A 115343-nucleotide genomic window follows, 5' to 3' on the forward strand; every position below is an offset into this window, starting at 1 on the left:
GGCGGACGAAGCTGCCGTTCGCAAGCGCAGTCGCAGGCCGGCAGGGGGGCGTGTTTCCCAAAGCCGCTAGTGCTCTGCTTTTCAGACTATCGGCGTATAGAGTTAATCTTGGATAGACTCAGTTCGTGTCATAGAAACCTTGGATTCCGAGGCTCCTTCATTCCAAATGTTTTCGGAAGTCTGGCAGCACCTTCATTTTCTTGCGCCCACGCGCGTCGCAAAGAATATCTGCAACGCTGAATCGAATCTCTCGGCATTGAGCGGCGAGACAAGCCTATGCGGAAGACGCTTTGATGCTGTCCCGATCGCACACTACTGATTGCGGATTCGGACGGTATGTACGGGCATCACTTGACCCGGGTACCACAAGGAACGTCGCCCAAAATTGCGACACCGCCAAGGCAAGAGTGTAGCCAAAGAGACGAACCAACGGCTCTCCTCCCTTGGCGCGCTGCCCATGGGTGTGCAGCGCCTCCGCCGTTTCAGTCGCAATCAGAGACGGCGGAGACGGAATGGCGTCTTTTGCCTGCGGGGAACTGACCAATATCAACGGTAACGCCGTCGCGCCCCTGTCTGATTTCGCGGAAGTGCAGATCGGGCACCTTCACCGCGCCAACCATTCGGGCTTGCTCGAACCCCGAGGCACGTGCACCGTCCTGAAGGCCCCGGGAGTCTTCGACAAGACCACCTGGTCGGTCATGCCCTGATATGTGCCCAGCGGCGTCTCTGCCGTGAACAGATCGGGGGCGACGTAGGCGTGCTCGTCGGAAGATCCGGCGGTTGCCTGGGCATAGTCCCTGTCGAAGATGCCGAGCGAAAACAGCCACAGTACGGTTCGGGTCAGAGAAACGGTGACTCGATAGCTGCCACCCTCGATCGCGCGCCGGCGCGAATTTCCTGTTGGTCGTGGCTAGAGCCTCTGTAAAAGAGCCGTGGGCTTGTTCATTTTCGTGCCCGTCGTGGCGAAAAGAACTGCCTCTGATACCGCAACCAGGAGAGGTTTATAGAGCCAGTTTTTTGATGGTAGTTGGCGGGGCGAAGGGCGGCTATTACATAAAGCTGGAATACGCCCGGTGTCTCGTACTCATTAGAGGGATATTGTTGCGTGATGACCGTTTGACCTTTGAAACTGGCCATCGCTGGCACGAAGTGTCGTAGGTAAGCGAAGCCGGCAGGCGCTAAGAGGACTGCAAAAAAGCATCGCTGATGACGGCTTGCTTCTAGTAGCCCGACAAGGCAACCGTTTCAGGTGGCGGATTTCGCCGTCTCCACGATGAGTTGGGTCGACTGACTGCATCTTCGTGTATCAGGAGCTCTCCGCGCGGCGCGCGCAGACCTCAACGCCCCAAGATGCCGTAGACCCGGGCAATTATCTGGAGGTGGGCTTGTATCCGTCGTTCAGCGTTCCGATGAAAGCGATGATGTCCTGGATATCCCGATCGGTCATCGCGGGCTTGTCACCGGGTTGGCGGTCGAACGGCGCGTCCGCGACGTCAACATTCGCCTGGTACTTCGCGGGTATGTCGTTGTACTTCTGCACCTTGCCCGACGCATCCTTTGGATAGATCCTGTCCGGATTCGTGTTACGCAGGTTGTAGAAGTCCATCACCTGCTTCAGGTCGTGGTAGACGCCATTGTGAAAGAACACATGGCGCGTCGCTGCATTGCGAAGCGTCGGCGTGAGGAACATCGCGCAATACTGCGTCTGCTGCGAGAGGTCAGTGCGGAAGGGACCGCAGACACCAAGATCGTAGAATCCGGGATCCTTGTTGACCGGCAGCGCCGGATTGCGCGGCACGCCGAGCGCCTCGTACTGTGTATCCGTGAAGACTGGCGGGAGACCATCCCTGGTTGGCTGACTCAGGTGGCAACCCGCGCAGTTGGCCTTGGCCGGGTCATTGAAAAGGCGCAGCCCGCGAAGTTCCGCACGACTGAGGCGCACTTTCCCTTCCAGCCAGTAGTCGTATTTGCTTGTGAACTCGTGGAACGACTTGTCTTCGAACTCATAGCGGCCGATGGCAAACATTGCCTCGGAGACAGCGAGTTCGTGATTGTCAAAAAGGTTCGAGCCGAACAGCTGCTTCAATGTCTGCGCATATCTGGACTTTTCGAGCTTGGCCGCGACCTCGTCGATGCTGCTGTTGGCCATCTCCACAGGATTGAGCATCGGTCCCAGTGCTTGCCGTTGCAGCGAATCGGCGCGGCCGTCCCAGAACAGACCGCCCTGTGGCACCATCGCCGGCGCGGCTGGGGTGGCACCGGCGGTCTTGTTCGCACGCTGTGTGCCCTGAGCGGCGGCCGCGGCATCATTCAGATTCACTGCGGTATCGACGTCCCCCTGATCGGGGCCAATGCTGAAGGGTGCCTGGCGATACAGGTAGGTCAACGAGGGCGGTGGCCGGTAACCTATCTGGTCCATATGGGCGCCTCCGATTTGAACGGAGAGGTCGTTAGGCGGTCCGTACGCGTGCTCCGCGCTGTGACATGTGGCACATGACTGCTTCCCGGAGGCAGAAAAGGAAGGGTCATTGAAGAGTTGTCTGCCGAGCGTTGCGACGGCGCTAAGTGGCGCCTCGGGCGGTCGAACCAGATGCACCGGATGAGGGTTGGCGCCCGTCAGGTCTTCCACCATCTGTCCGACGCTGTCCGGCATACGCTCCGGATAACTAACGGCATAGGCCGCCACCGCGGCGAGGCCGAGCAGGACAGCGGCACTAGCCGGCAGAAGCCAGCGGCGCTCAGCCCGCCGTGTGGCGCCAGGGCCTGGCTGGCCGCCTGCAGAAGGTTCAGATTGCGCGGGAATGCTCATGGTGAAAACTCTGGACGTCAAATGAGAAATCGAGCCAGGCTGGCTCGACAGGGGTATGACAGAGCTGTCAGGGCCAGTTACGGACCCACGCTTGCGGAGCTGGCGCTAGATAGTGTTTCGCTGGGCGTTGTGCTGATCATTGCCAGTTCAAAGCTGCTCCTGCCTGTCCAAGTCACAAACGAGGCGCGACGGGAGCCAGACATAGGTGTACGCGCTGAACGTCGGAAGCGCACGACCGGGTTGCCGCCCAGCTGGAACGCTGGCGATGTGGAATAAAGGTTCCTGGTGGAACGGGCGACCCAATGAAGAGGCACCCCCACGCTGCCAGTTCAGCCGCGCAGGGGCGCACTCCCGAAACGCCTCGATGGTCAGCCGAGCTGTGCCATCAGGCGTGCGGCGCCTTGTCGAGCGCCAGACCCGTTACCGGGTCGATGAAGAGCTTACGGTCATCATGGCCTCTGCCGCGACGGTCGAAATCGAACATGCCCATTATGCTGCCCGCTGTCGCATCGAACGAACCGCCGCCAATTCGCTTCCCATCAAGCCAGTTGTCTTCGATGAAGCGCACCACCGACGCCTGGTCGATCTGCGTATGGTCGACGTAGTTCTCCTTCGCCCACGGCGAGATCACAACAAACGGGATCCGCGTGCCCGGACCGCAGCGGCCGTTTACCGGTTTGCCGTTCAAGCCATTGGGGGCCGAACCCGTGCCGCAGGTTCCGGGGCCATTCAGCTGGTCGGCAACCGTGTCGAACGATGCACTGGTCGGCAATGCGTAGGCGTGGTCGTACCAGCCATCGGAATCATCCCACGTCACGACAACGGCGGTGTCGTCCCACTCCTTCTGATCCTGCAGGAAGTTGACGACCTTCGTGACGAAAGCCTGCTCGTCGAGCGGATCCGAATAACCCGCGTGACCATCCTCGAAGGCCGGGGCCTTGAGGAAGCTGACGGCCGGGAAATTGCCTGCCTTCACGGCATGGAAGAAGTCGTCGGTGTCATACTGGTGATTGGCCGGGTCCGGGTTCCCGTCCTTCCCCACGCTGTGTCCAATCGCCGCGATCGAGCCCGGGCGCAAATGCTGCGGATTTGACGTCGACGCGTAGTACTGGAACCAGTTGTGGTGCGGGATATAGTCGGCCGTGGCCGCGCCGACGACCGTCGAGGTCGTGCTGCGCTTGCAGCCGGTCGTGCCGTTGCTGTTCGTCGTCGCGAGGTTAAAGCCGCCCATGAAGCCGCCCCACGAGATGTTGCGCGCGTTCAGCAGGTCGCCGATGTTCTTGCCGGTCATCATTGCCGTATCGGTCGTGCTCGAGCAGAGGTCATTGCCCGGGTCGACGTCATTGATCATCGTGAAGCCGCCCTGGCCGTCGTTCACATAGTACGAACCAGCGGTCGACGGCTGCTTCGTCGTCAGTACAGTCTTCATTCCGTTGGTTTGCCCCGAGACCACTTCGAGGGCACCCGGCGTCGATGGTCCGTACGTCGGCGTATAGGCGTTGTCGCTCATCGCGAAGCGCTGCGCGTAGTTCCACAGCGCGGTGACCGTGTTGCCGTCGAAATAGCCCATCACCTGGCCCGTCGTGCCAAAAGCACCGGCCCCGCCGCTCGTGCCCTGACCCGTGTACTTCGGGAAGAGGTCGGCCTTGCCGTTGTCGTACGCTTGCTGCTCAGCTGTATAGGCGTGGTTCTGGTCGGAGGTGGCCGCCTGCGTACGGTCCAGCCGGAACGGATTGGACGCGCCTGCACCATTGGCCGGATTCGTGAAGTTCGGGTTGCTGGTGAACAGCGGACCCGAAAGACCGTTCACTTCGGGCGTGCCGGGCTGTGCCTTGAATGCGGGCTCGCCAGACGGGTTGGTCGCATGCGGATAGGTCGCGAAGTAATGGTCGAACGAGACGTTCTCACCAAAGATCACGACCAGATGCTTGATCGGAGTGGCCGTGTGAACATCGTTCGGCCGGTTCTTGTCATGGTCGTCAGCCGCACTCCATGCTACTGTCGATGCGAATACTGCGACGCTGAGCGAACCAAGTGCTATGTGACGCCATTGCATATTCGGCTCCTGGTTGGATTTGTGTTGCCGGGATGACCGCGGAGCCGGGGGCGCAGGGATTGCCTGATCCGCATGCAGTACTGACGCCCATGCGGTGCGCAGGCTTCGCAGCACGGGTATTAGAGCATCGGGGTGTGAATGCTCGGCGTCAGACTCCTTACGAAGTATTTTCGCGAGAAAAATCTGCAGCCGGACGCGAGGCAATCTACTGAGGAATAAAGTGCAGGAAGAGGCCGTGTCCGTGTAGCGGTTGAAGGCCTGCGCAAACTGAACCGCATGGTCGGTCCGCATGCGGCGGGCCGCCCCGGGTTTATTCCACGACGCACGCAATCGATGAACGTAGACCGTATCGGGAGGCACCTCATGCACGAAGAGAAAATACGTGAAGCCCTGAATGCGCACTGGCAAGCGTCGGCGGCCGGCGATCTCGATGCAGAACACGATATTTACGATGACGATGCCATTTGTGACTATCCCCAGTCAGGTGAACGAATCCTCGGGCGAATGAATTTGCAGGCACTGCGGAGTCATCATCCAGGCAAGCCAGCAGGTTTCGATGTCAGGCGAATCCAAGGAGAAGGTAATCTATGGATCACGGAGTACTCCATCACCTATAACGGGCGACCGGCTTTCACGGTAAGCATTATGGAGTTCCGCAACGGCAAGGTCGTTCACGAGACCCAGTATTTTTCGGATCCCTTTGAAGCGCCGGATTGGCGGAGTCAATGGGTTCAGCAGATCGCGTGACAACGCATTGCGGCGAGATAAGCCCAATCGCTGAATGGTCACGTCGCTGGAATCTGGCTTCCTCGAATTCCCAGTTCAGCGAATCCTTGCGGATGTTGCGTGACGTGCCGGCCGCGTCCGCGCTGCGTACCCAGTGCGCCCAGCCGTTCCAGCAGCGTGTGGGCCTGTTGCTCCAGAGTGGGCGACAGGCGTTCGGCCAGCAGAGCTTCGATCCGTGTGCGCCAGTAGTCAGGCGACATTACCGGCGTCACCTGCCTGTTATGGTTGTCCTGAAGTACGTGATCGAGGAATGCAATCATCGCGCGGATATGCTCCAGTTCCTGTGCGGAGTGATCGTAAGTGCTCATCGTCCGGTAGCCTGATTCGGATTGTCGTGGTGCGCCTGTCCTATTTGTGCTCGTCGTACCGACCGTCGGCACGGGGACCTGTGCCAACCGCGGGCGTGATCCAGCTGCCGCAGCAATCGTGCACGCCGGTGTTCACGCCGGTAGTGACCGGCCACGAAAATGGCTGCAATCAGCAGCACCGCCGAACCCATCACCATGGTGATCCAGATTTCGTCCATCATCGCCTCCTTCGAGCAGAAAAAGACCAGCCTTCCATGCCGGATACCGGCTGCGTCGCCGGGGCCTCGTCCGACCTGATATGCACCATCAGGTTGCCTGAATGGAAAGGATTCCTGCATAAATGGCCACCATCCATCCGGTGGGGATATCAGGTGCCGTGGGTAGCGCTTTGTGGCCCGGTCCTGCTGTTCGATCGCGCGCTTCGTGGCGTTCTCGGCCAGCGCCCTGCCTGCCTGAACTGCGCGTCCCACTACGCCGTTGGCAGGAGCACACATGCCTTGAGGCGATCCATATCGGGTTCCGAGAGGATCGGCGGGACCTCGACATGTGTTTTCACCGTCCCGGATGAAGAGATTCTGGCAAATGACATGTGTGTCTCCGACAGGAATACAAGTTACAGATGTCCGCGCAATTGCTGTCATTCCATACGTCCAGCCACGAATCATCGAAAAAGATGAGACGGTCCATCACGCCGGACTGGACAACTTCGCGTACGACCTCGTAGTTGACGAACGCGCCTGGACGCTCATCCGCGAAAACGACCTGTATCAGGGGGCTGAAACGCAGGGTGACTTCACTGAAACTCACCTCCTGTGACGGTTCGGGTATTCCCAGCCAGTACAGGAGCGCTGCCGCCGGAGCGGCCGGATCCCGAACCACGAAGCGTAATGTTCTCTCACTCCGGTATCTTGATATCGTCTGCATAACGAAATTCCTCTGTTATCGGGTGTGGCATCAGGACTGCCGCGCGCGATCGTCCAGACGACTGGCGCTGCCTGCGGTTTTTTTCAGCTGATGGTTGACCCAGATCCTTCCCCATCTGGTCGCATAACGCAGGGCCTGCCCGGCGTCGTAGAAGTAGTCCAGCGCGCGAAAATGACGTGATGGAAATCCTGGCCGCCCAATCACCAGGTCGGCCGCATACAGCTCGTTATTCGTCGGCCTGGCACAGGCATTCAGACGATAGCCTTCGTGATCGGCACAACAGATCAGCGGGTCAGTGCGCCCCGTCTGCAAAATGATGGCCTGCCCATCAGCAGACCGACCCGTGACAGGAATAACGGGTGTCGCACCAGGTTGCAGCGGCGCGTTTGAGCGATTCGTTTGCGTTCCCATGATTTTCCCGGTTGCTCGCATAGGCCCCCGTGGCGTTTCAGACACATGGCAAACAGCCGCACATCTGCAGCGCGAAGGGGATACGGTGGAATGCGTCATACGCCCACGCATGTGCATGCAGCACGTCCGGTCACGGGCGTCCTTAAGGAGCGACCGTGGATGGTCGTGGGCGGCTAGCTGAGGTTGGAAGCCCGGTCTTCGCTCTACTGTGTGGTGTTATGCGAAGAGCCGGGCAAAAAGAAGTGCTGACCTGTCCGCAGAGTCACTGCGGCTCCGGGTGCGTCTCACCATCGCTGTCTTCCTGCGCCAACGGATGCCTCTTCCGGTCTGGCCAGGAAGAGGGAAGGGCGCGAGGAAAGAGTTCGGGATGAAGGACACGGCTATGGTTTCAAAGGGATTGGGTGCCTAAAAAATCAGGAATGCCTACAGTCTCATTAAAGCCCGGTTGTTATAAAATTGCAAGTAATTTGAAAGGTTAGACGAATCTGCGAAGGACGGATTGTCACCTCCTGAACAGGAAGGATCTCATTAAGCGCGGGCTGAAATGGCGCTCAACAAAGGATTCGGATTTCGTACGCGTGCGACGTGAAGTCGCGCCAGTTATTGGCTCGGCCCGCAAGGGATAGTGAGACTCGTTGTTCCCTCGACAATAGCCTACCGGGGCGACGCGTCGAAGCAGGGCACCTTGAATCCAGTGAGGGAATGCGGGACGCAGACGGGATACAAAGGCCACGTGATCCGCAATGAGGCGACGGTCAAGCGCGGCGCTAGACAGTTGCATCAGGTCGGATATTCTGGTTCAGCCGGAACAGATTGGTCGGGTCATATTTATTCTTGAGTCCGGTCAAGCGAAGATAGTTTTCGCCGTAGGCTGCCCGGACACGGTCTTCGCCCTCGTCGCCGAGGTTGTTCACGTAGACGCCTCCGGTCGAGAAGGGCTTGATCGCATTCCACACTTCGCGTGCCCACTGGATCGCGGCATCGTCGTCAGATGGATCGTCCCAGATCGAAATAGGAAAGCAGTCATAGTTCGCATCGCGGTTGGCATAGGGCGTTGCGGATGCAGGAACCCGTGCGATGGCACCTCCGACATGCTGCAACACGAGGAGTGACGCAGCTGTCGGCGTGTGCGCATAGGCGCCGAGCAGGGTGTCGATTGCTGAGTCGGTGAGGTCTCGGAGAAACTGTGCCTTCCAGTAATACCGGCGTCCCCGGGGGAAGAGGCTGTCACCGCGTGACTGGAGCTGAAGGTAAGGAACCGTTGCCATCTCGCGCTCTACTGGTGTGCCATGTTCCAGGAGTGGTTGGACGGCGCGCTCACCCGCCTCGACCTCACCGCAGTGGCAAGCCGAGATGCTGAACAGGCGCTCGCCGGACGGCGCCGTCACGAGGGCCGCGTCTACGCTCAGTTCGTCCGGGGCGTTGGCGGAAAAGCCGTAATAGAATCGCATCGCGTCGCGTGCGCGGTCATAGGGGTGAAGCGCCGAGCACACCAGAACCGTCGGTCCCACCGGGTGAAGTCGATATTCGAATGCGGTGACAATGCCGAAGTTGCCGCCGCCGCCCCGCAATCCCCAGAACAGGTCGGCATTTTCGTCAGCGCTCGCCTTGAGAAAGCGGCCATCCGCCAGCACAATATCCGCGGCAAGGAGGTTGTCACAGGCCAGACCGTGTTTTCGCCCGAGCTTGCCGAAGCCGCCGCCCAAGGTCAGCCCGGCGATGCCGGTGTCGCTATTGACTCCCATTGTCGTAGCCAGTCCATGGGCCTGTGTGGCGGCGTCGAACTCGCCCAGGCTCAGACCGGACTCGGCGCGGGCCACGCGACGCACAGGGTCCACAGCAATGCGTTTCATACGCGACAGATCGATCACGATCGCGCCGTCGCAAACTGACAGGCCTGCTACGTTGTGACCGCCGCTACGGACTGCTACAAGATGGTTCGCGGATCGGGCGAACGTCACTGCCTCGATGACATCGTGTGCATCGGCACAAAAGACGATCATCGCTGGCCGCCTGTCGATTGCGCCGTTCCAGACCCTGCGCGCCTCGTCGTATCCAGGATCGACCGGGAGGATGACATCACCGCGCAGTTTGCGCCGAAGCAGCTCAACATCTGATATCAGCCGGGCGGGTTCACCACTGGGGCTATTGCCTGATTGATGCGCCGTCATCGACTTATCTCCACTTTTCCCGGTTTGGGAACAGTCAGTCCCATCCCCTTGGGAATATCGTGTCATACGCCGCTGTCGCATGGCAAAATCAAAGAACTCAGCTGCCAGATGAGGAAAGCTCATCTACGTCGATGAGAAAGCTGCCACCCTTGCGATCTCTCCAGGCCTTCGAGGCTGCTGCCCGGCTTGGCAGTTTCAAGGCTGCCGCCGTGGAACTCAATGTGACACCCACGGCCATCAGCCACCAGATCCGGTTGCTGGAGGAGATCTGCGGGCACGATCTGTTTCAGCGGCATCCGCGGCCTCTGGTGCTCACGAGCGCGGGGGCCAGGTTATATCCGGCGTTGCGCAATGGTTTCGATGCCCTTGTGGCTGCAATGGCCTCGGTCGGGCCATCAGGCGGTCAGGTTCCGCTGCGCGTGACAAGCCCCAACGCGTTTGCGAGCCGATGGCTGATTCCGCGCCTGCCAGAACGGCGGGATAGGTACCCCGACATCCCGCTGGAGATCATTGGCACCGATGCGATCGTCGACCTGCGATCGGGCGACGCTGACGTGGCGATCCGCTACGCTCGAACCATGCCGGCCGGATTTGTCGCACAGGAGATTTGCCGCGATGCGTTTTTCCCGGTCTGCAGCCCGGCGTTGCTTGCGAGGGATGGCCGCGCGATCGAGCGTGCGTCGGATCTGTTGCGATTTCCCTTGATCCATTTCGACTGGATGAACCGCGATCCGCAGGCCCCGACCTGGCAACAATGGCTGGCGACCGCGGGCATGATCGACCCTGGTCTGACGGTAACCGAAAAGACGTGGGCACTTAGCTTTCGGGAGGAACTGCACGCCATCGACGCCGTGGTCGCGGGGCAGGGGATTGCGATCTGCAGCGACGTCGTGGTGAGCCAGGAGTTGGAGTGTGGAGCGCTCGTCAAGGCGCATCCATTGTCGCTGCCAGGATACGGCTTTTACCTTGTCTCGATGAGCCATCATCCGCGACAGGCGGTCATCGAGGCCTTTGCGGTCTGGACAGCGCAGCAGTCAAACCGCCTGCTGCCGCATTTGCCGGGCAGCGAACGACATCGGCAGAGAAGTTGTTGAGTGGGGGCGAACACTCTCCCAGCGTATTCGCCTTCTGTTGGAGTCGTGAGTTGAATAGAGAGCTTTAACTGAAGTCTCGGTGGCCACATACCTACGTTGCATTGGCCTCGCGCTCGAAGGCTCGGCTTGGCATCCGGGATAGAAAATATGCGGCCTCGCAAGAATTCTGCACTACTCACGGTCGAACGATATATGTTTGCGCCCCTATCTGCGATACGTCGCCGAATAGACCCAAGCCACCCAGCATGGTCACTCTCTCGATCCTTGCGATAGTCGTTGGCGTCACACCGCCGCCGTCACCATCCCAAATCGTGACTGGATTCTCGCCACCGCCATTTTCATCCCAGATCGTTGTCGGGTTCCCGCCGTGACCTTCGTCCCATAGTGTTGTCGGGTTGCCGCCATGACCGTCAAAGTCAGGGAGTTGCGTTGGGTTTCCGCCACCGGTGCCGTCGGGATCGGGATACAGATCCCCGGTCTTCGCGCCCTCGGGCTTCGGCTTGTTTCCATTCTCGTCGGGCTCGGGCTCCGGTGCCGGCTCCGGAGTCGGTGCCGGAGTAGTCGGAGTTTGCGGGGCCGGCGCTGGTGCCCCCGGCATCTGGAGCGCGGCGTTCTCTTCCCTTTTGCTTCCCGATTCGAAGTCTGCGATACCTTTCCCAGCGATAACTCCACCGACAAACGCGAGTGCCCATCCCACGGGCGGTGCACTTGCAGAGAGTCCTACGCCAGCGAGCCCGATCGCGAGCCCAGCAGCAATCTCGATTTGACCTTTGGTCTTTTCGTTTGCCCCGGCCGTCTTTTCGGCATCGAGGGGTGTTGCTGCGCCACCAAGACCCAGCGCAGATCCAAATCCGTAAGGTCCGCCGTTGCCGCCTATGTTTGTAAGATCCAGCCCTCCTCCCGGAACACCGATACCGCTCAAGCCGCCAAGTCCCAAATCGTTTGCCTCGCCTAGATTGGGACCACCCCACGCCGAGAAGTCGATGCCACTTTTGTTACCAGGAACACCGAGGCCACTTAACCCTCCAAGGCTTGGCTGCCCCCCGCCGCTAAGATCCGGGCCACCCCACGCAGAGAGGTCGGGGCCGCCGCGTCCACCGGGCACTCCTAAACCGGTCAAGCCACCCAGGCCGGGATCGCCGCTACCGCTCAGGTCGGGACCACCCCACTGAGTGAAGTCAAGTCCGCCACGCCGGCCGGGTACTCCTAAACCGCCAAGTCCGCCCGCTGTGCCCGTTCCATCCCATGACCCACGGTTTGCGTTTGCCCCAAGCGTCGATATCTTTTGCCAAGACATCCAATCGGTTGGATCTAATCGTCCTAAGTCACCCGGACGAAAAACGGACATCGTGCGATTTATGGGGTCCAGAACGGGAATTTCGACTGTTGAGGCGAATTTGGAGTCTCTTAGGAATTGGTTCGCATATCGAAGGACGGACTCACCAGCCGTGCCTAGCCATGGCCAGGCGCCATTGATCGCAGCCGTCAATACGGGTTCGATACCATTTGCGTTTCCTTGTCGGCGAGCATAGGCAAAAATGCTTCGCAAAAACACCAATCGTGCTTGAGGAACAAGAGCGCCAAGATGCGACACCGCACAGCCACAGACGTGTGCCCAGGTGGCGAGCGCCTGTTCTCCGCTGACCCGACTCGCAAGCGAAGATACAACTTTTGCGTCCCCGTTCTGCGCCCGCAAGGCAAGTTCCTGGATCAACGCCAGGCCCACGGAGACGGGAAGCACAGCTATGTCGCCAGAACCTTTGTAGACCGGGCCAACTGGAGTGACGGCGATCAACCGCCCTTGTACGTACGATCGTGACCGAACTTGTTTCATCTCAACGCTCCTATCGAAGGAAAAGGAGTTACGAAATAGGACACAGTGGCCATCGAGGCGAAGACAGCTACATGGTCAATCGGAACGTAAAAATGGCGATGGCAGAAAGGTGTCGTTAAATGCAAAACTCCGTCGCCCGCCTGAAGAGGCTTGCAAATTCGGCGGAATTACGTTTGTTTATGTTATTTATTGGTAATATTTCAGATATGCAAATGAAAGTATATGGGCAATGTGTGGAAGCGCACAAATGTTCAAAGCGGGAATTTCGAAGGGTTGTTTCGATGCCTGCCATCGCTGCGGGACCGTGAGTGTGCCCCTGCGCGTGCTGGCAGGCGTCGAATAAGCCTCGATCGAGGAAACCGCGGAGTGAAGACCGGGATGCTAGGTCCTCATGAATTCGCCACCCTGATGCTGGTCAAGGCTGCGCCGGACCAAATGTGGTCCGGAATGCACGCCACTTATCGGCTCCTGGATCGGAATCCGTACGCCCTACATCTGAGAGATGGATCGCCCGAACACGATGCGATCCACTGCGTATTGTCGATCGACCAGGAGGACGGCGCGCTCTGACCGCCTAATTCATCGACGTCGCGCCGGTGACGCGCACGCGCCTTTCGCGACCCTGCCGATCCAGCATCCAGTATGGTCGTAGAGTTGCTTTCGGGACCATGCGCCCGGCAGCTTGTGCATTGCCCAGGCGCGAAGTGCGGAGCCGGAGATGTGCAAGGGGTTACACTAGTCAGGTTCCCGGCAGGTCTTACGCATGTGAAAACTGAATGGAAGGAGGCACGATTCATGGTTCAAATGTCTCAAAGCCCGTCACGCCGACGGGCCGCAGTGGCGGCCATGGCCATTCTGATGGCGATGGCCGCGCTGCCGGCACAGGCGCAACATCGCTCGCATGGAGGCGGTGGCCACGGACGGCCGCCGCCCCATGGTGGTGGCTATCACGGCGGCGGCTATCACGGTGATTACCACGGTGGTGGAGGTGGAGGTGGCGGCGGCCTGATCGTCGGAGCGTTGTTGGGCGCGGTCGCGGGCGCAGCGGTTACAAGTGCCTTGCAACCGCCGCCACCGGTGGTGTATTCCTCACCCCCGCCGCCCCCGCCGCCGGGAGTCGCTTACTACCCGAACAACTATCCTCCTGGTTATTGATCGCCCAATCACCAGATCCGATCTGGCCGTCGGTTAGCGTTGTACGATGTACATCTCTTGCAGCCGTCGCCAGCCCCGATCATTCAAACCGAGCATCCATACATGAAAAACTCCGTTCGTAAAGTATTTGTGCCTGCGTTATTGACGTTTGCCTTTGCAAGCGCGTCGGCCTGGGCGCAGACGCCCGCGAGCAGTGCGGCCGCAAAGTCGCCAGCCGCTCGCGCTTCCTCTCACGCACAGAAGCATCAGGATGCTGTGGAACAGCGGATCGACGAATTGCATGCTGAACTGAAGATCACTGACCAGCAGTCGCAGCAATGGGATGCCTTCGCCCAGACCATGCGCGACAACGCAAAAGCGGCCGATCAGGCTTTTCATGAGCGCGCACAGAAGCTTCACTCGATGAGCGCGGATGACTCGATGAAATCTTATGCCGCATTAGCTCAACTGCATGCGGAAAATATGCAGAAGTTGTCAACTGCGTTTAGCGCCTTGTACGCTGCGCTGTCGGACGATCAGAAACAAACTGCGGATGTGTTGTACAGGAATGAACATCCGCGTGGCAAACCGCACCATGCCCCGCACAAGCGCGCACCTGCCGCTGCAGCGAGTGCTGCTTCCGCACCGTCGCCTGCTTCCAATTAGCGCGTCCTCACGTTGGCCAACGCATTCGCGGACAAGCGGCGCATCGCGATGACCAATTCGTGGATGGACGCGCGCGGCATCGACGCCAGGTGGTTTAACCGGTTGGCAAGCGCGCGCAACTTCATCGCGCACGTTGGCGCGTTCTATCTGGCGCTCGACACCACGGAGCCCTCTTGGAATCTCTCGCTGGTCAAGGGGAATACCAAACAGTTCAACGACCCGCACACCTACGCGAGCTTCTCCAGCGTTATGGAAATAATGAACGGTTTCCTGGAGTGCCGAAAAGCGATGCAGGAGCACCTTGTCGCCTTGTTCGAAGCTGCGAGGTGATCATCCTTTTGAAGACGACCTGCTGAAGGTGGTGAATGTCCGCTCTCTGCCAGTGGAACAGTCACAAAGAAATCGGAACCGTATGTCAGTAAGGGGGCGGCTACGGAAGTTCGACATGAAGTCGGGATCGGCCGAGGGTGTGTAAAAACTCGCCCGATCACCTGGACTGAATCAACCTGTTTGACCGATCCCGACTCACGCTCGATGATCTCGCAAGCCAAGGGTACGGGCGTGGTTGGCTACAACGTTCAGGTAGCCGTCGATACCCGACACCATCTCATCGTCACCCACGAAGTCACGAACGTCGGAAGCGACCGGACGCAATTGAGCCCGATGGCCAAAGCAGCGCGTGATGCGATGGGCAAGAAGAGAATCAAGGCACTGGCGGACCGTGGCTATTTCAGCGCACCGGAGATCAAGGCGTGCGACGACGAGGATATTGCGGCATTGGTGCCAAAAAGCCAAACCTCCGGTGCAAAGGCTGACGGGCGGTTCGACCGGGCCGACTTCATTTACATCGCGAGAGATGACCAGTACCTGTGTCCGGCGGGTCAACGTGCGATATACAGATACACCTCGTTTGAAAGCGCCAATTTGCTGAAACTTCGGACCTACTGGAGCAGTGCCTGTCCGCATTGTCCGCTCAGAAACCTGTGCACGCCGGCTCCTTACCGGCGCATTCGCCGGTGGGAACACGAAGCGGTACTCGAAAAATCGATGTATAAGGAAAGAAAAAGATCATTTTTGTCATTTATTGACAATATCTCACGTAATCTCAGGATACTGTTTATCCAGTCACCCGTCATACGACCGCAAAGCTCTTCACTACTGCTGAGCCGCGCTCGATCGACGAATGGCGAAGTGGCTGCGCGATGGTCCTGTACGGCTACGTACCAAAGCGTTACGCGTAATAGAATAGAAGGCTGAAAGCTAAATAGGCGTTACAAAGGATGAAAGGAAAAGCCATCGCGGAAAGGTTGGACCAGCTCCTTCCACGTATCTACAAAATCGCACAGATACTCGCACTACTCTTTACACCAATTGCGGTTGCGTTTATAGGATTGGTCGCGCAACGTTCAGCTGCAGATGCAAATATGAATTCCCAAACGCTTGCAGCAGGTATCGCTGCAAGCGCACAGAAATCGACCACGGAGTCTGGCATCCAGCGAGACCTTGTACAAACCGCTGTACAGATTTTGCGCTCTCCACGTCAGCCCGAGGACGTAGCGATCAGAGATTGGGCTACCAAGATCATGGCCAAGTATTCGCCAGTGCATTTCTCGACGAAGGAAGCAGATCAGTTAAGCCGGTCAGCGTTCACCATGTTGGATGAGAATCCGCTTCTTAAGCCAGCAATGGAAGCGCGGCCACCATGTCCTGCCATTGAGATTAAAGCAATTCCTGCGGCACAGGCTAGTGACGTGCAGCAGCTTCAGGCGCTCTGCGTACGGAATGCAAGAGACCTGTTCTGGCTCAAAGTCTTTGTTGGCCTTGCGCGCGGACCATCAGGTGCGCCCGCTCCGGTCACGGCATCTGAGGCAGTGATATCGCACTAAAAGATCGACGCGATAATCATCTTGCTACTCCCAATATCCCTCAACCAAAAGGAAAGAGGCGAGCGTCCGCTCTGGGGAAATTCCGCCGTCTCCTCCGGGTCGATTGCGTCCGCCCGAGCACTCGCGTCTCAGCATGAATACGCTCAGAGTCCGCCGGCCGATGCGAATACCCGCGCGTATTGATACCCCGCTGCGGGCGCGACCGGCGACACCAAAAACCCCTCACAACCACCGCGGATCACGCGTAAACGCCACCGTCAGCCAGCGGTCGGGACCGGACTCGCCGATCGCGCGCGAAATCCTGTCGCGAATCTGATCGAGCTGACGCACACCCACGTGCTCCATCGCCTCGGGCAGCACGACATGAACCTCGACGAAAAGGCCGCGACCCACGCGCGTCGCGTAGTGCGAGTGGGACACGAAGCCGTAGTCCGAGGTGAGTTGCTGCATCAGTTCGCGCAACTCGCGCTCCAGATCCTCCGGGGTGATCAACAGTACTTCCTTGATTGCGCCGATTACGGTGCCGATCGGTATCGGTATCAGAACCAGTGTCAGGACGGCGAGCACACCTGGGTCGATGTACGGCGTGAGATGGCCGTGGCCGACGCGCTCGAGCAGCCACGCAATCGAGAAAGCGAGCAGCAGCGCCGAACTGATGCACGCCGACATCAGCCAGCTCTTGACGTCGAGCCCGATCAGCTCGGACTCGATCACGCGATTCGCGCGCCGCTCGCGCAAGAACATGAAGAAGCAGAAAGCGGCGACCAGTACCGCGTAGAAGATGCCCCAGCCGAACTCCAGTTCATGTCCGCCTTCGAGGATGCCTTTGACCGCGTTGATGAACGCATAAAAGCACAGGACCGACAGCAGACTGCCGTTGAACACGAGCACGAGCGGTTCGATATGCCAGAAGCCGTGCTGAAAGCGCCGGCTGGTCTCCTGGCGAAGCAGGCGCGTGACGAGCAGAGACAGGCTGCACATCGCGGCGTCGAGCGCGGAGAACATGCCGTCGAAGATGATCGACACGGAGCTGCTGAGAATGCCGACCGCGATACCGAATCCCGCGATCATCACGGTGCAAAGCAGCGATTGTTTGAGGATGCGCTGTTCCAGGTCCGTTGCTTTCATGGTCCGAGTAATCGCCCTTGACTGAAAGACGTTGAGGAAGTGGGGGCAGTATAACGGCCAATAGTGGGGTGTCTGGATGATCTCTCGGGATTGCGGCAGGCACTCAAATGCAACTAACGGTCAAGCCGGCAAGTTATGAGCGTCAAACTTCAACTTCAAACCCCCTGCTGTTAAAGGCGGGGGCGAGTCCGCCTCAAATCACCTGCTTCAACGGCCGCGCGATCGCCGCCGTCGCGGCCACGCCGATTCCCTGACGCACTCGTTCCGCGATTCTTTCCATCGAGTTGAATCCGAGAAATTCGTTTACCTTGAAACAACCGCTGATGTAAGCCACGATAGCAAGCCTCGATATAACCCGTCACTTCCGATACCCGAAGATACCCGAACCCGGTCATCGGCATCGGCGCGCGGCACACGCGTCGGATACAGCAGGCGGGCGGCCGTTGAGAAAAAACACTGTAAAACAAGGACCCGACATGAAAATCATCCCCGAAATTGCTCACGCCAACACCGGCATCCAGTCGATTCGCCGCGACATTCACGCGCATCCCGAACTGTGCTACGAAGAGCATCGCACCGCGGACGTCGTCGCGCAGCAGCTCGAATCGTGGGGTATCGAAGTCACGCGCGGGCTTGGCAAGACCGGTGTCGTCGGCGTGCTGCGCAACGGTTCGAGCCGTAAGGCGATCGGCCTGCGCGCCGACATGGACGCGCTGCCGATTCAGGAGCTCAACACGTTCGAGCATGCGTCGCAGCACCCGGGCAAGATGCACGCGTGCGGACATGACGGCCATACCGCGATGCTGCTCGGCGCGGCGCAGTATCTGTCGCAGCACCGCAATTTCGACGGCACCGTCGTGTTCATTTTCCAGCCAGCCGAGGAGGGTGGCGGCGGCGCGAAGGCGATGATCGAAGACGGTCTCTTCGAGCGTTTTCCGGTCGATGCGGTGTTTGCGCTGCACAACTGGCCGGGTATGCCCGCCGGCGAATTCGGCGCACGCGTCGGTGCGACCCAGGCGTCGAGCAACGAATTCCGCATCACGGTGAAGGGCGTCGGCGCGCACGCGGCGATTCCGCACAACGGTATCGACCCGGTGTTCACCGCAATGCAGATCGGCACGGGCCTGCAAAGCATCATGACGCGCAACAAGCGGCCGATCGACGCGGCCGTGCTCTCGATCACGCAGATCAACGCGGGCGAAGCAGTCAATGTGATTCCCGATACGGCGACGCTCGCCGGCACCGTGCGCACGTTTTCGGTGGAGGTGCTGGATCTGATCGAAAGCCGCATGAAGCAGCTCGCGGAAGCGACCGCGCTCGCTTACGGCTGCAGCGTCGAATTCTCGTTCCGCCGCAACTATCCGCCGACCGTCAACACGGAGAAGGAAACGCATTTCGCGCTTGGCGTCATGCAGGAAATCGTCGGCAATGAGCACGTCGAAACCAATATCGATCCGACGATGGGCGCCGAAGACTTCTCGTTCATGCTGCTCGAAAAACCGGGCTGCTATGCGTACATCGGCAACGGTAACGGCGAGCATCGCGACCACGGTCATGGTCTCGGGCCTTGCATGCTGCACAACACGAGCTACGATTTCAACGACGACGTGCTCTCGCTCGGCTCGACCTACTGGGTGCGTCTGACTGAGTCGTTCCTGACACCGGCTTAAGATCAGCCCAAGGCCAGCCAAACGCCAGCCAGTCGCGGTATTGACGGACTCTTGTTTGCCCGGAGATTCAATGAATCCATCGTCGTATTTCGCGCCGTCCTATCTGAACGCGCGGCAGTTGTATCTGCGCTGCGCTGCGAATCTGGCGGCGCACGTCGAAAGCCATGTGATACCGGCGCAGCGCGGCCTCGAAGGCGAGGAGCTTGCCACCGACGTCGTGCGCCTCGGTCCAAAGACGGCGCGCCGTCTGCTGGTGTTGACTTCGGGCACGCACGGCGTCGAGGGTTTTTGCGGTTCGGCGGCGCAGATCGCGTTGTTGCACGACCGGCCACTGCACGCGCTGCTCGAGAAGCTCGACGTGGCGATCCTCGTGGTCCACGCGATCAATCCGTATGGCTTTTCGCATCTGAGCCGCACGAACGAGGACAACGTCGATCTGAATCGCAACAGCATCGATTTCTCGCAGCCGTTGCCGGTCAATCCCGCGTACGGCGATCTGCACGCGTTGCTCGTGCCTGCCGAGTGGCCGCCATCCGCGGAGAACGCCGCGGCCATTGCGGCGTATATCGCCGAACGTGGCGAACCGGCTTATCAGCGGGCGCTGACGATCGGCCAATACCAGCACGCCGACGGCATGTTCTTCGGCGGTGCGCGCACGGTGTGGAGCACGCGCCTGTTGCAGACATTGCTGGAGAAATACGGCGCGGCGTGCGAGAGCATCGGCTGGATCGATTTCCATACCGGGCTCGGTCCCTATGGGCACGGCGAGAAAATCTGCGTGGGCCAGCTCGGCGCCGATGAGTTGCAGCGCGCCCGCGCGTGGTGGGGTGCCGACGTGACGAGTCCGCTCGACGGCACCTCGGTCGCGGCCAATGTCGCGGGGCCGGTGCTCGATACGCTGCGCCGCACCTGCACGCATGCACGCACGACGGCGATCGCGATCGAATACGGCACGGTCCCGCTCGTCGACATGCTGCACAGGTTGCGCGCCGATGCGTGGGTGCGCCAGCATCCCGACGCCGACGCCCAGTATCTCAGCACGATTCGAGCTGACATCCGCGCGGGCTTCTATTGCGAGGACGATGTCTGGAGAGGGCTGATTCTCGGTCAGGCGCGCGCGGCGATTCTGCAGGCGGTCATGGGGTTGTCGCGCGAGCCTGCCTGCTGATCGGCAAGCGCTGCGCACGCCATGATTACCGCGCTGCGCGCCGCATAATCACGGGACCTCATTCGGCTCGACGCGCACCTACTTCAACCTTCCCGCCAGGAACTGCTGCAACCGCTCGCTGCGCGGATTCGTCAGTACCTCATGCGGGTGCCCTTGCTCCTCGATCTTCCCCTTGTGCAGGAACACGACGTGATTCGACACGTTGCGCGCGAAGCCCATTTCATGCGTGACGACGATCATCGTACGGCCCTCCTCGGCGAGCGCCTGCATCACGCGCAACACTTCGCCTACCAGTTCGGGGTCGAGCGCTGAAGTCGGCTCGTCGAACAGCATGACTTCGGGCTCCATGGCGAGTGCGCGTGCAATCGCAACGCGCTGCTGCTGACCGCCCGACAGATGCGACGGATATTTCTGTTCCGTGTTGGCGGGTAGTCCGACTTTGGTCAGGTACTTGCGGGCGCGCGCTTCCGCTTCGCTGCGGCTCAAGCCAAGCACGCTGATCGGCGCTTCGATGACGTTCTCGAGCACGGTCATATGTGCCCACAGATTGAAATGCTGGAACACCATCGAAAGACGCGTGCGCATCGTCTGGAGCTGCTTCGGATTACTCACGCGCAGCGAGCCGTTGCGATCGGCGCTCGTGCGAACTTCTTCGCCATTGAGCGTGATGCGCCCGGAGCACGGCGATTCGAGAAAATTGATGCACCTCAGGAACGTGCTTTTCCCGGAGCCGCTCGACCCGATGAGGCTAATGACGTCGCCTGCCTTGGCCTTGAGCGATACGCCTTTCAGCACTTCGTTTTCGCCGAACTTCTTGTGCAGGTCGTCGACTGTCAGCTTGTACATGCTCTTATGCTCCATCATGACGCGAACGCGCCGCGGTTCAATGCCCTTGCGGCTTAAGGTAAGCCAGCAAACGTATTTCCAATTTGCGGAAGCCCCAGATCAGCGCGAAGACGATCAGCGCATAGAGGATGGCCGCGATGCCGTACGCCTGGAAGGTCGCGTAGGTGGCGGAGTTGACGTCGCGCGCCACCTTCAGGATGTCGGGCACCGTCGCCGTGAATGCGAGCGTCGTCGCGTGCAGCATCAGGATGACCTCGTTGCTGTACGAGGGCAGCGCGCGCCGCAGCGCGGAAGGCAGAATGATGCGCGTATACAGCTTGAATTTCGACATGCCGTAAGCCTGCGCTGCCTCGATTTCGCCGTGCGAGGTTTCCCTGATCGAGCCGGCGAAGATCTCGGTGGCGTACGCGCACTCGTTCAGCGCGAACGCGAGCAGCGTGCAGTTCATCGCATTGCGAAAGAAGCTGTTGAGCAGGTCGTGCGAATGGATGAAATGCAGGCTGTAGAGCCCCGTGTAGATCAGCAGCAACTGAACGTACAGCGGTGTTCCGCGAAAGATATAGGTGTAAAGCCAGACGGGTCCGGAAATGTAGCGGTTGCGCGAGGCGCGCGCGATGGCAAGCGGCACGGCAAGCGTAAAACCCAGCACGATCGAGGCGACGAGCAGCCACAGCGTGATGGCGAGGCCGGTGTAGTTGAAGCCGTCGGTGAAAAGATAGTTCTGCCAATATTGACGAATCAGTTCGATCACAGCACGGCCCTCCGTACGCCGATCGAGTAGCGCTTCTCGAGGCGGTTCAAGATCAGATTCGACACGGTGGTAATGGCGAGGTAGATCGCCCCGGTCGCGAGCGTGAAGAAGAAAAACGACTGCGTGCTCTTGCCGGCGTCCTGCGATGCCTTGACCACATCGGCGAGACCGATGATCGACACGAGCGCAGTGGCCTTCACGAGCACCTGCCAGTTATTGCCGATGCCGGGTAGCGCGAAGCGCATCATCTGCGGGAACAGGATGCGCGTGAACACGCGCCGCGCGCTCATGCCGTACGCGAAGCCCGCTTCGAGCTGCCCGCGCGGCACGGCGAGAAACGCGCCGCGGAAAGTCTCGGTGAAGTACGCGCCGTAAATGAAACCCAGTGTGATGACGCCGGCGAGAAACGGATCGATGTCGATCTGCTCCATGCTGAACATGTCGGTCAGATCATTGAGCCAGATCTGGATGCTGTAGAAGAGCAGCAGCATCAGCACGAGGTCGGGCACGGCGCGGATCAGGGTCGTGTACAGCGTGCCGATGCGCGAGACGACGCGGTTGGTCGAGAGCTTCGCGGCAGCGCCGATGAGGCCCAGCACAAACGACGCCGCAAGCGACAGCACCGCGAGCTTGATGGTTACCCACGTGCCCGCGAGAAGCATCGGACCGAAGCCTTGAAAAAGCATGGGAGTGTCCTTGTTAAAGGAGCGCGAATCCTGACGTGGAATCTCGGGTGCCGAGGGTCTTGCCTCGCGAACTGGGGTCAGGATATGTCCGGCCCGCGATGTTGTATAGACAAATTATCCCGAACAAGTGTTGAGGAACAATCGGGGTTAGTGCTTATGAGGGTTGCTTTCCAATCGTATGAAAACCCTTGAAATCATTGATATATATGGTATTCAGGCAGAGTTACGGGGGACTCGCCCTGGCTGGAGATTTTTCTCTGGGGCAATGGTTTTAGCCGTCAGAGGGTATCTTGTCCATACAACTTCGTTACAGCAGTTTCCGCGGGTGTAGGGAACGGCAGGAACGCGCGATTCCGGCGGTGCCGGGACATCGCGCGTGAGATAAGGAAGGGTGTTGGCGCTACTGATGCGAAGGCGGCAGATAAGTCATCTGCTCGTCGTCGTACAGCGCGTAGATCAGGTTTCGCAGCCGCGTGATATCGGCGGACTCGTCGAGCATGCGCGTGCTCATGATGATCGGTGAAACGAGATTCTGATCGTCGAGGTCTTTGTACGCGATGTCGCCGCGCTGCAGTCCATACACGCTCGCCGGCACGATCGATATGCCTTCGCCCGCCGCGACGAGACCGAGTGCGATCTGCAGTTCGCGAGTCTCGTAGAGTCGATGCGGTTTCAACGCGCGATCATGAAACGCGGCCAGCACCTGGTCGGCGTAACTCGGGCGCGGCGCTTTCGGAAAGATGATTAGCGTTTCGCTCGTGAGGTCATGCAGCGACAGCACCGGCTTCGCGTCGATCAGCGGATGGCCGCCCGGCAGCGCGACGATCATCCGCTCCTCGCGCAACACCACGCGCCGGATGCTCGGGTCTTCGTGACGAATCCGCCCGAAGCCGACGTCGATGCGTCCTTCCTTGAGCGCCTTGATCTGATCCATCGTCGACAGTTCGTGCAGACTCAGTTCGACCGTGCTGTTTTCGGTGCGAAAGCGCCGGATGATTTTCGGCAGCATGCCGTACAGCGTCGAGCCGACGAAGCCGACCGACAGGCTGCGCTCGATCTTGCCGACCCGGCGAGTCATCGCCTCGACTTCCGAGGTTTGCGCGAGCAGTTGGATCGCGTGCGAATAGAAGAAGCGGCCGGCCTCGGTCAGCTTGAGCGGCCGCGAGTTGCGCTCGAACAACTGCACGCCGAGCGTGTCCTCGAGCTGCTGGATCTGCCTGCTCAGCGGCGGCTGCGCAATGTGCAGACGTTTGGCGGCCCGGGTGACGTTGCACTCCTCGGCAACCGCCACGAAATAGCGCAGGTGGCGCAGTTCCATAAGAATACCTCTTAGGTATCGTCGCGATACTAAATCAGTGTTGGACGACGCAAATGGCGCGCAACTATCCTTCAGTTACCGCAGACGCCTCGAAAAATTATACCTCCAGAGCATTGAAATCCTGGTCTGGTTAGAAGCGTCGGCCGCTTCCCATGCGCGTGCTTCGCACGCATAGCGACTGTCCGAATCAGGAGACAACCATGATTCCGATCTACCCGGATCACACTCCGCAGCTCAAGAACATCGACGATTTTCTCGTTGAGGACCGCGAGAGCGGGGACTACCGTCTGCATCGCAGCGCATTTACCGACGAGCGTCTGTTCGAGCTGGAAATGCAGCACATTTTCGAAGGGAACTGGATTTACCTCGCGCACGAAAGCCAGATTCCGAACAACAACGATTACTTCACGACCTATATGGGCCGCCAGCCGGTCGTGATCGCGCGCAACCGGCAGGGCGAATTGAACGCGTTCATCAATGCGTGCACGCATCGCGGTGCGATGCTGTGCCGCTACAAGCGCGGCAACAAGGCGACCTACACGTGCCCGTTCCACGGCTGGACCTTCAACAACAGCGGCAAGCTGCTGAAAGTGAAAGACCCCGCGGACGCGGGCTATCCCGACTGCTTCAACAAGGAAGGCTCGCACGATCTGAAGAAGATCGCGCGCTTCGGCAACTATCGCGGCTTTCTGTTCGGCAGTCTGAACGAGGACGTGCCTGCGCTCGAGACCTATCTCGGCGAGGCCGCGCGCATCATCGACATGATCGTCGACCAGTCGGAAGACGGTCTCGAAGTGCTACGCGGCTCGTCGACCTATACGTACGAGGGCAACTGGAAGCTCACCGCCGAAAACGGCGCGGACGGCTATCACGTCTCGGCGGTGCACTGGAATTACGCGGCGACGACCAATCATCGCAAGGAAGAAAACGCCCGCGAAGACAAGATTCGTGCGATGGACGCCGGCAGCTGGGGCCGCCAGGGCGGCGGCTTCTACGCATTCGAGCAAGGCCACATGCTGCTGTGGACGCGCTGGGCCAATCCCGAAGACCGTCCCAACTTCAGCCGCCGCGAGGAATTCGCCGCGCGCTGCGGCGCCGAGCGCGCCGACTGGATGATCCAGAACTCGCGCAACCTGTGCCTCTATCCGAACGTGTATCTGATGGACCAGTTCGGTTCGCAGATTCGTGTGCTGCGCCCGCTGTCGGTCAACAAGACCGAGGTGACGATCTACTGCATTGCGCCGAAGGGTGAATCCGACGAAGCGCGTTCGCGCCGCATCCGCCAGTACGAGGACTTCTTCAACGTGAGCGGCATGGCGACGCCCGACGACCTCGAAGAATTCCGTGCGTGCCAGCTCGGCTACGCCGCTCGCGCGCTCGAATGGAACGACATGTCCCGCGGTTCGACGCACTGGATCGACGGCGCGGACGAAGCGGCGCAAAAAATCGGGCTCAACCCGGTCATGAGCGGCGTGAAGACCGAGGATGAAGGGCTCTACACCGTGCAGCACCGCTACTGGATCGACACCATGAAAAAGGCGCTGAACACGCAAGGGAGCCGCGCATGAGCAAGATCGCATTGACCGACATTCAGGCCTTCCTGTACCGCGAAAGCCGTTTGCTCGACGACGAGCAATGGGACGAATGGCTGACCTGCTATCACCCGGACGCGTCGTTCTGGATGCCGTCGTGGGACGACGAGGACAAGCTCGTCACCGATCCGCAGCGCGAGATTTCGCTGATCTACTACCCGAACCGCCAGGGGCTCGAAGACCGCGTGTTCCGTATCAAGACCGAGCGTTCGAGCGCGACGATGCCCGACACGCGCACGAGCCATAACGTCGCCAACATCGAAGTGGAGAGCGAGGACAACGGCGTGTACACGGTGCGTTTCAACTGGCACACGCTGAGCCATCGCTACAGGACGAATTACAGCTACTTCGGCATGTCGCGCTACATGATCGACTTCAACGGCGCGCAGCCGCAAATTCTGAACAAGTACGTCGTACTGAAGAACGACTACATCAATCAGGTCATCGACATCTACCACATCTAGCCGGTGCGACTGGAGGAGACAGGTCATGGAACACACTATTGCACTTCAGTTCGAAGACGGCGTCACGCGCTTTATCAGCTGCCGCGAGAATGAAACGCTGTCGGACGCCGCGTACCGGCAGAAGATCAACATTCCGCTCGACTGCCGCGAAGGTGCGTGCGGCACCTGCCGCGGGCTGTGCGAGTCGGGTGAATACGATCTGCCCGAGTCGAGCTATGTCGAGGATGCGCTGACGCCCGAAGAAGCGGGCCAGCGCTATATCCTCGCGTGCCAGACGCGGCCGCGTTCGGACCTGGTGGTTCGCGTGCAGGCGTCGTCGGCGGCGTGCAAGACCGGTGTGTCGCGTTTCGAAGGCACACTCGCCTCGGTCGAACGGCTGTCGGACTCCACGATCCATTTTTCGATCGATATCGACGGCGCGAGCGCGCCGAGCTTTCTCGCGGGCCAGTACGTGAACGTCGAGATTCCGGGCAGCGGCGAGAGCCGGTCCTATTCGTTCAGCTCGGCACCGGGCGCGACACGCGCGGCATTCGTCGTGCGCAATGTGCCGGATGGAAAGATGAGCGGGTATCTGAGCACGCAGGCACAGGCGGGGCAACGCATCGGCTTCACGGGCCCGTATGGCAGTTTCTATCTGCGCGAGCCGCAGCGCCCGGTGCTGTTCCTCGCGGGCGGCACGGGCATCGCGCCGTTCCTCTCGATGCTCGACGTGCTCAAGGCGAGCGGCAATACGCAGCCGGTACGCCTCGTGTACGGCGTGACCAACGACATCGATCTCGTCGCGCTCGAACATCTGGAAGAAGCGCAACGCACGCTGCCCGATTTCAGCTACCGCACCTGCGTGGTGGATTCGGCAAGCGGTCATGAGCGCAAGGGCTATGTGACCGCGCACGTCGAAAGCGAATGGCTCAATAGCGGCGACGTCGATATCTATCTGTGCGGCCCGGTCGCGATGGTCGAAGCGGTGCAGGGCTGGTTGCGCGAAAGCGGCATCGAGCCCGCGCACTTCTACTATGAAAAATTCTCGGCGAGCAACGTAGCATGAGCACGACCTTTATCGATCGCTTCAAGGGCAAGGCGCTCGTCGTGACCGGCGCGGGGCAGGGCATTGGCCGTGGCGTGGCTTTGCGCGCGGCGAGCGAGGGCGCCGCGCTCGTACTCGTCGACCGTTCGCCGATCGTTCACGAGGTGGCCGAGGAAATCACGCGCACGGGAGGTGATGCGCGCGCGTTTATCGCCGACCTCGAAACCTATGCGGGCGCGCGTGCGATGGTCGCTTTCGCGCTCGAAGCATTCGGCCGCATCGACGCGCTGATCAACAACGTCGGCGGCACGATCTGGGCGAAGCCATACGAAGAGTACGAGGAAGAGCAGATCGAAGCCGAAGTGCGACGCTCGCTGTTCCCGACGCTGTGGTGTTGCCGCGCAGCGTTGCCACCCATGCTCGAGCGCGGCAGCGGTGCGATCGTCAACGTGTCGTCGATTGCGACGCGCGGTATTTATCGCGTGCCGTATGCGGCATCGAAGGGCGGCGTCAATGCGCTGACCGCGAGCCTCGCGTTCGAGCACGCCGGGCACGGCATCCGCATCAACGCGGTCGCGACCGGCGGCACCGAAGCGCCGCCGCGCCGCGTGCCGCGTAATGCGGCGCCGCAGAGCGAAGAGGAAGCGAAGTGGTATCAGGGCATCGTCGATCAGACGATTGCGTCCAGCCTCATGCATCGCTATGGCACGATCGACGAACAGGTTGGCGCGATCCTGTTTCTGGCCTCCGACGAAGCGTCCTACATTACCGGGACCGTGCTGCCGGTGGGCGGCGGCGATCTCGGGTAAGGTCGGGCTCGCCACCGGGCTCGCGGTCCGGCCCGCGATAAAGCACGAGTGTTGGCGCGAATCGTTCGCGCCAACACCGTTGCCGTTTCTGTTTCCGTTGCGCGCAAAATATGAGTGTGCCGGTTTTTCCCGCAGCTATTGTCATTCATACTATGGGCCCCGAATGAGTTCGCTGCCTGAGTTCACTGCCTCGAAGCCGGGCGCGTCGGGCATGGCGGGCCGCCTCGATCCCTACCAACAATGAATCCCACGAATAGTCAGACGCATACGACACGGGCCCTCGCGGCCGACTGGTCCATTTCCGCCATCGTGGCGGGATTCCTCGCCGTGCTGATTTCCTACGCGGGCCCGCTGGTGATCTTTTTTCAGGCGGCGCAAGCGGCCCATATGCCCAACGACATGGTCGCCTCGTGGGTGTGGGCGATCTCGATCGGCTCGGCCGTGTCCGGTATCTTCGCAAGCTGGACACTGAAAGTGCCGGTCGTGACCGCCTGGTCGGCGCCGGGCGCCGCGTTGCTCGTGGGGCTGTTTCCCGCGTTGACGCTCCATCAGGCGGTGGGCGCGTACATCACCGCGGCCGTCATCATTATGATGATCGGCGTCTCCGGGTATTTCGACAGGATGGTGCGCAGCATTCCCAAAGGCATCGCCTGCGGGATGATGGCGGGCATTCTGCTTCAGTTCGGCACCCACGCATTTAAAGCCGCCGCGTCGATGCCCGCGTTGGCATTCGGCATGATCGGCGCGTACATCGTCTTCAAACGCCTGATGCCGCGCTATTGCATCGTGCTCGTGCTGCTGACGGGCACGGTGCTCGCGATCGCGCTCGGCACGGCGCACTTCAGCGGTTTGCCGCTGCAGGTGACGCGGCCGATTTTCATCAAACCGGAATGGACGTTGAGTTCGACGCTGAGTCTGGCGCTTCCGCTCGTCGTCGTCAGTTTGACCGGACAGTTTCTGCCGGGCATGGCGATTCTGCGCGTGTCCGGCTATCACACACCGGCGCGGCCGATCATCGTCGCGACGAGCATCGCTTCGATTGGCGTGGCGTTTTTCGGCGGCATCACGATCGTGATCGCCGCGATTACCGCGGCGCTGTGCACAGGCAAGGATGCGCATGACGATCCGGACAAGCGCTACATTGCCGGCATCGCGAACGGCGTGTTCTATCTGATCGGCGGCACGTTCGCCGGTGCGATTGTCGCGTTGTTCACGATGCTGCCCAAGGAATTCGTCGCGATTCTCGCGGGCCTCGCGCTGATCGGCGCGATCACGACGAACGTGATGGGCGCGATCCAGGACGAAGACCATCGCGAGGCATCGGTCATCACGTTTCTCGCCACGGCGTCGGGCATGACGTTTCTCGGACTCGGGTCCGCGTTCTGGGGCATCGTGATCGGCTCGTTTGCGTACCTCGTGCTGAACAGGGTGCGGCGATAGACGTCTGCAAGCTCAAGGGCGCGCCCCGAGCGCCTGATACAGCGCCGCGGTATCGGCATAACGCTGCGCGGCGATTTTCGTACGATCGAGTCCGGTCTGCAATTCCTGCCGCTGCGTATCGAGCAGCGTCAATTGACTGATGCCGCCCGCCGCATAGCGTTCGCTGGCAATGCCGGCGCTGCGTTGCGCGCTGCGATGCGCATCGTCGAGCGCCTGCAACGCAATGGCGTCCTGATCGAGCGCGCGCAGTGCATCCGCGACCTGCTGGAGCCCTTGCAGGACGGTTTGCTTGTACACGGCCAGCGCCGCTTGCCAGGCCGCCTCGGACGAACGCTTGCGGGCCAGCAGTTCACCACCGTGGAAGAGCGGCTGCGTAAGACCCGCACCGAAATTCCACACGTTGAAGCCCGTCAGCAGATCGGACACGTTGACGCGTTCCGTCGCCGCGCTGCCCGATAGCGTGATGCGCGGATACATATTCGCGGTCGCGACGCCGATGTTCGCGCTCGCCTGATGCAGCAGCGCCTCGGAGGCGCGGATGTCGGGCCGCTGCTGCGCGAGCGTCGACGGCAACGTTAGTGGCAGGTTGGCCGGCAGCACGAGCGTGTCGAGATCGAGTGCGGCGAGTTCGTGCGTGGCCGCCAATTCCGCCGGGGCGTGTCCCAGATAGATCGCGAGTTGATGGTCGGTTTGCGCGAGTTGCGTGCGCAGCGGCGGTAACGTCGCGCGGGTTTGCTGCACGAGGGTGCGCTGGCTCAGCAGATCGACTTCGGAGATGCCGCCCGCCTGATAGCGGCGTCCGGCAATGTCGAGTTGCTGCATTTGTAGCGCGAGCAGCGATTCGGTGAGCGCAATCTGCCGCGCGAGCGACGCGCGCCGGATCGCCGCTGTCACGACATTGCCCGCGACGGTCAAACGCGCGGCTTCGAGTTCGTATTGCTGATAGTCGACCTGCGCGGCCACCGCTTCGAGCGCGCGGCGATTCGCGCCGAACAGATCGAACGTGTACGACACCGTGACCTGCGCGCTGTACAGCGTGAACGGCGCAAACGAGCGGCCTTGCGTCAGGTCGCCCAGGCCGAGTGCCGCGGGATCGATTTTCTCGCGCGTGGCCGACAGGTTCGCGTCGACTTGCGGCCACAGCGTGCCGCCCGCCTGCGCGCGATAGTCCTGCTGCGCTTCGTCGAGTTTCGCGCGGGCTTGCGCGAGTGTCGGGCTATCGTCGAGCGCCTGTTGCACGAGTGCGTTTAGCGCCGGCGAGCCGAAGGTACGCCACCAGCCGTCACCGGGCGCATCCGCCGGCACGAAATGCTGCGCGCCGCCGCCGGGACCGTCGGACGCAACGGTGCTTGCCGCAAGCGGCTCGGCGGTATAGCTCGATACGGTGGTCACGTCGGGCCGGTGGAAATCCGGGCCGACCGCGCACGCGCACAATGCCGCGCTTGCGCCGAATGCGGCGAGCCAGCAAGCGGCGGAACGACAGGCCGCAACACGGAAAACAACGGCACGAACGGTGGAAGCGGCGGAAACGGAACACATTGCGGGCCTTCCTCAATCGAGCGTGCGTCGATAGAACTTCACGGCAATACCCATCACGACGCACAGAAAGATCAGCAGCGGCCATACATGCGGCCACATGTCGGCCCAACCGACGCCCTTGAGCAGAATGCCGCGCACGAGCCGGTTGAAATAAGTGAGCGGCAGCAGGTTGCCGATGAACTGCGCCCACTTCGGCATGCCCGCGAACGGGAACATGAAACCCGACAGCAGGATGTTGGGCAGAAAATAGAACATCGTCAGCTGCATCGCCTGTAACTGGTTCTGCGCGAGCGACGACAGCGTAATGCCGATCGTCAGATTAGCCGCGACGAACAGCAGTGCGGACAGATACAGCGCGATCAGACTGCCCTCGAACGGCACCTCAAACACGAAGCGCGCCGCCGCGAGAATGATGCTCACCTGGATCAGACCGATCGCCACGTAAGGCACGATCTTGCCGGTCATCACTTCGAGCGGCAGCACCGGCGTGGCGAGCAGATTTTCCATCGTGCCGCGCTCGCGTTCGCGTGTGATCGCGAGGCCCGTCATCATGACCATCGTCATCGTCAGGATCACGCCCATCAGGCCGGGCACCACGTTGTATTGCGTGACGCTTTCGGGGTTGTAGAGCCTGTGCAACTGAACGTCGAATGCGGCGGGGCCGATTGCGAGCGCCGAGAGCGGACCCGTGAGGTCCTTCTGCAACACGGACTGCGCAATCGACGGCAGCGCGCCGAGCGCGGTACTCACCGTAGTGGGGTCCGTCGCGTCTGCTTCGACGAGCAGTGAAGGATGCGCGCCCTTGACCAGATCGCGCGTGAAGCCGACCGGGATATTCAGCACGAATAGCACCTTGCCTTGCGCGAGCGCGCGGCGGCCCGACTCTTCATCGGGCAGCGTCGAGACGATGTCGAAGTAATCCGAGTTGCGCATCGCCATGATGAAGCTGCGCGTGAATTCACTGTGGTCGGCGGCGATCACGGCGGTTGGCAGATGCTTCGGGTCGGTGTTGATCGCGAAGCCGAACAGCGCCATCTGCATGATCGGCAGACCGATGATCATCGCAAACGTGATGCGGTCGCGCTTGAGTTGCAGAAACTCCTTGCGCACGATGCTCCACCAGCGTGTCAGCGAAAAGCGCGGAAAGCGGCGTGCGGTGTTCACGATGCCGGGTCCGTGGAAGGCGCTGCGTAGTTGTCGGTCGAGTGGTTCATCATGAAGATGAACACATCCTCGAGGCCGGTTTCCTGTCTTTCGATCCGTAGCGCAGGATTCGAATGGGCCAGTTGTTGGAGCGTCGCATGCAGCTCGGGCGTGTCCGGGCCGCTCACGTGCAGCGACGAGCCGAACGCGACTGTCTGCTCGACACCGGGTGAGCGGCGCAGTCGTTCGCCGAGTTCGACGAGATTCTGGCCGTACACGGTCCACGTCGCGAGCCCCTGCGAATCGATGACCTCCTTCGACGTACCTTGCGCCAGCAGCTTGCCGTACGCGATATAGGCGAGCTTGTGGCAGCGTTCCGCTTCGTCCATATAGTGCGTGCTGACGAGCACCGAGATGCCGCTTGCCGCGAGGCGGTGCAGTTCTTCCCAGAAGTCGCGGCGCGCGCTCGGGTCGACGCCCGCTGTCGGTTCGTCGAGCAGCAGCAGTTCCGGTTCGTGCAGCATGCACGCGGCAAGCGCGAGACGCTGTTTCCAGCCGCCCGACAATGCACCAGCCAACTGCTTCGCGCGGCTCTCGAGACCGAGCTGTTCGAGCGCGCGGTCCACCGCGTCGCGGCGATTTTTCATCTCGTAGATGCGCGCGACGAAGTCGAGATTTTCGCGGATCGTCAGATCTTCCCAATAGGAGAAACGTTGCGTCATGTAGCCGGTGCGCCGTTTGATCTGGGCGCTGTCGCGCACGATGTCGTAGCCGAGGCACGTGCCGCTGCCGGAGTCGGGCGTGAGCAGGCCGCACATCATGCGGATGCAGGTGGTTTTGCCGCTGCCGTTCGGGCCGAGAAAGCCGAAAATTTCGCCGCGCTGCACGCGCAGCGATACGTCGTTGACGACGTGCTTCGTGCCGAAATGCTTGTTCAGCCCGTGCACGTCGATCGCGTATACGGGGGCGGCCGGATTGCCGAGGGGCGAAGGCGCGCTCATTGCAGCGTCACCGTGACAGGCTGGCCGGGCCGCAGTTTCGGCGCATCGGCGGTCTGCGGTTTGGCTTCGACCATGAACACCAGCTTCGAGCGGCTTTCGTTGCTGTAGATCACGGGCGGCGTGTACTCCGCCTGGTCCGAAATGAAGCTGAGCACGGCCGGCACATCGGCTGCGCAGCCGTCGCAATGAATCGATACGTGCCGGCCCGGCGCGAGTGAACCGACCACCGCCTCGGGCACGAAAAAGCGCACCTTGACGTTTTCCGGCGGCAGCATGCGCACGACGGGACTGCCGGCCGGCACCCATTCGCCGCTGCGATACATCGTGTCGAACACGAGGCCTCCATGCGGCGCGCGCACGCTTTTCTGATCGAGTTTCCATTGCGCCTGGCCGAGCTGGGCCTGGGCCGCGTCGACCTGTGCCTGTTGCGCGCGGATCTGTTCGATACGTCCCGGCAGACGGGCGACCGCGACCTGGTTTTGCAGCTCGCGCACGCGCGCGGCGGTCGAAAGCGCGTTCGCACGCGAGTCGTCGAGCTGGCTTTGCGGGATGCCGCCCGCGCGCAATTGCTGTTCGTCGCGGCTGTACTGGGTCGCGGCGCGTGCCGCGTCGGCTTCGGCCTGCACGAGTTGCGCGCGGGTCACGTCGACTTCCGGCGGCCGCTTGCCGGTTGCAAGGTCGGCAAGCTGGGCGCGGGCCGCGCGCAATTGCTCGCTGGCCTGCGCAACGGCCTCGGTTTCGTTCTGTGCTTCGAGCGCGAAGAGCGGAGTGTTCTCCGTGACGGTCTGCCCGCGTGAAACCGTTAGCTGGGTCAATTGCCCCGCCTGCGAGGACGCGAGGTACAGGAACTCGCCTTCCACATAGCCTTGCCAGGTGTTCGCCGGTTGCCGCGAGCAGCTCGCGCACACGATGCACAGTGCCAGCACAGCGGCAAGCCGGGATTTGAGCGCGGATGGAATCATGACGGCTTCCTTTTCGCCCGGCGCGCCGTGGACGTCGGCGCGGGAGTGGGGTTTGCGCTCATCCCCCGCGTGAGCAGCGCGACGACATGGCGTTCGAGCGTCACGCGATCGAACGAGGCGCGCGGATTCAGGCGCTGCCAGATCTTTGCGGTTGCCTGCGGCAGCATCACAAGGGCAAGCACCGAGTTGAACAGCAGCAACGGTTCGAGCTGCGCGTTCAGCTGGCCCGACGCACAGCCGCGCGCAATGTTCTGACCAAACCCCGCGAGCTTCTGCAAAGGGATGTGCCCAAACGCGCGCTCGCGCAGCAGACCGCCTTCATTGACGATTTCGCGCAGCCATAGCGAGGGTAGCCACGGCATTTTTTCGGTGACATCGAACATGCGTTTGACGATGCCCTGCGTGAGCGCAAGCGGATCGTCCTGCTCGGTATCGACTGGTTCCCAGATCGCGCCGAAGGCGGCGACGAGCTTTTCCTCGAACAGTGCGTCGAGCAGTTTTTCGCGTGTCTGGAACCAGTAGTGCACCATCGCGGACGTCACGCCGCTCGCCGTTGCGATCTGCGCAACCGTCGTGTTGGCGATGCCGCGCTCGGCGAAGAGCGCCACCGCGGTATCGAGCAGATGTTCGCGCGCGTCGAAGTCCTGCGAATGAGGACGGCGACCCATGCGGGAGCGGCTGGGCTGGGGCATGTCCGTATAACTAATTGATGAGTTAGTTAGTTTTAAGTTACTGATAGTAGGATATTTTTTTGCTCGATGAAGGAGGGGAAACCCTTGGCGGCGGGTGGGCCGTGGTGCTGGCCTTCACCTGCTCCCAAACCGCCCATCGCGCCTGCAACCTCTCCCGCGTAAACCCCAGCTCGCTCCGCTTTGCGCATCTTTTTGTTCATGCTACTGTGAATCGAAGTTGGCAAGGCTATGCAAATCTACATTCCATACAGCTACAGCCGCGCCTGACCTGGAGACGGCTTCATGCCGTCACTCCGTCGCAGCACCAGCCAAACGTGTTATTCCTACCCAAGGAGAAAGCGCGGTGACGCAGGTTCCGATCGACCGTAGCAGCATCGTTTCCTCGCGTGCGTTTTCCCGCTCCCGTCCCCGTCTGCTTCCGGCAACATGGTTCGTCCGCGCAGGCGTCGCGCTCATCTACCTGTTCATGCTGAGCCCGCTCATCTTCGTGATCTGGCTGAGCTTTTTCAAAGACGCGATCATCACGTTTCCGCCGTCCGGCTACACGCTCTCGTGGTACGTCAACGCATGGCATAACGATGCGTTCGCGAATGGCTTCGTACTCTCGATGAAGCTCGCCGCGGGCGCGGCGCTCGGCGGCGTCGTGCTCGGTGTCGCGGCGTCGCTCGCGCTTGCACGCTATCGTTTCGCGGGGCGCCGCCTCGTCGGCAACGTGCTGCTGCTGCCGCTCGTGGTGCCGGGCATCGTCGCCGGCATCGCCGCGTATCTGTTCTATCTGCGCGCCGAGAACGCGCTCGACATCGACATCGTCGGCACGTTCGGCGGTCTTCTGCTCGCGCATATCTGTCTCACGATTCCGTGGACGATCCGGCTCGTTACGGCGAGCCTCGGCCAGATCGACGCCACCGTCGAAGAAGCGGCGCGCAATCTCGGCGCTGGCCCGTGGCGCACGTTGTGGCGCGTCACGCTGCCGATGCTGCGTCCGGCGATCGTCGCCTCGACGCTATTCGGTTTCATCGTCTCGTTCGAGAACCTCGAAATGACGCTGCCGCTCGTCGGTCCCGGCAAGACGACCTTGCCCATCGCGATCATGCAGTACCTCGAATTCAATCTCGACCCCACCATCGCGGCGGTTTCGGCTGCGCAGATCGTGCTGCTCGGCATCGTGATGCTGATTACCGATCGTTTCGTGAAACTCGGCAAGGTGATCTGAACATGGCTCAGGTATCCCTGCGCAATCTGCGCAAGCAATACGGCGCGACGACCGCTGTCTCCGATGTGTCGTTCGATATCGCCGAGGGCGAGCTCGTTGCATTTCTCGGTCCGAGCGGTTGCGGCAAGACGACGACGCTGCGCATGGTCGCGGGTTTCGTCGAGCCGAGCGCCGGCGAAATCTGGATCGGCAATACCGAGGTTACGCGGCTCGCGCCCGACAAACGCAACACCGGCATGGTGTTTCAGCGCTATGCGCTGTTTCCTCACATGACAGTCGCGCAGAACGTCGCGTTCGGTCTGGAAATGCGGCGCGTGCCGAAAGCGGAGCGCGCGACGCGCATCCGCGAAGCGCTCGACATGGTGCGTCTCACATCGCTTGCGGAACGTTACCCGCGGCAGTTGTCGGGCGGCCAGCAGCAGCGCGTCGCGATTGCGCGCGCATTGGCGATTCGTCCTGACGTATTCCTGCTCGACGAGCCGCTGTCCAACCTCGATGCGAAGCTGCGTGTCGAAGTGCGCGAGGAGATTCGTGCGCTCCAGCAGCGCCTGGGTCTCACGACGATCTTCGTCACGCACGATCAGGAAGAAGCGCTGGCGATGGCGGACCGCGTGGCCGTCATGCACGATGGGCGCGTGCAGCAGATCGGCAGCGCGGACGAGCTTTACGAGCGGCCCGCGAACCCTTTTGTCGCGAACTTTCTCGGCCGCATGAATTTTCTGGCGGGGCACGTCGACAACGGCCAGTTCATCACCGCGAAGGGCGAGCGGATTGCGGTGAAGGCGGCCGCGCCCGGCGCGACCACGCTCGGCATACGTCCGGAGCGTCTGCGTCTCGCCGCGGCGCCGGAGAACAGCGAAGTGTCGATTCCGGTTCAGCTTGCCGACAAGGTCTATCTTGGCGCGACCGTCGAATTGCGGCTCACGAGCGAGCGCGGCCAGAGTCTCGTCGCGCTCGTGCCTAACACGGCGCACGCGGGCTTGGGCAACTGGTCCGCCGGCGAGACGCTGCATGCGTGCTTCAGAACTGAAGACTGTCTGCTTTTTTCCGCCTGAAGGATCATAAAATGAGCTATCCAATCACGCGCCGCACGTTTCTGAAAGCTGCTTCGGGCCTGCTCGTCGCTCCCTCGCTCGGGTTCGATCCGCGCACGGCATTCGCGGCCGATGCCTGTCCCAACGTCGTCGTCGGCACGTGGGGCGGCGACTATATGAACCTGCTCGAACAGAACATCGGCAAACCGATCATCGAAGCCGCGGGCGGGCGCGTCACCTATGATTCGGCGGACCAGATCGGCCGCATGACGAAGCTGCGCGCGGAAAAAATGTCGCGCCGCGGTTCGCTCGACGTCGCCTGTCTCGCCGACATCGACATGTTCGACATCAATCGTTCCGGCGTGCTCGAACCGCTCGACACGAAGCTGGTGCCGAGCTCGTCGCGCACCATCGAGGCGCTGCGTCGTCCGTATTCGATCCCGCACATCTTCAGTGCGATGGTGATCGTCTACAACCCCGAGAAATTTTCTGCGAAGCCCGACTCGCTCGCGGTCGCCCTCGATCCAAAACTCAAGGGACGTGTGGGCTTTTCCGACATTCTCTACAACTTCAACGTGTTGCAGTCCTCACTCGCGGCGGGCCAGCACAACAGCGATACGACGGCGGGCATCCAGTTTCTGCGCGAAGTGCGCAAGCAGCAGCCGAAGGTCTACCCGTCCAATGAAGCGGTGGCGTCGGCATTGAAGAGCGGCGAAATCTGGCTCACCTGCATGTGGAAAGCGCGCGCGTTGCAGTGGAAGAAGGGCGGCGTGCCGGTCGACTACGCGTTCCCGAAAGAGGGCGGCGTGCCCGTCACGTTCGAGGCCGCCGTGCCGAAGAATGCGCTGTCGCGCGCGTGCGGTTTCAACTATCTGAATGCGATGCTCGATCCGCGTGCGCAGGTGGGCTTTGCCGAGACGATGGGCTATGCGCCGACAGTGACCGATGCGTCCTTGCCGCCGACGCTGCAGCAGAGTGTCGGCTTCACGAACGCCGAACTGGACCGGCTCGTGAAGGTCGATTACGCGCGCTTCACCGCGGAAAAGCCGGCACTGCTCGACTTCTGGAACAAGGAATTCAAGCCGGGGCTCTGAACCATGACGACGACAGCACTGGACGCCGCGCCGCGGCGCCGCGATTTCGCCGCAGGCCTGCTCGCTTCGCCCGCGACGCTCGTCGTGATATTCGTGATCGTGTTGCCGGGCGTGCAGCTGGTGCGCTACAGCTTCAATCATTTCGACTCGGTCCAGATGATGCAGGCGGCGTTCACACTGGAGAACTACCTTCAGTTTCTGACCGATCCGTACTATCACGCGGTGCTGTGGACCACGATCAAGGTTGCGGCGCTGTGTACTGCGCTGTCGCTCGTGCTCGGCTTTCCGGTCGCATACGTGCTCGCGAAAACGCAAAGCCGCTACAAGAGCCAGCTCGTGATGCTGCTGGTGTTTCCGCTACTGGTCGGCAACGTCGTGCGCGCGGCGGGATGGATGGTCATGCTCGGCAACGCGGGTTTCGTCAATGCGCTGCTGCTTGCGCTCGGTGTGGTCGATCAACCGGTTCGGCTGCTGTATACGCCCTTCGCGGTGATCGCGGGCACGACCGCCGTCGTGCTGCCGTACATGATCCTGACCTTGCAGAGCGTGCTCGAAGGGCTCGATTTCTCGATCGAGGAAGCCGCGCGCAATCTCGGCGCGAGCTTCGGTCAGACCCTCGCGCGCGTCGTGCTGCCGATCGCCGCGCCGGGCGTCGCGGCCGGCACGATGCTCGTCTTCATTCTCTGCATGAACGCCTACGCGACGCCGGTGCTGCTCGGCGGCACCGGCATCACGATGATGACACCCGCCATCTACGACCAGATCGCCAAGGCTAACAACTGGCCGTTCGGCGCCGTGCTTTCGCTGGTGTCGATGGTGGTCACCTTCGCGCTTGCGCTGTTGTCGCACTGGATCATTCAACGCCGCTACGCAAAGACGATGATGACCTGAAACAGTCCGGGCGCCACGGGCTTGCCCGTGCGACGCACCTCTCTTCAATTCGTGATCCTGATGGAGATATCGATGCCCATACTCACTGAACAGACCCGCGCTTACCGTCATCGCCTGATGAAAACGCTCATGGAGCGTCAACGGGTTGATGCGCTGATCTTCACTTCGGCCGACTTCTTCCAGTGGGCGACCAATTTCCACGTCGACGTGCAAACGTGGGAACGGCCGATCGCCGTGTGTGTGCCGCTCTCCGGCGAGCCATTCGCGATCATGAACGAGCTGTCGACTCATCACGTGATGATGGCGCGCGAACGCGGTCATCTCTGGCTCGAGAATATTTCGTTCTACTCCGAGCATCCGCGCGTGATCGAGCGGCAGCCTTTGCTTGCGGAAGTGCCCGAGCTGATCGCCGCGCGTCTGCGTGCCGCCGGGCTCGGTGCGTCGCGCATCGGCGTCGAGGCGGCGGGCGGTCCGCTTGGCCGTGCCGCGTCATTGCTGGCCGATGCGAAGCTTCTGCCGATGCTCGCCGAGCTGCGCTCGTTGCGCTGGGTCAAGCATGCCGAGGAGATCGAGATCATGCGGGCCGCCGCGAGTCTCGCCGACTGGGTCCAGGATCGTTATCGCGAGAACATCCGGCCCGGGCGGCTCGTTCAGGAACTCGACTACCAGATGGCCTCGCTGATGGTGACCGAAGGCGCGCGCCGCTTTCCCGGCGAAAACCTCGAGGTGATGCGCTGCTGGACCTTGTCCGGCCCGGCGTCGGCGTCACCCCACGGCGACGGCGCGTCGTGTGGCGCACAGATCAAGGCGGGCGACGGTCTCGTCAACATCGTGATTCCACGCCTGAACGGTCTCGTGATCGAGAACGAGCGGACCTGGTTTTGCGGCAAGCCGAGTGCCGACCAGGCACGCTTTCACGAAGTGGCGCGCGCAGCCAACGAGGCCGCTGTCGCGGCGGCCGTGACCGGCCAGCCGGTTTCCAGCATTGACGCGGCGGCTCAGGCCGTGATCGAACAGGCCGGATGCGGCCAGTACATCCGGCATCGCACCGGGCACGGCATGGGCATCATCGGCCACGAATATCCCGACGACATGGCCTTCAATCACCGTCCGCTGCTCGACAACGAAGTCTATTCGGCGGAACCGGGCATCTATGTCTACGGCCTGGGCGGTTTCCGGCTCGACGATTCCGTCGTGACCGGTGCGACCCCCGAATTGCTGACCAGGACGCCGCGCACGCTCGCGCACGCAACGATCGACTGAGCCGCGCGGCCTTCGCGATCCCTCAACGCTGGAGACAACCGGGAGCTACCCGGGAGGAGAAATGATGGAGTCGATTCTGTTTTCGCACTGCGCGCTGCTCGATCCGGTTGCCGGCGAGTTGCGTGAGGATCACGCGGTGCTCGTGGAAAACGGACGCATCAAGGAAGTCTCGGATCGCCCGATCAGCAGCGCGTCGGCGCGCGAGATCGACGTGCGCGGCAAGACGCTGATGCCTGGCCTGATCGATCTGCACGTGCACGTGCATGCGACGCAATTGAATCTCGCGCAGCAGGTGAACTTGCCGAACGTGCTGGTCACGCTGAAGTCGTTGCCGTTGCTGCAAGGCATGTTGAGGCGCGGCTTCACGACCGTGCGCGATGCGGGCGGCGCGGGCTTCGCGCTCAAGCAGGCCATCGAGCAAGGGCTCGCGGAAGGGCCGCGGCTTTTCGTTTCGGGGCGCGCGATCAGCCAGACCGGCGGTCACGGCGACATGCGCGGGCGCAGCGACTACATCGGCACGGATAGCCCATGCTCGTGCTGCGCGCGGGTCGGTGCGGTGTCGCGTGTGGCCGATGGCGTCGATGCGGTGCGCCGCGCCGTGCGCGAAGAGCTGCAGATGGGCGCCGACCAGATCAAGATCATGGCCTCGGGCGGTGTCGCATCGCCGACCGATCCGGTGGGCGCTTGGGGCTATTCGGAAGACGAGATTCGCGCGATCGTCCACGAGGCGCGAGCGCGCGGCACCTATGTGCTCGCGCATGCGTACACGGCCGAGGCGATCACGCGCGCAGTGCGCTGCGGCGTGCGCACGATCGAGCACGGCAATCTCGTCGACGCGGCGGCCGCGCGCGTGATGGCGGAGCAGGGCGCGTTTGCCGTGCCGACGCTTGTCACCTACGACGCACTCGCGAACGAGGGCGAAGCGCTCGGCTTGCCGGCGGACAGCGTCGCGAAGATCGAAAGCGTGCGGCACGCGGGTCTGCGTTCGCTCGAAATTTTCCGCGCGGCAGGCGTGCCGATGGGGTTCGGCACCGATCTGCTCGGCGAATCGCAGCGTCTGCAAAGCGACGAATTCCGCCTGCGCAGCGAAGTGCTGTCGCCGCTCGAGATCCTGCGCAGCGCCACCGTGGTCGGCGCGCAGGTGCTCGGGCAGACCGGGCAGCTCGGAGAAATCGTGCCGGGCGCGCATGCCGACATGCTCGTCGTCGACGGCAATCCGCTCGCCTCGCTCGACTGTCTGCTGGGTCAGGGCGAACGGATTCCGGTCGTGATGAAGGGCGGTAAAATTCATGCCTTTGAATTGCCGGCGTGATGTGCGAGCCGCTCCCGCGAGAGCGGGAGCGCGGACCGGAGCGGAAAGCGCCGGCGGCCCATGCAATCCGGAGAGAATGGATGGACTTTCGGCACATCGACGCATTCAGGGCGCTGATGCTCACACGCACGACGACGCGCGCCGCGCAGGTCATCGGTACATCGCAATCCGGTATCAGCCGCCTGATTACCGATCTGGAGCGCTCGATCAATCTCACGCTCTTCGATCGCAGCCACGGACGGCTCGAACCGACCGCCGAAGCGTTGGCGCTGTTCGAGGAAGTCGAGCGACGCTACGCAGGCCTGAACAATATTCGCGAATTCGCACTGAGCTTGCGCAATCCATCCACCGCGGTGATTCGTGTCGGCTCGGTGGTGTCGTTCGGGCTCGGCTATTTCGCGCGCGTCATCGCGAACTTTCATCGCAGCCATCCGGCGGTGCAGATTGCGTTGACGACGGGTGCGTCGGCGCTGATTCGCGACCAGGTGGTGTCGCGTCAACTCGCGCTCGGTCTCGTGACGAATACCGTCGACGTGAACGGTACGGATTCGGTCGCCTTCGCGCAACTCGACGCGATTTGCGCGTTGCCCGCGGGTCATCCGCTCGGCAAGCGCAAGGTCATCAGAGTGGCGGACCTGAAAGGGCAGCCGATCGTCTCGTACGATCTGCCCGAACTGGTGCGTTGGGGCATGGATCAGATTTTCGCAACGGGCCAACTGCAATCGCAAGTGGTGGCGAGCGCGCCGTATTCGGTCAACATCGCCACGATGGTCAAGGAAGGTCTCGGGATCGGATTGCTGCATCCCGTATCGGCCTACGACTTCCTCGACTCGAATCTGATCCTGCGGCGCTTCGAGCATTCGATGCCGTTCTATACGCTGAAGATCACGCCGCATGGCGCCGCGCCGGCGCCTCATCTCGACGAGTTGTCGCGGGTGATGGAGGCGTCGCTCGAGGAAGTGCTGACGGCCGTGAACGCGCGGCTGGGCGCCGCGATCTGAGTTGTTTCTGTTTCCCCTTGAAAACAACATCAAACAAACAACATCAAACCAGCTTCAGATCAGACAGCCGAAGCTCGACATTGCTTTTTCCAAATCGCATTTCTCCTGGAGCGAATGCATGAACGACATCAACAGCCCACGCCGCCGGTTTCTTCGATCCACAGGTACGCTCGTCGCCGCATCCGCGCTCGGTCCGTTCGCGCTGAAGGCGAACGCGGCCGGCGCCTGCTCGGGCCGGGTCGTGGTGGGAACGTGGGGAGGTGATTATCAACGTCTCCTGCAACAGAATATCGATCCTCTCGTCACGCCTGCCGGCGTCTCCGTGACCTATGCGGTGGGCAGCGCGCTCGAGAGACAGACCACGATGCGCGCCGAAGCGCACGGCCGGCGCAGCACCATGGATATCGCGGTGCTGCGCGACAACGACATGTTCCAGATGTACTCCGAAGGCACGACCGCGAAACTCGACGAAGCGCAATTGCCGAACCTAGCGAATGTGATTCCGCAATTCAAGCGCAGCTACGCGGTGCCTCATATTTTTAGCGCGCTCGTGCTCGTCTACGATACGAACCGGGTTCGCACGCGTCCCGATGGTCTTGCCGCGCTGCTCGACCCCGCCTTCAAGGGGAAAATCGGTCTCGTGGACGATCAGTATGACTATCTGACGCTAGCGGGTGCGCTCGCATCCGGCGGACAGGCAAGCGATCTCGCGCTCGGGCAGAAGTTTCTGCGCTCGTTGCGCGATGCCTCGCCGAGGGTGTATCCGTCGGTCGATGCACTGGCGTCGGCGCTGAAGAGCGGCGAAATCGTCGTGACCGTGACATGGAAGGCGCGCACGCTGCAGTGGAAAAAAGCGGGACTCGCTGTCGATTATGTATTTCCGAAAGAGGGCGCGTTGCCCGCCACGTTCGAGGCCGCGCTCACAGCTGGCAGCAAAGCGCCCGCGTGCGCGTTCCCGTACCTGAACGCGATGCTCGATCCGCGCGCACAGCACGCGTTCGCGGAGACGATGGGCTATGCGCCCACAATTACGAATGCGAATCTGCCGCCGTCGCTGCAGCAGGCGGTCGGGTTTTCGAGCAAGGAACTCGAGCGGATCGTGCCAGTTGATTTTGCATTGCTGATGAAGAACAAAACGAAGATGCTCGACTTCTGGAACAAGGATTTTCGTCCGGGGCTGTGACTGGAGTCCGTTATTTTTCTGACCACCTATGATTATTCTGACCAATAACGAAGGCAAATCCGGCATTGGCGTAACTGCGGAACTGCTGCAGCAGGGCCGAAATGGCCTCGACGCGGTCGAGGCTGGCATCCGCCTCGTCGAGGACGACGAAGAGGTCCGCACTGTCGGTCGCGGCGGCTGGCCGAATCTGCTTGGCGAGGTCGAACTCGACGCATCGGTGATGGATGGCTCGACGTTGCGCACCGGCGCTGTCGGCGGGCTCAAGGGCTTCAGGCATCCAGTGAGCGTGGCGCGCTCCGTGCTGGCGCGCTTGCCGCACGAACTGCTGATCGGCGACGGCGCCGCGCGCTTTGCCGCCGAAACGGGCGCCGAGCGATGCGAGTTGCTCGCCGAGCACTCGCGCAAGGCTTACGCGCGCTGGTTCGACAGCGAAGTGAGTGCGGCGGACAAAGCGGCGTGGCCGAACGTGCCGCTCGAACGCTACTGTCACGATGCGGTCGATCCCGAGATCGGCAAAGACACGACCGTGTTTCTCGCACTTGACAGCGCGCGCAACGTAGTGACAGGAACGAGCACCTCCGGCTGGGGGTGGAAATATCCAGGCCGTCTCGGCGATAGCCCTGTGATCGGCGCGGGCTCGTATGCCGATAGCCGCTATGGCGCTTGCGCATGCACGGGTGCGGGTGAAATGACGATCCGCGCGGGCACGGCGCGCGCGGTGGTTCTCTACATGAAGATGGGGATGAGCGTCGAGCGCGCAGTGAGCGAAGCCGTCGACGATATGCGCGCGCTGAAGGGCGGACTGATCAGCCGGGTCACGATCCACGCGATCGATGCCGCAGGCAATCATCACGTAGTGGCGGTCAACGGCTTGCCGGGCAATCACTATTGGGTGTGGATGCCGGGCATGGCGCAACCGGAGCGCCGTCCTTGCACATTGATTCAGATTTCGGAGGGCGAGCCGCAGAGCAAGCGAATTGCAATGCAGGTCTATACCGATGTTTGAATTCGTGGCGCGGAAACTGCAACAGGCGTTCGACCTGATCCCGAACATCGCGGCCAGGATGGCCGCTTCACCGGCGCTGATTCTCGAAGCAGGCTTCACCCGGAGCAGATACTCGAGGTCATCGCGGTGAGCGCCGCATCGACCATCACGAACTACACCGGCAGCGTGACTCAGCCGCCGCTCGAAGCGCCGTTCGAGGAATTTGCCTGGCAGGCGGCCACGCGCTGAAGCAACCCTGTGCACGTATCCAGATGAGGAAAATGCGATGAATGCCACGAGTCACGATCCAAAAGCGCAGGAAGGTGAGCTTGGCAATCTGTTGCGCTATTGGCGTGACGTGCGTGGCGTGAGTCAACTCGATCTGTCGCTCGATGCCGGTGTCTCGCAGCGCCAGATCAGCTTCATCGAAAGCGGGCGCAGCGTGCCGGGCCGCGATACGCTACTGGTCCTTGCGCAAACGCTCGACGTGCCGCTACGCGAGCGCAATGCGCTGCTGCTCGCCGCGGGCTACGCGCCGATTTACTCGGAGGCGCCGTGGAATGCGCAGGAAATGCACAGCGTCGTGCGTGCGCTCGAACGGGTTCTGCGCCAGCAGGAGCCGTTTCCCGCGATCGTGATGGACCGCAGCTGGAACGTGCTGATGACCAACGACGCCGCACCGCGCTTTTTCAACTGTTTCATCGACATGGCGGCGCGCGAGGGGCCGCGCAACATGCTGCATCTGATCTTCGATCCGCAGGGCATGCGCCCGTTCGTGGCCGATTGGGACGATGTCGCGCGAAGTCTGCTGCAACGGGTGTATCGCGAATCGGTAGGTCACGTGGTCGACGACAACACAAAGCGTCTGTTCGATGAACTGCTCGCGTATCCAGACGTGCCGCGCGACTGGAAGACGCATCACGGGTCGTCCACCACACCCGCGATGCCGGTCGTTCCGATAGGCTTCGTCAACGAGGGCGTGGTGCTGCGCTATTTCTCGCTGGTCTCGACCGTGGGAACGCCGCAAAACATCGCCGCGCAGGAGCTGCGCCTCGAATGCATGTTCCCCGCCGACGATGCAACCGAAGCACGTCATCAGCTGATGCTTGCGGCGCATTCGAGGGAGCGCTGAGCGGGGAAGGGGGCGTTGTCATGCATGGACGCCCGTGGTTTGCCACGCTCTCAGGCAGTGCCTTGCGCGGCGGCGGCGTCTTTGCCATCATGCTCGTCATGCGTTGCGGTCCGACGGATTTCACTTGACCGCGTTGATGCGAAAGAACCTTCCGTCTGAGCCTGCGTTGCATGGACCTCAAGCAAATCCAGTATTTCATTGCGCTGTTCGAGGACGGCTCGGTAACACGCGCGGCCAGGCGGCTGAATATCGTCCAGCCAGCGCTCAGCATGCAGATTTCGAAGCTCGAAACCGAGCTGGGGCAAGTGCTTTTCGAGCGCGGCCCGCACGGCATGACGCCGACCGACGCGGCCCGTCTGATGTACCGACTCTACACACCGATCATGCGCGACGTCGAGAACGCGCGCGTCCAGTTGAGCCGCCAGGATGTGATCGTCACGGGCCGCGTGTCGCTCGGCATGGTCGCCTCGGAAACGGAGAGCGTGCTCGCCGGGTCGCTGGCGAAGTTCAATGCGCTCTTTCCTCAGGTCGAGGTGTCGGTGGCCGATGGCTTCAGCGCCCAGCTGATCGACGGCGTCGAAGCGGGACGGCTCGACGCCGCGATCATCAACAAGCCGCGCGGACGGCTCTCGCTCGACATGCAGCCGCTGCTGATCGAAGAGATGGTCTACGTAACGGGCCTCAAGTGCAGCATCGATCTGCCGGCGGCCATCGATCTCGCGCATCCGCCCGATGTGGAACTCGTCCTGCCGACGCGGCGCAACGGTCTGCGCGGCGTGCTCGATGCCATGCTGATGGCCGCGAATATCGTGATGAAGCCGACATTCGAAATCGATCTGCTGAGCACCATCGTGCAGTTCGTCGAGCAAAGCAACGTCGCGACGATCCTGCCACGCGTCGTCGTGCAGCGAAAAGTCGATGAAGGCACGTTGCGCGCGCACAAGATCGCATCGCCGCCGATCCTGCGGCAGATCGTTCAGGTGTCGCATCCGAAGCGCCCGATCGGGCCCGCCGCGCAAGCCCTGATCGATATCATCGCCGACGAGATTCGCCGCGTGACGACGGGCGTGACGCCCGGCTAGTGGCGCAATGCGGCGTGTTCGAGGCGGCCGCGCGTTTCCGGCACGATGAACGCGCCGATCAGGAAGATCACGCTGATCGCGCCGACGAAGATCGCCAGCGTGACCGGCAACTGGCTCGTTTCCCTGGCGACCAGCGACACGAACGTCGGCATCATCCCGCCGATCGCGAAGCCGATATTCCACGAAAGACCCGTTCCCGTGGCACGGATCGCAGTGGGGAAGCGCTCGTTGAGGAAGATCAGAATCGGCGCATAACCCGCGCTGCCTAGCGCGCTCAACACGACTGCATAGACGCCGACCATCGTGACACTTTGCGCGGTGGGCAGGAGCAGAAAGATACCGGGCAGCGCGACGAGTCGAATCAGCCCGATCCACACAAATGCCGCCTTGCGTCCGATGAACGTGCTCAGATGCCCCGCCGCCACCGATACGATCACGACGGTGACACTGCAGATCACCAGGATCGCAGCCGTTGCGCCGTCCGGCGCGTGGCTCACCACTTTCAGGAAGGTCGGCAGATAGCCCGACGTCAGGTAGTAGCCGCTGCCGCCGCCGATGGTCAGCAGCAGGTTGACGAACAGGATTGAACGATAGTCGCGCGAGAACAGCGTTTTCAACGGCGAGCGCACGATTTCGGCGCTTGCGTTGTGGTTCTGCGCAGCGGCTTTCGCGGCTTTTTCCGCAGCGAGCTTTTTCCACAGCGGCGACTCTTCGAGACTGTTGAACACGAAGAGACCCAGCACCGAGCTGATGATGCCCGTGAAGAACATGCAGCGCCAGCCCCATGTTTCGAACGCGGCGCCCGGAAAGAGCGACGACATCACCAGGTACGTGAGCGAGGCGAGCAACGCGCCCATCCCCGCGCCGCCGCCGCCGATCAGCCCGGACACCGCGCCGCGATATTTCGGCGCGACGGATTCGGTGCCGATCGTATGCGTCGACGCCACCACGCCGCCGACGAACACGCCTTGCACGAGCCGCAGCGCGAGAAAGATGACGGGGGCGGCGAGCCCTACCTGATGAACCGTCGGCAACGCGCCGAAGGCGGCCGTCGACAGGCCGACGCCCACCACGGCAATAATCATCGCGCCCTTGCGTCCGTGACGGTCCGCGTATGAGCCGAACAGCGCCGAGCCCAGCGGACGCATCAGCAGCGTGACCGCGAACGATGCATAGACGGCTGCGAGCGAGAGCATCGCGTGTTCGGACGGGAAAAACAGGCGCCCGACGACAGGCGCGACGTACAACAGTACGAACAGGTCGAACAGATCGAGTGCCCAGCCCAGACATGAGGCGAACACCGCGCCCATTACCTGCCGCTGGTCGATAGCCGGCACGGCGGCGCCATTTTGCGCTGCTACGGACATCATTCATCTCCTTGAATGGTCATCGGGCGCGTTTGTCATCGAGCCCGATGAATGAGGCACCTTGCTTGCGTGCTCTGATTGGCGTTAGTGAAAATGTTGGCGAATGAAAAACTTCTATTGCGTCGGGACAAGCGGCACCGCGTGTGCCGTGTATCCCTTGCGTCGCTGCATGACCATCGCGTCGGCGATCTTCTCGGCGATCATGATGGTCGGGATATTCGTATTGGCGGACGGCAAGCGCGGCATCAGCGATGCATCGACGACACGCAGTCCTTGCGTGCCATGCACACGGCCTTGCGTATCGGTAACGGCATCCGGCATGCGCGCATCGCCCATCCGGCATGTCCCGCTCGCGTGCCATACGCCGAACACGTTGGCGCGGATGTAGTCCGCGAGTACGCGTTCGTCGGCGAGCAGCGCGGACATGCGTTGACCGCGCGTGAAGCATCGTCCGATCAGCGCGCGCCGCAATGGCGCGGGCGTGTCGAGCAGCACGCCGAGCAACGACGTCAACATCGCATTGCCCGATCCGACACGGCTTAACGCTTTCACGCGCGGCGAAAACGCCGCGGGAAAGAAGTCGCGCGAGTCGCCGCTCAGGCCCGATGCTTCGACGACGCGCGCAAGCATCCGCACGCCGGCAGCAAGCCGTTCGAGATCGCGCGCATCGTCGAGCAGATTGAGTTCGACGCGCGGCGCAATGGCCGCATCGGATGAAACGAGTTGCACGCGGCCACGCGAATAAGGCCGGTTGCACCAGAGAAAAAACAGTCTCAGGCGGTTGCCGAGCGCATGCCATGCGGCGCGCGTCGCGCTCGACAGATAGAGGTCGGACACCTCGCAGCCGTCCACGCCTGACGTCAGACGCGCGGCCATCATGCTTGCGCGCCGCCGCGACAACGGCATCCGAAATGGCGGCGCGAGAAAATGGCAGAACGTGAGCGACGGATGATCCTGCAGATTGCGCCCGACGCCGCGCAGATCGACCCGGCATTCGATCCCGAGCGTATCGAGTTCCTGCTTCGCACCGATGCCCGCGCGCATCAGCATCGCGGGTGATTGCAAAGCGCCTGCGCAGAGAATCACTTCGCTCGCGTCGAACCGCACGCGTTCACCGGTACGCGTGAGCGCGACGACACCGCGCGCTGCCGAGCCTTGCATCACGATGCACTCAACCCGCATCTCAGCGAAGATTCGCAGGTTTGCGCGCTTGCGCGTCGGTTCGTCGAGATACGCCGCAGCCGTCGAAACACGCCGATCGTCGGCATTCGAAAACGCGCCCGGAAAAAAGCCGTCATCGAACTCCGCGTTCTGATCGCGCAGCATCGCGAGACCCTGCGCGCGCAGTCCTTTTTCGAATGCGCGGCAGAACGGCGGCCAGTCCTCGGGCATGATGCGGCGAATCGGCACGGGACCATCGCGCCCATGCAACTCGCCATCCGGAAAATTCACATCGCGTTCGAGCTTGCGGAAATACGGCAGCACGTCATGCCAGGCCCAGCCCGCCGCGCCATTTGCCGCCCACTCGTCGTAATCGCGAGGTAGACCGCGATTGGCCGACTGCACGTTGATGCTCGACCCGCCGCCCATCACCTTGCCCTGCTCGTAGACGCGCACCGTCGCGCCGCGCGTCGCCTGCGCCTTCAGGTCCGGCCAGATGTACTTTTCGCCGCAAAAGACAGGCATGGGGTAGCTGTCGAGAATCTCACCGGGCACGGCGCCTGGCGGTGTGTCGATGCCCGCTTCGATCAACGCGACGCGCAGCGACGTCACCGCCGACAACCGGTGCGCGAGCACGCAGCCTGCTGATCCGCCGCCGACGATCACGTAATCGAAGCGCTCCATGAACTGTCTCCAGACCTTTGTCGTGTGCCTTGTTATGGGCGCTTACCGGCCGCGAAATGCCGGCTTGCGTTTCGCGTGGAACGCTTCGACGCCCTCGCGGAAATCGTCGGACGAGCGCAGACGGCTATAGCAATGGCCTTCGAGTTCGATGGCAATCGACAACGGCGCGTCTTCGGTATCGTTGAGCAGCTTCTTCGCCGTGCGCTGCGCAAGCGGCGAGAATGCGCGCAGTTCGTCGACGAGCGCATCCGTTGCCGCTTCGAGTTCCGTATCGGCGACACACTCGACCGCGATGCCCCAGTCGTAGGCCTGCTTGCCCGGAATGCGGCGTGAGCGCATCACGATGTCTTTCGTGCGGCCGATGCCGACCATTTGCTGCAGACGGGCGGAGCCGCCCGAACCCGGAATCTGGCCGAGCTTCTGTTCGGGCAGCGCGTAGAACGTCGTATCGGTGGCGATGCGGAAGTCGCAGGCGAGCGACAGTTCGAAGCCCACGCCGAAGCAGTAGCCACGATTGGCCGCGATCACCGGTTTCGAGCAGCGTGTGGGTGCCGCGATATTCCACGCGAGCTTCGACACATGCTCCGGCGACGCCTCCAGAAAACCCTTGATATCGCCGCCGCTCGAAAAGTGTTCGCCCTTCGCGCGAACGACGATCACGCGCACGCGGTCGTCCTCGTCGAGCGCTTCGAACGCGGCGCGCAACTGGTCGCGCGCGTGCATCGAAATCACGTTGAACGGCGGACGGTCGAGAATGATGTCGGCGCGTTCGCGTTGAGCATCGATCTCGATCGAAAAGCCGTCGGGTTCCTCGAGCAGCGTCTGCCCGCGATGGATCAGGTCGGTCATGAGTGTTACTCCTTCGTGATTTCAGTGTGTCGAGTCAGAGGTTGAATGGCAGGGTCGATCGGGCCGCGCTCGTCGCGCTGATACTCGCCTGCCTGGAGCTTGCGGCGCAGGATCTTGCCGACCGGCGACTTCGGAATGTCGTCGACGAACACGTAATCGCGCGGGCGCTTGAAGTTGACGAGGTCGGAGGCGCGGCACCACGCGTCGAGCGTTGCGCCATCGACGTAATCGCTGCGCTTGACGAACGCGACGACGCGCTGACCCCAGCGGTCGTCCTTCACGCCCGCCACGGCCACTTCGTCGACGCACGGATGCAACGACAGCACCGATTCGATATCGACAGGTGAAATGTTTTCGCCGCCGCTGATGATCATGTCGTCGACACGGCCGGACACGTACAGGTCGCCGTCAGCGTCGAAAAAGCCGGTGTCGCCGGTGAAGTACCAGCCGTCGCGCAAAGACTTCGCATTGGCGTCGGGGCGGTTCCAGTAGCCTTCGAATGCTTCGTCGCCGAGCAGGTCCGCGATGATCTGGCCTTCTTCATGCACGGCAGCCACGTCGTCCGGCGATTGCGCATTGAGCTTCACGACGCGCAGGCGCGTATTGATACCCGCGCGTCCGGCGCTGCCGGGCTTCACCGTCGCGTGCTGGTCGATACTGAACGTGTAGACCTCGGACGAACCGTAGTGGTTGACGAACAGCTCCGGCTCGAACGCCGCCGAGAGACGCTTGAGCAAGCCGTCGCTCATCGGCGCACCCGCGAAGCCGAGCTTCGTGACCGGCGACGTATCGATGTCGTTGAAAGCGGGATCGGCGAGCAGATCGTGATAGAGCGTCGGCACGAGATACAGGCACGTGAGCTTGTACCGCGCTATCGAATCGAGCGCGAGGCGCGCATTCCAGCGCCGCATGCAGACGAACAGGCCATCGACGAGCGCCATCGAGAGCAGCGAGCGCACGCCCATCGTGTGATACAGCGGCATCACGCCGAGCGTGCGCTCGCCATGCCGGTAGAGGTTCTGTGCAACATGCGCGAGCGCCGCCGCGCGCTCATGTCGATGACGGCGCGGAACGCCCTTCGCCTTGCCCGTCGTGCCCGATGTGTAGAGGATAAGCGAGTAGTCGTCGGCATTGGCGTCGGCGTGTGTCGTGAGCGTGGCATCGCTTTGCGCGGCAAAGAGCACGTCGATCGTCGCCGTGCGTCCGGGCGCATCATCGAGGCCGATGCGTGGCACGTTGCACGCGGCCGGGCTTTGCATCACGGCATCCGCGCTGACGGGTTCATAGACGATCGCCTTCACACCCGCATCGGTCACGCAATAATCGAGTTCGTCGGGTTTCGCGCGCCAGTTCAGCGGCACCATGACGATGCCCGCGAACTGGCAGGCCCAATGCAGCGTCGCCATTTCCCAGCGGTTTTGCAGTACCACCAGCAGACGGTCGCCGCGAACGAAGCCCAGTTCACGCAGTCCCTGCGCGGCGTTCAGGATGATGCGATGCCACTGCGTGTAGGTCGTCCGAAAATCGCCATCGACAAGCGCGAGCGCATGCGGACTGCGCTCCACGCTTTGCAGAAACGTACGGCCGAGATCAAGCATGTTCGGCCTCCGTGTTTCCGCACGGCTGCCTGCGGCGCGCGGCCGCGTCGAGCACGGCCGCGACGATGGGCGTATAGCCCGTACAGCGGCAGATATGACCGGATAGCATTTCGCGCACCTCTTCCTCGGTCGGATTGGGCACGCGTTGCAGATAGTCCGCGCACGACATCAGAATGCCCGCCGTGCAGAAGCCGCATTGCAGTGCATGATGACGCGCGAATGCCTGTTGCAGATCGCCGAGAGTCTGCGCGGGCGCGAGCCCTTCGACCGTATCGACGCGGCGTCCATCGGTCTGCACCGCGAGCATCAGGCAGGACCGCGCCGCGATCCCGTCGACATGCACGGTGCACGCGCCGCACACGCCATGCTCGCAGCCGACGTGCGTGCCCGTCGCGCCGAGTTCATGCCGCAGAAAATCCGACAGCAGTTCGCGCGTTTCGCAATAGCCGCTGCGTTCACGGCCATTAAGCGTCAGCGTGACCTGCTGCCGTTCGCCGTGCCGCATGACGGTTGTCGTTGACTTGCTCACTTCGCCTCCTCGATCACGCGCCATCCGAGTTCTCGCACCAGATGACGACGGTACTTCGCGCTGATATGCGCATCGTCGTGCGCGCCCAGTTTCCAGCTCAAATCGTTCAATGCGCCGCGCAGATCTTCGCCTCGCAGGCGCGGCCAGCGCTCGACCTTCGGTCTGTCCGCCACGCCGCCGACGGCAATCCGTATGGCGTCGTCGGTGACGATCGCGGCGCACGCGACCATCGCGAAGTCGCCGTGACGTGCCGAACATTCGGCAAAGCCGAAGCGCTCACCGGGCTTCTTCATCGGGAAGCGCACGGCTTCGACGAGTTCGTCGGGCTCGCGCGCTGTCATCAGCATGCCTTGAAAGAAGTCGTTCGCGGGCACCGCGCGTTGTTTCCTTTTTGAGCGCAGCAGCACGTCGCCGCCGAGCGCTGTCAGCACGAGCGGGAGTTCCGCGCTCGGGTCCGCATGCACAACAGATCCGCATACGGTGCCGCGATTGCGAATCTGAAAGTGCGAGATATGCGGGAACGCCATTGCCAGCAACGGCACTTCGTCGCGTAGCGTCGCGCGCCATTCGACGCTGCTTTGCGTTGCCGCCGCGCTCACGACGAGATGCCCCGCTTGCGAATCGGCGCGCACGGCGTTCAGTTCGTCCGTGCGCGAAATATCGACGAGCACGCGCGGTTGCGCGAGCCGCATGTTCAGCACCGCCATCAGCGACTGTCCGCCGGCGAGCACGCGAGCGTCCTCACCCGTCTGCGCGAGGACGTCGAGCGCGTCCTGCGTCGTCATCGCGCGCACGTAATCAAACAACGCGGGCTTCATGCGTGCCTCCTGAAGCGTGCAAGGAATCGCGCGAGCCACGAACGGCCTTCCGTTTCGACCGACTCGCCTGCCGCCTGGCGTCCCAGCGACTCGAACAGTTGCCTCAGCACGACCTTCGCCGCGCCTTCTAGCATGCGACCGCCCACGGCCGCGACCTTGCCCGATACCTGCGCTTCATAGTCGTACGACAGACGCGTGCCCTTATCGGTCGGCGTGAGTTCGACGAGACCATTGCCGCGCGCGATGCCGAGCGGCGACATGCCCGCGCCCGCCAGCCGCAGACGATGCGGCGCCTCGATATCGGACAGGCCGATGCGTGCTTCGAAGCGCGCCTTTATCATGCCGACGCCGACCGTGACATCCGCTCGATACTGGTTCGGCCCTGTCGCTTCGAGCGCATGGCAGCCGGGGATGACCTTCGCGAGCGCATTCGGATCGAGCAGCACGCCGAAAACCGCTTCGGGCGTTGCCGGCAGATCGACGGTGCCTTGTGCCGTGAGCGCGCGGCCGCCGCCAGGCGCCGCGGGTTTCCCCGTCGCGGCTTCGCGATACTCGGGCAGCGACGGCTCCGGATCGTCGATGCCGATTAGCGCCATTACCTTCGAAGGCGTGAGCGGCAAGCGGATGTCCGCGATATCAAGCGCGTCGGCCACCGCGTTCGCGATGCATACGGGCGTGCTCATATTGTTGCCTTCGCCCAATCCTTTTGCGCCGAGCGGCGTGAACGGCGACGGCGTTTCCAGGTGCACGATCACCGGATCCGGCACTTCACACGTGGTTGGCATCAGATAGTCGGCGAGCGTGCCGGACTGGAAACTGCCATCCGCGCCGTAGCGGAACTCTTCGAGTAGCGCCGCGCCGAGTCCTTGCGCGAATGCGCCGCGAATCTGGCCATCGGCGAGCGCAGGGTTCAGCAGCGTGCCCGCATCGTGCGTGGTCACATACCGGTCGATACGCACGTGACCCGTCACGCGGTCCACTTCGACAGCGCACACGTCGAACGCAAAGCCATAAGCCGCCGACGTGTTAATGCGATCGTTCTCGTCGGGCGCGTCCATGTGAGGCGGAGACCAGAACACGGTCTCGCGCAGGCCGGGCTCTTCGCCTTCGGGCAGCAGCGCGGGGGCCCAATGCGGCGCGTTGCTCGCGGCACGGCCGAATGGCAGCCCGCGCTCCTCGGCGCCTTTCGGATAAACCCGCGCACCTTCGAAGCACACGTCTTCAGGCACGCAGCCGAATTGCTTCGCGACGATGCGCGCGAGCTTGTCGCGCACGCGCATCGCGGCGAGATGAACGGTGCCCGCCACCGCGCCCGCGAAACGGCTCGAATAGTTGCCCGACGCCACTGACCACGCATCCTTGTGCGTATCGAACTCGACGTTGACGACGATATCTTTTGGATCGAGGCCGAGCGCATCCGCCACGACCTGTGCGCACACCGTCATATGACCTTGTCCCGCAGGCGTCGATGCAATGGTCACGACCACGCCGCCCAGCAGATCGACGCTGACCGTCGCGCTTGCAATCGCGCCGTTCTTCGGGCCGGCTTTCCTGCGCGCTTCGGCGGGCATCACGGTCGTGATGTAGCCCATGTTCGACACCGACGGCTCGACAATGGCCGCAAAGCCGATGCCATAAAGCCGCCCCTGCTTGCGCGCGGCATCACGGCGCGCGATGAGTTCGTCGTACCCGCCTTCCGATAACCCGCGCCGCAGCGCTTCCTGATAGTTGCCCGAGTCGAGCAGCGCGCCCGCTGCCGCGCGATACGGAAAGGCATCGGCGGGAACGAAGTTGCGCCGATAGACGTCGAGCACATCGAGCTTCAGTTCGATGGCGATGCGCTGGATCAATCGCTCGAGCGCGAAATACACCTGCGGACCGCCGAAGCCGCGCACGAGCCCCGTCGGTGTCTTGTTGGTCAGTACGACGCGATTACGCACGATCAGGTTGGGGATCGCGTATGCGCCCGTCAGGCAACCGTGCATCCGGTAGAACGTCGCGGGCTCCGGCGCGCGCAGGTAACCGCCGCAATCTTCGAGCTGATCGTATGAGAGCGCCGTAATGCGGCCGTCGTTTTCGACGGCGGCTTCGATCGTCGACAAACGCGCGGTTGCCGAGGTCGCCGCGCTCAGATGTTCGAGCCGGTCCTCGACCCATTTGACCGGCGCGCCCGCCTTGCGCGACGCGAGGCACATCAGCACGACATACGGAAACACCGCCTGCTTCACGCCGAAGCTGCCGCCCGAATCACGCGGCGCTTTGTGGCGCAGCCGGTTGGCAGGCACGTTCAGTGCCATCGCCATCACGGCATGCAGCGAGAACGGCCCCATGAAATTCGACGTAACATCGTAGCCCTCGTCACCCGACAGATACTCGGCGATGACCACGCCGCATTCGATTGGCGCACACGAATTGCGCGGATAGTGCGTGACGAGCTTTACGCGATGCGGCGCGCTGCCGAACGCGGCTTCAGGCTCGCCGTAGCGGAAATGCCGGTCGCTGATTACGTTCGTGCCGACGCGTTCGTGCAGAACGGGCGCGTCCTCGCGCATCGACTGTTCGATCGACGTGACGGGATCGAGCGTCGCGTATTCGACCTTGATGAGGTCGAGCGCGTCTTCCGCCAGCGCGCGCGATACCGCCATCACGACGGCAACGGGCTCGCCGACATAGCGTACGCGGTCCATCGCGAGCGCCCATTGCTCCATCGGTGACTTGACGCCCACCACGAACGGCCTCGACCACGGGCGCAAGTCGTCGCGCGTGAGAACGGCGCACACGCCACGCAGCATCAATGCAGCGCTCGCATCGACCGACACGAGTTCCGCATGCGCATGCGGCGAGCGCAGCACGGCAGCGTGCAGCGTGCCCGGCTTCACGCCGATGTCGTCGCCATAGCGGCCGCGACCTGTCAGGATCGCGGGATCTTCGAGACGCTGCATCGGTCGTCCGACATGCTTCGATGCGCGCGCTTCGGTTTGCGCCACTGCATGCCCGGTTTCGGATACAGCCAGATTCGCCTCACGCTGGTTCATTGGACGGCTCCTGCATCGTCGCGTTGATCCGCGAAGGCATCGGCAAGACCGCTCCAACGCTTCGCGATCTCGCGATGCTCGATGGCGAACAGGTCGAGAATGCGGCCGACCGTGTGATCGACGACGTCTTCGATCGTCTTCGGGTGCGCGTAGAACGCGGGCACGGGCGGCATCACGATTGCGCCCATTTCAGTCGCGAGCGTCATGTTGCGCAGGTGTGCGAGATTGAGCGGCGTTTCGCGCGCGACCAGCACGAGGCGGCGGCGCTCCTTGAGCATCACGTCGGCTGCGCGCGTCAGCAGATTGTCCGCGAGACCGTGTGCGACGCTGGCAAGCGTTCTCATCGAGCACGGCGCGATCACCATGCCATCCGTCAGGAACGAGCCGCTTGCGACGGCCGCGCCGATATCGCGCACGTTGTGAGCCACATCGGCGAGACCGTCGAGATCGCTGCGCGTGAGGCCTAATTCCTGCGCTGCGGTGACGGCGCCCGAGGGCGACACGATCAGATGCGTCTCGTGCGTGCCGAGCCGGCGCAGCGCGGCGAGCAGCCGCACGCCAATCATCGCGCCGCTCGCACCGGAGATGCCGACGACGATGCGCGCCTTGGGGGCCGCGCGCTCAGCCATGATCGCGGTCCAGCCAGGCATCGAACGCCGAGTTGTCGGCTGCGACGAGCGCATCGAGATCGACCTTGTCTGCACCGGGAATCCTCACACGGGTGAACACATGTGCGGCATAGACGACGGGGCGCGTCGCGTCGAGTCCCATCTTCGCGCTGACGCCTTGCAGATGCGGCGGCGCATCGTCGGGCTGGCCGACCGTCGTCGACGGATCGAGCGGCGAGCCTTGCGCGCCGCCGATCACGACCAGATCGCGATCCGCCTGGAAGCGCGTCGCGATCGCCCATTCGACTTCAGCAGGATCGTGCACGTCCACATCGGTATCGACGACGACCACCTGCTTGATGTCGTAATGCGCGCCGAACGCGCAGAGGATCACGTTCTTCGCTTCGCCTTCGCGTTTCTTGTCGAACTGCACCCACAGGTGATAACGGCACACGCCGCCAACGGACAGATGCACGTCCTTCACGCCCGGATGGCTGCGCTGAAGATGCGCGAGCAATGTCGCTTCACGTGGAATCGCGCCGAGCAGCAAGTGCTCCATTTCGGCTGGAACGATCGTATGAAAAATGGGGGCGCGCCGATGCGTGACGGCCGTGACTTCGATTACTTCGCGCGCTTCCTGCGCGCTGTAGTACTTCGGGAATTCGCCAAACGGCCCTTCGGGCTCGCGCACGTTCGGCAGAATGCGCCCTTCGATCACGATCTCCGCGAACGCCGGCACGTGCACGCCATTCGTCACGCACCGCGCGACGGGCAGCGGCGCGCCATGCAATGCGCCCGCGATTTCGAGCTCGTCATGATCGATCGGCGTGATGGCTTGCGACGCGAGCATCGTCAGCGGATCGACGCCGATTGCGATGGCGACGTCGAGCGCATCGCCGACGGCTTCGGCGGTCTTCTGGAACGCGTGCAGATGACGCGGTAACAGCAGGATCGCCATGCGGTCGCGGCCATGCACCTGAATGCGGTTGATCGACACGTTCTGCACGCCTGTGCGCGGATTGCGCGCGATCACGAGCCCCGCGGTGATGTAAGGACCGTTGTCGTGCTCGCTGTGTGTGGGAATCGGCAGTAAAGCGTGCAGATCGATAGCGTTCGTATGAACGATCTGCTGGCACGCTGCTTCGCCGCCCGCGACCAGCCGGGATGCGAGGGGCGCTTCGGCGGCATCGCGAAAGCGCGCGAGCAAAGCGCGTTCGTCGACGCCCATTGCCTCGGCAATCCACGCGCGCCTCGACATGAAGCCGCTCACTACAGGGATGTCGCGACGTCCCGGCTGCGTGAAAAACGCGACCTGCGTGCCGTCGAGCCGCTTCGCCACGGCGGCCAACTCGTGTGCGAGCGCGACGGGCTGGTCGACCGTCGCGAGACGGCCGGTGCGCGCGAGATGCGCAAGCCAGCCGCGCAACGTGAGCGCCCCCGAAGGCTCGGACCATGCGCGAGTCTGCGGGGAGTCCGGAAGGGGACTCGAAAGGGAAAGCGAACCGGAAAAGGCGCCGTGTGTCGCGGCGTCGCGAGTATTCATCTGCGTCTCCATCTATGCCACTTCTTCGACACGAATTGCATGCGAGTCGTGATGCGAGTCGTGGTGCGATTCGCGATGCGGATCGGATCGAAAGGATATGGAGCGAAGCGTAGCGAGATCGCGGTATAAGTTCTAATACTGATTTTTGATGCTTTGAATCATCCTTTCTGATATCCGTGTTAGCCCCGATGACGCTTGTCTTACAACGGGATAACACTAAACACGCTGGCGCGGCCCCATCTTCAGGCCACCAGTGACGCGTTGAAACGCAACGCTTACGGGCTTCCCGTGATGGTATGTACTGGCGCCATTAGTGCCGATGATGACCCTCTTCACGACTATGGACCTTAAACAAATCCAGTATTTCATCGCGCTGTTCGAAGACGGTTCGGTGACGCGCGCGGCCAAGCGGCTGAACATCGTGCAACCCGCGCTCAGCATGCAGATCGCGAAGCTGGAAGAGGAACTGCATCAGCAACTCTTCGATCGCGGCGCGCACGGCATGGCGCCGACAGCGGCCGGCCGCCTGATGTACCGGCTCTTTCTGCCCATCATGCGCGACCTGGCGCATGCGCGGCAGCAACTGGTGCAACGCGATGAGGTCGTGACAGGGCACGTCAACATCGGACTCATCGCGTCAGTGACGGAAAGCGTGCTCGCGGATTCGCTTTCGCGTTTTCATGCGCGCTATCCACATGTCGAAGTGACGGTGGCCGATGGCTACAGCGCGACCTTTATCGACTGGGTTGCGGGCGGGCAACTCGATGCCGCGCTCATCAACAAGCCGCGCGCGCGGCTGTCGCTCGATTCACAGCCGCTGCTCGACGAAGAAATGGTGCTCGCAACGAGCGTCGCCCACGGGCCCGATCTGCCGCACTCGATCGAGCTCGCGCAGTTGCCTGAACTCGAACTGGTGCTGCCCACGAAGCGTCACGGCCTGCGAGGTGTGCTCGATACGGCCGCGCAACATGAAGATGTGATGCTCGCGCCGCGCTTCGAAATCGATGTGCTATCCACCATCGTCGCGCTCGTCGAGAAGACGCGCTTTGCGACGATCCTGCCGCGTATCGTCGTGGGACGCGCGGTGCGTGAAGGCACATTGCGCGCATATCCGATTCTCGCGCCGCGCATCGTGCGACACATCGTGCGCGTGAGTCATCCGCGCCGCCCCCTGAGCGCCGCCGCCGAAGCGCTGATCTCGATCATCGCCGATGAACTGCGCCAGGTCTCGACGGCAATGGATATCGGCACGCCGTTGCGCGCATGACGCGCATTCAATGTTTTTCTTTGTGTCCTATCGCGACAAAACGCTCGTCAGGCGACTTCTTTCCAGCCCACTGAATTTGCACCGCATCCGGCTCGCCGGACCACATGCCACTGACCGCGCGAATTCGTCCACGCGCAGCGCAACCGATCAAGCGATGGCGCCTATCCGGACTTATACGGAGGCGCTCTCACATTGACAGCGCCAGTTTTAGATTTAGAATATGTTCAATATCAGTGAACCATGTTCACTATATTAGAACAAGATCAAGTGCCGAGGATGAACGTTACCTGGCTCCTGGTTTGAGCGCGGTTGCCAACCCACCCGCATGATGAGGCCGCTCTGGATACGACGCGAGCAGGGGACGAAAACCATAAGTGGCTTTTCGCGGACGCCAGATCGAAAAAGGCCAACCGCTTGTCTTGACGACTCTTGAGAGAATTCATGCGAAAGCTCTGTGCGGCAACTGCCATTCTTCTGTCCATCGCTGGCTCGGCATACGCGAGAGACAAACTGCTCATTCAGCAATATCAGGGTACCTACGGAAATGCAGCGGCTGTAGTTGCCGCGGCGCAAGGGATGTGCGAGCGCAATGGTCTCGACTGCGAAATCAAGTACATCAATAGCGGGCCGCTCGGCATGCAGGCGCTGGTGGGCAAATCGATCGACGTCGCTTTCGTCGGTACGGAAACCCTGGTCACGGGTATCGCGCGAGGTGCGAAAGCTCAACTCGTGTATGGCGGGTACCAGTCCTTGACGCTTTCGCTCGTCGCGCGCAATGACGTGCCGATTCGCAAGGGAACGGTCAAGGAGACGCTCGAGCAACTGAAGGGCAAGAGAATCGGCGTGACCATGCGCGGATCGCAGACCGAAATGCATTTCCTCTCGCTCGTCCGCGAAGCGGGCATGAAGCCTTCCGATTTCATCATCGTCCCGGTGGGCGGCGTCGCCACTGCGTACACCGCTCTGACGGTAGGCAAGACCGTGGATGCGGTGATGATCATGAATCCGCTCAAGCAGATCTGCGTGGAGGCCAAGACCTGCCAGCTGGTTTTCGATGCCGATACGGTGGAATGGCCGCCCGAGCTGCGCGCGATGAAGGGCGCCAGCGTCGCCATGGCGATGCGCACCGAGACCATCGAGCAGAATCCCGATCTGGTGAATCGCTTCATTCGCGCCATGGACGAAGCCAACAAGTGGATACGCGACCCGAAAAACCGCGACGCGGTAGTGAAACTGCTAGGTCCGTCGATGACGCTTGGAGATATTCCGAACGCGGACGCGGTCCGCCGAAGCTGGATCAACGACGACATCACGCAAATGGGCGACGGCAAGCTTAGCCGCTCCGGCGTTCAGGGCGTCGTCGACTATCTTTCCGCACAGGGCTTGATCGATTCGAAACCCGCCGTTTCAAGCCTTGTCTACAGGGACGCGCCGTGACATCGGAGGTGACGCCAAGGATGTATACAGACCAGACTGCAGTGATCCCCTCGGGAGCGCCTGCCATGCCATCCGCCACGGCCTCGGCGCACCGGTCCGCGAATGGACCCGCTCCCGCGGCATTGCGTTTCTCCCGCGCGTCTGTTCGGTTCGGACGGGAGGTTCTGGCGCTCGACGACGTGAGCCTCGAGATTGCGCCCGGTGAATTCGTCTCGATCGTGGGGCCGAGCGGCTGCGGCAAGACGACCCTGCTCAATATCGCAGCGGGCCTGATCCCGTCGGACAGCTATCAGGGCGACTGCCAGGTGCTGGGCCGCAAGCCGGTTTCGGGCAATCGCGATGTCGCCTACATGCTCGCACGCGATGCGCTTTGCCCGTGGCGCACGGCGCTTCGCAATGTCGAGCTGGCGGGCGAAATCCGCGGCCAGCCGATGCCGCGACGGCGCGAGGTTGCGCGCACGCTGCTGGCCAGCGTGGGGCTCGGGGAATTCGAGAACAGCTACCCGAAGCATCTGTCGCATGGCATGCGGCAACGCGTTGCGCTGGCCCGAACGTTCAGCATGGAATCGTCCATCCTGCTCATGGACGAGCCGTTCGGCGCCCTCGATTCGCTCACCAAGATCCAGTTGCAGGAGGTGCTTCTGAATCTCTGGCAGGCCAAGGCCAAGACCGTGATGCTCGTCACGCATGATCTCGGCGAAGCGGTGGCGGTGTCGGACCGCGTGATCGTCATGAGCGCGCGTCCGGGGAGAATCGTGGCGGATATCCGTATCGATCTTCCTCGCCCCCGCTCCGTGAAGTCCTTGCAGAAGGATCCGGCGTTTCACACTCTGCATGCCGAGGTGTGGAAGCGTTTGGACGAGGCGATGAGTGCTTGAGGGAGCGACGATGAATACAGCAACGAAAACGGCCATCGACAGAGGCGTGGCTCTGCTCGCGTTGGTGTGCGTGTGGCAGATCGCGGCGTCGCGAGGCTGGATCGACCAGCTTCTGATCGGCAGTCCGATGGGGATTGCCGTCTATCTTCGCGACAATCTTTTCAAGGACGGCGCGCTGCTGATCGATTTCGGATGGACCATGCTGGGCACGCTGATCTCCTTTGTGCTGGGGATGGTCGCGGCCGTCGTGACCGGCGTGCTGTTCGTGATGAGTCCTCGTCTCGAGCGGGCGTTCGAGCCGATACTCGCGGCCGTGAATTCGATGCCGCGAATCGCGCTCGCGCCGCTTTTCCTGATCTGGTTCGGCCTGGGGCTTGCCTCGAAGATCGCAATCGGATTCAGCCTGTGCTACTTCATCGTTCTGTCGAGCACGGTGGCGGGGGGGCGCAGCGTCAGCCAGGACCACCTTACGCTTGCGTCGACCCTCGGGGCTAGTGCGTGGCGCAAGTTCGTCCACTTCACGCTACCCACCGCGGTTCCGACGATCTTCACCGGTCTGCGGCTGGGATTGGTGTATTCGCTGCTCGGTGTCGTCGGCGGAGAGATCATCGCCTCGGAGCATGGGCTGGGTCAGCAGCTAAGCCTGCTGTCGTCGCAGTTCAACACCAATGGCGTGCTCGGCATTCTTTTGCTTCTCGCGTTGACCGGCGCCAGTATCAACGGCTTGATGAACGTGCTCGAGAACACGCTGCTGCGCTGGAGGTAATTCATGTCCTGTATTCATCATGAGCGGTGCGGCCAGGCCGGCGAGTACACCGATGAGGTTTGGCGACGCCGCGTCGAGCTGGCGGCCGCCTATCGCCTGACGGCCCTGTTCAAATGGGATGACCTGGTTGCCACTCATATCAGCGCGCGCGTGCCTGGGACAACTGATCAGTTTCTGATCAACCCGTATGGGCTGCTTTTTGAGGAAGTCACCGCGTCGAGCCTCATTACCGTGGATATCGACGGGAGAAAGCTCGACGAGTCGCCGTACGAGGTCAATCCGGCAGGCTTCACGATTCATAGCGCGATTCACGCCGCGCGGCACGACGCGGAGTGCGTGATGCACACGCATACGCTGAATGGCACGGCCGTATCGGCACAGGTGGAAGGTGTTCTTCCCTTGTCCCAGCAGTCGATGCTCGTGCTGCAAAGTTTGGGTTACCACGATTACGAAGGCATCGCTCTGCGCGACGATGAAAAACCCCGGCTTGTCCAATCGCTCGGCAGCAACGATTTTCTTATGCTGCGCAACCACGGTCTTCTGACTGTCGGGAGGAGCGTAGGCGAAGCGTTCATCTTCATGTACCTCTTTGAAGCAGTCTGCAGCATTCAGGTGCGTGCACTGGCGGGGGCGCGGCCTTTGAACCATATCGACTCCTCGATCATCGCGACCGCGCGCGAGCAGGTCAAAGCCGCCACGCAAGGGCAAGGCGCTGCGATGGCATGGCCGAGCCTGCTCAGGCGTCTCGACAGGCAACTTCCCGGCTACGACACCTGATTTCCGGTCCCATGCAAGAGGGCTGCCGCTCATGAGAGGAGTGCCTTGAAACCGAAGATTCTTGTCACGCATAGCATCGAGGCGAGTGCGCTGCAGCGGCTCGCACAGGTATTCGAGGTGGATTTCCGCGACAGCAAAGCCGGACTCGACCGCACGACACTGATCGCCGCGCTGCGGGACAAGCAGGGAGCCATTCTCTGCCCGTATGACCGCGTCGATGACGGCGTGCTTGCGGCGGTCGACGATCTGCGGGTCCTGTGCAATACGTCGGCTGGTTTCAACAATCTCGACATCGCGGCCTGCACGCGGCATGGCGTGCTGTGCACGAATACGCCCGACGTGACGACCGGGACCACGGCGGACTTCGCGTTCGGCCTGCTTCTCGCCGCGGCGCGCCGGATCGTCGAAGCCGACGAATGTGTACGGCAGGGGCGCTGGGACGCATCCACCTACGAGCGATTCATGAGCCTCGATGTTCACGGAAAAACACTGGGCATTCTCGGCATGGGGCGCATCGGACGCGCCATTGCGCGCAGGGCGGCGCTCGGCTTCGGCATGCGCGTGCTCTATCACTCCCGCTCCCGCATGTGTGAGGAGAGCGAGCGGGAAATCGCCGCCGGGTACGTGAGCAAGCCGGAGCTGTTGCGGCGCTCCGATCACCTGATCGTTGCCCTGCCATACACGCCTGAGACACATCACGTCATAGGTGCGCAGGAGATCGGCATGATGCGTCCTACGGCGACGCTGATCAACATAGGCAGAGGTGGCCTCGTCGACGATCATGCGTTGGCCATGGCGCTCAAGGAAAGGCGCCTCGCGGCGGCGGGGCTCGATGTCTTCGAAGGGGAGCCGGCGATCGAACCGCTGCTGCGCTCCTTGCCGAACGTCGTCCTGACACCGCACATCGCGAGCGCGACCTTCAGCACGCGATCGGCGATGGTCCACCTCGCGGTGGACAACCTGATCGCGGCCCTCGGGCAACCGGGTGGCGTCCGTTTGCCGCCGACGCCGATCAACCCCGAGGTGCTCCCGGCGCAAGTCTGATTCGCCGCCACTGCTGGGCCCGGGTTTATCCCGTGTGACCCAGCTCGCGCGAAACGCGTTTCGCGGCCTGCATGACGATGGGCGCGAGGTTACGCATCATCGCTTCGGGCATGCGTTCGCCGGGTGCCCCGACGCTGATCGCGGCGACGGCTTCGCCGCGGCTGTTGAAGATGGGTGCTGCGACCCCGTGCGCGCCGCCGCTCCATTCGCCGCGATTGATCGCATATCCCTTGCGCCGTACGCGTTCGAACTCGTGCTCGACTGCTTCACGCATGGTGAGCGTCTGCGGCGTGAGCTTTTCGAGGCTTCCGACGATCCTGTCGATGATGTCGATGGGGGCATAGGCCAGCATCGCCTTGCCCGTCGCCATGTAGAACGCGGGCGCCCGGTCGCCTGGCCTCGTGTGAGCGCGCACGGGCTGTGGACTGTCGATGACGTCGATATACAGCACCTCGACTCCGTCGAGAATCGACAGGAGCACGGTTTCGCGCGTTTGTTCGGCGAGCTCGCGCATGGCGGCCGTCGCGGCGCCGCGCAGATCGATGCGATTCGCCACGCGTTGGCCCAGCTCCCAGATCTTCAGCGTGCACTCGTATTCCCCAGTGGGCGTCTGGCGCACCCAGTCGAGCCCGCGCATCACCTGCAGCAGACGGTGCACGCCGCTCTTCGGCATATCCATATGCCGTGCGAGCGTTGTGATGCCGAGCGGGGCATCGTCGCTGGACAATAGTTCGAGCAGCGCGAGCCCTTTGGGCAGCGAGCCGGATGGCGCAGACGCGACTTCGTCCTGCGCTTCAGTGCGAGGTGGGTTCATTCGTGTTGACATTCGTTTGAGCACTTCCTATTATGTTCACATAGTCTGAATGATGTTCATCATAGTGGAACGGTAAAAAATTTCAACCCGATGCAGGTGAGAAATGAGCATAAGTGAAAGTGCATCTTTGCAGATATATCCGGAAGATCTGCCGTTGCGGGACAGTTGGGACCGCGGCGTCCTGCGCCGAACGTTCGGCCGCTTCGCCACCGGTGTCACCGTCATCACTACGCGCGCGCAGGACGGCCGCAGCATCGGGCTGACCGCGAACTCCTTCAATACCCTGTCGCTCGATCCCGCGCTGGTGCTGTGGAGCCTTGGCACCGCGCAGGGTAGCTCCGCCATCTTCAGGAACAGCTCTCACTTTGCAATCAACATTCTCTCGGCGGAGCAGATCGAGCTGTCGCGTCGTTTCGCGAGTCCGGTAGCGGACCGGTTCGCGGGCGTGGATTACGTCGAGGACGGTCTTGCCGCGCCCCTGATCAAAGGCTGCGCCGCCTGGCTCGTCTGCCGCCGGCGCGAGCATATCGAGTTCGGTGACCATCTGCTCTTCATCGGCGAGGTCGAGGTGTTGGGCACGACGAACGTGCCGCCGCTGCTGTTCCATGATTGCGATTACACGTTCACCCGCGGCGCGACGCTGGCACAGGCTTGAGATCGACGGAGAAAAATGAAATGCACAGGAGTGGTGTCGAGAGTAAATGGATTCGCAGTTTCGCGCAGCAATTCTCCGCTTGCGGGGTCGGCCCCAGAACCGTGGCTGCGATCCTGTGCGAAACAGGCTCGCGCACGGAGAACGTCGTCGCCAGCCGACATGCGCTCGCCGAGCTCGGGGCGTCGCAATTTCTCGTCGAAGTGCCCACGCCCGTGCAGTCGGAGCGTGTTCCAGTGCGCTCGACGGGAGCATCCGACGCGGTGCAGGGCCTGAGGGGTGTGATCGCCGCGTTGTCGCACGCCGATATCGTGATTGACTGCACGGTAGAAGGAATGCTGCATGCGAAGGAGCTCGGTCAGATACTGGTGGGCGGCACGCGGCTCATGATGGTGAGCAACGAGCATCCGGAGATCCTCGAGCGCATCGGCGTCGATCCGGGGCTCGAGAGGCGAGTGAAGGCCGGCGTGTCGCGGCTCAGGCGTGCCAGGGAAATGCACGTCACCTCGGCTGCGGGCACCGATCTGCGAATTGCGATTGCCGGCTGTCCGCTGGGCGGCAACTGGGGCTACTGCACCGAGCCGGGTACGCGCTCGCACTGGCCTGGCGGGTTGATTGCAGCCTTTCCGACGGCCGGCAGCGTCAATGGCACGCTGATTTTCGCGCCGGGCGACGCGAACCTGACTTTCAAGCGCTATTTCGAGTCCCACGTGAGCGTGCGGATCGAGCAGGACTACATTACCGCCATCGAGGGCGATGGGCTCGATGGGGAACTGCTGCGCAGCTATATCGCAGCATGGGGGGACCGCGAGGCGTATGCCGTCTCTCACGTCGGCTGGGGCATGAACGAGCGCGCCCGCTGGGACTCGATGGTGATGTACGACAAGAACGATTTCAATGGCACCGAGCTTCGTGTGTTCGCAGGCAACTTCCTTTTTTCGACAGGAGCCAACGAGCACGCCGGCCGCTTCACCAAGGGCCACTTCGACCTGCCGATGCGAAACTGCACGATCGCGCTCGACGGCGAGGTGATCGTGGACAAGGGTGTGCTCAAGGGCGAACTCGCTTCCTCCGAGAACTAAAGGAATCCTGATTGAACTTGACGCGCGGCTCATCGAGACGACATTTCCGATGCCATCAGGCTCGGTGGTGAAATTTTTTTCAGACCTACGATTAGTAATACTTAAAAACAGATTATATCGTCACGAAGAGACCGTGACATATCCCAGAGGGACTAAGAATGCACTTCGACCTGAGCAAAAAGCAGCAGCAACTGATCGCAACGGCGCGTGAACTCGGCCAATACAACTTTGCAAAACGCGCGAGCCACTACGACCGTGAAGCGATTTTTCCGACCGAGAACTACCAGGATCTGCGCCAGGCCGGCTTCCTGAAGCTTTGCGTGCCTGAGGAGTACGGTGGCCTCGGTGCCGACTATCAGACCTACATGCTCGTGGCGGCGGAGATAGGCCGCTGGTGCGGGGCCACGGCGCTCACCTTCAACATGCATACCTGCGCGACCATGTACGCCGGCCTCATGCTCGACGCCTATCCGCTCACGGAGCAGCAGCGTGCCGATCAGCACCGGCGCCGCCTGCATCATTTCGGCCGTATCGTCGAGGAGGGCAAGCTTTATTCGCAGCCGTTCTCCGAAGGTGGAGAGGATTGGACTCAGCGTCCCTACGCCACTTCGGCAAGGCGCGTCGATGGCGGTTGGCTCCTCAATGGCAAGAAGATTTTTGCTTCCCTGTCCGGCGCGGCGGATTTTCACGGCATCACCTGCACGGAAATCCGCGAGGATGGCATGCCGCCGACGTTCCAGGACACGGTGTACCTCGCCGTCGATCAGAACAGCCCCGGCTTCGAGATCACCGGAAACTGGGATCCGCTCGGTATGCGTGGCACGGTCTCGCGCACCTTGATCATGAAGGACGTGTTCGTGCCGGACAACGAAGAAGTGATGCCGAGGGGCACGTACTTCGACATGCGCAAGCTCTGGCCGCACGGCTTCATCACGGTGAATCCCGCTTACATGGGCATTGCCGAAGCTGCGGTGGATTTCACGATCAAATACCTGCGTGGCGAGATCGAAGGCATGCCGCCCGTGCGGCGCCGGCACTATCCGACCAAACGGATGGCCGTCGCCCAGCTTCAGATCATGCTGGAGCAGACACGCGCGCTTTACCACCGCGTGATCAGCGACGCGCGCCCCAACCCGGACAAGGCGGACATCATCCGCATGTACGCGGGTCACTACACCGTGATGGAAAACAGCAACGAGATCTGCCAGCTCGCGATCCGCACGTGCGGCGGTCAGGCGATGCTCAAGTCGCTGCCGCTCGAACGCATGTATCGCGACAGCCGTTGCGGCGCGCTGATGCTGCCGTTCACGGCGGAAATCTGTCTCGACCGGATCGGCTACCTCTCCCTCTACTCGATGGAGGAGTTCGAAAATCTCCCGGCGCCCAAGGCGGATTGAGATGGCGGCCGGCGTACTGCAGCCCGAATCCATCCGCGTGCCCGGTACGCCTGCGCTCGCGCTCCTGCAGGCAGGTCAGGGCGAACTCGTGCTGTTCCTGCATGGAGTGGGCGGCAACAAGTTCAACTGGGCGCGCGAGGTGCGTGTTTTCTCGCGGTATTTTCACGCTGTCGCGTGGGACATGCGGGGCTACGGCGAGAGCGACGACTACGAAGGTCCACTGCGCTTCGAGGATTTGAGTGCCGACATCCTGCGAATCCTCGCCTACTTCGGGGTTCAGCAGGTCCATCTGGTCGGTCTCTCGATGGGTGGGCGCATTGCCTTCGATTTTCTGCATCGCCACCCGGAACGGGTGCGCACGCTCACCGTCTGCTCGGCGAGCCACCGTGCGGCGGAGATGTCGCCGGAGCGGCGCGCGGCCTTTCTCGCGAGCCGCCTGCGTCCGCTCAGGGAGGAGGGGAAAACGCCCGCCGACATTGCGGCCGACGTCGCGCGATCGCTGGTCGGTCCCCACGCTTCGGTGGAAGCTTATGAAGCATTGGTCGAGAGCATGTGCATGCTGCGCGCGGAGAGCTACATGAAGGCATTGGAGGCCGTGTCGACCTACGAGGGTGGGATCCCGCTCGAATCGATCCGGGTGCCGACGAACGTGGTGGCCGCGAGCGACGACCGCCTGATTCCGGCTGATGTCATGCGGCCGATGGCGCAGCGCATTCCGGGCAGCGTGTATCAGGAGATCACGGATTGCGGCCATCTCTCCAATCTCGAGCGGCCATACGCTTTCGAAAGAGCCGTGCTCGGCTTCCTGCTGAAGCATGCCGAAGCGAAGCAGGGCGTGCCGGTACATGGCGGGAGAGAGACTGCCCGATGATCTATGAACTGCGAACCTATACGCTGTGTCCGGGTGGTCTCGGCCCCTGGCTGAAGCTGTATGAAGAGAAGGCGTTGCCGATCTTCGCGGCCATCGAAGACATGCGTCTCGTCGGTTATTTCCGCACCGAGACAGGATGCCTCAATCGCGTCGTGCACCTGTGGTGCTACCCCAGTCTTCAGGCGCGCGAGAGCGTGCTGCGCGCCCTCGCGGCCCATCCCGATTGGGATGCGAAGTTCGTGCAACCGGCACGACCCTACCTCATGTCTCAAGAAACGACGTTTCTGTCGCCTGTCGCGTTTTCCCCTCTTCCATAGACACACCATGAGCTATACCGCACACATCGACACCTTTGCTCGCGATCGGTTGCCGCCGAGGGAACAGCAGCCGGAGTTCCTGTTCGATCTGCCGGAACTGCGGTTTCCCCCGAGGCTGAATTGCGCGGAGGCGTTGCTGGACCGCTGGATCGAGCAGGGGGAAGCCGGGCGTCTATGCATCCAGGCGCCGCCCGACGTTTCGTGGACTTACGGCGATCTGTACGAGAAGGCGAACCGGATCGCGAATGTTCTCGTCGATGAGATGGGGCTCGTGCCGGGCAACCGCGTCCTGCTTCGCGGCGCCAACACGCCGATGCTCGTCGCGTGCTGGTTTGCGGTGGTGAAGGCGGGCGGCATTGCGGTCGCGACGATGCCGCTTCTGCGCGCGAAAGAGTTGACCGAGGTCATCGACAAAGCTCAGGTTACCCACGCGCTCTGCGAAAAAGGTTTCGCGGACGAACTGCGTTCGGCCGCCGCCGCGCAGCCGGTACTCGGGCAGATCCGCTATTACGGCGGCGAGGTGTCAGGGCTCGAAGCAGGCCCCGAAACGGGCCTCGAGGCCGCCATGGCGCGCCAGTCCAGCGATTTCGTCAACGTCCCGACCGCGGCGGACGATACATGTCTGATCGCTTTCACATCAGGTACGACCGGCAAGCCGAAAGGTACGATGCACTTTCATCGCGACGTGATGGCGGCCTGTGCCTGCTGGCCGGTACATGTGCTCAAGGCCGATGCGCATGATCGCTTCGTCGGCAGCCCGCCTCTTGCATTCACCTTTGGTCTCGGCGGACTCGTGCTGTTTCCGATGAGCGTCGGCGCATCCACTATCCTGCTTCCCAAGGCAGGGCCCGAGCAACTGCTCGAGGCGATTCCCCGCTTTGGCGCGACGGTCCTCTTTACCGCGCCGACTTCCTACCGCGCGATGTCGGAGGGCGCCGCGGCGCGCCGGCTCTCGGTGCCGCTTGGCGGCACCTTGCGCAAGTGCGTTTCTGCCGGCGAGGTGCTGGCCGCGAGCGTGCGGGCACTATGGGGCGAGAGGACCGGAATCGAGCTGATCGACGGTATCGGCAGTACTGAACTGCTGCACATCTTCGTGTCCGCGGACGAAGACACTGCGCGGCCCGGCGCGACCGGCAAGGCCGTGCCGGGTTATATCGCCTGCGTCATGGACGAGCACGGCCAGCCGGCGCCGCCCGGCCGCGTCGGGCTGCTCGCGGTGAAAGGGCCGACCGGCTGCCGCTATCTCGACGATCCCCGCCAGAGCGCGTATGTGATGGATGGCTGGAACTATACGGGCGACGCTTATATCGCCGACGAAGACGGCTATCTCTACAGCCAGGGACGCGCGGACGACATGATCATCTCCGCCGGCTACAACATCGGGGCCCACGAAGTGGAGGCGGCGCTATTGCAGCATCCGCTGGTTGCCGAATGCGTGGTGATCGGCGCGGCGGATCGGGAGCGCGGCCAGATCGTGAAAGCGTACGTCGTGCTGCGCGAAGGCTGCGACGGCGGCGATTCGCTCGCCAAGGAATTGCAGGATTTCGTCAAGGCGAACATCGCCCCCTACAAATACCCGAGAGCGATCGAATTTCTCGCAGCGTTGCCGCGCACCGAATCCGGCAAGGTGCAGAGATTCCGGCTTCGCGAGGGTTCCGCGGCCGTCAGTGCGTAGCGTTGGGCCTGGGTCAAGCAAGCGACGTTGCCGATTAATTAAATAGTAGTGCAAATATTATATTTGGAGACACGGAGAAAAAATGAGGAGACTGACGATAGCGGCGGCCATTGCAATGGCAACGGCTGGCAGTGCGTATGCGCAAAGCAGCGTGACGCTGTACGGGATCGTATCGACGGGGATTACTTATATCAGCAATCAGGGCGGAAAGAGCAATGTCCGGCTCGATAGCGGCATCAACCAGGCGGACCGGTTCGGGTTTCGGGGCAACGAGGATCTCGGCGGCGGATTGCGTGCGATCTTCACGCTCGAGAGCGGATTCGATCTGAGTACGGGCAAGCTTGGCAACGGTGGCGCGTTGTTTGGCCGGCGCGCTTATGTGGGCATGGCGAGTGACCGGTTCGGCACCTTGACGCTCGGCCGCGACTACGATTTCGTCTACGACTTTACTTCGCTCTACAGCAACGTCGTGCAGTTCGCACCGTCATATTCGTTTCACCTTGCATACGACATCGACCGGATTGCGGGCGAGGCGGTCAACAACGCTGTCAAATACCGGTCGCCGCAGATCGCCGGGTTCGTGGTGGGCGGCATGTATGGCTTCAGCAACGTAGCCGGATCGTTCGGCGGCGCACCGGGCAATCCACGCGTCTACAGCGTCGGGTTTACTTTTGTGCCCAGTAGCGGCGCGCCATACTCGCTTGCCGGTGCATTCACGAAAACCAACGGCGCTGCCGGGACGCTCGCGCAGATCGCGCTCAACGCGAATTCGATCGAGACCGCGGCGGCGGGCGGGCGCGTGACCTTCGGTCCCGTATCGCTGAACGGGTTGTATACCTACACGAACGCAACTTCGGTCACGGGCGCCGCGTTGATTACGCAGGTTTATGAAGCGGGCCTGGTGTACCAGTTCACGCCATTTCTGAACACAGGCGCGGGCTACGCCTATATCGACCAGCGCACTGGCAAGTTTCATCTGGTCAGCGCGACGATCGACTATCGGCTGTCGAAGCGCACCGACGTCTATCTGTTCGGCACCTGGCAGCACGCGTTCGCGGGTGCGGGTCCGGCGGGCAATTTTCTCGTCGTTACACCGGGAACCACGAATGGCTATTCGTCGTCGGCGAACCAGTTGGCGGTTCAGCTTGGTATTCGCCAGTTGTTCTGATGTGGCGGCGACTTCCCCGTGGTTAGTAATTTAGGGCTTTGTCAGAAAGTTCGACAGGAAATCGCCGGCAGTTCTGCCGGCGAGGTCTTCGGTTTGCGAGGCATATATTTTCCTGGGGAGCAGGATATGCCTTGAACACGAAATTACTGACAAGCCCCCACCGCCCGCTGCGCATCAAAACTTGTGACGAATCCCCACCCGCACCAGCGCCTGCCGGTTGCTCGACGAGGCAGCCGTCACGTAATCCATCTGCGCATGCGTGCCGCTGCTGCCGGTCAGGCACGCGGCCATCGCATAGACGTCGGTGCGTTTCGACAGAAAATAATCGAGCATCAGGTTCGCCTGCTGATAACGCGGCTTGTTGCCGGTAGCGTGTTCGTCGACGTCGGTCAGCGTATAGCCGCCACCCACTTGCAACGCGGGCGAGATGTAATAGCCGAGCCACGCTTCGTAGTTGTTGAAGTCGACGTTCGCGCCGTCGAGTCCGGAATGAAACACCGTGCGCGTCGCGTTCAGCCCGAACTTGAATGAGCCGAGGACGTACGTCGCGCCAAGACCGTAGATTTCCTGGCTCGTCGCACTCGGCAAATAGCGTGTATACAGCGCATTTTTCGGCAGCGAATCGAACACGGCCGCGTACGGGCTATTGATATGCGTATAAGCGGCCGCGGCATATAACGGCCCGTTGTTGTAATTCGCACCCACGCTCACGAGGCTATTGGTCGCGAACGAACCCGGTTGTCCGCCAAACGAATACAACACGCCCAGATGAAATCCGCCGAAACTCGGAGTCTGGTATTTGGCCGCATTATTGACGCGGAAGGTACCGTTCAGATTGTCGACGTCGCCGGCATGCGCAAAGTAAATACCCCATTGGCCCTGCGCACTGACCGGCGCCACATAGTCGGTCATGAACTCGTACTGGCGGCCGAGCGTCAGCGTGCCGAAACGCGAATCGAGACCCACGTACGCGCTGCGGCCGAACAGGCGGCCATTCTGGCCGAGCGCGCCGGTCGACGGATCGAAGCCGTTTTCCAGCACGAAGATCGCGCGCATGCCGCCGCCGAGATCTTCGTTGCCGCGCAGCCCCCAGCGCGAACCCTGCGAGACGCCGCTTTGCATCTGCAGGTTGCTGTGGCCGTTCTGATTGGTCGTATAAGTGAGGCCTTCATCGACGATGCCGTACAGCGTCACGCTGCTTTGCGCGAACGCATGGGAAGTCGTGGCGGCGCCGGCACAGGCCATCACGGCTGCGGCGAACGTCTTGGTTCTGTTCATCGATTTTCCTGATTATGATCTGCTCGCTTGAGCTTGATTGACGGGCAACATCGAGGTTGCTTACCGGCCTGCTCCGGCAGGCTCGGGCGAAAAGCAGAGTGAATCTAGAGCGAGCGGCGCGGAAAAAATAATGAAAAGACCCGCTGTGGCTAGTCGGAACGGTAATATCTGCGGCGATCCGTGCGTCGTTGCCGGCGCGTGGAAACGCGAACACTGGAGGAGATCGAATATGAACAAGAACGTACGCCGCCTGCCTGAACGCGTTGCGGAGCTGTCGCACGTCTCGCTGTCGCGCAAGCTGAAGTTGCAGCAGCTGATTCTCATCGCGAAGGTGATCGACAGCGGCTCGCTGCTGCGTGCGGCGAAGGAATTGGGCATGACGCAGCCCGCGATTACCAAGGCGGTGCAGGAGCTCGAAGCGTTCTTCAGCGCGCCGCTATTCGAGCGCACCAATCGCGGCGTGGTGCCGACCGAGCTCGGCAAGCTGCTCGGCCGCCGCGCGAAATCGATGCATACCGAGCTGCGCTATCTGACCGACGAAATCAACGCGCTACAGGGCGGCACCGCCGGTCATCTGATCGTCGGCACGCTGATCGCCGCATCGGCGCGCCTGTTGCCGATGGCGATTCGCCTCCTGAAAGAGCAGGCGCCGGGCATGGTCGTCACCGTGCGCGAAGCGGCCACCGCGCAACTGTTTCCCGCGCTCGCGACCGGCGATCTCGACATCGTGGTCGGCCGCTTGCCCGAGCGCGAACTGCCGCTCGGGAGCGCGTTTCCATTGCAGCACGAGGTGCTGTTTCAGGAATCGTTTTGCGTCGTGGTCGGCGCGCGCCACGCGCTCAAATTGCCCGCGAAGCCGCGTCTCGCCCATCTCGCGAACCTGCCGTGGATCCTGCCGCTCGCCGATTCGCCGACACGCATTCGCGCGGAACGGCTGTTCCAGGATGCCGGTCTGCCGCTTCCGGCCGATCGCGTCGAATCGCTGTCGATGCTGACCAACATCGGGTTGTTACTCGAACGCGAGTGCGTCGCGTTGATGCCGCGCGCGGCCGCGCAGCAGTTCGTCGACGCGGGCCTGCTCGCGATCGTGCATCTGCGCGAGGCCGCGGATTTCGGCGCGGTCGGCTTCTCGACGCGCGCCGACAAGAAAATCAGCCCGGCCTGCGAACGCTTCATTGCATGCCTGCGCGAGAGCGCGGCGCGCATCGCCGAATGAACGCGTGAGCGCGAGGCATGGCGCGCGTGCGGCCTCAGGTATAGAGGAATGGAATATCGGTGGACGAAATCGTTATTATTTTTTATGGAAGCGGCCTCTTAGACTCATTGCATCCGTTCTACGCAGGAATCCATGCAGATGAGCTATCCGTTTTCGTTTCCTTCGTCGTCCGCCGCAGGTGCGCCGCCTTTGCTGCGCCATTACATCGGCGGTGAATTCGTCACGAGCGAGGCACGCTTCGAGAATCGCAGCCCGGTGACGGGCGAAGTGCTCGCGTTGGTCAGCGAGGCACGCGCGCCCGAAGTGGACCGCGCGGTCACGGCGGCGCGCGCCGCGCTCGACGGTCCGTGGGGCCGCTTCGACGTGCAGCAGCGCGCGGCATTGCTGAATCGCATCGCCGATTGCATCGAGCGCCGCTTCGACGATTTCGTCGCGGCCGAAGTTGCCGATACGGGCCGCCCGGTGCACCAGGCACGCTCGCTCGATATCGCGCGCGGTGTCGCGAACTTCCGCACCTTCGCGCAACTGATCTCGACGACGCCGAACGATATTTTCGAAAGCCGCGCCGCCGACGGTTCCGATCAGTTCAGCTACGTGGTGCGCAAGCCGCTCGGCGTGGTCGGCATCATCTCGCCGTGGAATCTGCCGATGCTGCTGATGACCTGGAAGGTCGCGCCCGCATTGGCGATGGGCAACTGCGTGGTCGTGAAGCCGTCGGAGGAGACGCCTTCGTCGGCGACGCTGCTCGCCGAAGTGATGCACGAAGCGGGCGTGCCCGCGGGCGTGTTCAATCTCGTGCACGGCTTCGGTCCGGGCTCCGCGGGCGAAGCGCTCACGCATCACAAGGACGTATCGGCAATCACCTTCACCGGCGAATCGCGCACCGGCAGCGCGATCATGAAGGCTGTCGCCGATGACGTGAAGGAGATTTCGTTCGAACTCGGCGGCAAGAATGCGGCCGTGGTGTTCGCCGATGCCGATTTCGAAGCGGCCGTCGAGGGCGTGCGCCGTTCGAGCTTCACGAATGCGGGCCAGGTGTGCCTGTGCTCGGAGCGCGTGTACGTCGAGCGGCCGATTTTCGAGCGCTTCGTCGCGGCACTGAAGCAGAAGACCGAGGCGATGAAGATCGGCTATCCGGATGAAGCGAATGTCGACATGGGCCCGGTGATCTCGCATGGACATCGCGACAAGGTGCTGTCGTATTACCGTCTCGCCGTCGACGAAGGTGCAACGGTCGTGACCGGTGGCGGCACGCCGCAATTCGGCGACGCGCGCGACCGCGGCGCCTATGTCGAGCCGACCATCCTGACCGGCCTGCCCGACAGCGCGCGCTGCGTGCGCGAAGAAATCTTCGGACCCGTATGCCACATCGCGCCGTTCGACGCGGAAGACGAAGTGGTGCGCCGCGTCAACGACAGCGCGTACGGGCTCGCTGCCTGCGTGTGGACCACCAGTCTGACGCGCGCGCACCGCGTGTCGCGGCAGATGCATACCGGCCTCGTGTGGGTCAATACGTGGTTCAGCCGCGATCTGCGCACGCCGTTCGGCGGCACGAAGCATTCGGGGCTCGGCCGCGAGGGCGGCCGCCATTCGCTCGATTTCTATTCCGAGCTGTCGACCATCTGCATCAAACTGTGAGGGCATCATGACCGTTTCTTCCCAACTGCTGCCCGAAAAAGCCCGCCCGCGCGGCGCCTATCCGCATCTGAAGCGAGCCGGCGACTTCCTGTTCGTGTCGGGCACGAGCTCGCGCCGCGCTGACAACACTATCGCCGGCGCGCAGGCCGACGCGATGGGCACGATGCAGCTCGACATCCGCGAGCAGACGCGCGCGGTGCTCGACAACATTCGCGACATCCTCGCGACCGAAGGCGCGACGCTGAAGGACGTGGTCGAGATCTGCACGTATCTGGTGAACATGAACGATTTCGGCGGCTATAACGCGGTGTACGGCGACTACTTCGATGCCGAAGGCCCGGCCCGCACGACGGTCGCCGTGCACCAGCTGCCGCATCCGCATCTGGCTATCGAGATCAAGGCGGTTGCCTACAAGCCGCGCTGAAGACGCGCCGTACCGCCTCGCTAGTCATCACATTTGCTGTTTCAGGAGACTTCTGATGTCCAGTTTCATGCCGCCGCTCAACCTGAACCGCTGGATCGACGAACACGCGCATCTGCTGAGGCCGCCGGTCGGCAATCAGCAGATCTGGCAGGACCACGACTTCATCGTGACCATCGTTGGCGGTCCGAATCATCGCACCGACTACCACGACGATCCGAGCGAGGAATTCTTCTATCAGTTGCGCGGCAACGCGTATCTGAATCTGTGGATCGACGGCAAGAAGGAACGCGTCGATCTGCGCGAAGGCGACGTGATGCTGCTGCCGCCGCACGTGCGGCATTCGCCGCAGCGCCCGGAAGCGGACAGCGCCTGTCTGGTGATAGAGCGGCAGCGTCCGGCGGGGCAGACCGACGGCTTCGAATGGTATTGCGACAGCGACGACGGCTGCGGCCAGCTCGTGCATCGCGCCGAAGTGCAACTGATGAACATCGTGACCGATTTGCCGCCACTGTTCGACGCGTTCTACAACGACGAAAAGCTGCGCACCTGCCCGCACTGCGGGCGCGTGCATCGCGGCAAGGGCGCATGAGTCTGGCCTGAGGGACGACGGGGCGCCATAAGAGCGCCGTCAGAGCGCCAGAAAAACGCCCCGAGCGCCACCTGCCCGACACCTGAGAGATGCTGTACAACCCGCGGTCCCGCGTGAGCCGAGTCGCTCGCGCGGAGGCCTGCGGTCAAACCTATTCGAGTTCGACAACATGAAGAAAATCGACATGCACTCGCATTTCTTCCCGCGCATTGGGCGGGAAGACGCGAGCCGGCTGGATGCATCCAGCGCGCCGTGGCTGCAGATCGACGCGAGCGGCGAGACCGGCAACATCATGGTCGGCGAGCGCAGCTTCCGTCCGGTGCGCGAGGCGCTGTGGAATCCGGCCGCCCGCATCGAGGACCTCGATCGCGTCGGCGTCGCCGCGCAGATCGTCTGCGCGACGCCGGTCATGTTCGCCTATCGCTACGAAGCGCGCGCCGCGGCCGACTGGGCCGCGCGCATGAACGACCTCGCGCTCGAACACTGCGCGTACAACCCGAACCGCCTGAAGGCGCTCGCGCAGGTGCCGCTGCAGGACGTCGAGCTCGCGTGCCGCGAGGCGAGCCGCGCGAAGGCGGCTGGTCACGTCGGCGTGCAGATCGGCAATCACCTCGGCCCGCGCGATCTCGACGACGAGCACCTGGTGAGCTTCCTCACGCATTGCGCGAACGACAACATTCCGGTGCTCGTGCATCCGTGGGACATGATGACCGACGGCCGCATGAAGCAGTGGATGCTGCCCTGGCTCGTCGCGATGCCGGCGGAAACGCAGCTCGGCATTCTGTCGCTGATCCTGTCGGGCGCATTCGAACGGATTCCGCGTTCGCTGAAGCTCGCGTTCGCACATGGCGGCGGCAGCTTCGCGTTCCTGCTCGGCCGCGTCGATAACGCGTGGCATTGCCGCGACATCGTGCGCAAGGATTGCCCGCGTCCGCCGTCGGAGTATGTCGATCGCTTCTATGTCGACAGTGCGGTGTTCGATCCGCGCGCGCTGCGTCTGCTCGTCGAAGTGATGGGCGCCGAGCGCGTGATGCTCGGCTCGGACCATCCGTTCCCGCTCGGCGAACAGCAGATCGGCGCGCTCGTGACCAGCAGCGAATGGCTCGACGAGCAGCAGCGAGGCAGCATTTGCGCGGGCAACGCCGCCCGTTTCTTCGATATAGACGTAGAGCGCGCCGTTTAAGCTCATTCAACGCGCCAGCTTTTCCATACCACCCGATCTACAGATCAATCGCTTGCCAGGGGACATTGTCATGACCGTCACGCTCGTTCCTCGTTCGTTGCGCCGCCGTGGTTTTACACAAGCCGCTACTCGCACCCGCGCAGTCATGGCGGTGCTGGGCGCGATGGCCGCGGCCGCGTTATTGCCCGCTCCCGTTTTCGCAGCGGATGCCGCGCCGCTGAAAATCGGCTTCATCGGCACGCTGTCCGGCCCGGGCGGCGCGCTCGGTCAGGATCAGTACGACGCGTTGATGCTCGCGGTCGAGCAGAAGGGCGGCAAGCTCGGCGGTGTGCCGGTGCAGATCGTCCGTGAGGACGACCAGCTGAAACCGGACCTCGCGTTGCAGGAAGCGCAGCAACTGATCAGCCGCGACGGCGTGAAGATCATCACCGGCGTGACGTTCTCGAACGTGATGATGGCGATCCACAAGCCGGTGACGAGCGCCGGGGTGGTGCTGATCGGCTCGAACGCGGGCCCGACGCAACTGGCTGGCGCGGGGTGCTCGCCGCTGTTCTTCTCGACCTCGTGGAATAACGACGAGCTGCACGAAGCCGGCGGCCAGTTGGTGACGAACCTCGGCTACAAGCGCGTCTACGTGATGGCGCCGAACTACCAGGCGGGCCGCGATGCGGTCTCCGGCTTCAAGCGCGACTATCGCGGCTCGATCGTCGACGAAGTCTATACGCAGGTCAACCAGCCCGACTATTCGGCCGAGTTGTCGCAATTGCAGGCCGCACAACCGGATGCGGTATACGTGTTCTATCCGGGCGGGATGGGCGTGAACTTCGTCAAGCAGTACCGGCAGGCCGGTCTGCTCGGCAAGATTCCGCTGATCTCCGTATCGACGATCGACGGCACCACGCTGCCCGCACTGAAGGAACTCGCGGTCGGCGCGATCACGAGCGCACCGTATTCGCCGGACTTGCAGAATCCGCAGAACGCGCAGTTCGTTGCGGCGTTCACGAAAAAATACGGCCGTGTGCCGTCGATGTACGCGGCGCAATCGTACGACGCGGCCACGTTGCTCGATACGGCGCTCACGGCGGTCAAAGGCAACGTTTCGGATAGCAAGGCATTGCGCCGCGCGCTTGCCGGCGCGAAGTTCCAGTCGGTGCGTGGTCCGTTCAGCTTCGACGCGAATCAGTTTCCGCGCGCGGGCTTCTATCGCGTCGACGTGGTGCGCACGGCCAACGGCGCGTCGTTCGAAGCGAAAGGCCCGATCGTGCCGAAGGTCAACAACCCCATTGCACAGCAGTGCAAGATGAACTGAGCGGACGCCGGCGATGAACCTCACGTTGTTCGTCATGCAATGCCTGAACGGCTTGCAGCTCGGCGTGCTGCTGTTTCTGATGGCGGCCGGGCTCACGCTCGTCTTCGGCATTCTGAATTTCGTCAATCTCGCGCACGGTTCGCTGTACATGATCGGCGCGTTCATCGGCGCGCTGGTCTATAACCAGAGCGGGTCGTTCGTGCTTGCCGCGCTTGCGGTGGTGGCGGCGCTCGTCGCGCTCGGCATGCTGCTCGAGTCGGTGGTGTTCCGGCGGCTGTATCAGCGGCATCACCTCGACCAGGTGCTCGCGACCTTCGGGCTGATCCTGTTCTTCAATGAGCTGACGCGCATGATCTGGGGGCCGTCGCCGTACTACATGGAAGTGCCCGAAGCGCTGTCGGGCGCGGTCAACCTGTTCGGTCTTCACTATCCGGCCTACCGGCTACTGATCGTCGTCGTCGGGCTCGCGGTCGCGGCCGGCTGCTACGTCGTGATTCATCGCACGCGCATCGGCATGCTGATCCGCGCGGGTGCGACGCATCGCGAGATGGTCGCCGCGCTCGGCGTGAACGTCGTGCTGCTCAACGCAGTGCTGTTCGGCGTCGCGGCGGCGCTCGCGGGCATTGCGGGTCTGCTCGCGGGGCCGATTCTGTCGGTGCAGCCGGGCATGGGCGAGCCGGTGTTGATCCTGACGATGGTTGTGATCGTGATCGGCGGCATCGGCTCGATTCGTGGCGCGTTTCTCGGCGCGCTGCTGGTCGGCGTGATCGATACGCTCGGGCGCACGTTGCTGCCCGCGCTGCTGCGCCAGGTGCTGGAGCGCAGCAGCGCCGATACGGCCGGGCCCGCGCTCGCGTCGATGCTGATCTACATCCTGATGGCGCTCGTGCTCGCGTGGCGTCCGCAGGGTCTCTTTCCCGTCAAACATTCCTGAAGCCGACATGATGCCTATTCCTGTTTCCGTGAGCAGCACGGCGAGCGCGCAGAGCGCGGCGGGCACCGAGCGCCGTCGCGTGAGTTACGTCGACCGGTTCGGCTGGCTGCTCGCCGTGCTGCTGCTCGCGGTACCCGCCTATGCGGCAATGACCGGCCAGCCGTTTCTGGTGGTGCTATTCGCGCGCATTGCGATCTTCGCGATCGCCGCGCTGTCGCTCGACCTGATGCTCGGCGTCGGCGGTCTCGTCAGCTTTGGACATGCGTTGTATTTCGGGGTCGGCGCGTACGTGACCGGGATGCTCGCGCAGCATGGCGTCGCGAGCGGCACGGTACATCTGGCGACGACACTCGCGGCCTGCGCGGTCATCGCACTGGTGACCGGTGCGATCGCGCTGCGCACGAGCGGTATTGCGTTCATCATGATTACGCTCGCGTTTGCGCAAATGTTTTATTTCTTCGCAGTGAGTCTGCGCGAATATGGCGGCGACGACGGATTCGCACTCGCGAGCGCGAGCCGTTTCGGCAGCCTGTCGCTCGGCGATTCGATCACGCTGTACTACGTGGCTACCGGTTTGCTGGTCGCGCTGCTGCTGTTCGGCCGGCGTTTTCTGAAGAGCGCGGCGGGCATGACGCTCGGCGGCATCCGCATCAATGAGCGCCGTATGCGCGCACTCGGCGTGCCGGCCACGCAGATGAAGCTCGCGGTCTACGTGATCGCGGCGATGCTGTGCGGCGTCGCGGGCATGCTGTTCGCGAACCTCACGCAGTTCGTCGCGCCTTCGTATATGTCGTGGACGATGTCGGGCGATCTGATCGTGATGGTCGTGATCGGTGGCGCCGGTAGCTTCGTCGGACCGCTGATCGGCACGCTCGTGATGGTGCTGCTCGAAGAAGGGCTGAAGAGCGTCACCGAACACTGGATGCTCGTGATGGGACCGCTGATCGTCATCGCGGTATTGCTGAGCCGGCGCGGTCTGATTGGTCTCGCGTATGCGCTCGATGCAAGGCGCGAGCGCAGCCGCGCTTCGCGGGGAGGTGCGCAATGAGTCTGCTGCATGTACAAGGACTCGTGAAGCGCTACGGCGGTTTCACGGCAACCGACCATTTCAGCGTGACGGTCGAACCCGGCGAGATTCACGCGGTGATCGGCCCGAACGGCGCGGGCAAGAGCACGCTGATCGGCCAGTTGGCCGGCGAGCTGACGCCCGACGAAGGCACGATTCAGTTCGCGGGCGAGGACATCACGCGCCTGCCGGTCGAGCGGCGCGCACGGCTCGGACTCGCGCGCTCGTATCAGATCACGTCGGTGCTGCCTGAATACACGGCGCTCGACAACGTGCTGCTCGCGGTCAACGCGCAGCGCGCGTCGCGCTTCAATTGCTGGAGCCGGCTTGCCGCGCGTCGCGACGTGTTCGACGACGCGCTCGCGCTGCTCGAACAGACGGGCCTCGCCGCGCAGGCGGATGTTTGCGTGGCCGAGATGGCGCACGGTGAACACCGTCAGTTGGAACTCGCGATGGCGTTGGCGAGCCGCCCGCAACTGCTGCTGCTCGACGAACCGATGGCCGGCATGAGCCAGGCTGAAACGGTGCAGATGACTGCACAATTGCAGGCGCTGAAGGGCACGCATGCAATGCTGCTGGTCGAGCACGACATGGACGCGGTGTTCGCGCTCGCCGATCGCATCACCGTGCTGGTCTACGGTAAGGCGCTCGCGACCGGCACGCCGGACGAAATCCGCTCGAACCCGGCCGTGCGCGCGGCCTATCTCGGCGACGAGCAAGCGCCGTCGAACCTGTCAGGGAGCATTGCATGAGCCGCCTGCTCGAAGTCGCTTCGCTCGAAGCATTTTACGGCCGCAGCCAGGCGCTGTTCGGCGTCGAGCTGAATATCGACGACGGCCAGTTCGTGACGATGCTCGGCCGCAACGGGATGGGCAAATCGACGACGGTCAAATCGATCGCGGGTCTGCTGAAGTCGCGGCGCGGTTCGATCCGCATGGCGGGCCAGCCGATCGAAAGCGCTGCGTCTTATCGGATCGCGCGCGCGGGCATCGGGCTCGTGCCGGAAGGGCGGCACATCTTCCCGACGTTGACGGTGCGCGAGAATCTGGTTGCCACTGCGCGCCACGTCGAGCGGCCGGGCGGTGCGTGGACACTGCAACGTGTCTATCAGCTCTTTCCGCGTCTCGAGGAACGCGCGCGCAATCTCGGCTCGGCACTGTCCGGCGGTGAACAACAGATGCTCGCGATCGGCCGCGCGTTGATGACGAACCCGCGTCTGCTGATTCTCGACGAGGCAACCGAAGGGCTTGCGCCGCTGATTCGCGAGGAGATCTGGAAGTGTCTCGCCGAGTTGAAGAAGACCGGTCTCGCGATTCTGTGCATCGATAAAAACCTGGCGTCGCAGCTCGCGATTGCGGACTATCACTATGTGATGTCGAAAGGCACGGTGGTGTGGCACGGTACGTCCACGCAACTGAGCGCCGAAGCGGACGCCTTGCATGCGCATCTGAGCATCTGATCGGGGTCGCTTCGATAGAATGCATTGGCCGCGGCGCTTGACGGCGCGCGCGGCATTTTTCGTATTTGCCACTGCATTTGCAGTATCCACAGCATTTGCATGCCTCTGCGTGCAAATACCAAAAGGACTCCTCATGCCGTTCGATCTGACTTTCGCCGATCTTGCCGAACGCGCGGTGCAGTACAACGCCCGCGCATCGGTGAGCGATTTCGACGCCGAGATGCGCACATATGCATCGCTCGCGCTGGCTTCACGGCAGCGCTGCACGGGCATTCTCGATCTGCGGTACGGCATGGGGCAGGCCGAGCGCATCGATATTTTTCCGGTCACCGCGGCAGCGCAGCGTGCGCCGCTGTTCGTTTTCATTCACGGCGGCTACTGGCGCTCGCAGCGCAAGGAAGACGCGTGCTCGATGGTGGGCGCATTCACTGATGCGGGCGTGGCGGTGGCGATGGTCGAGTACACGCTGCTGCCGGAAGCGACGCTCGGCGAAGTGGTGCGCGAAGTGCGCAGCGCGTTTGCATGGCTGTACGAGCATGGCGGCGCGTATGGGATAGATACGCAGCGTATCCACGTGTGCGGCAGTTCGGCCGGCGCTCATCTCGCCGGCATGCTTTACGCGGACGACTGGCAGGCGCGCTTTGACGTGCCGCAGGATGTGATCAAAGGCGTGGTGGGGCTGAGCGGGCTTTACGACATTCGTCCGCTGTGCGATATCAACGTCAACGAATGGCTGCGGCTGTATCCGGATCAGGCGGCGTTGCTGAGTCCGGCGTTGTGTCTGCCGAAGAAGGCGCCGCCGCTGGTGCTGTCGGTGGGCGGGCTGGAGACGGTCGGGTTCAGGAACCAGACGCTGCAGTTTCATGAAGACGTCAGCGCGCGCGGCTTGCCGGTGACGCTCGTGCCGAACACGCACTCGAATCACTTCAATCTCGTCAATGAATTCGCGCAGCCGGAGAGTGCGTTGTTCGAGGCCGCGATGGGGTTGATCGGAAGCGCGGGTTGATGCGATTGGCGGGAAGGGCCGGCGCCGTTTTCACGCATCTGCCCACACGGTACGATGCACGCAAGAAACGCCTCGATGGTGGGACTATGCCGGCGCGCCTTGAGGTAGTAGACGTATTCGTCGATCGTCGTGTCGACGTCGCTTAGCTTGATGACGCGCAGGTCGGGATGTTGCTCCGCTTCGCCACGCGGAAAAAGACTCGCGCCCACGCCATGCAGGATTGCTTCGCGGATCGCCTCGCGGCTGCCGATCTCCGCGATGGACGCCGGCCTGACGCCAGCCTGCTCGAGAATATCCTCGGTGCAGCTGCGGGTGACGGAACCCGCTTCACGGATCAGCAAACGCACGCTTGCGAGTTGCGCCGCTTCGATAGCCTCGAAGCGGGCGAGCGGATGGCTGTGATGCACGACGAGCACGAGCGGATCGGTCGAGATCACGCGCCGCTCAAGCCCTTCCACATCGTTGCGGCGCGACGAGACCGCGAGGTCGATGCGAAATTCGAGCAGCGCATTGAGGATGTCTTCCGAATTGCCGATCCGGCAGGTGAGGGCGATTGATGGATGCGCTGTCGAGAACCGCCCGATCGCTTCCATGATGTAGTAAGGCCCCGTTGCGCCTAGCCGCAGTTGGCCTTCGAACAACCCGCCGATGTTGCGCAGCATGATGTCGGCCTGCGCTTCGAAGTCGATCATTTTTTCGACGAGGGGCAGGAGCCCGATGCCCGTCTCGGTGACGGCGAGGCGGCGCCCGCTGCGATAAAACAGTTCAACGCCGTATAACTGCTCGATCTGCCGGATCTGCGCGGCGATGGTCGGCTGGCTGACGCCGAGATGCCGCGCCGCCTGGGTGATGCTGCCTTGGCGGACCGTCGCGTGAAATGCCTTCAGCTGATCGAACACAATTCCATCCTCATCTCCTCCTGGGTCTCGCGGCAGCTTAGCGTGCCGATGTGTCGCGCGGATGACGCGCGTATGTCGTATGCGCCGGCCGATATGCGTTCTCGTTTGCGCGCGGCGACGCATGCTTTGGCATCGAACAAAAAAACTGAGGTAGTCCAAAAGAAACCTGGTGGAACCGGTCACGTCGAGGACATTCACCGATGCGTTAATGCACGCACTCGTCATCCACGGACCCATTTCCATGCGTCGAATCGATTTGCGCGCCGTCTGGGCGGCGCCACTCCTTTGCTGCGTGCTTGCCGCGTGCGATGGCAGCGGCAGCACCGGCACGCCAGTTTCGCAGAGCGCAAACAGCCAGCAGATGGCTGGCTCCGACGCGAATACGAACCAGAGCGCCGAAGACAACGCGCCGGGCGAGCCCGTCATGCACTGGGCGCCCGACGCCGGCACGAGCAACGCGCACTGATCCGCAGGCCGCATTTCTTTTCCATCCCAATCACAGGATTACCCCATGTCGACGAAAAACAGGCGCGACTTTCTGCGCGTCGCTGCCCAATCGGCGGGCGCAATGGCTGCGTATGCGGGCTTTCCGCCAGCCATTCGCAAGGCGCTCGCGATGCCCGCCGCGAGGCGCACGGGCACGATTCAGGACGTCGAGCACGTCGTGATCTTCATGCAGGAGAACCGCTCGTTCGACCACTACTTCGGCGGACTGCGCGGCGTGCGCGGCTTCGGCGATCCGCGTCCGCACCTGCTGCCGAGCGGCGCACCGGTCTGGCAGCAGCCGCCCGCATCGGTACAGACGTCGCAATATCAGTCGCGCGGGCTGAGCCCGTCGGCGCCGTACGTGTTGCCGTTCTATCTCGATCCGAAGCAGACGACCGAATTCCAGCCGGGCACGAACCACGGCTGGAGCACCGGCCACCTCGCGTGGAACGACGGTCAGTGGGACCAGTGGGTGAACCAGAAGCAGGATGTCCTGACGATGGGCTATCTGAAGCGCGCGGATGTGATGTACCACTACGCGCTCGCCGACGCGTTCACGGTCTGCGATGCGTATCATTGCTCCGTGCACGCTGATACCGCACCGAACCGGATCTACCTGTGGACCGGCACGATCGATTCGCGCAACATCTACGGCAGTCCGCCGAACGGCCCCGGCATCGGCGAGCGCGATAACGTGAACGGCTATACGTGGACCACGTATGCCGAGCGTCTGGAGAACGCGAACATCTCCTGGAAGGTGTACCAGGGCGGCACGGGCATTCCGGGCGACCCGACCGACAACTACACCGACAACTCGCTGATGTTCTTCAAGAAGTTCCAGGTGCAGGAAGGCGCGAGCGGCCCGCTCGTCGACAAGGGCGCATCGAACCACACGCTTGCCGAGCTCAAGGCCGACGTGCAAGCGAACCAGTTGCCGCAGGTGTCATGGATCGTTGCACCGTACAAGTACAGCGAGCACCCGTCCGCGTCGCCGACCGATGGCGCGTTCTACATCAACATGGTCCTCGAGGCACTGACGTCGAACCCCGACGTGTGGGCGAAGACCGTGTTCATCCTCAATTATGACGAGAACGACGGCCTGTTCGATCACGTCGTGCCGCCGGTGCCGCCGCTCACGAGCGGGCTGAACGGCGAGGGCATGATGTCGTCGAGTTTGCTGTCGAATATCGGCGACGAATATCTCGACCTCGGCAAGTATCCGCAGGAGATGGGCCCGCTCATTCCGGGCGCGGACCCCGGCGGGATCCAGCCGATCGGCCTTGGGCCGCGCGTGCCGCTGATCGTGATCTCGCCGTGGTCCAAGGGCGGCTGGGTCTGCTCGGAGACCTTCGATCATACGTCCGTGCTGCGCTTTCTCGAGGCGCGTTTTGGCGTCCAGGAGCCGAACATCAGCGCGTGGCGCCGCTCGGTTTGCGGCGACCTGACCTCCGCGTTCGACTTCTCCGGCAAGCCCGACACGTCGACGGCGAGCTTCACGGTGCCGCAACACATCCAGACAGCCGGCCAGGCGTATCAGGTGCCCGCGCAGCAAACCATGCCGACGCAGGAGCCCGGCACGCGTCCGGCGCGGGCGTTGCCGTATGAAGTGTTCGTACACAGCCGCGTGAGCGGCCGCGACGGCAATCTGTGGCTCGACTTCTCGAACACCGGAGCGGCGGGCGCGGCGTTCTACGTGTACGACCGCCTGAACCCGGCTAACCCGCCGCGCCGCTACACGGTCGCATCGCGGGACCAGCTCGCCGACTACTGGAGCACGTCGGCCGCGCAAGGTGCGTATCATCTCGCGGTCTACGGGCCGAATGGTTCCTTGTACGAGTTTCAGGGCAATGTGCAGGTCGCGGCGGACGGGCGTCACGCGAACCCCGACGCGCGCATCGGCTACGATGTGTTCAACCGCCATGTGTATCTCGAGCTTCGCAACACAGGCACTGCCGCATGCAGCGTCACCGTCGACAACGCGTATAGCCGCGCCAACGCGCATCAGTACACGGTGAGGGCCGGTCAGACAGTCCAGGATCACTGGGAACTGAGTTCGAGCCACGGGTGGTTCGACCTGAGCATCGCAGCGACGACGCAGGGTGGTGCGTCGGACAAGGTGTTGCGCCGCTTCGCGGGCCACGTCGAGACGGGGCGGCCAAGCCAGAGCGATCCGGGGCCGGTGAAGCGCTGATTGGCGAATTTGTTCATGACGAAACGCGGCTTTCAACGGCAAAGCCGCGTTTCCGATTTGCTACCTCAACCTGCTCAACCTGGACACTTCGAGCGGCGCATTGCCCGCGCCGGTGCTCATGAGTAAGCAATTCAGGGTTTGCGGTACTCGAAAATCATCCATCGCCCATATCACGCCTCGTCGTTGTCGGCTAACTTAGCTCTGCGAACAACCAGGCGGAGTATGTGAATGTCAGCAGGGCAAGATCGGGACGGCGTGCGAGTTGTGTTCAGCGCCCCGCAGTTAGCGGCAATGCTGGCTCGGGTATCGATTAGCGAGACGGAGACGCTTTCGAACCGTCTTTGGGGCGGTTTGCAAGTTGTTGGTGGCGTGCTGGAAATGGTGGGTGCAGGAGCGCTATGTGTGCTGCCCGAACCGACGATGGCAAGCAAGGCTGGATGTGTGGCATTCGGTCTGCATGGCTCGGATACGGCGGCATCGGGGCTGCGGCAGCTTTGGACCGGCACCGACACGCAAACACTGACACAGCGAGGCACTGCGAAGCTCGCCGAGGCGATGAAGGTCAGTCCCGACATGGCGAACAATATCGGCCTGTCGCTCGATATCGCCGTGCCCTTCGGCTTTGCTGGCTCGATCAGGGCTGCGCGCGTCGCGCGTGTCACAATGGGCCGGATTAATCTGGAAATGCACGAAGCGAAAGCGGGAAGCGGGATCGGCGGCCATACGCTCGAGAAGCACGTGGGAAAAGACAAAGCGTGGTTGCAGGCAAGACTTGCGCGCGAGCCTCGGCGTGAAATGGTCAGTTCATTCTTTGATCGACAAGCGGCTGAATGGGCCATTTCTGGAATCATGCAGAAGCGCGCATCGGATATCCAGGCATGGACACGGCCAGGCAATGCCAGCCGCACACTCCAGTTGGTTGGCGAGACTGGAAGAACGGTAGGATACGGATTGGTGAGGGAAACCGGAAAGATGATTGAACTGAGCAAGGTTGAGATGTTCTTGCGCAAGGAACGATACAACGGCATGCCATATTACGTAGTTACTGCTTTTTTGGTGAAATAAAGGCAATGAAACATACCGATCGATACCCCGAACTTTCAAAGTTTCTCCAAGGTTACTTAGGAGAAGAATTTGATTTATGGGGGGATACGATAGAGGAAATCGTTGCTGCGTATAGAAGTGAAAGTCAACCGCCAGCACGGTTAATTCTGGTAGGTCAGATTGATCAATTCTGTCGCGATCATGCACTGGATCTCGACACCGCGTTTAAGGCTGCGTACGGGCTGACTTTTAATCCTGTCTCGTGGGGACACACCACCGCGTCGTTCTTTGAAGAAGTGAAGCGGCTTCTCAACGAATAACCACGCCACGCCGGCGATGAATCTTATCAAAGACGTCCTGACCGAGAGAAGAGCAGGTGATATCAGAATTTCATTTCAGGGCTAATCGTCACCAGCGAAAACTACCGACACTTCTGTATCTGATTCGAAGGTGAGGACTAACCGGACAAACAGCGTCAACCGTCGGTCCACGCCGGATCAGTCGCAACCGGCTCACAACGAAACGCGGCTTTCAACACCCAAGCCGCGTTTCTGCTTCGCTACCTTAACCCGTTTAATCCGCCTCACTCATCGTCGGCTCGACGCGCACCTCTTCATGCGCGGCGCGCTTCAACAGATCGAGCGCAACGTCGACGATCATATCTTCCTGCCCGCCCACCATCTTGCGCCGCCCAAGCTCGACAAGAATGTCGACCGTCTTGAGCCCATACTTGCTCGCGGCAATTTCCGCATGCCGCAGGAAGCTCGAATACACACCCGCGTAACCCAGCGCGAGCGTCTCGCGATCCACGCGCACCGGCCGGTCCTGCAACGGCCGCACCAGATCGTCCGCCGCATCCATCAGCCGATACAGATCGCAGCCGTGATTCCAGTCCTGACGCTCCGCCGCCGCGATGAACACCTCGAGCGGCGCATTGCCCGCGCCGGCGCCCATGCCCGCGAGGCTCGCGTCGATGCGATCGCAGCCCTCCTCGACCGCCACTAGCGAATTCGCGACGCCGAGGCTCAGATTGTGGTGCGCGTGCATGCCGGTCTGCGTTTCCGGCTTCAGCGCGTCCTTGAACGCTCGGAAGCGGTCGCGAACGTCGTTCATGCCGAGCGCGCCGCCCGAATCCACGACGTACACGCAGCTCGCGCCGTAGCTCTCCATCAGCTTCGCCTGCTCAGCGAGCTTCTGCGGCGTCGTCATATGGCTCATCATCAGAAAGCCGACCGGGTCCATGCCGAGTTCGCGCGCGAACTCGAGATGCTGGCGCGACACGTCCGCTTCCGTGCAATGCGTGGCGACCCGCACGACACGCGCGCCCGCATCGTAGGCATTGCGCAGATCGTGCATCGTGCCGATACCGGGAATCAGCAGCGTCGCGATCTTCGCGGTCGTGACGCTTTCGGCCGCCGCCGCGATCCATTCGACGTCGCTATGCGCGCCAAAACCGTAGTTGAAGCTCGATCCTTCGACGCCGTCGCCGTGCGCGACCTCGATACTGTCGACGCCCGCCTGATCGAGCGCGGCCGCAATCGCCTTCACGTGAGCGATGCTGTACTGATGGCGAATCGCATGACTGCCGTCACGCAGCGTCACGTCGGAGATATAGAGTTTTTTGTCGATCGTTGTCATTACACGGCCTCCTTGTGTCCACGCGCGATGCCGGCCGCGACGCGGCGGCGCGCCATCATGTCGGCGCAGGCGAGCGCGGCCGACGTCATGATGTCGAGATTGCCCGCATAGGCGGGCAGGTAGTGAGCGGCGCCTTCCACTTCGAGAAATACCGAGGTTTTCAGGCCATGCCTCGGGCCGATGCCGGGCACGTTCAGCGGCTGTTCAGGGGCGATCACGTCGAACTGCACCTTCTGCTTCAGGCGGTAGCCCGGCACATACGCCTGCACGCTTGCGACCATTTGCGCGATGCTGTCTTCGATCGCCTGCTGGTCCGCAAGATCGGACAGCACGAACACCGTGTCGCGCATGATGAGCGGCGGTTCAGCCGGATTCAGCACGATGATCGCCTTGCCTCGCGTCGCGCCGCCGAGCGTTTCGATCGCGCTGCGCGTCGTTTCGGTGAACTCGTCGATGTTCGCGCGCGTGCCGGGACCCGCCGACTTGCTCGCGATCGACGCGATGATTTCCGCGTAATGGACCTTCGCGACGCGCGACACCGCCGCGACGATCGGAATCGTCGCCTGGCCACCGCAGGTGACCATGTTCATATTGGTCGCGTTCTCGGCTTCGAGATTGATCGCCGGGATCACGTACGGGCCGATTGCCGCGGGCGTCAGGTCGATCACCTGCACGCCATGCTGCTGTAGCACGTCGTTGTGGCGCTTGTGCGCGCCGGCCGACGTCGCGTCGAACACGATGTCGATGTCTTTGAACAGGTCGAGTTTCAGCAGACCGTCGAGACCTTCGGCGGTCGTCGTCACGCCGAGCCGGCGCGCCCGCGCGAGGCCGTCCGATTGCGGATCGACGCCGACCATCGCACTCATTTCGAGGTGCTGACTATTGCGCATCACTTTTATCATCAGATCGGTGCCGATATTACCGGACCCGATGATCGCCACTTTTACCTTACCAGTCATATTCACTCCTGAATCGTGCTTGATACTTCTGTTTGCGTACGCGAGGTTGTGCAGCGCGCCGTCCGGTGCTCCACGGGTGGCGCGCCGCGCAATGCGTCAACCTCTGACGTGAAAGCCCGCGCTGCCGAGCCGTTCCATCTCGACCGACACGTACTGGCCCGGCTTGATCCATTCGGCCGGCGTCGCGCCGCCCGCCATCACGATCCAGCCCGCTTGCAGCGGTTCGCCCGCCTGCGCGGACAGACGCGCGGCGGCGACCAGCGAGCGCAGCGGATGCCCGAGCAGCGCGGCGGTCGAGCCGACCTGCACGACGCGCCCGTCGATGTTCAGCGTGAGGCCGAGGTTGCCGAAGTCGATGCGCGGATCGCGCCACGCGCCGATCACGAAGCCGCTCGACGACGCGTTGTCCGCGATCACTTCGGGCAGCGTGAACTTGAAGTCCTTGTAGCGCGAGTCGATGATTTCGAGTGCTGGCGCGATCGCCTCGACGGCTGCGAGTGCCTGCGGTCCGGTGACGTCGCCGTCGAGCGAATGCTTGAGCACGAACGCGATTTCCGGTTCGACGCGCGGATGCACGAAGCGCGAGAAATCGACCGACGTGCCTTCCTCGATCTGCATGCCGGCGCTCAGGCGGCCCCAGATCACGTCGGACAGGCCCATCTGCACCATCTTCGCGCGGCTCGTGAAGCCCATCTTCACGCCGACGCGGCGCTCGCCGCGCGCGACGCGCCGCCTGATCGACGCCGCCTGAATTTCGTAGGCCTGATCGAGCGACAGGCGGCCTTCGGGATCGAACTGGGAAACTTCGGTGGCGGTGCGCGCTGCGTCGTCGAGCAGCGTCGCGTATTCGTTGATCTGGCTCATTGACGTGCCTCGTTCGCGGAAGTGGGGTTGGCGTCGAACACGGCTCGCACCGAGCCCAGTCCGTTGATGCGCGCGTCGAAGATGTCGCCGGGCGTGACCGCGACCATCGGGCCGAGCGCGCCGGACAGCACGAGATCGCCTGCCTTCAGCGGCGTGCCGAACGCGGCCATCGTGCGCGCGAGCCATACGACCGCGTTGACCGGATGGCCGAGGCAGGCCGCGCCCGCGCCGACCGAGACCGGTTCGCCGCGCCGCTCCATCACCATGCCGCACAAGCGCAGGTCGAATTCCGACAGTTTGCGCGGGCTGTTGCCCAGCACGTAGGCGGACGACGACGCGTTGTCCGCGATGGTGTCGGTAATGCGGATGTTCCAGTTCGCGATGCGGCTGCCGACGATTTCGAGCGCCGGCAGCGCGTAGTCGATCGCGTTGAGCACATCGAGCTGGCCCGGGTTCGGCATGTTCAGATCGCGGCCGATCACGAATGCAATCTCCGCCTCGATCTTCGGCTGCGTCAGGAGGGACGCGGGAATCGGTTCGCCGTCGCCGTAGCCCATGTCGTCGAACAGCATGCCGAAATCGGGCTGGTCGACGCCGAGCTGCTTCTGCACCGCGACCGACGTCAAACCGATCTTGCAACCGACGATGCGCCGTCCGTCGGCGACGCGCCGCTCGGTGTTGACGCGCTGAATTGCGTAGGCGTCGTCGATGCTCATCTGTTCGTAGGTCTCACGCAGCGGCGCAATGTATTCGCCGCTACGCTCGGCTTTCGCAAGCGCGCTGGCCGCGGCTTCGATCTGTTGCGGCGTCATTTGGCCTTCTCCTGTGCAGCGGCGATTTCGTCCTTGGTCTGATCGCCGACGGCCCAATGCGTGGCTGGCGTGACCGTCGCATAGACGCGGATGGAATTGAGCGGCGCGCCGAGCGTTTCGTGCACCGTGCGCGCGACCGCTTTGACGCACGCCTTGATCGCGGCTTCGTCGCGTCCCTCGACGAGGGAAATATGGATGATCGGCATGATGAGTCCTGTTTGCGTGAGCAGGGTGACGGCGCGCCGTGCAGGCGATGCGGCAACGCGGCGCCGTATGGATCGCCAGTGATGATCGCCGTTGAGATGACATACCGTCCAATACTGTTTTTTGAAAATCTGATACCATTTCGGTATGGCGCGACTGACACGCGTGCGAACGGGAATCGACCGATGGAACTCAAGCAGATGCGTTATTTCCTCGCGCTCGCCGAGGAATTGAATTTCGGGCGCGCGGCCGAGCGGCTGCATATCGCGCAGCCGCCGCTCACGCGTCACATCCGCGCGTTGGAAGAGGAGCTCGGCACGCAGCTTTTTATCCGCACCAGCAAGGGCGCGGAATTGACCGAAGCGGGGCGCGCACTACTCGAGGAAGTGCCGAACATTCTGGCGCTGTCGCGCCGCGCCGAAGAGCAGACGCAGTTGGCGGGGCAAGGCTATATGGGGCGGCTCGACGTCGGGATTTTCAGCTCGGGCATTCTGAACGTGATTCCGCGTCTGCTCGCCGACTTCCATACCGGGCGGCCGGCGGTGAAGATCGGCTTGCACAATATGTCGAAGGCCGAGCAGATCGCGGCGCTGCGCGAGCGGCGCATCACGATCGGTTTCAATCGGCTGGTGCCGAACGAAGCTGATATCGCGGTCGACTGGGTGCAGCGCGAATCGTTTTTGATCGCGCTTTACGACGGGCATCCGCTGTGCGGGAAGAAGACCATCACGCTGCGCGATCTGGATAACGAGCGCATGATCCTGTACCCGAACGCGCCAGTGCACGGGCTCGCGCAGGAGGTCGCGGCGGCGTTTCGCGCGGAAGGCGTGCGTCTGCGCGTCGAGCAGGAGGTCGAGGACGTGGTCACGTGCATCGCGCTGGTGGCGAGCCGCTTCGGCGTGTGTGTGACGACGGAGTCGGCGGTCAACCTGCGCTTGCCCGGCGTCGTATATCGGCCGCTCAGGTCGGCGCAGTTGCGCGAGATCGAATTGAGTTGCCTGTATCGGCGTGACGATAGTTCTCCGATCCTACAGGCGTTTCTGAAGCTGATCCGGTCTTCACGCGGGAAAGGAGGAAGGGCGCGGCAGGCGGCGGGCGGATAGCCCGCCGCTGTGCCGATCGTCGCGCGCGACGATCAGAGCCTCGATACCGCTGGTTTGCGCGCCACGCTCTGGCGCGCGTTAGCCGCCTCAGCCCAACTCAGGCGTGAGCCGTTGCCGGCCGCACCGCCGCGCTCGGCGGCTGGCCGGTTTGTTGCCGCGAACGGCCCGAGCTCAGGTAGTCGGCGATCGAATCCTGCGTGATCTCGCCTACGTACGCACCCTCGGTGTCGAGCACCGGCATCCACGAGGCGCGGAACTGGTACATCTTCGAGAGCACGATGCGCAGGTTGTCGTCGACGGAAGCCGTTGCCGGGAACGGCGTGATGCGCTCGCCGCACACACCTTCCGCACCGCGCGCCGCGCGCCGCGCCACGAAGCCGAGCGGATGCTGTGCGTCGTCGAGCACAGTGAGGTAACGTGAGTCGCCTTCGTCCATCACGGTGAACGCCTGCGACAGCGGCGTATCCACGCGCGCCGTTTCCGGCTGCGTGGCCGCGTCGCCGGCCTTCACGAGCAGGAGCCGCTTGAGCGTGCTGTCCTGGCCCACGAACTGCGCGACGAAGTCGTCATGCGGGCGCGCGAGCAACGTGTCGGGGTGATCGTATTGCACGAGCTTGCCGCGCCGGAACACGGCGATGCGGTCGCCGAGCTTGATCGCCTCATCGATGTCGTGGCTCACCATGATGACGGTCTTCTTCAGCTGCCGCTGCATCTGGAAGAACTCGTTCTGGATGCTCTCGCGATTGATCGGGTCAACCGCGCCGAACGGCTCGTCCATCAGCAGCACGGGCGGATCGGCGGCCAGCGCGCGAATCACGCCGATACGCTGCTGCTGCCCGCCCGAAAGCTCACGCGGGTAGCGCTTGAGATAGAGCTTCGGGTCGAGCGCGACCATCGACATCAGCTCGACGGCGCGCTCGGCGCAGCGCTTCTTGTCCCAGCCGAGCAGGCGCGGCACGACCGTGATGTTCTCTTCGATCGTCATGTTCGGGAAGAGGCCGACCTGCTGGATCACATAGCCGATATGGCGGCGCAGATCCACTTCGTTCAGGCCCGTCGTGTCCTCGCCGTTGATGAGCACGCGGCCCGAAGTCGGCTCGATCAGACGATTGATCATCTTGAGCGTGGTGGTCTTGCCGCAGCCCGAGGGGCCGAGGAACACGCAGATCTCGCCTTCGGCTACCGAAAGGCTCACCGAATCGACGGCCCGTACGGTCTGGCCGTCCTTCTGCGTGAAGGTCTTCGTCAGTTTGTCGAGTTCGATCATGTCTTCTGCACTCCTTTCGGTGTCAATGCGCGCTGCAGCATCTGCAACAAGAGGTCGGCGACGATCGCGAGCACGCTCACGAGCACGGCGCCGACGAGCAGTTTCATCATGCTGCTCTGGCCGATGGCGCGAATGATCAGCGTGCCGAGGCCGCCCGCGCCGATCACGGCGGCAATCGTCATCACGCCGATGTTCATCACGACCGCGGTGCGCACGCCTGCGAGAATCACGGGCACGGCAAGCGGCAGGTCGACGAGGCGCAGGCGCTGCCACGAGGTCATGCCGAGGCCGGTGCCTGCTTCCCTGATGCCGGGGTCGACGTTGCGCAGCGCGAGGTAGGTGTTGCGCATGATGGGCAGCAGCGAGTAGAGGAACACGGCCGTAATGGCGGGCACCGCGCCAATGCCCTGGCCGAAGCGCGAGAACACCGGAATCATCAGGCCGAACAGCGCAATGGAAGGCAGCGTGAGGATCACGGTCGCAAGGCCGAGCAGCGGAGCCGCGAGCCAGTCGCGGCGGCTGATGAGCACACCGAGCGGCACGCCCGCCACGATCGCGCAGCCCACCGCAATGCCCACGAGGTAAATGTGCTGCAGCGTGAGCTGCAGCAGGTCGGGCCAGCTCGAAGCGAGATAGTCGAATACGTTCATGCGGCCTCCGTCAAGGCAGGTGATGCGTGCGCAGGAACTCGGCCGCGACTTCCTGGGCGGACTTGCCGTCCAGGTCGACGGCCTTGTTCATGTCCTGCATCACATCGTTGTTGAGGGCGGCGGAAAGCGCGTTGAGCTGCGCGGCGAGCTTGGGGTTGTGCTCGAGCGCTTCCTTGCGCACGACCGGCGTGGCGTTGTACGGCGGGAAGAAGTGCTTGTCGTCTTCGAGCGGCACGACGCCGAAGCCCTTCACGCGGCCGTCGGTGGTGTAGACGAGGCCGATGGTGAGCTGGTTGTTGTGCAGCGCCGTGTAGACGAGGCCGGGGTCCATCTGTTTCATCTGCGAACGGCGGAAGTTCATGCCGTAAGTGGCGAGCAGTGGCTTGAGGCCGTCCGGGCGATTCGCGAATTCGGCGTCCATGCCGAACACGTAGTGCTTCGCGTTGGGATCGGTCTTCATCTTCTCCGCCAGTTGCGAGATCGTGGTGATACCCGTCTCCTGCGCGAATTTACTTGGCAGACCTAACGCGTAGGTGTCGTTGAGCGGCGAGGCGTTGAGCCAGACGAGGCCGCGCGGGGCGTCGAGTTCTTTGACGCGCTCGTACATCGCTTCGGGCGACAGCTTCTCCGTGAGCTTGTCGTAGACGAGCGCCGCGGTGCCCGTGTAATCCCACACGAGGTCGAACTGGCCGTTTTCGAGAGCGCTGCGCATGAGTGTGCTGCCGAGGCCCGAACGCACTTCCACGTCATAGCCAAGCGCGCGCAGGTACTGCGCCGTGACTTCGGCGAGCACGTATTGCTCGGTGAAGTTCTTCGCGCCCAGCACGAGCTTTTGCTGTGCAAACGCGGGCGTGCTGGCGGCGACGAGCGCCGTGCCGACGATGCAGGCCTGAACGAAACGCCGCGCCACGCCGCGCAGCCGTTTGAATGGCGAAGTGAGCATCATGCGAGTCCCCCGTGACGCGAGAGCCACTGGCGGCTGCCGGTGGCGACCACGCCGTCCAGCACCAGCGCGAGGACGGCGGTGAACGCCGCGCCCAGCAGAAGCAGGGGCTGATCGTTCAGATAGATGCCGGGGAAGATCAGCGAGCCGAGACTGTCCGCGCCGATCAGATAGGCGAGCGGCGCAGTGCCCACGTTGATCGCAAGTGCGGTGCGCACGCCGCCCACGATGATGGGTACCGCGTTGGGCAACTCCACGCGCGTGAGCGACTGCCAGTTCGTCATGCCGATGCCGCGCGCCGCTTCGAGCAGCGAGGCGGGCACGCTTTTCACGCCTTCGTAGGTATTGCGCGTGATGGGCAGCAGCGATGCGAGAAACAGCGCGATGATGGCGGGAGTGTCGCCGATGCCGAACACGCCGAGCGCGATGGCGAGCACCGCGAGCGACGGAATCGTGTTGCCCACGTTGAAGATCTGCATGAAGCGTTCGGCCTGGCGCGTATAGCGCGGCCGGCTGAGCAGCACGCCCGCGGGCACGCCGACCACGATGGCGAGCACCATCGAATAGCCGACGAGTTGCAGGTGTCGCCCGGTGTAGTACGCAAGATCGCCTGCGTGGCTGTTCCACGTATCGGCGCCGATGGCACGTGAGAGCCCCCACGCGAGAGCCACAAGGGCGATCAGGCTACCCACGAGAAGGGCAGAGCGTCGAGTCATGAAGGTACGCCTCCTTGTTTCGATGCTACGGGCGCAAGGCCGCGCAGCGGGGACGCCTGTGGTGTACTCAAGGCGCCGCGAAGGGAGTTCGTGATCCCGGCATGGCCGCGATTTGAACTAACGGAAAACACATTGCTGTCGCGCACGAGGAGTGCGTGGCAGTGGTCGCGTGTGGGCGTTCTTCTGGTTTTCATATTCAGCCCAACGGCACCGAGCAAATCGATGCGCGCTGGAGCAAGGAACCGTCTGACGACGGCATGGATGCGCAAGGGCTGAGCCGCTACGCGCGGGCCGGAGGCCCGTTTGGATGGCGATTGCGATACGGCGGCCCTGTAAGGGCCAACCCTTGCATCTCAATGCGCACGAGAACGTCTTCGTTGTTATTGAAACGAGATGAGTATAGAGCATCCAATTAGGTGCGTCTACCTTGGGGAACTATCGCGATTGGACTCATGACGATTCGAATTGCATTCGATCCGTCATTTCTGGAAATTAATCAGGCATCCATATAAAAATTTATCGGTAGCATTTTCCATTTTGAAAAATCGCGAAAAAGTGCCATACAGGTATGTGTTTTCTATTGCGAGAGTGGGAGAAAGCCGCGTTCCAGACATTTCGCGCGCCGTTTTCGTCGACCAGCAGCGTCGGCTGAAAATCTACGACGCGAGGTTCTGGGTCGATCTTGTGTTTTTCATCGATTCTTGAGATGCCTGGTCATCCTAAATCTCACGGTTGGCCACTTCGACAATGTGAGCTCCGGGCACCGGCGCAAGATGCAGTCTCGACCCCGGCCGAATCAGCCCGCATGCCTCTTGAACCACGTTACCCGCTACATTTCCAAAAGAACCAAAATCCTCCTATAGTCAATCTTTAAGAATCGCATCCGCAGTTTCGGAAAATTCCGGAAAATTTGCACCCGCAACAAAAATTGTGGAGTGAGCGATGAACGAGGCGGCAAAGGCAACGAATAAAGACGGGGCAGTGGCCTGGTATGCCGTGACAGGAGACGAGACGGCGAAACGGCTAGGCGTGGAGACTGCGTTGGGTCTCGACGCATCGGAAGTGGAGGAACGCCTTAAAAAATACGGTCCAAACCGATTACCCGAATCGGGCAAACAAAGCCTGCTGAGGAAGTTTCTCGGCCAGTTCAACAATATTCTGGTTTACGTTCTGCTTGGCGCCGGCTTCGTCAAGCTGATGCTGGGGCTGTGGATCGACGCCTCGATCATTCTCGGAGTCGTCGTCATTAACGCGTTGCTCGGTTTCATCCAGGAGGGCAAGGCTGAAAAGGCGCTGGACTCGATCCGCAACATGCTTTCCGCGGAGGCGCGAACACTGCGCGCCGGAGAAACCCGCATGATCGCGTCGGAAGAACTGGTGCCCGGCGATATCGTGCTCCTCGAGTCAGGCGACAAGGTTCCTGCCGACCTTCGGCTCGTCGACGTCAAGAATCTGCGCATGGAAGAGGCCGCGCTCACGGGGGAGTCGGTTCCGAGCGATAAATCCGTCGCCCCCGTTGCCGCCAGTTCGACGGTGGGAGATCGCCACAGCATGGCCTACTCGGGCACGCTGGTCGTGTCCGGGCGCGGTACGGGGGTGGTCGTCGCGACGGGAAGCGAAACCGAACTCGGGCGTATCAATCAGATGCTGGCGGCAGTGAATGCGCTCGAAACACCGCTCCTGCTCCAGATCAAGAAATTCGGCTACGCCATTACAGCGGTCATTTTCGTGATCGGTGCGCTGGTGTTCGCCTATGGACGTTGGGTCGAAGGATTGCCGTTCGTCGAGATCTTTCAGGCGGTCGTCGGCATCGCGGTATCGCTCATTCCGGAAGGCTTGCCTGCGATCATCACGATTACGCTTGCCATCGGCGTGCAGCGCATGGCGCAACGCAACGCCATCATCCGGCGGCTGCCGGCGGTGGAAACGCTGGGTTCCGTATCGCGGATCTGCTCGGACAAGACCGGCACGCTGACGCTGATGGAAATGATGGTCGTGTCGGCGGTCACCGCCGAGACCACCTATCAGGTTGAAGGCGATGGCTATGCCCCCGATGGGCGCGTTCTGCGGGACGGCGCACCAGCGAATCAAGACCCGGTCCTCGATCTGATGGGGCGCGTTTCGATACTCTGCAACGACGCGGAACTGCGCAAGGAGGAGGGCGTCTGGAAGGTGGAAGGCGATCCGACCGAGGGAGCGCTATACCCGTTCGCGACCAAGATTGGCCTCGAACGGCAGGCACAGCAGACGGCTTATCGACGCGTCGACGCGATTCCCTTCGAGTCCGAGCACCGCTTCATGGCTACGCTGAACGAAGCGGCGGACGGCGGTCAGTTTCTCCTCGTCAAGGGCGCGCCCGAAGTCATCCTCGAACATTGCGACCGGCAGCAGACGAAGGACGGGCCGCAGCCGATCGATCTTGCCTATTTTCTGAAGGCCTCGGACGAGCTCGCGGCGCAAGGCGAGCGCGTGCTGGGGCTCGCGTGGCTCGATCATCCGGGGCTGGCCGATAGAAACCTGTCGCCTGCGGATCTGCCGAAGACGCTGGTATTACTGGGGCTGGTCGGCCTGCTCGATCCGCCGCGCAAGGAAGCGATCGAGGCGGTGAAGGAATGCCACGCTGGCGGCATCCGCGTCACGATGATTACGGGTGACCACAAGATCACGGCTGCCGCGATCGCGAAGATGCTCGGCATCGGCGACGGCAAGACGGCGCTGACCGGGGGCGAGATCGAGGAAATGAACAACGCTGCGCTGCAGGAGGCGGTCCAGAAGGTTGACGTGTTCGCGCGCGCCAGCCCCGAACACAAGCTCCGGCTCGTCAAGGCTATCCAGGCGAACAACCAGGTGGTGGCGATGACGGGCGATGGCGTGAACGATGCGCCGGCCCTCAAGAAAGCCGACATCGGTGTGGCGATGGGCATCAAGGGCACGGAAGTCACCAAGGAAGCCGCCGAGATGGTGCTCGCCGACGACAACTTCGCGTCGATCACCGCCGCTGTCCGCGAAGGGCGAACGGTCTACAACAACATCGAGAAAGCGATTCTCTTCATGCTGCCGACCAACGTCGCGCAGGCGGCCGTCATCATGGTGGCGATTCTGGCTGGCTTCACCATGCCGATCACGGCGCCTCAGGTGCTATGGGTCAACATGGTGACGTCAGTCGCACTGGGTCTTGTCATTTCCTTCGAGCCTCACGAACTGGACGTCATGCATCGCCCGCCGGCTGTCGCGGGCCGTCCCATTCTGACCGGGTTTGGGATCTGGCGGGTGATCTTCGTCGGCTTGAGTCTGCTGGCACTGACGCTGTGCGCGTTCTTCTGGATGAAGTCGTACGATGCGCCCGACGAACTCGCGCGCACGGTCGCGGTCAACACGCTGACAATCGGCCAGATTTTCTATCTGCTCAATACCCGCTACCTGGTCGATTCGTCGCTGTCGATCACGGCACATCTCGGCAATCGTTATCTGCCGATGGGAATCGGTGCGGTCATCGTCCTTCAGCTCCTGTTCACCTATGCGTTACCGCTTCAGGATCTGTTCGGCACGATGGCGATTCCCGCTGGAATCTGGTTATGGCTGTTCCTCGGCGGTCTGGTGTTCTTCCTCGTTGTCGAGGCCGAGAAATGGGTGATTCGCAGATGGCGCGCCTCGAGACCGGCCCTGGCGAAAACGTGATTGACGCCGCGCGCGGCATCTGACCATCTGACGTCCGGGCTGGAGCGCCGGAAGGACGGGCACCGTCCGGCGATGCTTCCTTTCGGGAAACGTCCGACATGACAAAGGGCATAGCAAGATGGCTCCTTCTCCCGCAGAAATCGAACTCGCCAACCTGAATCTGGTTCAGATGTTCGGGCTCCTGATCGGTGGCCTCGCTCTTTTTCTTCTTGGTCTGGAATTCATGACCGGCGGCCTGAAGGCCATCGCCGGATCGAGACTGCAGGGGCTGCTGGGCATGCTGACCTCGAACCGGTTCCGCGGGGTGCTGGCTGGCGCCGTCGTTACCGCGCTCCTGAATTCGTCGACCATTACCACGGTCCTGATGGTCGGGTTCGTTTCCGCCGGGTTGATGACGTTGGCACAATCGGTGCCGATGATCATGGGCGCGAATATCGGCTCGACGCTCACCGCCCAGATCATTGCCTTCGACGTATCGAAGCTCACGCCGTTCATGCTGGCGATTGGCTTTCTGCTGCATGCGTTTGGACGGCGCGACCTGCTGCGACAGGTTGGCGGAGTGATTCTCGGTCTGGGTCTGCTATTTCTGGGAATCCAGTTCATGGGCGACGCGACGCGTCCCCTGCGGACGTTCCAGCCATTCATCGACACGATGCAGAATATGGAGAACCCGCTACTCGGTATCGTGGTGGGCGCCGTGTTTACCGCGGTGGTTCAAAGCTCGGCGGCAACACTGGCTATCGTGATCGCCCTGGGGGCGCAGGGACTGATGCCGCTCGAGGCCGGCATCGCGCTGATTCTGGGTGCCAACGTCGGCACGTGCGGAACCGCGTTACTCGCCGGGATCGGAAAATCGGCCGAGGCGCTCCAGGTCGGCGTGGTGCACTTGATCTTCAACGTGCTGGGCGTCCTCTTCTGGGTGTTCTTCATTCCGCAGATGGCGGATCTCGTGCGGCATATCTCGCCGTCTTACCCTGAGCTGCAAGGCGTGGCCAGACTGGCGGCCGAAACGCCTCGCCAGGTCGCCAACGCCCACACGATATTCAGCGTGGTTACCACGTTGATCCTGATCTGGTTCACCGGACCAATTGCGAGGCTTGCTCAACTCGTCGTTCCAAAACGCGAGCAGAAAATCAAACGGGCAGGCGACCCGGTCTATCTGGACGAGTCCTCTCTGACAGCGCCTTCGCTCGGGCTCCAGCGGGTGCGCCTCGAGCTGACGCGGCTGGGTCAACTGGTTCTGGAAATCGTTCGCAGCGGCTCGCGGCTGGTTGCCAGCGGGACGATCGAGGAGATCAACCTTCTGCTGGATCAGGACAAGGAAACTGACCGGCTCGCGTCGGAGATTCTTCACTATATTGGTTTGTTGTCCCAGGTAGAGCACTCCGAGAAGGAAGGCCAGCAGATGGTGGGGTTCTCTCAGGTTGCCACCAATCTGGAAAGCATCAGCGGCATCGTCGGGACCAATCTGGTGTCCGTCAGCCAGCAAAGATTGACGCACCAGGTGGACCTCACGCGATTGCGCGATGAGGCGACGGATCGATTCGCGAGTACCGTGATCCGGAATCTCGAGCAGGCCATCGGAACGATTGGCGACTCCAAGGCTGGCGAAGCGGCCCAGGCGGTCATCGCGGAGAAGGCGGAGATCGAAAACCTGGCAGCGGCGGTGCGCCAGGCCGCGCTTGCCAAACTGCAACTGGCCGACAAATCCGACGTACTGAGTTTCCGGCTGGCTATAGACCTGATCGAACAGGGTAGACAGACTGCGCACTTTGCGAGAGCGATAGCGAAAACCGTGGAAGATTTCCGCTAGTACATTCAATCGGTGGTGAGATCATGGGCAAGGGAAAAGACCGGAAGTCCGGCCGGCGCGACGATCCGCAATCAGCGGCGAAGCCGAAACTCCCGCGGCAGGAGTATGAAGCGAAAATGGCCGAGCTCCATGTCGAGCTGGTCAAGCTGCAGTTCTGGGCGAAGCACGCTGGAGCAAGGATCATCGTGATCTTCGAAGGGCGGGACGCAGCGGGCAAGGGCGGCGTAATCAGGCGGATCACAGAGCGCGTCAGTCCGCGCGTGTTCCGCGTCGTTGCACTGCCGGCGCCGTCGGAACGGGAGCGCACGCAGATCTATTTTCAACGCTACTTCGAGCATTTTCCCGCAGCCGGGGAGGTCGTGATTTTCGACCGGAGCTGGTACAACCGCGCGGGCGTCGAGAAGGTCATGGGCTTCTGTACCGACGACCAGTACCATCGTTTTCTCCGGCTCTGCCCCGCCTGGGAAAAGGACATCATCGATGCCGGCATCGTCCTGATCAAATACTGGTTCGAAGTCAGCAAGGAAGAGCAGACCCGCCGGTTCTCCGAGCGCATGACCGATGGCCGCAAAACCTGGAAGCTGAGCCCCATGGATCTGGAGTCGCACAGGCGCTGGTACGACTATTCGCGCGCGCGCGACGCCATGTTCGAGGCGACCGACACGAAGGTGTCGCCCTGGTACGTGGTCGAAGGCAACGACAAACGGCGCGCCCGGCTGAACTGCATCGCGCATTTTCTGAGCCTGATCCCCTATGAAGAGACCGCGTTGCCTCAGGTCGAGCTTCCTCCCAGGCAAAGGGCGAACGGATACAAGGAGCCGGACTATCCGTATCGTCGGGTGCAGGCAAAATACTGAACACAGCGGCTATTTGAGTTGAGTGGAGGCAACGGGGTGCCTCGCTCTGCCGAACAAAGCCCATTCATCAGGGCGTCCAACGGTGCACGATTATGCTGGAGCCGTTGTAATTGTCCTTCGTGATGACATACTGGCCGGTCGAAGTCAGATACGCGCGCAGGCCGTACATCGAATCCACATCGTTGCCCACGTCCACGGTGCCGGGGTTCGCGTTGGTGAGCGTGGTGACCAGCGCGCCCGTGTTGAGATTGAAGACGTCGATATTTGGCACCGTATGCACATAGCCGACGAACAGGTAATTGCCCGCCACCGTGATCGACTTCGGATTGGGGCTCGCGAGGTTGATGACCTGGTCCGGCGTGCGGTTGCCCGACTGCCAGCCGTGATAGATCTCGATGTGGCCGTTCATCGCCGTCCAGTCCCAGTTTCCGGCCAGGCCTTGCGCGAGGATCATCGTGTCGGATTCCGGCTGATAGATGATGCGCGCTGTCGGCCGTACGCTCGCCGGCATGGCGATGGTGATGGCAGGGCCCCACAGCGGTTTGCCTGTGCCGTCGAAGCCGGTGAGCGGATAGTGGTAGATGTGGTTCGTGCGATTGAGCCCGGCCCACACGTCACCTTTGCTGTCGATGCAGAAACCGCCCGTGACCTCGAGCGTGGTGTTGAACGCGGTACCGGGAAGCGAGGCGTCGGGAATCGCGATGTAACCGCTCGCCGGATCGAAGTGGAAGAAGTAGAAAATGCCGGGATTCTGACCGGAGGCCACGAGGATGCGGTTGCCGCCCACCGTGACGAGCTGCCCGAAGTGTTCGTCGCGCTGCGTGTCGTTCATGTTCAGGCGCGGGTCGTTCGGGTAGGTGAACGGATCGACCGTATTGGCCACGAAGGTTCCGCCCGCCGTGCCGGTGTAGATGCTGGTGCCGCTGTAGAACAGCGCGGCATCCGTGGCCGGGTCGGGCGCGGCCACGCCTTCGAAGTTGAGCGCCTGGAGCTTCCAGAGCAGATTGCCGCCGGGATCGTAGGCGTGAATGTCGGTGCCGCCGTTGCGGCCCAGGTCCCAGGCGCCGCCCCACGGATTGTTGAGCACATAGAGGTTGCCCGCGGAGTCCTTGCCGATGCCCGTGATGCGCGTGAAGCGCTGGGCGCCGACCTGGCCTTTGGTGCCCGTCGTGGTGTTCAGATAGCCGCCCTGCACGCCGAACGTGCCCGCCAGCACCGGCGTGCCGCTTGCGAGACTGTAGAGCTTGATGTTCATGTCGGGGCCTTCGTCGCCGACCATGAGCAGTCCCGTGGACGCATCGAAGTAGAGCGCGGACGGCTGCGAGCCCGCGGGCATCTGGATCGTCTGCAACTGCGCGCCGGTGGCGCTGAATCCGGTGACGGCACCCGCGCTCTTCTGCGCGATCCAGACGTTGCCGGAACTGTCGATCGCCAGCGCGCCGGGGCTCGCGATGGAGATGTCGCGCTGCCATGCGCCGTCGGTCGTGAACTCGCGCACGCGGTTACCGTAGAAGTCGCTCGCATAGAGCACCGAGCCCTGAGTGGCTAGGCCCGCGATGGCGTCCGCTTTGCTGATCGCGTTCCAGGTGCTCACGTTGATGGTGAGATCGCGCTGATTGGTCGCGCGGTTGTAGCGTCCGACTGTGCCGCTGCCGTAGGCGGAGCCCGACTGCATGGCCGCAAAGACTGAGCTGCTGTTGCCGGTAATCGCGCCGCCCTGGAATTCATTGTGCAGACCGATGGAGCCGAGGCTCTTGCCATTCTGATAAATGGCCATGCCACCTTCATTCTCGTCCCAAAACGATGCGGTATAGATAACGCCTTCGGGCGAGACCCACATCGAGCGCGCGCCGTTTCCTACGTGCGCCGCGAGCGTTCCGTAGGTATTGGCGAGCCAATCAGTTGTGTATTGTTGCGCCCGTGCGGCAGGCGAAAGCGTGGCGATCGCCGCTGCGATCAGCAGGGCGCAGGTGCGCTTCATGGACATGGAAAAAACTCCTGATGCAGTGATGTAAGAACTGCCGGGAATTGAGGTTTGCGCCAAGGAATCAACACAGCACGACGAGCGGATAGTCGCTATCGATCGGCACCAGGCCAGGGTCGCTGCTCTCATCGACGAAGACAACTTGGTCGCTGTGAGTCACGTATTTGTCATTCGAACAGAGATCCTGAATGCTGGATCAGCCAGTCGATTCAGCACCGGTACCGCTACCGGATTATGCACGATGGAAAGCATTCGGGCTCGAAGAAGAACAACCCGTGAGCGTCGACCCGAGCAGCCTCGGTATTCGTCATCGATTCTGACCGGGACCTGGTAGGGAACTCAAGCCGATGCGGTAGTAAACCGATTCGCAATGCATACCGATTCGCAACGCATACCGACAGCTGCCGGATCTGATCCGGCAGCTTCGTCACCAACCCGCGCGCTGCTTGCTATCTGTAGAGGTGGCAAGCAACGCTGTGCGTGGCCGAAACGGCCACCGTGGCTGGCGCCTCCTTACGGCAGATGTCCTGCGCGTGAGGGCATCGCGTATGGAATTTGCATCCCCCGGGCGGATTGAGTGGCGACGGAAGCTCGCCGTGCAACTCGATGCGATGACGACGCTCCACCAATTCATCGACGCGTGGCGCCGCGGAAAGCAGCGCCTGCGTATAGGGGTGCGCGGGGTGTTCGAGAACGCCTTGCGAGAGGCCCGTCTCCACGATCTCGCCGAGGTACATCACGGCGATGCGATTGCTCACATAACCAATCACGCCTATGTCGTGCGAGATGAACAGGTAAGTGAGGCCGCGCTCGCGCTTCAGGTTCTCCAGCAATTGAATGACTTGCGCCTGAATCGAAACGTCGAGAGCGGAAACCGGCTCATCGCAGACGAGAAATGCCGGGTTGGCAATCAACGCGCGCGCAATGCCGATGCGCTGACGCTGGCCGCCTGAGAATTGATGCGGGTAGCGCCGCAGGTAGTCGGCCTTCAGTCCCACGCTTTCCATCATGAAGGCCACACGGTCTCTTATCTCACGCGCTTGCACCCCGCCCTGGAGCTGCAACGGCAGGCTGACGATCTGTTCGACGGTTCTTCTTGGATTGAGCGATGAATAGGGATCCTGAAAGACAATCTGCATCCGTGAACGCATGCGCTTCAGGGCCTTCGCGTCGAGCGACGTGACGTCGACACCATCGAACAGCACCTTTCCCGCAGTGGGTTCGTGAAGGCGGAGCACCGCGCGCCCGAGCGTGCTCTTGCCGCACCCGCTTTCGCCGATGAGTCCAAGCGTTTCGCCGCGTGCGATGCTGAAACTCGCATGATTCACCGCTTTGACGGTCTTGCCGGATCGACGCGTAAGCCAGCCGAGCGGCCCGGTGCGGTGCGCATAGTGCTTGACGAGCCCACGCACATCGACAAGCGGCGCCGCATCCACGTTTTGTAGCGTACTCATGATTTCATTCCTCAGCGAGGATGCACCGAACCTGCCGACCCTGGCTGAGCGATCGCATATCGATCAGCGTGCGGCAAGCGTCGGTACGTTGCGGACAGCGGGAATAGAAGCGGCATACGTCAGGCAGGTTCACGAGGTCGGGAACCTGGCCTTCGATAGCACGAACTCGCGCGCGCAGATTGGACAGGCGCGGAATCGAGTCGAGCAGCCCCCGCGTATAAGGATGGCGCGGATCGCCGATCACCTGGCGCGCGGTTCCGGTCTCCACGATTTGCCCGGCATACATCACCGCCACGCGGTCGCATTGTTCGACCACCACACCGAGATCGTGCGTGATGAGGACCACGCTCATGCCAAGGCGCTTGCGCAGGCTGGCAATCAGTTCCAGCACTTGCGCCTGGATTGTCACGTCGAGCGCCGTGGTGGGCTCGTCGGCGATCAGCAGTCTCGGGCTGCAGGCAAGCGCGATGGCGATCATGATGCGCTGTCGCATGCCCCCCGAGAATTGATGCGGGTAGTCTCTCAGCCTTTCGTGCGCGGACGGTATGCCGACCATCTGCATCAGTTCGACCGCCTTGCGGTGTGCCTCGGTCTTGCGCGATCGTCCGTGCGCCGCAAGCGCGCCGTCGTGCGCGTACAGCACCTCGGTCAGCTGCTCTCCAACGCTCAGGGCGGGATTGAGCGCGGCGAGCGCGTCCTGCATCGTCATGGCGATTTCCTTGCCACGCAGGCGGCGCATCGCCTTGAGACTCATGCCCACGAGTTCGCGCCCGGCAAATTCGATCGACCCCGACTCGATGCGCCCCGGCGCGCGCACCAGCCCCATCACGCTGGCAAACGTGACGCTCTTGCCCGATCCCGATTCGCCCACCACGCCGAGACATTCGCCGGGAAAGACGTCGAGGTCGACGCCATCCACGGCGCGCACGAGCCCGTCCGACGTGTCGAAACAGGTGCGCAGCCCGCGGATGGAGAGCAACGCTTTCTCGCGGGCTGGCGCGTTCGGGTTCGTACCCGCTTCAGCCGGCATTTCATTCATCATGGTGAGTGCACCGGGAGCATTCATTCGTGAAACCTCGGATCGAACGCGTCGCGCAAGCCCTGGCTTGCCACGTTGATGGCGATGACGATGAGCAGGATGGCGAGACCGGGAAACGTACTGACCCACCAGGCGTCGAGCATGAACTCGCGGCCCGCGGCCACCATCGCTCCCCACGACGCGGTGGGCGGCTGCACACCGAGGCCGAGGAACGAGAGGCTCGCCTCCATGATGATGACGCTGGCCATGCGAATGGTGGAGATCACCATCACCGGCGAGAGAATGTTCGGCAGGATCTCGCGCAACATGATGTGAAGACGCGAGGCACCCAACGCGCGGGCCGCCTCCACATACTCGACTTCTCTGGCGGCGAGCGTTTCCGCGCGCACGAGGCGGCACGGCACGACCCATTCCTTGTAGGCGAGCGCGAGGATGATGTTGTGCAGCCCCGGCCCCGTCGTGGCCATGAGGCCGATGGCGAAGATCAGATACGGAAAGCCGAGCAGGATGTCCGCGACGCGGGAGATGACCGTGTCGACCCAGCCACGCAAATAGCCGGCCGCAAGACCCGCGATCGTTCCTGCGATGGTCGCGAGTGTAATAACCGCGGCGCCGATGAAAATGGAAACACGCGCGCCATAAATGATGCGGGAAAAGATGTCGCGGCCCAGCCCGTCGCAGCCCAGCGGGAAGGACCATGCGCCGCCGGCGAGCCATGCGGGCGGTTGGAGTCGGCGCAGGAGGTCGGCGTCGTTCGGGTCGTGCGGCGCGAGCCACGGCGCGAACAGCGCCATGGCGACGAAGGCGAGCACGATCGCGGCGGCCGCAAGCGCGAAGCGGTTTCGCAGAAAGCGCCGCAGATTGCGCGCGAAGATCGAGGCGTCACGATCGCGTTTGTCGTGCACCGGCGCATCGAGCGGGATGAGATCGACAGTGTTCATAGTTGAACCTTCGGATTCACGATGGTGTAGAGCAGATCGGCGATGAAGTTGAGCAGCACGTAGATCAGCGCGTAAAGCAGCACGGCGGTCTGAACAACGGGATAGTCGCGAACGTAAATACTTTCGACGACGAGCCGCCCCAGCCCCGGCCAGCCGAACACGGTCTCGACGATCATGTTGCCGCCGAGCAGTGAGCCAGTTTCCATGGCGGCAACCGTCAACGTCGGAATGAGCGCGTTCTTTAGCGCATGCCTGAACAGAATGCGCCGCCGGCTCAACCCCTTGATTTCCGCGAACGTGATGTAGTCCTGACGCATGACGTCGAGCATCGCCGTGCGTGTGACGCGCATGAGAATGGCGGCCATCGGCAAGCCAAGCGTCAAGGCAGGCAGCAGCAGATGGCGCAGCGCGTTCCAGAACGCCGGCAAGTTGCCCGCAAGAAGACTGTCGATCAACAGGAAACGCGTGACCGGCGGCACGCTGACGTCGAAGCCAATGCGGCCGGAGATCGGCAGGACGTGCAGACGCACGGCGAACACGATCAGCAGAAGAATGCCGAACCAGAAGCCCGGCAGCGACACGCCGAGCAGCGAGGCGACAGTCGCCGCCTTGTCGAGCAAGGAGTTGCGCTTGACCGCCGCCAGCACGCCTAATGGGATCGCGACGGCGAGCGCGATGAGCAGCGCCGCGAGCGTGAGCTCGATCGTGGCGGGCAGGCGTTCGGTGATGACGTCGATGACCGGCCGGCGGTGAAAGTAGCTCAGTCCGAAATCGCCGCGCGCGCTGTTGAGCAGGAAGTGCCCGAACCGCTCGAGCGGCGGCAGGTCGAGCCCCATGTCATGGCGCAATGCCGCTTCTTGCGCCGGGCTCGCGTTCTGGTCGCCGAGCATGATTTTCACGGGGTCGCCGGGCGTGGTGGACATCATCACGAACACGATGACGCTCACCCCGAGCAGAACCGGAATGAGATGGAGGCATCTCTCAACGAGTTTTTCGAATTTCATGGTTGATCCTTCGAAACCGGTGAGCGTCTAGTCGACATAAGCGTTGCGAAGATCGATCCGGCCGTCCGCGTTGGGCGTCCAGCCCTTGAGTCGGGCGTTCACGCCATAAATGTCCTGAGGCAGCCAGAGAAAGATCCAGGGCGCATCCGCGTTCACGAGCACCTGGACCTTGCGGTAAAGCTCGGCGCGCTTTGCCGGATCGACTTCTTTCGAGGCGGCATGCAGGAGTGCGTCGACTTTGGGATTGGAATAGCCGGCAGCATTGCCACGGCCGCCCGTCGTTAAGGTTGGATCGAGGATGCCTTCGGGATCGAGGCCAGCGTCGCCCCAGGACGTGAACCACATATCGCCGCCCCCCTTGTCCTTCGAACTCCATTTCGCCTTGAGCACCGACCCTTCGCCGACCGCCACTTTCGTGCGTATGCCCACTTTGGTCAGCAGCGAAGCGATGACTTCGCCTTCGTCTTCGAATGCACCCTCGACGTCGAGCGTCGCGTCGACGCCATTGGGGTAGCCCGCCTCCGCAAGAAGCTGCTTCGCCTTTTCGCGGTCGTAGTCGTATGCGGGCAACGCCGCATTGAAGCCGAAAGCGTCGGGACTGAGCGGGCCGTTCAGCGCGACCGCCTTTCCCTCCAGAATCCTGTCGATGACGAGCTTTCTGTCGATGGCGTAGTTAGCCGCCTTGCGCACCCGTGGGTCGTTGAATGGCGGCTTCGTATTGTTCAGGGCGACGAAGAAGGTCCGGGTGCCGTTGACGGTCACCACCTTCGTGTCTTTGTTGGCTTGCACTTCCTTGATGCTGTGAGCGGGCAGGTCGTTGATGAGGTCGACGCTGCCAGCCAGCAGCGCCGCCACGCGCGAAGCGCTTTCGGGAATGATCTGGAAAATCGCGCGTGTGGATTTCGCCGGGCCGAATGGCGGCGTGGCGCCGCCATAGTAGCCGTCGAATCGCTCCATGATGATCGAGTCGTCCCGGTTCCAGGCGACGAGCCTGAACGGTCCCGTGCCGTCTTCCTTCGTAGCCATGCCGGACGTGTGGACGGCGTCGGCGAACTTCTCGCTGACAACCGACTGGAACGGCAGCATGGCGGGCAGGCTCGGCCACGGCCTTGCGAGTATGAACCGTACGGTATCCTTATCGACTACCTGAACTTCCTTGAGCGGGCCAAGCAGGCCTGCACGCGGGCTAGTCTGGCCGTCCAGCGCGCCGACCCGGGTCAGGCGATCGAAGGTGAACTTCACGTCCTCCGCCGTCATCGGCGCGCCGCTGTGAAATCTGACGTTATGGCGCAGCTTGAATTCATATGTCGTCGCGTCGATCTGCTTCCATGACGCAGCGAGTTGCGGGATGACGTGGGCGTGGCCGTCGCTCGTCAGCAGCCCGTCATACATGTTGTCGAGAATGACCTCCGTTTCCCGCTTGCGATAGTTGCCCGGATCCATCGTGAGCGCGTCGAGCGTATAGCCGACCCGTATGTCGTGAGCCCCCCATGCCGCGGGCGGCGCGATGGCGGCGGCCATCGTCAGCATTGCGGCAACGCTCTTCAATGTTCTCAATTCCTGTCTCCATGCCTCGCACCCATTCATGGCGTGCTGTCCAATCATCGGGTGCCAGTCGGTGCAATGTATGGCGCCTTTCCCGTTCTCAATGCCATTTGCCATTGAGAGCGGGAAGGGCGCGTATTTATCGTGAACTGCGAATGCTAGAGCCGCCTCCTGTGTTGCGTGAATGCGAGCAAACAACGGTTGATCTGCCCAACCGCCGGGTTGCGTCCGCTTTAGCCGGGCACGTCAATATCGAGTAACGGCGCGTATTGCTGGGCGCCGAAAATATCGCCATCACCGGCGCAACCGCTCGGCCGATGGCGAATGATCGTGAATTTGATCGCGAAACCCGGATCGTATTCGACGAAATCGGAAATGCGTGCGGACGGAATGCGGTAAAGCGATGCCACGCTTTCTCGCGTGAGCACACGTGAAGTCTTGACGTGCTCGTAGGTTTCGCGCTCGCGAAAGATGATGTCGAAGGTAATCTTGTTGACCCCCGCATTCTTGCTGCGGATGGTCTTGGCGAGTTCGCTAAGTTTCTGGATGGCCATGGCAAGGGTGCTCCGCGTCAGGCGCCGACGTCGATCAGGTGAGTGGGGAAGAGTTCCATGGCGTTGTCCACGGCCACGGTGTGGTTGAGCGTCCAACGGTAGTCCGGGCTCGCGTGCAGCACCTCGTCGAGCGGAAAGGACACCGAGCCGGCGGTGCCCTTGACGTTGTCGAGCCGGGCATAGAACATCTGGCGCAGGCCCGTGAGCGTGACCTCTTTCGCCATCTCGGCCGTGGGCGCCACGCCCTGCACGAGAATGCAGAGTTCATGGCCGGGCCGGTCGCGCAACGGTTCGAGTTCGCCCATCACGCCGTCGCGTCCGTACACGTTGTAGTGCAGCGCATAGCCGGTGTCGCCGAAACGCGCCTGCACCTGCGCGCGCGCCCACGCCATGACCTGGTCCACATTCGCGATCGTATAGGGGTCGCGAATGCCGCAGATGCCGACAAAACGTTCACCCATCTTGCCCGAGCCTTCGAGCTTCACATGCACCTTTTCGGAAGGGATGAAGCGCGCGCCGGTGACGCGCGTCGTGCGATCGGTGAATTGCTCGTAACGGCACTCCTTCATATCGAGCTTGCCGCCCGCGAAGAATTCGCCGAACGGATCGGAGCGCTCATACATCGCGTGCCCCGCCACCGAGGCCACCGTGCAGCGCTGCGCGGGCAACATGGCGGTCACCTTCACATCTTCCTGGGAAATCTCGCCTAGCACCGTCTCCTTGCCGCCATAGGGCTCGGCGCAAAACGACGCGCATTCCAGAACCTTGCCGAGGTAGTACGCGTTGTCAGCCGAAAAACCGTGATGCAGCGCGGGGGCCGCGAATAACGCAGCATCCGAGCTGCGTCCGCCGATGATCACGTCGGCACCCTGACGCAGCAGTTCGAGGTATGGATGCACGCCCGCCATCGCGACGATGCGATCGGTCGCGTCCAGTTCTGATTCGATGAGATCGTCAAAGCCGTCCAGACCCGCGACGGTTTCTCCGCCGCGCAGCTTGCGCCGCAAATACTCCTTGTCGACTTCCGAATAGAAATAGCCGAGACGAAAACGCTCCAGCTGATGCTTGCGTGCGATCTCACGGATCATGCCGACATAGAGATCGACGCGGCTGTTCGAACCCGTATCGCCCGCCGAGCCGATGATCATCGGCACGCCGAGCTTGCGCGAAGCGAGGAGCATTTCCTCGAGGTCATGGTATTGCCACGCTTGCGGGCTCGTCGAGGTATCCGAACCGAGCGGCACGGGCCCCACGTCGTCGCTGCCGGAATCGGCGGCGATATAGTCCGGCCTCGCCGCCACGCCTCGATGGAAGCTTTCTGTGCGCAATGGGGCGAAGCCCAGGTGCCCGTTGGGGCAGATGATTTTGAGTGCTTGCATGAACGTAATCGTCTCCGCATTGAGTCGTATGCCACGGCTGATAGTGACCGCGACACCTAAAAAGCAACACCTATGCCATGTGTTGACGACCCTGCTACGGCGCGATTGAGCACGATTTGCGGGCCACTCATCGTAGCGTGACGCGTGGATTTCGCACGCACGCTGCGTGGTCTGAGTGAAATTCACGCGCCCCAACCGCGGTGGCGAGCGCGGTGGGGCGGCACTCAGCGGTTGCCGATCTTCGACATCTGGTGGCGCAATGCATGCCGCGACAAACCCAGTTCGCGCGCAGCCATGCTCAGGTTGCCGCCCGTGTGTGCGAGGGTGGACTGGATGAGCGCGCGCTGGAACTCGGCAGTCGCCTCGTGGAATGACATG

General features: G+C 62.3%; 104 protein-coding genes and 2 pseudogenes (1 of these 106 running past the window's edge). 59 read left to right on the top strand and 47 right to left on the bottom strand.

Annotated features, from left to right (window positions below; translation table 11 throughout):
* The first annotated feature begins 512 nt into the window (after nt 1–512).
* Nucleotides 513–707, top strand: coding sequence for a hypothetical protein (locus B9Z01_RS35615; RefSeq protein ID WP_167387517.1), 195 nt, complete (start codon nt 513–515; stop codon nt 705–707).
* Nucleotides 708–1369: 662 nt separating this feature from the next.
* Here B9Z01_RS35615 and B9Z01_RS18945 read toward each other — a convergent pair.
* Nucleotides 1370–2809, bottom strand: coding sequence for a cytochrome-c peroxidase (locus B9Z01_RS18945; RefSeq protein WP_085485791.1), 1440 nt, complete (start codon nt 2807–2809; stop codon nt 1370–1372).
* Between the two features lie 385 nt (nt 2810–3194).
* On the bottom strand, nt 3195–4865 hold the full coding sequence (locus B9Z01_RS18950) for a phospholipase C (protein ID WP_085485793.1): 1671 nt from the start codon (nt 4863–4865) through the stop codon (nt 3195–3197).
* Between the two features lie 363 nt (nt 4866–5228).
* On the opposite strand from B9Z01_RS18950, the gene B9Z01_RS18955 reads away from it, so the two are divergent.
* Nucleotides 5229–5612 carry a nuclear transport factor 2 family protein gene (locus tag B9Z01_RS18955; protein ID WP_085486489.1) on the top strand — a complete coding sequence of 128 codons (384 nt, stop codon included), beginning with the start codon at nt 5229–5231 and terminating at the stop codon, nt 5610–5612.
* Between the two features lie 38 nt (nt 5613–5650).
* On the opposite strand, the gene B9Z01_RS18960 is transcribed toward B9Z01_RS18955, so the two are convergent.
* The 4 genes from B9Z01_RS18960 to B9Z01_RS18980 form a co-directional block, all read right to left on the bottom strand.
* Nucleotides 5651–5959, bottom strand: a complete 309-nt coding sequence (locus tag B9Z01_RS18960; RefSeq protein WP_085485795.1) for a hypothetical protein — start codon at nt 5957–5959, stop codon at nt 5651–5653.
* Nucleotides 5956–6177, bottom strand: coding sequence for a hypothetical protein (locus B9Z01_RS35885; RefSeq protein ID WP_085486491.1), 222 nt, complete (start codon nt 6175–6177; stop codon nt 5956–5958). Before B9Z01_RS35885 ends, B9Z01_RS18960 begins: the two co-directional genes overlap by 4 nt.
* A gap of 736 nt (nt 6178–6913) precedes the next feature.
* Complete coding sequence (locus tag B9Z01_RS18975) at nt 6914–7294, bottom strand: hypothetical protein (RefSeq protein WP_143808988.1); 381 nt, start codon at nt 7292–7294, stop codon at nt 6914–6916.
* Between the two features lie 767 nt (nt 7295–8061).
* Complete coding sequence (locus tag B9Z01_RS18980) at nt 8062–9465, bottom strand: FAD-binding oxidoreductase (RefSeq protein ID WP_085485799.1); 1404 nt, start codon at nt 9463–9465, stop codon at nt 8062–8064.
* Between the two features lie 149 nt (nt 9466–9614).
* Between B9Z01_RS18980 and B9Z01_RS18985 the strand changes: the two genes are divergently transcribed.
* Complete coding sequence (locus tag B9Z01_RS18985) at nt 9615–10559, top strand: LysR substrate-binding domain-containing protein (protein ID WP_244196078.1); 945 nt, start codon at nt 9615–9617, stop codon at nt 10557–10559.
* Between the two features lie 175 nt (nt 10560–10734).
* On the opposite strand, the gene B9Z01_RS34960 is transcribed toward B9Z01_RS18985, so the two are convergent.
* Nucleotides 10735–12393, bottom strand: a complete 1659-nt coding sequence (locus B9Z01_RS34960; protein ID WP_143808989.1) for a hypothetical protein — start codon at nt 12391–12393, stop codon at nt 10735–10737.
* Between the two features lie 119 nt (nt 12394–12512).
* Here B9Z01_RS34960 and B9Z01_RS34965 point away from each other — a divergent pair, with 119 nt between their 5' ends.
* From B9Z01_RS34965 to B9Z01_RS19015, 5 genes and pseudogenes are all read left to right on the top strand, one after another.
* A complete protein-coding gene (locus B9Z01_RS34965) occupies nt 12513–12701 on the top strand; it encodes a hypothetical protein (RefSeq protein ID WP_143808990.1) in 189 nt (62 codons plus the stop codon).
* A gap of 949 nt (nt 12702–13650) precedes the next feature.
* Complete coding sequence (locus tag B9Z01_RS19000; protein WP_085485807.1) at nt 13651–14193, top strand: Spy/CpxP family protein refolding chaperone; 543 nt, start codon at nt 13651–13653, stop codon at nt 14191–14193.
* A 12-nt stretch (nt 14194–14205) separates the two neighbouring features.
* Nucleotides 14206–14523, top strand: a complete 318-nt coding sequence (locus tag B9Z01_RS19005; protein WP_143808991.1) for a hypothetical protein — start codon at nt 14206–14208, stop codon at nt 14521–14523.
* A 180-nt stretch (nt 14524–14703) separates the two neighbouring features.
* A pseudogene (locus B9Z01_RS19010) lies at nt 14704–15234 on the top strand (transposase); the annotation flags it as partial.
* Nucleotides 15235–15473: 239 nt separating this feature from the next.
* Nucleotides 15474–16079, top strand: coding sequence for a hypothetical protein (locus tag B9Z01_RS19015; protein ID WP_085485811.1), 606 nt, complete (start codon nt 15474–15476; stop codon nt 16077–16079).
* A gap of 222 nt (nt 16080–16301) precedes the next feature.
* Here B9Z01_RS19015 and B9Z01_RS19020 read toward each other — a convergent pair whose 3' ends face one another.
* A complete protein-coding gene (locus B9Z01_RS19020; protein WP_085485813.1) occupies nt 16302–17207 on the bottom strand; it encodes a cation diffusion facilitator family transporter in 906 nt (301 codons plus the stop codon).
* A 476-nt stretch (nt 17208–17683) separates the two neighbouring features.
* On the opposite strand from B9Z01_RS19020, the gene B9Z01_RS19025 reads away from it, so the two are divergent.
* Both B9Z01_RS19025 and B9Z01_RS19030 read left to right on the top strand, forming a co-directional pair.
* Nucleotides 17684–18877 carry a M20 aminoacylase family protein gene (locus B9Z01_RS19025; protein WP_085485815.1) on the top strand — a complete coding sequence of 398 codons (1194 nt, stop codon included), beginning with the start codon at nt 17684–17686 and terminating at the stop codon, nt 18875–18877.
* Between the two features lie 70 nt (nt 18878–18947).
* The gene (locus B9Z01_RS19030; protein WP_085485817.1) at nt 18948–20045 is read left to right on the top strand and encodes a M14 family metallopeptidase; all 1098 of its coding nucleotides are present in this window, start codon (nt 18948–18950) and stop codon (nt 20043–20045) included.
* Between the two features lie 78 nt (nt 20046–20123).
* Here the strand turns inward: B9Z01_RS19030 and B9Z01_RS19035 are convergent, their stop codons facing one another.
* The 4 genes from B9Z01_RS19035 to B9Z01_RS19050 form a co-directional block, all read right to left on the bottom strand.
* Entirely contained in the window at nt 20124–20891 is a 768-nt protein-coding gene (locus B9Z01_RS19035; protein WP_085485819.1) for an ABC transporter ATP-binding protein, read from the bottom strand.
* A 37-nt stretch (nt 20892–20928) separates the two neighbouring features.
* Nucleotides 20929–21642, bottom strand: coding sequence for an ABC transporter permease (locus B9Z01_RS19040; protein ID WP_085485821.1), 714 nt, complete (start codon nt 21640–21642; stop codon nt 20929–20931).
* Nucleotides 21639–22328: an ABC transporter permease gene (locus B9Z01_RS19045; protein ID WP_085485823.1), complete on the bottom strand. Its 690-nt coding sequence runs from the start codon at nt 22326–22328 to the stop codon at nt 21639–21641. Before B9Z01_RS19045 ends, B9Z01_RS19040 begins: the two co-directional genes overlap by 4 nt.
* A 400-nt stretch (nt 22329–22728) precedes the next feature.
* A complete protein-coding gene (locus B9Z01_RS19050) occupies nt 22729–23646 on the bottom strand; it encodes a LysR family transcriptional regulator (RefSeq protein WP_085485825.1) in 918 nt (305 codons plus the stop codon).
* Between the two features lie 200 nt (nt 23647–23846).
* Between B9Z01_RS19050 and benA the strand changes: the two genes are divergently transcribed.
* The 5 genes from benA (at nt 23847) to B9Z01_RS19075 (ending at nt 28975) form a co-directional block, all read left to right on the top strand.
* On the top strand, nt 23847–25214 hold the full coding sequence (gene benA, locus B9Z01_RS19055) for a benzoate 1,2-dioxygenase large subunit (RefSeq protein WP_085486495.1): 1368 nt from the start codon (nt 23847–23849) through the stop codon (nt 25212–25214).
* Nucleotides 25211–25702: a benzoate 1,2-dioxygenase small subunit gene (benB, locus tag B9Z01_RS19060; protein WP_085485827.1), complete on the top strand. Its 492-nt coding sequence runs from the start codon at nt 25211–25213 to the stop codon at nt 25700–25702. The genes benA and benB overlap by 4 nt, the downstream gene beginning before the upstream one ends.
* 25 nt (nt 25703–25727) lie before the next feature.
* Nucleotides 25728–26747, top strand: a complete 1020-nt coding sequence (benC, locus tag B9Z01_RS19065; protein ID WP_085485829.1) for a benzoate 1,2-dioxygenase electron transfer component BenC — start codon at nt 25728–25730, stop codon at nt 26745–26747.
* Nucleotides 26744–27535 carry a 1,6-dihydroxycyclohexa-2,4-diene-1-carboxylate dehydrogenase gene (locus B9Z01_RS19070; protein ID WP_085485831.1) on the top strand — a complete coding sequence of 264 codons (792 nt, stop codon included), beginning with the start codon at nt 26744–26746 and terminating at the stop codon, nt 27533–27535. Before benC ends, B9Z01_RS19070 begins: the two co-directional genes overlap by 4 nt.
* A 240-nt stretch (nt 27536–27775) precedes the next feature.
* Nucleotides 27776–28975 carry a benzoate/H(+) symporter BenE family transporter gene (locus B9Z01_RS19075; protein ID WP_085485833.1) on the top strand — a complete coding sequence of 400 codons (1200 nt, stop codon included), beginning with the start codon at nt 27776–27778 and terminating at the stop codon, nt 28973–28975.
* Nucleotides 28976–28987: 12 nt separating this feature from the next.
* Here the strand turns inward: B9Z01_RS19075 and B9Z01_RS19080 are convergent, their stop codons facing one another.
* The 5 genes from B9Z01_RS19080 to B9Z01_RS19100 are packed head-to-tail and all read right to left on the bottom strand — an operon-like array spanning nt 28988 to nt 34288.
* Entirely contained in the window at nt 28988–30514 is a 1527-nt protein-coding gene (locus B9Z01_RS19080) for an efflux transporter outer membrane subunit (RefSeq protein WP_085485835.1), read from the bottom strand.
* Nucleotides 30515–30526: 12 nt separating this feature from the next.
* Nucleotides 30527–31678: an ABC transporter permease gene (locus tag B9Z01_RS19085; protein WP_167387519.1), complete on the bottom strand. Its 1152-nt coding sequence runs from the start codon at nt 31676–31678 to the stop codon at nt 30527–30529.
* Entirely contained in the window at nt 31675–32658 is a 984-nt protein-coding gene (locus B9Z01_RS19090) for an ABC transporter ATP-binding protein (RefSeq protein ID WP_085485837.1), read from the bottom strand. Before B9Z01_RS19090 ends, B9Z01_RS19085 begins: the two co-directional genes overlap by 4 nt.
* A complete protein-coding gene (locus B9Z01_RS19095; RefSeq protein WP_085485839.1) occupies nt 32655–33620 on the bottom strand; it encodes an HlyD family secretion protein in 966 nt (321 codons plus the stop codon). Before B9Z01_RS19095 ends, B9Z01_RS19090 begins: the two co-directional genes overlap by 4 nt.
* Entirely contained in the window at nt 33617–34288 is a 672-nt protein-coding gene (locus B9Z01_RS19100; protein ID WP_085485841.1) for a TetR/AcrR family transcriptional regulator, read from the bottom strand. Before B9Z01_RS19100 ends, B9Z01_RS19095 begins: the two co-directional genes overlap by 4 nt.
* Nucleotides 34289–34655: 367 nt before the next feature.
* Here B9Z01_RS19100 and B9Z01_RS19105 point away from each other — a divergent pair, with 367 nt between their 5' ends.
* The 12 genes and pseudogenes from B9Z01_RS19105 to B9Z01_RS19160 all read left to right on the top strand — a co-directional run bounded on the left by B9Z01_RS19105 (nt 34656) and on the right by B9Z01_RS19160 (nt 46502).
* Entirely contained in the window at nt 34656–35525 is an 870-nt protein-coding gene (locus B9Z01_RS19105; protein WP_085485843.1) for an ABC transporter permease, read from the top strand.
* Nucleotides 35526–35527: 2 nt separating this feature from the next.
* Nucleotides 35528–36580 (top strand): ABC transporter ATP-binding protein, encoded by a 1053-nt coding sequence (locus B9Z01_RS19110; RefSeq protein ID WP_085485845.1) that lies wholly within the window; start codon nt 35528–35530, stop codon nt 36578–36580.
* A gap of 11 nt (nt 36581–36591) precedes the next feature.
* Nucleotides 36592–37653 carry an extracellular solute-binding protein gene (locus B9Z01_RS19115; protein WP_085485847.1) on the top strand — a complete coding sequence of 354 codons (1062 nt, stop codon included), beginning with the start codon at nt 36592–36594 and terminating at the stop codon, nt 37651–37653.
* 3 nt (nt 37654–37656) lie between these two features.
* Nucleotides 37657–38544 carry an ABC transporter permease gene (locus B9Z01_RS19120; RefSeq protein ID WP_085485849.1) on the top strand — a complete coding sequence of 296 codons (888 nt, stop codon included), beginning with the start codon at nt 37657–37659 and terminating at the stop codon, nt 38542–38544.
* Nucleotides 38545–38616: 72 nt separating this feature from the next.
* Nucleotides 38617–39807: a M24 family metallopeptidase gene (locus B9Z01_RS19125; protein ID WP_085485851.1), complete on the top strand. Its 1191-nt coding sequence runs from the start codon at nt 38617–38619 to the stop codon at nt 39805–39807.
* Between the two features lie 64 nt (nt 39808–39871).
* Nucleotides 39872–41119 carry a metal-dependent hydrolase family protein gene (locus tag B9Z01_RS19130; RefSeq protein WP_085486499.1) on the top strand — a complete coding sequence of 416 codons (1248 nt, stop codon included), beginning with the start codon at nt 39872–39874 and terminating at the stop codon, nt 41117–41119.
* Between the two features lie 80 nt (nt 41120–41199).
* Nucleotides 41200–42120 carry a LysR substrate-binding domain-containing protein gene (locus B9Z01_RS19135; protein ID WP_085485853.1) on the top strand — a complete coding sequence of 307 codons (921 nt, stop codon included), beginning with the start codon at nt 41200–41202 and terminating at the stop codon, nt 42118–42120.
* Between the two features lie 118 nt (nt 42121–42238).
* Entirely contained in the window at nt 42239–43303 is a 1065-nt protein-coding gene (locus tag B9Z01_RS19140) for an ABC transporter substrate-binding protein (RefSeq protein WP_085486501.1), read from the top strand.
* A 28-nt stretch (nt 43304–43331) separates the two neighbouring features.
* Nucleotides 43332–44309, top strand: coding sequence for a glycosylasparaginase (locus tag B9Z01_RS19145; protein ID WP_085485855.1), 978 nt, complete (start codon nt 43332–43334; stop codon nt 44307–44309).
* Between the two features lie 102 nt (nt 44310–44411).
* Nucleotides 44412–44537, top strand: a pseudogene (locus B9Z01_RS19150) (carboxymuconolactone decarboxylase family protein); the annotation flags it as partial.
* 37 nt (nt 44538–44574) lie between these two features.
* Nucleotides 44575–45420: a helix-turn-helix domain-containing protein gene (locus B9Z01_RS19155; RefSeq protein WP_085485857.1), complete on the top strand. Its 846-nt coding sequence runs from the start codon at nt 44575–44577 to the stop codon at nt 45418–45420.
* A gap of 170 nt (nt 45421–45590) precedes the next feature.
* Entirely contained in the window at nt 45591–46502 is a 912-nt protein-coding gene (locus B9Z01_RS19160) for a LysR family transcriptional regulator (protein WP_085485858.1), read from the top strand.
* Here the strand turns inward: B9Z01_RS19160 and B9Z01_RS19165 are convergent.
* The 9 genes from B9Z01_RS19165 to B9Z01_RS19205 form a co-directional block, all read right to left on the bottom strand.
* Nucleotides 46499–47869: an MFS transporter gene (locus tag B9Z01_RS19165; RefSeq protein WP_085485860.1), complete on the bottom strand. Its 1371-nt coding sequence runs from the start codon at nt 47867–47869 to the stop codon at nt 46499–46501. The genes B9Z01_RS19160 and B9Z01_RS19165 overlap by 4 nt on opposite strands.
* Nucleotides 47870–47983: 114 nt before the next feature.
* Nucleotides 47984–49714, bottom strand: coding sequence for a GMC family oxidoreductase (locus B9Z01_RS19170; protein WP_085485862.1), 1731 nt, complete (start codon nt 49712–49714; stop codon nt 47984–47986).
* A gap of 42 nt (nt 49715–49756) precedes the next feature.
* Nucleotides 49757–50563 (bottom strand): enoyl-CoA hydratase/isomerase family protein, encoded by an 807-nt coding sequence (locus tag B9Z01_RS19175; RefSeq protein WP_085485864.1) that lies wholly within the window; start codon nt 50561–50563, stop codon nt 49757–49759.
* Nucleotides 50564–50568: 5 nt separating this feature from the next.
* Nucleotides 50569–52161, bottom strand: coding sequence for an AMP-binding protein (locus tag B9Z01_RS19180; protein WP_085485866.1), 1593 nt, complete (start codon nt 52159–52161; stop codon nt 50569–50571).
* The gene (locus B9Z01_RS19185; RefSeq protein ID WP_085485868.1) at nt 52154–52690 is read right to left on the bottom strand and encodes a (2Fe-2S)-binding protein; all 537 of its coding nucleotides are present in this window, start codon (nt 52688–52690) and stop codon (nt 52154–52156) included. Before B9Z01_RS19185 ends, B9Z01_RS19180 begins: the two co-directional genes overlap by 8 nt.
* Nucleotides 52687–53508: an FAD binding domain-containing protein gene (locus B9Z01_RS19190; protein ID WP_085485870.1), complete on the bottom strand. Its 822-nt coding sequence runs from the start codon at nt 53506–53508 to the stop codon at nt 52687–52689. Before B9Z01_RS19190 ends, B9Z01_RS19185 begins: the two co-directional genes overlap by 4 nt.
* The gene (locus tag B9Z01_RS19195; RefSeq protein WP_085485872.1) at nt 53505–56543 is read right to left on the bottom strand and encodes a xanthine dehydrogenase family protein molybdopterin-binding subunit; all 3039 of its coding nucleotides are present in this window, start codon (nt 56541–56543) and stop codon (nt 53505–53507) included. Before B9Z01_RS19195 ends, B9Z01_RS19190 begins: the two co-directional genes overlap by 4 nt.
* Entirely contained in the window at nt 56540–57172 is a 633-nt protein-coding gene (locus B9Z01_RS19200) for a UbiX family flavin prenyltransferase (RefSeq protein ID WP_085485874.1), read from the bottom strand. Before B9Z01_RS19200 ends, B9Z01_RS19195 begins: the two co-directional genes overlap by 4 nt.
* Nucleotides 57165–58694, bottom strand: a complete 1530-nt coding sequence (locus B9Z01_RS19205) for a UbiD family decarboxylase (RefSeq protein WP_085485876.1) — start codon at nt 58692–58694, stop codon at nt 57165–57167. The genes B9Z01_RS19200 and B9Z01_RS19205 overlap by 8 nt, the downstream gene beginning before the upstream one ends.
* Nucleotides 58695–59034: 340 nt before the next feature.
* On the opposite strand from B9Z01_RS19205, the gene B9Z01_RS19210 reads away from it, so the two are divergent.
* The 6 genes from B9Z01_RS19210 (at nt 59035) to B9Z01_RS19235 (ending at nt 64863) form a co-directional block, all read left to right on the top strand.
* Nucleotides 59035–59961, top strand: coding sequence for a LysR family transcriptional regulator (locus tag B9Z01_RS19210; protein WP_085485878.1), 927 nt, complete (start codon nt 59035–59037; stop codon nt 59959–59961).
* Between the two features lie 441 nt (nt 59962–60402).
* Nucleotides 60403–61398, top strand: coding sequence for an ABC transporter substrate-binding protein (locus B9Z01_RS19215; RefSeq protein ID WP_085485880.1), 996 nt, complete (start codon nt 60403–60405; stop codon nt 61396–61398).
* A 65-nt stretch (nt 61399–61463) separates the two neighbouring features.
* The gene (locus B9Z01_RS19220) at nt 61464–62276 is read left to right on the top strand and encodes an ABC transporter ATP-binding protein (RefSeq protein ID WP_085485882.1); all 813 of its coding nucleotides are present in this window, start codon (nt 61464–61466) and stop codon (nt 62274–62276) included.
* Between the two features lie 10 nt (nt 62277–62286).
* Complete coding sequence (locus tag B9Z01_RS19225) at nt 62287–63042, top strand: ABC transporter permease (RefSeq protein ID WP_085485884.1); 756 nt, start codon at nt 62287–62289, stop codon at nt 63040–63042.
* A 3-nt stretch (nt 63043–63045) separates the two neighbouring features.
* Nucleotides 63046–63819, top strand: a complete 774-nt coding sequence (locus B9Z01_RS19230) for a class II aldolase/adducin family protein (RefSeq protein ID WP_085485886.1) — start codon at nt 63046–63048, stop codon at nt 63817–63819.
* A gap of 45 nt (nt 63820–63864) precedes the next feature.
* Nucleotides 63865–64863 (top strand): 2-hydroxyacid dehydrogenase, encoded by a 999-nt coding sequence (locus tag B9Z01_RS19235; RefSeq protein ID WP_085485888.1) that lies wholly within the window; start codon nt 63865–63867, stop codon nt 64861–64863.
* A 25-nt stretch (nt 64864–64888) separates the two neighbouring features.
* On the opposite strand, the gene B9Z01_RS19240 is transcribed toward B9Z01_RS19235, so the two are convergent.
* Nucleotides 64889–65677 carry an IclR family transcriptional regulator gene (locus B9Z01_RS19240; RefSeq protein WP_085485890.1) on the bottom strand — a complete coding sequence of 263 codons (789 nt, stop codon included), beginning with the start codon at nt 65675–65677 and terminating at the stop codon, nt 64889–64891.
* 154 nt (nt 65678–65831) lie between these two features.
* Between B9Z01_RS19240 and B9Z01_RS19245 the strand changes: the two genes are divergently transcribed.
* The 7 genes from B9Z01_RS19245 (at nt 65832) to B9Z01_RS19275 (ending at nt 72839) form a co-directional block, all read left to right on the top strand.
* Nucleotides 65832–66332 carry a flavin reductase family protein gene (locus B9Z01_RS19245; protein ID WP_244196079.1) on the top strand — a complete coding sequence of 167 codons (501 nt, stop codon included), beginning with the start codon at nt 65832–65834 and terminating at the stop codon, nt 66330–66332.
* A 20-nt stretch (nt 66333–66352) separates the two neighbouring features.
* On the top strand, nt 66353–67411 hold the full coding sequence (locus tag B9Z01_RS19250; RefSeq protein ID WP_085485894.1) for a 2,5-dihydroxypyridine 5,6-dioxygenase NicX family protein: 1059 nt from the start codon (nt 66353–66355) through the stop codon (nt 67409–67411).
* A gap of 158 nt (nt 67412–67569) precedes the next feature.
* Nucleotides 67570–68808: an acyl-CoA dehydrogenase family protein gene (locus B9Z01_RS19255; protein WP_085485896.1), complete on the top strand. Its 1239-nt coding sequence runs from the start codon at nt 67570–67572 to the stop codon at nt 68806–68808.
* A gap of 1 nt (nt 68809) precedes the next feature.
* A complete protein-coding gene (locus B9Z01_RS19260) occupies nt 68810–69679 on the top strand; it encodes an alpha/beta fold hydrolase (RefSeq protein ID WP_085485898.1) in 870 nt (289 codons plus the stop codon).
* Nucleotides 69676–69996: an NIPSNAP family protein gene (locus B9Z01_RS19265; RefSeq protein WP_085485900.1), complete on the top strand. Its 321-nt coding sequence runs from the start codon at nt 69676–69678 to the stop codon at nt 69994–69996. The genes B9Z01_RS19260 and B9Z01_RS19265 overlap by 4 nt, the downstream gene beginning before the upstream one ends.
* Nucleotides 69997–70003: 7 nt before the next feature.
* A complete protein-coding gene (locus B9Z01_RS19270; protein WP_085485902.1) occupies nt 70004–71671 on the top strand; it encodes an AMP-binding protein in 1668 nt (555 codons plus the stop codon).
* Nucleotides 71672–71753: 82 nt separating this feature from the next.
* Nucleotides 71754–72839, top strand: a complete 1086-nt coding sequence (locus B9Z01_RS19275; RefSeq protein WP_085485904.1) for a porin — start codon at nt 71754–71756, stop codon at nt 72837–72839.
* 174 nt (nt 72840–73013) lie between these two features.
* Here the strand turns inward: B9Z01_RS19275 and B9Z01_RS19280 are convergent, their stop codons facing one another.
* Complete coding sequence (locus B9Z01_RS19280) at nt 73014–74117, bottom strand: porin (protein WP_143808993.1); 1104 nt, start codon at nt 74115–74117, stop codon at nt 73014–73016.
* A gap of 229 nt (nt 74118–74346) precedes the next feature.
* On the opposite strand from B9Z01_RS19280, the gene B9Z01_RS19285 reads away from it, so the two are divergent.
* The 11 genes from B9Z01_RS19285 to B9Z01_RS19335 all read left to right on the top strand — a co-directional run bounded on the left by B9Z01_RS19285 (nt 74347) and on the right by B9Z01_RS19335 (nt 84941).
* The gene (locus B9Z01_RS19285) at nt 74347–75333 is read left to right on the top strand and encodes a LysR substrate-binding domain-containing protein (protein ID WP_085485906.1); all 987 of its coding nucleotides are present in this window, start codon (nt 74347–74349) and stop codon (nt 75331–75333) included.
* A 138-nt stretch (nt 75334–75471) separates the two neighbouring features.
* On the top strand, nt 75472–76971 hold the full coding sequence (locus tag B9Z01_RS19290; protein WP_085486505.1) for a 2-hydroxymuconic semialdehyde dehydrogenase: 1500 nt from the start codon (nt 75472–75474) through the stop codon (nt 76969–76971).
* A gap of 7 nt (nt 76972–76978) precedes the next feature.
* Nucleotides 76979–77395: a RidA family protein gene (locus B9Z01_RS19295; RefSeq protein WP_085485908.1), complete on the top strand. Its 417-nt coding sequence runs from the start codon at nt 76979–76981 to the stop codon at nt 77393–77395.
* A 55-nt stretch (nt 77396–77450) separates the two neighbouring features.
* Nucleotides 77451–77984, top strand: coding sequence for a 3-hydroxyanthranilate 3,4-dioxygenase (locus tag B9Z01_RS19300; protein WP_085485910.1), 534 nt, complete (start codon nt 77451–77453; stop codon nt 77982–77984).
* 169 nt (nt 77985–78153) lie between these two features.
* On the top strand, nt 78154–79167 hold the full coding sequence (locus B9Z01_RS19305; protein WP_085485912.1) for an amidohydrolase family protein: 1014 nt from the start codon (nt 78154–78156) through the stop codon (nt 79165–79167).
* Nucleotides 79168–79312: 145 nt separating this feature from the next.
* Entirely contained in the window at nt 79313–80476 is a 1164-nt protein-coding gene (locus tag B9Z01_RS19310) for an ABC transporter substrate-binding protein (protein ID WP_085485914.1), read from the top strand.
* Nucleotides 80477–80489: 13 nt separating this feature from the next.
* On the top strand, nt 80490–81410 hold the full coding sequence (locus B9Z01_RS19315; protein WP_085485916.1) for a branched-chain amino acid ABC transporter permease: 921 nt from the start codon (nt 80490–80492) through the stop codon (nt 81408–81410).
* Nucleotides 81411–81417: 7 nt separating this feature from the next.
* Nucleotides 81418–82458 carry a branched-chain amino acid ABC transporter permease gene (locus B9Z01_RS19320; RefSeq protein WP_085485918.1) on the top strand — a complete coding sequence of 347 codons (1041 nt, stop codon included), beginning with the start codon at nt 81418–81420 and terminating at the stop codon, nt 82456–82458.
* Nucleotides 82455–83228, top strand: a complete 774-nt coding sequence (locus B9Z01_RS19325) for an ABC transporter ATP-binding protein (protein ID WP_085485920.1) — start codon at nt 82455–82457, stop codon at nt 83226–83228. Before B9Z01_RS19320 ends, B9Z01_RS19325 begins: the two co-directional genes overlap by 4 nt.
* Nucleotides 83225–83935: an ABC transporter ATP-binding protein gene (locus B9Z01_RS19330; RefSeq protein WP_085485922.1), complete on the top strand. Its 711-nt coding sequence runs from the start codon at nt 83225–83227 to the stop codon at nt 83933–83935. Before B9Z01_RS19325 ends, B9Z01_RS19330 begins: the two co-directional genes overlap by 4 nt.
* Nucleotides 83936–84068: 133 nt before the next feature.
* Nucleotides 84069–84941, top strand: coding sequence for an alpha/beta hydrolase (locus tag B9Z01_RS19335; protein ID WP_085485924.1), 873 nt, complete (start codon nt 84069–84071; stop codon nt 84939–84941).
* Here B9Z01_RS19335 and B9Z01_RS19340 read toward each other — a convergent pair.
* Complete coding sequence (locus B9Z01_RS19340; RefSeq protein WP_085485926.1) at nt 84857–85840, bottom strand: LysR family transcriptional regulator; 984 nt, start codon at nt 85838–85840, stop codon at nt 84857–84859. The genes B9Z01_RS19335 and B9Z01_RS19340 overlap by 85 nt on opposite strands.
* 241 nt (nt 85841–86081) lie before the next feature.
* On the opposite strand from B9Z01_RS19340, the gene B9Z01_RS19345 reads away from it, so the two are divergent.
* From B9Z01_RS19345 to B9Z01_RS34970, 4 genes are all read left to right on the top strand, one after another.
* Nucleotides 86082–86306: a hypothetical protein gene (locus B9Z01_RS19345; protein ID WP_143808995.1), complete on the top strand. Its 225-nt coding sequence runs from the start codon at nt 86082–86084 to the stop codon at nt 86304–86306.
* Nucleotides 86307–86351: 45 nt separating this feature from the next.
* Complete coding sequence (locus B9Z01_RS19350) at nt 86352–88517, top strand: phosphocholine-specific phospholipase C (protein WP_085485930.1); 2166 nt, start codon at nt 86352–86354, stop codon at nt 88515–88517.
* A 228-nt stretch (nt 88518–88745) separates the two neighbouring features.
* Entirely contained in the window at nt 88746–89582 is an 837-nt protein-coding gene (locus tag B9Z01_RS19355) for an RNase A-like domain-containing protein (RefSeq protein WP_085485932.1), read from the top strand.
* 5 nt (nt 89583–89587) lie between these two features.
* Nucleotides 89588–89881: a contact-dependent growth inhibition system immunity protein gene (locus B9Z01_RS34970; RefSeq protein ID WP_143808996.1), complete on the top strand. Its 294-nt coding sequence runs from the start codon at nt 89588–89590 to the stop codon at nt 89879–89881.
* Between the two features lie 253 nt (nt 89882–90134).
* On the opposite strand, the gene dmpG is transcribed toward B9Z01_RS34970, so the two are convergent.
* From dmpG to B9Z01_RS19380, 5 genes are all read right to left on the bottom strand, one after another.
* Entirely contained in the window at nt 90135–91199 is a 1065-nt protein-coding gene (gene dmpG, locus B9Z01_RS19360) for a 4-hydroxy-2-oxovalerate aldolase (RefSeq protein ID WP_085485933.1), read from the bottom strand.
* On the bottom strand, nt 91199–92158 hold the full coding sequence (locus B9Z01_RS19365; RefSeq protein WP_085485935.1) for an acetaldehyde dehydrogenase (acetylating): 960 nt from the start codon (nt 92156–92158) through the stop codon (nt 91199–91201). The genes dmpG and B9Z01_RS19365 overlap by 1 nt, the downstream gene beginning before the upstream one ends.
* Nucleotides 92159–92254: 96 nt before the next feature.
* A complete protein-coding gene (locus B9Z01_RS19370) occupies nt 92255–93022 on the bottom strand; it encodes a 2-keto-4-pentenoate hydratase (RefSeq protein ID WP_085485937.1) in 768 nt (255 codons plus the stop codon).
* Complete coding sequence (gene mhpD / locus B9Z01_RS19375) at nt 93019–93834, bottom strand: 2-keto-4-pentenoate hydratase (RefSeq protein WP_085485939.1); 816 nt, start codon at nt 93832–93834, stop codon at nt 93019–93021. The genes B9Z01_RS19370 and mhpD overlap by 4 nt, the downstream gene beginning before the upstream one ends.
* Nucleotides 93831–94040 (bottom strand): tautomerase family protein, encoded by a 210-nt coding sequence (locus B9Z01_RS19380; RefSeq protein WP_085485941.1) that lies wholly within the window; start codon nt 94038–94040, stop codon nt 93831–93833. Before B9Z01_RS19380 ends, mhpD begins: the two co-directional genes overlap by 4 nt.
* Before the next feature lie 183 nt (nt 94041–94223).
* Here B9Z01_RS19380 and B9Z01_RS19385 point away from each other — a divergent pair, with 183 nt between their 5' ends.
* Nucleotides 94224–95141 carry a LysR family transcriptional regulator gene (locus tag B9Z01_RS19385; protein WP_085485943.1) on the top strand — a complete coding sequence of 306 codons (918 nt, stop codon included), beginning with the start codon at nt 94224–94226 and terminating at the stop codon, nt 95139–95141.
* A 97-nt stretch (nt 95142–95238) separates the two neighbouring features.
* On the opposite strand, the gene B9Z01_RS19390 is transcribed toward B9Z01_RS19385, so the two are convergent.
* From B9Z01_RS19390 to B9Z01_RS19405, 4 genes are read right to left on the bottom strand one after another with little or no spacing between them, the layout of a single operon-like run.
* Nucleotides 95239–96408 (bottom strand): osmoprotectant ABC transporter ATP-binding protein OsmV, encoded by a 1170-nt coding sequence (locus B9Z01_RS19390; RefSeq protein ID WP_085485945.1) that lies wholly within the window; start codon nt 96406–96408, stop codon nt 95239–95241.
* Entirely contained in the window at nt 96405–97058 is a 654-nt protein-coding gene (locus B9Z01_RS19395) for an ABC transporter permease (protein ID WP_085485947.1), read from the bottom strand. Before B9Z01_RS19395 ends, B9Z01_RS19390 begins: the two co-directional genes overlap by 4 nt.
* Before the next feature lie 10 nt (nt 97059–97068).
* A complete protein-coding gene (locus B9Z01_RS19400; RefSeq protein ID WP_085486507.1) occupies nt 97069–98001 on the bottom strand; it encodes a glycine betaine ABC transporter substrate-binding protein in 933 nt (310 codons plus the stop codon).
* Nucleotides 98001–98717: an ABC transporter permease gene (locus B9Z01_RS19405; RefSeq protein WP_085485949.1), complete on the bottom strand. Its 717-nt coding sequence runs from the start codon at nt 98715–98717 to the stop codon at nt 98001–98003. Before B9Z01_RS19405 ends, B9Z01_RS19400 begins: the two co-directional genes overlap by 1 nt.
* A 942-nt stretch (nt 98718–99659) precedes the next feature.
* Between B9Z01_RS19405 and B9Z01_RS19410 the strand changes: the two genes are divergently transcribed.
* From B9Z01_RS19410 to ppk2, 3 genes are all read left to right on the top strand, one after another.
* A complete protein-coding gene (locus tag B9Z01_RS19410; RefSeq protein ID WP_085485951.1) occupies nt 99660–102395 on the top strand; it encodes a cation-translocating P-type ATPase in 2736 nt (911 codons plus the stop codon).
* Between the two features lie 118 nt (nt 102396–102513).
* The gene (locus tag B9Z01_RS19415) at nt 102514–104208 is read left to right on the top strand and encodes a Na/Pi cotransporter family protein (RefSeq protein ID WP_085485953.1); all 1695 of its coding nucleotides are present in this window, start codon (nt 102514–102516) and stop codon (nt 104206–104208) included.
* A gap of 23 nt (nt 104209–104231) precedes the next feature.
* A complete protein-coding gene (ppk2, locus tag B9Z01_RS19420) occupies nt 104232–105065 on the top strand; it encodes a polyphosphate kinase 2 (RefSeq protein WP_085485955.1) in 834 nt (277 codons plus the stop codon).
* A 67-nt stretch (nt 105066–105132) separates the two neighbouring features.
* On the opposite strand, the gene B9Z01_RS19425 is transcribed toward ppk2, so the two are convergent.
* From B9Z01_RS19425 to B9Z01_RS19465, 9 genes are all read right to left on the bottom strand, one after another.
* Complete coding sequence (locus B9Z01_RS19425) at nt 105133–107052, bottom strand: SMP-30/gluconolactonase/LRE family protein (RefSeq protein ID WP_085485957.1); 1920 nt, start codon at nt 107050–107052, stop codon at nt 105133–105135.
* Nucleotides 107053–107498: 446 nt separating this feature from the next.
* Entirely contained in the window at nt 107499–108485 is a 987-nt protein-coding gene (locus B9Z01_RS19430) for an ABC transporter ATP-binding protein (protein ID WP_244196080.1), read from the bottom strand.
* Nucleotides 108486–108507: 22 nt separating this feature from the next.
* A complete protein-coding gene (locus B9Z01_RS19435; protein WP_244196081.1) occupies nt 108508–109545 on the bottom strand; it encodes an ABC transporter ATP-binding protein in 1038 nt (345 codons plus the stop codon).
* Nucleotides 109546–109565: 20 nt separating this feature from the next.
* Nucleotides 109566–110483 carry an ABC transporter permease gene (locus tag B9Z01_RS19440; RefSeq protein ID WP_085485961.1) on the bottom strand — a complete coding sequence of 306 codons (918 nt, stop codon included), beginning with the start codon at nt 110481–110483 and terminating at the stop codon, nt 109566–109568.
* On the bottom strand, nt 110480–111487 hold the full coding sequence (locus B9Z01_RS19445) for an ABC transporter permease (protein ID WP_085485963.1): 1008 nt from the start codon (nt 111485–111487) through the stop codon (nt 110480–110482). The genes B9Z01_RS19440 and B9Z01_RS19445 overlap by 4 nt, the downstream gene beginning before the upstream one ends.
* 27 nt (nt 111488–111514) lie before the next feature.
* Nucleotides 111515–113044, bottom strand: coding sequence for an ABC transporter substrate-binding protein (locus B9Z01_RS19450; protein ID WP_208626098.1), 1530 nt, complete (start codon nt 113042–113044; stop codon nt 111515–111517).
* Between the two features lie 221 nt (nt 113045–113265).
* Nucleotides 113266–113586: a DUF4387 domain-containing protein gene (locus B9Z01_RS19455; RefSeq protein WP_085485967.1), complete on the bottom strand. Its 321-nt coding sequence runs from the start codon at nt 113584–113586 to the stop codon at nt 113266–113268.
* Between the two features lie 17 nt (nt 113587–113603).
* Nucleotides 113604–114965 carry an acyclic terpene utilization AtuA family protein gene (locus tag B9Z01_RS19460; protein ID WP_085485969.1) on the bottom strand — a complete coding sequence of 454 codons (1362 nt, stop codon included), beginning with the start codon at nt 114963–114965 and terminating at the stop codon, nt 113604–113606.
* 224 nt (nt 114966–115189) lie between these two features.
* Nucleotides 115190–115343, bottom strand: the end of a protein-coding gene (locus tag B9Z01_RS19465; RefSeq protein WP_085485971.1) for a sigma-54 interaction domain-containing protein. The gene runs 845 nt beyond the window's last position; 154 of the gene's 999 nt are visible here — the last part of the coding sequence; the start codon falls outside the window, past its right edge — the gene reads right to left on this strand; it ends in the stop codon at nt 115190–115192.

The sequence above is a fragment of the Paraburkholderia susongensis genome (genome assembly GCF_900177725.1).
GTDB lineage: Bacteria > Pseudomonadota > Gammaproteobacteria > Burkholderiales > Burkholderiaceae > Paraburkholderia > Paraburkholderia susongensis.

What these genes read in the sequence shown, in the direction of transcription:
- B9Z01_RS35615 (WP_167387517.1), top strand. Translation starts at nt 513, where the DNA reads ATGGCGTCTTTTGCCTGCGGGGAACTGACCAATATCAACGGTAACGCC.
- B9Z01_RS18945 (WP_085485791.1), bottom strand. Translation starts at nt 2,809, where the DNA reads ATGAGCATTCCCGCGCAATCTGAACCTTCTGCAGGCGGCCAGCCAGGC.
- B9Z01_RS18950 (WP_085485793.1), bottom strand. Translation starts at nt 4,865, where the DNA reads ATGCAATGGCGTCACATAGCACTTGGTTCGCTCAGCGTCGCAGTATTC.
- B9Z01_RS18955 (WP_085486489.1), top strand. Translation starts at nt 5,229, where the DNA reads ATGCACGAAGAGAAAATACGTGAAGCCCTGAATGCGCACTGGCAAGCG.
- B9Z01_RS18960 (WP_085485795.1), bottom strand. Translation starts at nt 5,959, where the DNA reads ATGAGCACTTACGATCACTCCGCACAGGAACTGGAGCATATCCGCGCG.
- B9Z01_RS35885 (WP_085486491.1), bottom strand. Translation starts at nt 6,177, where the DNA reads ATGGACGAAATCTGGATCACCATGGTGATGGGTTCGGCGGTGCTGCTG.
- B9Z01_RS18975 (WP_143808988.1), bottom strand. Translation starts at nt 7,294, where the DNA reads ATGGGAACGCAAACGAATCGCTCAAACGCGCCGCTGCAACCTGGTGCG.
- B9Z01_RS18980 (WP_085485799.1), bottom strand. Translation starts at nt 9,465, where the DNA reads ATGACGGCGCATCAATCAGGCAATAGCCCCAGTGGTGAACCCGCCCGG.
- B9Z01_RS34960 (WP_143808989.1), bottom strand. Translation starts at nt 12,393, where the DNA reads ATGAAACAAGTTCGGTCACGATCGTACGTACAAGGGCGGTTGATCGCC.
- B9Z01_RS34965 (WP_143808990.1), top strand. Translation starts at nt 12,513, where the DNA reads ATGCAAAACTCCGTCGCCCGCCTGAAGAGGCTTGCAAATTCGGCGGAA.
- B9Z01_RS19000 (WP_085485807.1), top strand. Translation starts at nt 13,651, where the DNA reads ATGAAAAACTCCGTTCGTAAAGTATTTGTGCCTGCGTTATTGACGTTT.
- B9Z01_RS19015 (WP_085485811.1), top strand. Translation starts at nt 15,474, where the DNA reads ATGAAAGGAAAAGCCATCGCGGAAAGGTTGGACCAGCTCCTTCCACGT.
- B9Z01_RS19020 (WP_085485813.1), bottom strand. Translation starts at nt 17,207, where the DNA reads ATGAAAGCAACGGACCTGGAACAGCGCATCCTCAAACAATCGCTGCTT.
- B9Z01_RS19025 (WP_085485815.1), top strand. Translation starts at nt 17,684, where the DNA reads ATGAAAATCATCCCCGAAATTGCTCACGCCAACACCGGCATCCAGTCG.
- B9Z01_RS19030 (WP_085485817.1), top strand. Translation starts at nt 18,948, where the DNA reads ATGAATCCATCGTCGTATTTCGCGCCGTCCTATCTGAACGCGCGGCAG.
- B9Z01_RS19035 (WP_085485819.1), bottom strand. Translation starts at nt 20,891, where the DNA reads ATGTACAAGCTGACAGTCGACGACCTGCACAAGAAGTTCGGCGAAAAC.
- B9Z01_RS19045 (WP_085485823.1), bottom strand. Translation starts at nt 22,328, where the DNA reads ATGCTTTTTCAAGGCTTCGGTCCGATGCTTCTCGCGGGCACGTGGGTA.
- B9Z01_RS19050 (WP_085485825.1), bottom strand. Translation starts at nt 23,646, where the DNA reads ATGGAACTGCGCCACCTGCGCTATTTCGTGGCGGTTGCCGAGGAGTGC.
- benA (WP_085486495.1), top strand. Translation starts at nt 23,847, where the DNA reads ATGATTCCGATCTACCCGGATCACACTCCGCAGCTCAAGAACATCGAC.
- benB (WP_085485827.1), top strand. Translation starts at nt 25,211, where the DNA reads ATGAGCAAGATCGCATTGACCGACATTCAGGCCTTCCTGTACCGCGAA.
- benC (WP_085485829.1), top strand. Translation starts at nt 25,728, where the DNA reads ATGGAACACACTATTGCACTTCAGTTCGAAGACGGCGTCACGCGCTTT.
- B9Z01_RS19070 (WP_085485831.1), top strand. Translation starts at nt 26,744, where the DNA reads ATGAGCACGACCTTTATCGATCGCTTCAAGGGCAAGGCGCTCGTCGTG.
- B9Z01_RS19075 (WP_085485833.1), top strand. Translation starts at nt 27,776, where the DNA reads ATGAATCCCACGAATAGTCAGACGCATACGACACGGGCCCTCGCGGCC.
- B9Z01_RS19080 (WP_085485835.1), bottom strand. Translation starts at nt 30,514, where the DNA reads ATGTGTTCCGTTTCCGCCGCTTCCACCGTTCGTGCCGTTGTTTTCCGT.
- B9Z01_RS19090 (WP_085485837.1), bottom strand. Translation starts at nt 32,658, where the DNA reads ATGAGCGCGCCTTCGCCCCTCGGCAATCCGGCCGCCCCCGTATACGCG.
- B9Z01_RS19095 (WP_085485839.1), bottom strand. Translation starts at nt 33,620, where the DNA reads ATGATTCCATCCGCGCTCAAATCCCGGCTTGCCGCTGTGCTGGCACTG.
- B9Z01_RS19100 (WP_085485841.1), bottom strand. Translation starts at nt 34,288, where the DNA reads ATGGGTCGCCGTCCTCATTCGCAGGACTTCGACGCGCGCGAACATCTG.
- B9Z01_RS19110 (WP_085485845.1), top strand. Translation starts at nt 35,528, where the DNA reads ATGGCTCAGGTATCCCTGCGCAATCTGCGCAAGCAATACGGCGCGACG.
- B9Z01_RS19115 (WP_085485847.1), top strand. Translation starts at nt 36,592, where the DNA reads ATGAGCTATCCAATCACGCGCCGCACGTTTCTGAAAGCTGCTTCGGGC.
- B9Z01_RS19120 (WP_085485849.1), top strand. Translation starts at nt 37,657, where the DNA reads ATGACGACGACAGCACTGGACGCCGCGCCGCGGCGCCGCGATTTCGCC.
- B9Z01_RS19125 (WP_085485851.1), top strand. Translation starts at nt 38,617, where the DNA reads ATGCCCATACTCACTGAACAGACCCGCGCTTACCGTCATCGCCTGATG.
- B9Z01_RS19130 (WP_085486499.1), top strand. Translation starts at nt 39,872, where the DNA reads ATGGAGTCGATTCTGTTTTCGCACTGCGCGCTGCTCGATCCGGTTGCC.
- B9Z01_RS19135 (WP_085485853.1), top strand. Translation starts at nt 41,200, where the DNA reads ATGGACTTTCGGCACATCGACGCATTCAGGGCGCTGATGCTCACACGC.
- B9Z01_RS19140 (WP_085486501.1), top strand. Translation starts at nt 42,239, where the DNA reads ATGAACGACATCAACAGCCCACGCCGCCGGTTTCTTCGATCCACAGGT.
- B9Z01_RS19145 (WP_085485855.1), top strand. Translation starts at nt 43,332, where the DNA reads ATGATTATTCTGACCAATAACGAAGGCAAATCCGGCATTGGCGTAACT.
- B9Z01_RS19155 (WP_085485857.1), top strand. Translation starts at nt 44,575, where the DNA reads ATGAATGCCACGAGTCACGATCCAAAAGCGCAGGAAGGTGAGCTTGGC.
- B9Z01_RS19160 (WP_085485858.1), top strand. Translation starts at nt 45,591, where the DNA reads ATGGACCTCAAGCAAATCCAGTATTTCATTGCGCTGTTCGAGGACGGC.
- B9Z01_RS19165 (WP_085485860.1), bottom strand. Translation starts at nt 47,869, where the DNA reads ATGTCCGTAGCAGCGCAAAATGGCGCCGCCGTGCCGGCTATCGACCAG.
- B9Z01_RS19170 (WP_085485862.1), bottom strand. Translation starts at nt 49,714, where the DNA reads ATGGAGCGCTTCGATTACGTGATCGTCGGCGGCGGATCAGCAGGCTGC.
- B9Z01_RS19175 (WP_085485864.1), bottom strand. Translation starts at nt 50,563, where the DNA reads ATGACCGACCTGATCCATCGCGGGCAGACGCTGCTCGAGGAACCCGAC.
- B9Z01_RS19180 (WP_085485866.1), bottom strand. Translation starts at nt 52,161, where the DNA reads ATGCTTGATCTCGGCCGTACGTTTCTGCAAAGCGTGGAGCGCAGTCCG.
- B9Z01_RS19190 (WP_085485870.1), bottom strand. Translation starts at nt 53,508, where the DNA reads ATGAAGCCCGCGTTGTTTGATTACGTGCGCGCGATGACGACGCAGGAC.
- B9Z01_RS19195 (WP_085485872.1), bottom strand. Translation starts at nt 56,543, where the DNA reads ATGAACCAGCGTGAGGCGAATCTGGCTGTATCCGAAACCGGGCATGCA.
- B9Z01_RS19200 (WP_085485874.1), bottom strand. Translation starts at nt 57,172, where the DNA reads ATGGCTGAGCGCGCGGCCCCCAAGGCGCGCATCGTCGTCGGCATCTCC.
- B9Z01_RS19205 (WP_085485876.1), bottom strand. Translation starts at nt 58,694, where the DNA reads ATGAATACTCGCGACGCCGCGACACACGGCGCCTTTTCCGGTTCGCTT.
- B9Z01_RS19210 (WP_085485878.1), top strand. Translation starts at nt 59,035, where the DNA reads ATGGACCTTAAACAAATCCAGTATTTCATCGCGCTGTTCGAAGACGGT.
- B9Z01_RS19215 (WP_085485880.1), top strand. Translation starts at nt 60,403, where the DNA reads ATGCGAAAGCTCTGTGCGGCAACTGCCATTCTTCTGTCCATCGCTGGC.
- B9Z01_RS19220 (WP_085485882.1), top strand. Translation starts at nt 61,464, where the DNA reads ATGCCATCCGCCACGGCCTCGGCGCACCGGTCCGCGAATGGACCCGCT.
- B9Z01_RS19225 (WP_085485884.1), top strand. Translation starts at nt 62,287, where the DNA reads ATGAATACAGCAACGAAAACGGCCATCGACAGAGGCGTGGCTCTGCTC.
- B9Z01_RS19230 (WP_085485886.1), top strand. Translation starts at nt 63,046, where the DNA reads ATGTCCTGTATTCATCATGAGCGGTGCGGCCAGGCCGGCGAGTACACC.
- B9Z01_RS19240 (WP_085485890.1), bottom strand. Translation starts at nt 65,677, where the DNA reads ATGAACCCACCTCGCACTGAAGCGCAGGACGAAGTCGCGTCTGCGCCA.
- B9Z01_RS19250 (WP_085485894.1), top strand. Translation starts at nt 66,353, where the DNA reads ATGCACAGGAGTGGTGTCGAGAGTAAATGGATTCGCAGTTTCGCGCAG.
- B9Z01_RS19255 (WP_085485896.1), top strand. Translation starts at nt 67,570, where the DNA reads ATGCACTTCGACCTGAGCAAAAAGCAGCAGCAACTGATCGCAACGGCG.
- B9Z01_RS19260 (WP_085485898.1), top strand. Translation starts at nt 68,810, where the DNA reads ATGGCGGCCGGCGTACTGCAGCCCGAATCCATCCGCGTGCCCGGTACG.
- B9Z01_RS19265 (WP_085485900.1), top strand. Translation starts at nt 69,676, where the DNA reads ATGATCTATGAACTGCGAACCTATACGCTGTGTCCGGGTGGTCTCGGC.
- B9Z01_RS19270 (WP_085485902.1), top strand. Translation starts at nt 70,004, where the DNA reads ATGAGCTATACCGCACACATCGACACCTTTGCTCGCGATCGGTTGCCG.
- B9Z01_RS19275 (WP_085485904.1), top strand. Translation starts at nt 71,754, where the DNA reads ATGAGGAGACTGACGATAGCGGCGGCCATTGCAATGGCAACGGCTGGC.
- B9Z01_RS19280 (WP_143808993.1), bottom strand. Translation starts at nt 74,117, where the DNA reads ATGAACAGAACCAAGACGTTCGCCGCAGCCGTGATGGCCTGTGCCGGC.
- B9Z01_RS19285 (WP_085485906.1), top strand. Translation starts at nt 74,347, where the DNA reads ATGAACAAGAACGTACGCCGCCTGCCTGAACGCGTTGCGGAGCTGTCG.
- B9Z01_RS19290 (WP_085486505.1), top strand. Translation starts at nt 75,472, where the DNA reads ATGAGCTATCCGTTTTCGTTTCCTTCGTCGTCCGCCGCAGGTGCGCCG.
- B9Z01_RS19295 (WP_085485908.1), top strand. Translation starts at nt 76,979, where the DNA reads ATGACCGTTTCTTCCCAACTGCTGCCCGAAAAAGCCCGCCCGCGCGGC.
- B9Z01_RS19300 (WP_085485910.1), top strand. Translation starts at nt 77,451, where the DNA reads ATGTCCAGTTTCATGCCGCCGCTCAACCTGAACCGCTGGATCGACGAA.
- B9Z01_RS19305 (WP_085485912.1), top strand. Translation starts at nt 78,154, where the DNA reads ATGAAGAAAATCGACATGCACTCGCATTTCTTCCCGCGCATTGGGCGG.
- B9Z01_RS19310 (WP_085485914.1), top strand. Translation starts at nt 79,313, where the DNA reads ATGGCGGTGCTGGGCGCGATGGCCGCGGCCGCGTTATTGCCCGCTCCC.
- B9Z01_RS19315 (WP_085485916.1), top strand. Translation starts at nt 80,490, where the DNA reads ATGAACCTCACGTTGTTCGTCATGCAATGCCTGAACGGCTTGCAGCTC.
- B9Z01_RS19320 (WP_085485918.1), top strand. Translation starts at nt 81,418, where the DNA reads ATGATGCCTATTCCTGTTTCCGTGAGCAGCACGGCGAGCGCGCAGAGC.
- B9Z01_RS19325 (WP_085485920.1), top strand. Translation starts at nt 82,455, where the DNA reads ATGAGTCTGCTGCATGTACAAGGACTCGTGAAGCGCTACGGCGGTTTC.
- B9Z01_RS19330 (WP_085485922.1), top strand. Translation starts at nt 83,225, where the DNA reads ATGAGCCGCCTGCTCGAAGTCGCTTCGCTCGAAGCATTTTACGGCCGC.
- B9Z01_RS19335 (WP_085485924.1), top strand. Translation starts at nt 84,069, where the DNA reads ATGCCGTTCGATCTGACTTTCGCCGATCTTGCCGAACGCGCGGTGCAG.
- B9Z01_RS19345 (WP_143808995.1), top strand. Translation starts at nt 86,082, where the DNA reads ATGCGTCGAATCGATTTGCGCGCCGTCTGGGCGGCGCCACTCCTTTGC.
- B9Z01_RS19350 (WP_085485930.1), top strand. Translation starts at nt 86,352, where the DNA reads ATGTCGACGAAAAACAGGCGCGACTTTCTGCGCGTCGCTGCCCAATCG.
- B9Z01_RS19355 (WP_085485932.1), top strand. Translation starts at nt 88,746, where the DNA reads ATGTCAGCAGGGCAAGATCGGGACGGCGTGCGAGTTGTGTTCAGCGCC.
- B9Z01_RS34970 (WP_143808996.1), top strand. Translation starts at nt 89,588, where the DNA reads ATGAAACATACCGATCGATACCCCGAACTTTCAAAGTTTCTCCAAGGT.
- dmpG (WP_085485933.1), bottom strand. Translation starts at nt 91,199, where the DNA reads ATGACAACGATCGACAAAAAACTCTATATCTCCGACGTGACGCTGCGT.
- B9Z01_RS19365 (WP_085485935.1), bottom strand. Translation starts at nt 92,158, where the DNA reads ATGACTGGTAAGGTAAAAGTGGCGATCATCGGGTCCGGTAATATCGGC.
- B9Z01_RS19370 (WP_085485937.1), bottom strand. Translation starts at nt 93,022, where the DNA reads ATGAGCCAGATCAACGAATACGCGACGCTGCTCGACGACGCAGCGCGC.
- mhpD (WP_085485939.1), bottom strand. Translation starts at nt 93,834, where the DNA reads ATGACGCCGCAACAGATCGAAGCCGCGGCCAGCGCGCTTGCGAAAGCC.
- B9Z01_RS19380 (WP_085485941.1), bottom strand. Translation starts at nt 94,040, where the DNA reads ATGCCGATCATCCATATTTCCCTCGTCGAGGGACGCGACGAAGCCGCG.
- B9Z01_RS19385 (WP_085485943.1), top strand. Translation starts at nt 94,224, where the DNA reads ATGGAACTCAAGCAGATGCGTTATTTCCTCGCGCTCGCCGAGGAATTG.
- B9Z01_RS19390 (WP_085485945.1), bottom strand. Translation starts at nt 96,408, where the DNA reads ATGATCGAACTCGACAAACTGACGAAGACCTTCACGCAGAAGGACGGC.
- B9Z01_RS19395 (WP_085485947.1), bottom strand. Translation starts at nt 97,058, where the DNA reads ATGAACGTATTCGACTATCTCGCTTCGAGCTGGCCCGACCTGCTGCAG.
- B9Z01_RS19400 (WP_085486507.1), bottom strand. Translation starts at nt 98,001, where the DNA reads ATGCTCACTTCGCCATTCAAACGGCTGCGCGGCGTGGCGCGGCGTTTC.
- B9Z01_RS19405 (WP_085485949.1), bottom strand. Translation starts at nt 98,717, where the DNA reads ATGACTCGACGCTCTGCCCTTCTCGTGGGTAGCCTGATCGCCCTTGTG.
- B9Z01_RS19410 (WP_085485951.1), top strand. Translation starts at nt 99,660, where the DNA reads ATGAACGAGGCGGCAAAGGCAACGAATAAAGACGGGGCAGTGGCCTGG.
- B9Z01_RS19415 (WP_085485953.1), top strand. Translation starts at nt 102,514, where the DNA reads ATGGCTCCTTCTCCCGCAGAAATCGAACTCGCCAACCTGAATCTGGTT.
- ppk2 (WP_085485955.1), top strand. Translation starts at nt 104,232, where the DNA reads ATGGGCAAGGGAAAAGACCGGAAGTCCGGCCGGCGCGACGATCCGCAA.
- B9Z01_RS19425 (WP_085485957.1), bottom strand. Translation starts at nt 107,052, where the DNA reads ATGTCCATGAAGCGCACCTGCGCCCTGCTGATCGCAGCGGCGATCGCC.
- B9Z01_RS19435 (WP_244196081.1), bottom strand. Translation starts at nt 109,545, where the DNA reads ATGATGAATGAAATGCCGGCTGAAGCGGGTACGAACCCGAACGCGCCA.
- B9Z01_RS19440 (WP_085485961.1), bottom strand. Translation starts at nt 110,483, where the DNA reads ATGAACACTGTCGATCTCATCCCGCTCGATGCGCCGGTGCACGACAAA.
- B9Z01_RS19445 (WP_085485963.1), bottom strand. Translation starts at nt 111,487, where the DNA reads ATGAAATTCGAAAAACTCGTTGAGAGATGCCTCCATCTCATTCCGGTT.
- B9Z01_RS19455 (WP_085485967.1), bottom strand. Translation starts at nt 113,586, where the DNA reads ATGGCCATCCAGAAACTTAGCGAACTCGCCAAGACCATCCGCAGCAAG.
- B9Z01_RS19460 (WP_085485969.1), bottom strand. Translation starts at nt 114,965, where the DNA reads ATGCAAGCACTCAAAATCATCTGCCCCAACGGGCACCTGGGCTTCGCC.